Source organism: Anaerosporobacter mobilis DSM 15930 (assembly GCF_900142955.1).
In the GTDB taxonomy this organism is placed as follows: Bacteria; Bacillota; Clostridia; order Lachnospirales; family Lachnospiraceae; genus Anaerosporobacter; species Anaerosporobacter mobilis.
Window position 1 is genome coordinate 173,015 of sequence record NZ_FRCP01000005.1, and the last position, 115,343, is coordinate 288,357.

General features: G+C 34.7%; 100 protein-coding genes, 1 tRNA gene and 1 pseudogene (2 of these 102 running past the window's edge). 19 read left to right on the forward strand and 83 right to left on the reverse strand.

Features of this window, described 5'->3' with window-relative positions; translation table 11 throughout:
- Together pgsA and rimO are read right to left on the reverse strand one after the other, a co-directional pair.
- Window positions 1–388 carry the 5' portion of a CDP-diacylglycerol--glycerol-3-phosphate 3-phosphatidyltransferase gene (pgsA, locus tag BUB90_RS00685; protein WP_073281711.1) on the reverse strand. 155 nt of this gene lie to the left of the window's left edge, so only the first 388 of its 543 coding nucleotides appear in the window; it begins with the start codon at window positions 386–388; the stop codon falls past the left edge of the window.
- A 28-nt stretch (window positions 389–416) separates the two neighbouring features.
- Window positions 417–1,742, reverse strand: coding sequence for a 30S ribosomal protein S12 methylthiotransferase RimO (rimO, locus tag BUB90_RS00690; RefSeq protein ID WP_073281713.1), 1,326 nt, complete (start codon window positions 1,740–1,742; stop codon window positions 417–419).
- A 300-nt stretch (window positions 1,743–2,042) separates the two neighbouring features.
- Between rimO and BUB90_RS00695 the strand changes: the two genes are divergently transcribed.
- Window positions 2,043–3,692, forward strand: a complete 1,650-nt coding sequence (locus BUB90_RS00695; RefSeq protein ID WP_073281715.1) for a hypothetical protein — start codon at window positions 2,043–2,045, stop codon at window positions 3,690–3,692.
- A gap of 77 nt (window positions 3,693–3,769) precedes the next feature.
- Here the strand turns inward: BUB90_RS00695 and BUB90_RS00700 are convergent, their stop codons facing one another.
- Window positions 3,770–4,333, reverse strand: coding sequence for a hypothetical protein (locus tag BUB90_RS00700; protein ID WP_139241674.1), 564 nt, complete (start codon window positions 4,331–4,333; stop codon window positions 3,770–3,772).
- Between the two features lie 43 nt (window positions 4,334–4,376).
- A complete protein-coding gene (gene folD / locus BUB90_RS00705) occupies window positions 4,377–5,213 on the reverse strand; it encodes a bifunctional methylenetetrahydrofolate dehydrogenase/methenyltetrahydrofolate cyclohydrolase FolD (RefSeq protein WP_073281719.1) in 837 nt (278 codons plus the stop codon).
- Window positions 5,214–5,567: 354 nt separating this feature from the next.
- On the opposite strand from folD, the gene BUB90_RS23875 reads away from it, so the two are divergent.
- The 3 genes from BUB90_RS23875 (at window position 5,568) to BUB90_RS00720 (ending at window position 9,924) form a co-directional block, all read left to right on the forward strand.
- Complete coding sequence (locus BUB90_RS23875) at window positions 5,568–7,484, forward strand: ABC transporter ATP-binding protein (protein ID WP_242952466.1); 1,917 nt, start codon at window positions 5,568–5,570, stop codon at window positions 7,482–7,484.
- Window positions 7,484–9,325, forward strand: coding sequence for an ABC transporter ATP-binding protein (locus BUB90_RS00715; protein WP_073281723.1), 1,842 nt, complete (start codon window positions 7,484–7,486; stop codon window positions 9,323–9,325). Before BUB90_RS23875 ends, BUB90_RS00715 begins: the two co-directional genes overlap by 1 nt.
- A 101-nt stretch (window positions 9,326–9,426) precedes the next feature.
- On the forward strand, window positions 9,427–9,924 hold the full coding sequence (locus BUB90_RS00720) for a GNAT family N-acetyltransferase (protein WP_084139016.1): 498 nt from the start codon (window positions 9,427–9,429) through the stop codon (window positions 9,922–9,924).
- 120 nt (window positions 9,925–10,044) lie between these two features.
- On the opposite strand, the gene BUB90_RS00725 is transcribed toward BUB90_RS00720, so the two are convergent.
- Both BUB90_RS00725 and BUB90_RS00730 read right to left on the reverse strand, forming a co-directional pair.
- The gene (locus BUB90_RS00725) at window positions 10,045–12,333 is read right to left on the reverse strand and encodes a hydratase (RefSeq protein WP_073281725.1); all 2,289 of its coding nucleotides are present in this window, start codon (window positions 12,331–12,333) and stop codon (window positions 10,045–10,047) included.
- Window positions 12,334–12,573: 240 nt separating this feature from the next.
- Entirely contained in the window at window positions 12,574–13,176 is a 603-nt protein-coding gene (locus tag BUB90_RS00730; protein ID WP_073281727.1) for a histidine phosphatase family protein, read from the reverse strand.
- 325 nt (window positions 13,177–13,501) lie between these two features.
- On the opposite strand from BUB90_RS00730, the gene BUB90_RS00735 reads away from it, so the two are divergent.
- A complete protein-coding gene (locus tag BUB90_RS00735) occupies window positions 13,502–13,681 on the forward strand; it encodes a DUF6440 family protein (RefSeq protein ID WP_073281729.1) in 180 nt (59 codons plus the stop codon).
- Window positions 13,682–13,732: 51 nt separating this feature from the next.
- On the opposite strand, the gene fsa is transcribed toward BUB90_RS00735, so the two are convergent.
- From fsa to BUB90_RS00755, 4 genes are all read right to left on the reverse strand, one after another.
- Window positions 13,733–14,386 (reverse strand): fructose-6-phosphate aldolase, encoded by a 654-nt coding sequence (gene fsa / locus BUB90_RS00740; protein WP_073281731.1) that lies wholly within the window; start codon window positions 14,384–14,386, stop codon window positions 13,733–13,735.
- Window positions 14,387–14,447: 61 nt separating this feature from the next.
- Complete coding sequence (locus BUB90_RS00745; RefSeq protein ID WP_073281733.1) at window positions 14,448–15,071, reverse strand: DUF4867 family protein; 624 nt, start codon at window positions 15,069–15,071, stop codon at window positions 14,448–14,450.
- Window positions 15,072–15,084: 13 nt separating this feature from the next.
- Window positions 15,085–16,110, reverse strand: a complete 1,026-nt coding sequence (locus BUB90_RS00750; protein ID WP_073281735.1) for a LacI family DNA-binding transcriptional regulator — start codon at window positions 16,108–16,110, stop codon at window positions 15,085–15,087.
- Window positions 16,111–16,269: 159 nt separating this feature from the next.
- The gene (locus tag BUB90_RS00755) at window positions 16,270–17,751 is read right to left on the reverse strand and encodes an L-fucose/L-arabinose isomerase family protein (protein ID WP_073281737.1); all 1,482 of its coding nucleotides are present in this window, start codon (window positions 17,749–17,751) and stop codon (window positions 16,270–16,272) included.
- Between the two features lie 532 nt (window positions 17,752–18,283).
- On the opposite strand from BUB90_RS00755, the gene BUB90_RS00760 reads away from it, so the two are divergent.
- On the forward strand, window positions 18,284–19,789 hold the full coding sequence (locus tag BUB90_RS00760) for a L,D-transpeptidase family protein (protein WP_073281739.1): 1,506 nt from the start codon (window positions 18,284–18,286) through the stop codon (window positions 19,787–19,789).
- A 119-nt stretch (window positions 19,790–19,908) separates the two neighbouring features.
- Here the strand turns inward: BUB90_RS00760 and BUB90_RS00765 are convergent, their stop codons facing one another.
- The 14 genes from BUB90_RS00765 to ruvA form a co-directional block, all read right to left on the reverse strand.
- Window positions 19,909–20,490, reverse strand: coding sequence for an AAA family ATPase (locus tag BUB90_RS00765; protein ID WP_073281741.1), 582 nt, complete (start codon window positions 20,488–20,490; stop codon window positions 19,909–19,911).
- A 190-nt stretch (window positions 20,491–20,680) separates the two neighbouring features.
- Entirely contained in the window at window positions 20,681–21,103 is a 423-nt protein-coding gene (locus tag BUB90_RS00770; RefSeq protein ID WP_073281743.1) for an aspartate carbamoyltransferase regulatory subunit, read from the reverse strand.
- Entirely contained in the window at window positions 21,097–22,017 is a 921-nt protein-coding gene (pyrB, locus tag BUB90_RS00775; protein WP_073281745.1) for an aspartate carbamoyltransferase, read from the reverse strand. Before pyrB ends, BUB90_RS00770 begins: the two co-directional genes overlap by 7 nt.
- A gap of 98 nt (window positions 22,018–22,115) precedes the next feature.
- Window positions 22,116–22,883 (reverse strand): hypothetical protein, encoded by a 768-nt coding sequence (locus BUB90_RS00780; protein ID WP_073281747.1) that lies wholly within the window; start codon window positions 22,881–22,883, stop codon window positions 22,116–22,118.
- Entirely contained in the window at window positions 22,852–23,733 is an 882-nt protein-coding gene (locus BUB90_RS00785) for an ATP-binding cassette domain-containing protein (protein WP_073281749.1), read from the reverse strand. The genes BUB90_RS00780 and BUB90_RS00785 overlap by 32 nt, the downstream gene beginning before the upstream one ends.
- A gap of 77 nt (window positions 23,734–23,810) precedes the next feature.
- Window positions 23,811–25,337, reverse strand: coding sequence for a polyphosphate:AMP phosphotransferase (gene pap / locus BUB90_RS00790; protein WP_073281751.1), 1,527 nt, complete (start codon window positions 25,335–25,337; stop codon window positions 23,811–23,813).
- 95 nt (window positions 25,338–25,432) lie between these two features.
- Window positions 25,433–27,415 carry a diguanylate cyclase gene (locus tag BUB90_RS00795; protein ID WP_073281753.1) on the reverse strand — a complete coding sequence of 661 codons (1,983 nt, stop codon included), beginning with the start codon at window positions 27,413–27,415 and terminating at the stop codon, window positions 25,433–25,435.
- Between the two features lie 57 nt (window positions 27,416–27,472).
- Window positions 27,473–27,925, reverse strand: coding sequence for an NUDIX hydrolase (locus tag BUB90_RS00800; RefSeq protein ID WP_073281755.1), 453 nt, complete (start codon window positions 27,923–27,925; stop codon window positions 27,473–27,475).
- Window positions 27,926–28,056: 131 nt separating this feature from the next.
- A complete protein-coding gene (locus BUB90_RS00805; protein ID WP_330393710.1) occupies window positions 28,057–29,991 on the reverse strand; it encodes a peptidoglycan D,D-transpeptidase FtsI family protein in 1,935 nt (644 codons plus the stop codon).
- A 68-nt stretch (window positions 29,992–30,059) separates the two neighbouring features.
- Complete coding sequence (locus tag BUB90_RS00810; RefSeq protein WP_073281756.1) at window positions 30,060–31,355, reverse strand: FtsW/RodA/SpoVE family cell cycle protein; 1,296 nt, start codon at window positions 31,353–31,355, stop codon at window positions 30,060–30,062.
- An 8-nt stretch (window positions 31,356–31,363) separates the two neighbouring features.
- Window positions 31,364–33,871, reverse strand: a complete 2,508-nt coding sequence (locus tag BUB90_RS00815; RefSeq protein ID WP_073281757.1) for a U32 family peptidase — start codon at window positions 33,869–33,871, stop codon at window positions 31,364–31,366.
- A 229-nt stretch (window positions 33,872–34,100) separates the two neighbouring features.
- Window positions 34,101–34,511, reverse strand: a complete 411-nt coding sequence (zapA, locus tag BUB90_RS00820; RefSeq protein WP_073281758.1) for a cell division protein ZapA — start codon at window positions 34,509–34,511, stop codon at window positions 34,101–34,103.
- Between the two features lie 101 nt (window positions 34,512–34,612).
- Entirely contained in the window at window positions 34,613–35,614 is a 1,002-nt protein-coding gene (gene ruvB, locus BUB90_RS00825) for a Holliday junction branch migration DNA helicase RuvB (protein WP_073281760.1), read from the reverse strand.
- Between the two features lie 24 nt (window positions 35,615–35,638).
- Window positions 35,639–36,256 (reverse strand): Holliday junction branch migration protein RuvA, encoded by a 618-nt coding sequence (gene ruvA, locus BUB90_RS00830; protein ID WP_073281762.1) that lies wholly within the window; start codon window positions 36,254–36,256, stop codon window positions 35,639–35,641.
- Between the two features lie 611 nt (window positions 36,257–36,867).
- Between ruvA and BUB90_RS00835 the strand changes: the two genes are divergently transcribed.
- Both BUB90_RS00835 and BUB90_RS00840 read left to right on the forward strand, forming a co-directional pair.
- A complete protein-coding gene (locus BUB90_RS00835; protein ID WP_139241675.1) occupies window positions 36,868–37,992 on the forward strand; it encodes a sensor histidine kinase in 1,125 nt (374 codons plus the stop codon).
- Window positions 37,982–38,695, forward strand: a complete 714-nt coding sequence (locus BUB90_RS00840) for a response regulator (RefSeq protein ID WP_294488673.1) — start codon at window positions 37,982–37,984, stop codon at window positions 38,693–38,695. Before BUB90_RS00835 ends, BUB90_RS00840 begins: the two co-directional genes overlap by 11 nt.
- 99 nt (window positions 38,696–38,794) lie before the next feature.
- Here BUB90_RS00840 and pyk read toward each other — a convergent pair whose 3' ends face one another.
- Complete coding sequence (pyk, locus tag BUB90_RS00845; RefSeq protein ID WP_073281766.1) at window positions 38,795–40,210, reverse strand: pyruvate kinase; 1,416 nt, start codon at window positions 40,208–40,210, stop codon at window positions 38,795–38,797.
- 58 nt (window positions 40,211–40,268) lie between these two features.
- Window positions 40,269–42,440 carry a protein translocase subunit SecF gene (secF, locus tag BUB90_RS00850; protein WP_073281768.1) on the reverse strand — a complete coding sequence of 724 codons (2,172 nt, stop codon included), beginning with the start codon at window positions 42,438–42,440 and terminating at the stop codon, window positions 40,269–40,271.
- Window positions 42,441–42,739: 299 nt separating this feature from the next.
- Between secF and BUB90_RS00855 the strand changes: the two genes are divergently transcribed.
- A complete protein-coding gene (locus tag BUB90_RS00855; protein WP_073281770.1) occupies window positions 42,740–44,329 on the forward strand; it encodes a glycoside hydrolase family 9 protein in 1,590 nt (529 codons plus the stop codon).
- Window positions 44,330–44,467: 138 nt separating this feature from the next.
- Here the strand turns inward: BUB90_RS00855 and BUB90_RS00860 are convergent, their stop codons facing one another.
- The 4 genes from BUB90_RS00860 to BUB90_RS00875 all read right to left on the reverse strand — a co-directional run bounded on the left by BUB90_RS00860 (window position 44,468) and on the right by BUB90_RS00875 (window position 48,384).
- Window positions 44,468–44,713: a hypothetical protein gene (locus tag BUB90_RS00860; protein ID WP_073281772.1), complete on the reverse strand. Its 246-nt coding sequence runs from the start codon at window positions 44,711–44,713 to the stop codon at window positions 44,468–44,470.
- Window positions 44,714–44,729: 16 nt separating this feature from the next.
- Window positions 44,730–45,647, reverse strand: a complete 918-nt coding sequence (locus BUB90_RS00865; RefSeq protein WP_073281774.1) for a deoxyribonuclease IV — start codon at window positions 45,645–45,647, stop codon at window positions 44,730–44,732.
- Between the two features lie 49 nt (window positions 45,648–45,696).
- Entirely contained in the window at window positions 45,697–47,250 is a 1,554-nt protein-coding gene (gene cls / locus BUB90_RS00870; RefSeq protein WP_073281776.1) for a cardiolipin synthase, read from the reverse strand.
- Window positions 47,251–47,451: 201 nt separating this feature from the next.
- Window positions 47,452–48,384 (reverse strand): putative ABC transporter permease, encoded by a 933-nt coding sequence (locus BUB90_RS00875; RefSeq protein ID WP_073281778.1) that lies wholly within the window; start codon window positions 48,382–48,384, stop codon window positions 47,452–47,454.
- A 208-nt stretch (window positions 48,385–48,592) separates the two neighbouring features.
- Between BUB90_RS00875 and BUB90_RS00880 the strand changes: the two genes are divergently transcribed.
- Complete coding sequence (locus tag BUB90_RS00880) at window positions 48,593–49,765, forward strand: ribonuclease H-like domain-containing protein (protein ID WP_073281780.1); 1,173 nt, start codon at window positions 48,593–48,595, stop codon at window positions 49,763–49,765.
- A 156-nt stretch (window positions 49,766–49,921) separates the two neighbouring features.
- Here the strand turns inward: BUB90_RS00880 and rpmF are convergent, their stop codons facing one another.
- The 9 genes from rpmF to BUB90_RS00925 all read right to left on the reverse strand — a co-directional run bounded on the left by rpmF (window position 49,922) and on the right by BUB90_RS00925 (window position 57,004).
- Complete coding sequence (rpmF, locus tag BUB90_RS00885) at window positions 49,922–50,101, reverse strand: 50S ribosomal protein L32 (RefSeq protein ID WP_073281783.1); 180 nt, start codon at window positions 50,099–50,101, stop codon at window positions 49,922–49,924.
- 42 nt (window positions 50,102–50,143) lie between these two features.
- Window positions 50,144–50,665 carry a YceD family protein gene (locus BUB90_RS00890; RefSeq protein ID WP_073281785.1) on the reverse strand — a complete coding sequence of 174 codons (522 nt, stop codon included), beginning with the start codon at window positions 50,663–50,665 and terminating at the stop codon, window positions 50,144–50,146.
- A gap of 69 nt (window positions 50,666–50,734) precedes the next feature.
- Window positions 50,735–50,944 carry a hypothetical protein gene (locus BUB90_RS00895; RefSeq protein ID WP_073281787.1) on the reverse strand — a complete coding sequence of 70 codons (210 nt, stop codon included), beginning with the start codon at window positions 50,942–50,944 and terminating at the stop codon, window positions 50,735–50,737.
- Window positions 50,945–50,982: 38 nt separating this feature from the next.
- The gene (locus BUB90_RS00900; protein ID WP_073281789.1) at window positions 50,983–52,173 is read right to left on the reverse strand and encodes an acetate/propionate family kinase; all 1,191 of its coding nucleotides are present in this window, start codon (window positions 52,171–52,173) and stop codon (window positions 50,983–50,985) included.
- A gap of 130 nt (window positions 52,174–52,303) precedes the next feature.
- Window positions 52,304–53,302: a phosphate acetyltransferase gene (gene pta / locus BUB90_RS00905; RefSeq protein WP_073281791.1), complete on the reverse strand. Its 999-nt coding sequence runs from the start codon at window positions 53,300–53,302 to the stop codon at window positions 52,304–52,306.
- Between the two features lie 214 nt (window positions 53,303–53,516).
- Window positions 53,517–54,389, reverse strand: a complete 873-nt coding sequence (locus BUB90_RS00910) for a phosphatidylserine decarboxylase (protein WP_073281793.1) — start codon at window positions 54,387–54,389, stop codon at window positions 53,517–53,519.
- A 205-nt stretch (window positions 54,390–54,594) separates the two neighbouring features.
- The gene (locus tag BUB90_RS00915; RefSeq protein ID WP_139241676.1) at window positions 54,595–55,218 is read right to left on the reverse strand and encodes a CDP-alcohol phosphatidyltransferase family protein; all 624 of its coding nucleotides are present in this window, start codon (window positions 55,216–55,218) and stop codon (window positions 54,595–54,597) included.
- Between the two features lie 48 nt (window positions 55,219–55,266).
- Complete coding sequence (locus BUB90_RS00920) at window positions 55,267–56,301, reverse strand: lysylphosphatidylglycerol synthase transmembrane domain-containing protein (protein ID WP_073281795.1); 1,035 nt, start codon at window positions 56,299–56,301, stop codon at window positions 55,267–55,269.
- 16 nt (window positions 56,302–56,317) lie between these two features.
- Window positions 56,318–57,004 (reverse strand): phosphatase PAP2 family protein, encoded by a 687-nt coding sequence (locus BUB90_RS00925; RefSeq protein ID WP_242952451.1) that lies wholly within the window; start codon window positions 57,002–57,004, stop codon window positions 56,318–56,320.
- Window positions 57,005–57,281: 277 nt separating this feature from the next.
- Between BUB90_RS00925 and BUB90_RS00930 the strand changes: the two genes are divergently transcribed.
- Window positions 57,282–58,529 (forward strand): nucleotidyltransferase, encoded by a 1,248-nt coding sequence (locus tag BUB90_RS00930; RefSeq protein WP_073281797.1) that lies wholly within the window; start codon window positions 57,282–57,284, stop codon window positions 58,527–58,529.
- A 26-nt stretch (window positions 58,530–58,555) separates the two neighbouring features.
- The gene (locus BUB90_RS00935) at window positions 58,556–58,891 is read left to right on the forward strand and encodes a nucleoside triphosphate pyrophosphohydrolase family protein (protein ID WP_073281799.1); all 336 of its coding nucleotides are present in this window, start codon (window positions 58,556–58,558) and stop codon (window positions 58,889–58,891) included.
- A 102-nt stretch (window positions 58,892–58,993) separates the two neighbouring features.
- On the opposite strand, the gene pepF is transcribed toward BUB90_RS00935, so the two are convergent.
- Complete coding sequence (pepF, locus tag BUB90_RS00940) at window positions 58,994–60,799, reverse strand: oligoendopeptidase F (protein ID WP_073281801.1); 1,806 nt, start codon at window positions 60,797–60,799, stop codon at window positions 58,994–58,996.
- Window positions 60,800–60,991: 192 nt separating this feature from the next.
- Between pepF and BUB90_RS00945 the strand changes: the two genes are divergently transcribed.
- The gene (locus tag BUB90_RS00945; protein ID WP_073281803.1) at window positions 60,992–61,999 is read left to right on the forward strand and encodes a hypothetical protein; all 1,008 of its coding nucleotides are present in this window, start codon (window positions 60,992–60,994) and stop codon (window positions 61,997–61,999) included.
- Here BUB90_RS00945 and BUB90_RS00950 read toward each other — a convergent pair.
- The 6 genes from BUB90_RS00950 to BUB90_RS00975 all read right to left on the reverse strand — a co-directional run bounded on the left by BUB90_RS00950 (window position 61,982) and on the right by BUB90_RS00975 (window position 67,493).
- Complete coding sequence (locus tag BUB90_RS00950) at window positions 61,982–62,632, reverse strand: ATP synthase subunit B family protein (protein WP_073281805.1); 651 nt, start codon at window positions 62,630–62,632, stop codon at window positions 61,982–61,984. The genes BUB90_RS00945 and BUB90_RS00950 overlap by 18 nt on opposite strands.
- Before the next feature lie 33 nt (window positions 62,633–62,665).
- Window positions 62,666–63,163: a pantetheine-phosphate adenylyltransferase gene (coaD, locus tag BUB90_RS00955; protein WP_073281807.1), complete on the reverse strand. Its 498-nt coding sequence runs from the start codon at window positions 63,161–63,163 to the stop codon at window positions 62,666–62,668.
- A 74-nt stretch (window positions 63,164–63,237) separates the two neighbouring features.
- Window positions 63,238–63,804, reverse strand: coding sequence for a 16S rRNA (guanine(966)-N(2))-methyltransferase RsmD (gene rsmD, locus BUB90_RS00960; RefSeq protein ID WP_073281809.1), 567 nt, complete (start codon window positions 63,802–63,804; stop codon window positions 63,238–63,240).
- A 188-nt stretch (window positions 63,805–63,992) separates the two neighbouring features.
- Complete coding sequence (locus BUB90_RS00965) at window positions 63,993–65,666, reverse strand: two-component system response regulator (RefSeq protein ID WP_073281811.1); 1,674 nt, start codon at window positions 65,664–65,666, stop codon at window positions 63,993–63,995.
- Between the two features lie 299 nt (window positions 65,667–65,965).
- Window positions 65,966–66,166 (reverse strand): alpha/beta-type small acid-soluble spore protein, encoded by a 201-nt coding sequence (locus BUB90_RS00970; RefSeq protein ID WP_073281813.1) that lies wholly within the window; start codon window positions 66,164–66,166, stop codon window positions 65,966–65,968.
- A gap of 136 nt (window positions 66,167–66,302) precedes the next feature.
- Window positions 66,303–67,493: a MalY/PatB family protein gene (locus tag BUB90_RS00975; RefSeq protein WP_073281815.1), complete on the reverse strand. Its 1,191-nt coding sequence runs from the start codon at window positions 67,491–67,493 to the stop codon at window positions 66,303–66,305.
- A 231-nt stretch (window positions 67,494–67,724) separates the two neighbouring features.
- Between BUB90_RS00975 and pdxR the strand changes: the two genes are divergently transcribed.
- Entirely contained in the window at window positions 67,725–69,134 is a 1,410-nt protein-coding gene (gene pdxR / locus BUB90_RS00980) for a MocR-like pyridoxine biosynthesis transcription factor PdxR (protein WP_073281817.1), read from the forward strand.
- A gap of 240 nt (window positions 69,135–69,374) precedes the next feature.
- Here pdxR and BUB90_RS00985 read toward each other — a convergent pair whose 3' ends face one another.
- The 5 genes from BUB90_RS00985 to kduI form a co-directional block, all read right to left on the reverse strand.
- Complete coding sequence (locus BUB90_RS00985; protein WP_073281819.1) at window positions 69,375–70,400, reverse strand: sugar kinase; 1,026 nt, start codon at window positions 70,398–70,400, stop codon at window positions 69,375–69,377.
- A gap of 41 nt (window positions 70,401–70,441) precedes the next feature.
- Window positions 70,442–71,404, reverse strand: a complete 963-nt coding sequence (locus BUB90_RS00990) for a bifunctional 4-hydroxy-2-oxoglutarate aldolase/2-dehydro-3-deoxy-phosphogluconate aldolase (RefSeq protein ID WP_073281821.1) — start codon at window positions 71,402–71,404, stop codon at window positions 70,442–70,444.
- Window positions 71,405–71,567: 163 nt separating this feature from the next.
- Window positions 71,568–72,359 carry a discoidin domain-containing protein gene (locus BUB90_RS00995; protein WP_073281823.1) on the reverse strand — a complete coding sequence of 264 codons (792 nt, stop codon included), beginning with the start codon at window positions 72,357–72,359 and terminating at the stop codon, window positions 71,568–71,570.
- Window positions 72,360–72,368: 9 nt separating this feature from the next.
- Window positions 72,369–73,163 carry a gluconate 5-dehydrogenase gene (locus BUB90_RS01000; protein ID WP_073282535.1) on the reverse strand — a complete coding sequence of 265 codons (795 nt, stop codon included), beginning with the start codon at window positions 73,161–73,163 and terminating at the stop codon, window positions 72,369–72,371.
- 129 nt (window positions 73,164–73,292) lie between these two features.
- A complete protein-coding gene (gene kduI, locus BUB90_RS01005; protein WP_073281825.1) occupies window positions 73,293–74,153 on the reverse strand; it encodes a 5-dehydro-4-deoxy-D-glucuronate isomerase in 861 nt (286 codons plus the stop codon).
- A 302-nt stretch (window positions 74,154–74,455) separates the two neighbouring features.
- Between kduI and BUB90_RS01010 the strand changes: the two genes are divergently transcribed.
- Window positions 74,456–75,316, forward strand: coding sequence for an AraC family transcriptional regulator (locus BUB90_RS01010; RefSeq protein WP_073281826.1), 861 nt, complete (start codon window positions 74,456–74,458; stop codon window positions 75,314–75,316).
- Between the two features lie 148 nt (window positions 75,317–75,464).
- Here BUB90_RS01010 and BUB90_RS01015 read toward each other — a convergent pair whose 3' ends face one another.
- The 10 genes from BUB90_RS01015 to BUB90_RS01060 form a co-directional block, all read right to left on the reverse strand.
- Window positions 75,465–76,391: a bifunctional riboflavin kinase/FAD synthetase gene (locus tag BUB90_RS01015; RefSeq protein WP_073281828.1), complete on the reverse strand. Its 927-nt coding sequence runs from the start codon at window positions 76,389–76,391 to the stop codon at window positions 75,465–75,467.
- Window positions 76,392–76,438: 47 nt separating this feature from the next.
- Entirely contained in the window at window positions 76,439–77,359 is a 921-nt protein-coding gene (truB, locus tag BUB90_RS01020; RefSeq protein WP_073281830.1) for a tRNA pseudouridine(55) synthase TruB, read from the reverse strand.
- Window positions 77,360–77,386: 27 nt separating this feature from the next.
- Window positions 77,387–78,352, reverse strand: coding sequence for a DHH family phosphoesterase (locus BUB90_RS01025; protein WP_073281832.1), 966 nt, complete (start codon window positions 78,350–78,352; stop codon window positions 77,387–77,389).
- A 368-nt stretch (window positions 78,353–78,720) separates the two neighbouring features.
- Entirely contained in the window at window positions 78,721–79,128 is a 408-nt protein-coding gene (gene rbfA / locus BUB90_RS01030; protein ID WP_073281835.1) for a 30S ribosome-binding factor RbfA, read from the reverse strand.
- 73 nt (window positions 79,129–79,201) lie between these two features.
- Window positions 79,202–81,898, reverse strand: coding sequence for a translation initiation factor IF-2 (infB, locus tag BUB90_RS01035; protein ID WP_073281837.1), 2,697 nt, complete (start codon window positions 81,896–81,898; stop codon window positions 79,202–79,204).
- Window positions 81,899–81,912: 14 nt separating this feature from the next.
- Complete coding sequence (locus tag BUB90_RS01040) at window positions 81,913–82,254, reverse strand: L7Ae/L30e/S12e/Gadd45 family ribosomal protein (RefSeq protein WP_073282538.1); 342 nt, start codon at window positions 82,252–82,254, stop codon at window positions 81,913–81,915.
- Window positions 82,250–82,525, reverse strand: coding sequence for an RNase P modulator RnpM (rnpM, locus tag BUB90_RS01045; RefSeq protein WP_073281839.1), 276 nt, complete (start codon window positions 82,523–82,525; stop codon window positions 82,250–82,252). Before rnpM ends, BUB90_RS01040 begins: the two co-directional genes overlap by 5 nt.
- Before the next feature lie 33 nt (window positions 82,526–82,558).
- A complete protein-coding gene (gene nusA, locus BUB90_RS01050) occupies window positions 82,559–83,629 on the reverse strand; it encodes a transcription termination factor NusA (RefSeq protein WP_073281841.1) in 1,071 nt (356 codons plus the stop codon).
- A gap of 43 nt (window positions 83,630–83,672) precedes the next feature.
- The gene (rimP, locus tag BUB90_RS01055; protein ID WP_073281843.1) at window positions 83,673–84,140 is read right to left on the reverse strand and encodes a ribosome maturation factor RimP; all 468 of its coding nucleotides are present in this window, start codon (window positions 84,138–84,140) and stop codon (window positions 83,673–83,675) included.
- Window positions 84,141–84,471: 331 nt separating this feature from the next.
- A complete protein-coding gene (locus BUB90_RS01060; protein WP_073281845.1) occupies window positions 84,472–85,503 on the reverse strand; it encodes a homoserine dehydrogenase in 1,032 nt (343 codons plus the stop codon).
- 187 nt (window positions 85,504–85,690) lie between these two features.
- Between BUB90_RS01060 and BUB90_RS01065 the strand changes: the two genes are divergently transcribed.
- Window positions 85,691–86,587, forward strand: coding sequence for a LysR family transcriptional regulator (locus tag BUB90_RS01065; RefSeq protein WP_073281847.1), 897 nt, complete (start codon window positions 85,691–85,693; stop codon window positions 86,585–86,587).
- 132 nt (window positions 86,588–86,719) lie between these two features.
- On the opposite strand, the gene BUB90_RS01070 is transcribed toward BUB90_RS01065, so the two are convergent.
- Window positions 86,720–87,271: a GNAT family N-acetyltransferase gene (locus tag BUB90_RS01070; RefSeq protein ID WP_073281849.1), complete on the reverse strand. Its 552-nt coding sequence runs from the start codon at window positions 87,269–87,271 to the stop codon at window positions 86,720–86,722.
- Between the two features lie 235 nt (window positions 87,272–87,506).
- On the opposite strand from BUB90_RS01070, the gene BUB90_RS01075 reads away from it, so the two are divergent.
- The gene (locus BUB90_RS01075; RefSeq protein ID WP_073281851.1) at window positions 87,507–88,043 is read left to right on the forward strand and encodes a hypothetical protein; all 537 of its coding nucleotides are present in this window, start codon (window positions 87,507–87,509) and stop codon (window positions 88,041–88,043) included.
- Window positions 88,044–88,144: 101 nt separating this feature from the next.
- Here BUB90_RS01075 and BUB90_RS01080 read toward each other — a convergent pair whose 3' ends face one another.
- From BUB90_RS01080 to BUB90_RS01170, 19 genes are all read right to left on the reverse strand, one after another.
- Window positions 88,145–88,579: a GNAT family N-acetyltransferase gene (locus BUB90_RS01080; protein ID WP_073281853.1), complete on the reverse strand. Its 435-nt coding sequence runs from the start codon at window positions 88,577–88,579 to the stop codon at window positions 88,145–88,147.
- Between the two features lie 39 nt (window positions 88,580–88,618).
- Window positions 88,619–89,326 carry a DUF5131 family protein gene (locus BUB90_RS01085; protein ID WP_073281855.1) on the reverse strand — a complete coding sequence of 236 codons (708 nt, stop codon included), beginning with the start codon at window positions 89,324–89,326 and terminating at the stop codon, window positions 88,619–88,621.
- Between the two features lie 292 nt (window positions 89,327–89,618).
- Window positions 89,619–90,467, reverse strand: a complete 849-nt coding sequence (locus BUB90_RS01090; RefSeq protein ID WP_073281857.1) for a MerR family transcriptional regulator — start codon at window positions 90,465–90,467, stop codon at window positions 89,619–89,621.
- A 130-nt stretch (window positions 90,468–90,597) separates the two neighbouring features.
- A tRNA-Glu gene (locus BUB90_RS01095) sits at window positions 90,598–90,669 on the reverse strand.
- 131 nt (window positions 90,670–90,800) lie between these two features.
- Window positions 90,801–92,234, reverse strand: coding sequence for a glycoside hydrolase family 3 N-terminal domain-containing protein (locus BUB90_RS01100; protein ID WP_073281859.1), 1,434 nt, complete (start codon window positions 92,232–92,234; stop codon window positions 90,801–90,803).
- Window positions 92,235–92,491: 257 nt separating this feature from the next.
- A complete protein-coding gene (locus tag BUB90_RS01105) occupies window positions 92,492–93,370 on the reverse strand; it encodes a DegV family protein (protein ID WP_073281861.1) in 879 nt (292 codons plus the stop codon).
- A 231-nt stretch (window positions 93,371–93,601) separates the two neighbouring features.
- Window positions 93,602–98,083 carry a PolC-type DNA polymerase III gene (locus BUB90_RS01110; protein WP_073281863.1) on the reverse strand — a complete coding sequence of 1,494 codons (4,482 nt, stop codon included), beginning with the start codon at window positions 98,081–98,083 and terminating at the stop codon, window positions 93,602–93,604.
- A 370-nt stretch (window positions 98,084–98,453) separates the two neighbouring features.
- Entirely contained in the window at window positions 98,454–99,512 is a 1,059-nt protein-coding gene (gene ispG, locus BUB90_RS01115) for a flavodoxin-dependent (E)-4-hydroxy-3-methylbut-2-enyl-diphosphate synthase (protein ID WP_073281865.1), read from the reverse strand.
- Between the two features lie 268 nt (window positions 99,513–99,780).
- Window positions 99,781–100,851, reverse strand: coding sequence for an RIP metalloprotease RseP (gene rseP, locus BUB90_RS01120; protein WP_073281868.1), 1,071 nt, complete (start codon window positions 100,849–100,851; stop codon window positions 99,781–99,783).
- 33 nt (window positions 100,852–100,884) lie between these two features.
- Window positions 100,885–102,033 carry a 1-deoxy-D-xylulose-5-phosphate reductoisomerase gene (gene dxr, locus BUB90_RS01125; protein ID WP_073281870.1) on the reverse strand — a complete coding sequence of 383 codons (1,149 nt, stop codon included), beginning with the start codon at window positions 102,031–102,033 and terminating at the stop codon, window positions 100,885–100,887.
- An 87-nt stretch (window positions 102,034–102,120) separates the two neighbouring features.
- Window positions 102,121–102,924 (reverse strand): phosphatidate cytidylyltransferase, encoded by an 804-nt coding sequence (locus BUB90_RS01130; protein WP_073281872.1) that lies wholly within the window; start codon window positions 102,922–102,924, stop codon window positions 102,121–102,123.
- 28 nt (window positions 102,925–102,952) lie between these two features.
- Window positions 102,953–103,654, reverse strand: coding sequence for an isoprenyl transferase (locus tag BUB90_RS01135; protein ID WP_242952468.1), 702 nt, complete (start codon window positions 103,652–103,654; stop codon window positions 102,953–102,955).
- A 148-nt stretch (window positions 103,655–103,802) separates the two neighbouring features.
- Window positions 103,803–104,357: a ribosome recycling factor gene (gene frr / locus BUB90_RS01140; RefSeq protein ID WP_073281876.1), complete on the reverse strand. Its 555-nt coding sequence runs from the start codon at window positions 104,355–104,357 to the stop codon at window positions 103,803–103,805.
- Window positions 104,358–104,416: 59 nt separating this feature from the next.
- Window positions 104,417–105,121, reverse strand: coding sequence for a UMP kinase (pyrH, locus tag BUB90_RS01145; protein ID WP_073282540.1), 705 nt, complete (start codon window positions 105,119–105,121; stop codon window positions 104,417–104,419).
- Between the two features lie 402 nt (window positions 105,122–105,523).
- Complete coding sequence (locus BUB90_RS01150) at window positions 105,524–105,916, reverse strand: leucine-rich repeat domain-containing protein (RefSeq protein ID WP_073281878.1); 393 nt, start codon at window positions 105,914–105,916, stop codon at window positions 105,524–105,526.
- Window positions 105,917–105,996: 80 nt separating this feature from the next.
- Window positions 105,997–107,622: a potassium/proton antiporter gene (locus tag BUB90_RS01155; protein ID WP_073281880.1), complete on the reverse strand. Its 1,626-nt coding sequence runs from the start codon at window positions 107,620–107,622 to the stop codon at window positions 105,997–105,999.
- Between the two features lie 240 nt (window positions 107,623–107,862).
- A complete protein-coding gene (locus tag BUB90_RS01160) occupies window positions 107,863–108,726 on the reverse strand; it encodes a carbohydrate ABC transporter permease (RefSeq protein ID WP_073281882.1) in 864 nt (287 codons plus the stop codon).
- Between the two features lie 11 nt (window positions 108,727–108,737).
- The gene (locus BUB90_RS01165) at window positions 108,738–109,664 is read right to left on the reverse strand and encodes a carbohydrate ABC transporter permease (RefSeq protein WP_073282542.1); all 927 of its coding nucleotides are present in this window, start codon (window positions 109,662–109,664) and stop codon (window positions 108,738–108,740) included.
- A 115-nt stretch (window positions 109,665–109,779) separates the two neighbouring features.
- Complete coding sequence (locus BUB90_RS01170; RefSeq protein WP_073281884.1) at window positions 109,780–111,195, reverse strand: type 2 periplasmic-binding domain-containing protein; 1,416 nt, start codon at window positions 111,193–111,195, stop codon at window positions 109,780–109,782.
- A 531-nt stretch (window positions 111,196–111,726) separates the two neighbouring features.
- Between BUB90_RS01170 and BUB90_RS01175 the strand changes: the two genes are divergently transcribed.
- On the forward strand, window positions 111,727–112,293 hold the full coding sequence (locus BUB90_RS01175) for a DUF305 domain-containing protein (protein ID WP_073281886.1): 567 nt from the start codon (window positions 111,727–111,729) through the stop codon (window positions 112,291–112,293).
- Window positions 112,294–112,530: 237 nt separating this feature from the next.
- Here BUB90_RS01175 and BUB90_RS01180 read toward each other — a convergent pair.
- Together BUB90_RS01180 and BUB90_RS01185 are read right to left on the reverse strand one after the other, a co-directional pair.
- Window positions 112,531–112,953: pseudogene (locus BUB90_RS01180) on the reverse strand (sugar O-acetyltransferase); the annotation flags it as partial.
- Window positions 112,954–113,026: 73 nt separating this feature from the next.
- A complete protein-coding gene (locus BUB90_RS01185; RefSeq protein ID WP_242952452.1) occupies window positions 113,027–114,385 on the reverse strand; it encodes an MATE family efflux transporter in 1,359 nt (452 codons plus the stop codon).
- 206 nt (window positions 114,386–114,591) lie between these two features.
- Between BUB90_RS01185 and BUB90_RS01190 the strand changes: the two genes are divergently transcribed.
- Window positions 114,592–115,343, forward strand: partial view of an AraC family transcriptional regulator gene (locus BUB90_RS01190; protein WP_073281890.1) — the 5' portion only. 163 nt of this gene lie beyond the right edge of the window; 752 of the gene's 915 nt are visible here — the first part of the coding sequence; the start codon lies at window positions 114,592–114,594; its stop codon lies beyond the right edge, outside the window.

The following is a 115,343-nucleotide window of genomic DNA, read 5'->3' on the forward strand; positions in this document are numbered from 1 at the left end:
TCTGCGCAGTTGTCTTGAATTTCCCCCACCAACTTGCTGCGATGACAATTCCATTATCGGATGCAATTAAACGGAATCCACTTATTATAAATTCTCTACTTATAATAACAATAATAATCCATGCCGGAATTAATTGTAATTGTACGAAACAGATAAGCGCAGAGGATACTAATAATTTATCTGCTAATGGATCCATGAATTTTCCAAAATTAGAGATTAGATTGTATTTCCTTGCGATGTGTCCATCTAATGCATCTGTTAAACATGCAATGATGAATATTGCTACTGCAATATAATTAGAATTTGGTACCATATCCGTTAATAAAAAGAATACGAATATTGGTATCATACAAATTCTTGCTAGCGTTAATTTATTAGGTAGGTTCACAAAACCTCACTCCTTTCAGTTGACTATATTATTCAGCAATCTCAGCTGTCAAATCATAATCCTTTGCGCCAGTAACCTTAACAGTAACAAAGTCGCCTGACATAAATTCATGCTCAGCATTCACAAAGATATAACCGTCGATATTCGGTGCATCCATATATGTTCTACCAATATATACGTTATCTTCTGGTAATCTACCTTCGATCATTACTTTCAGAGTTCTTCCAACCATCTTTTCTGCACGTTCGAAAGCAATTTCTTGCTGCAATGACATTATTTCATCTTTTCTTTCTTCTTTAACTTCTTCTTCAATCTGTTCTGCCATACTTGCTGCAGGTGTGTCTTCTTCTGGAGAGTATGTGAATACGCCTAAACGATCAAATTCCATCTGATCTACAAATTCAAGCAATTGTTCGTGATCTTCTTTTGTCTCACCTGGGAAACCTGTAATTAGAGTGGTACGTAGAGAAATGTCTGGAATTTCTCTTCTAAGTTTTGTTACAATATCAATCAGTTCCTGATGATTTGTACGACGTCCCATTCTTTTTAGGATGTTATCAGAAGCATGTTGAATTGGCATATCAAGATAATTACAGATTTTGTCTTCTTCCTTCATAACCTGAATTAAATCATCTGTAATTTCTTCAGGATAGCAATATAGAATACGAATCCATTCGATACCATCAATCTTACATAATTCTTTAAGAAGTTTGTGGAGGCTCTTTTCACCATATAAATCGACACCGTATAATGTCGTCTCTTGTGCTACTAACATCAATTCTTTCACGCCTTGTTCTGCAAGACTTCTAGCTTCTGCTAGTAATCTTTCCATTGGTACACTTCTAAACTTACCACGGATTTTAGGAATGATACAATACGTACAATGTTTGTCACATCCCTCTGCAATCTTAAGATAAGAATAATATCCACCTGTAGTTAACACACGCTTGCTTTCTACTTCTGGTGAAACGTCGATATCCTCAAAACTTTCGCTAACTTTACCTTCTAGTGCTTCTTCGATAACCCTAACAATGTTCTCATAACTAGAAGTTCCAACTACTGCGTCCACTTCTTTTATCTCATCTTGAATTTCTTTCTTGTATCTTTGTGCAAGACATCCCGTTACTATTAATGCTTTCAGATTTGCTGTTTTCTTAAGTTCAGCCATTTCTAAGATAGTATTAATACTTTCTTCCTTGGCATCATTAATGAAACAACATGTATTTACAACGATAATATCAGCCTCGTTCTCATCGTTTGTTATGATGTATCCTTTTTGGTTAATTAAACCTAACATCACTTCGCTATCTACGAGGTTTTTATCGCAACCTAACGATATAAATAAAATATTCATTCTAAATCTCCTTCTGTATATATCTAAATGAAACATGTATATTACTACTATTTTGTCATAATTCCTGCACAAAACAAGAAAGCCAACCAGTAGTGACTAAATAGTTACTGTATATTTTAACAGTTTTCTTCAAAAAATGAAACATTAAATTTATTCTTTATAAAAATAATAGATTTTTCATACCTTTTTAATTGACATTTTTGCTTATCTTGCTACTATTAAATATAGTCATGCCTATGAACAAAATGAATTCATTCATACTCTCACTAATGCTATGACGAAAACTTATTGGAGGACGTTATGAAAAAATCAAAAAACATAGTGCTGGTAGCTTTATTAGTACTACTTGTGGGATTCATCTATTATTATATAGCACTCCCACCTATTAACATTCATGCGCAAGGCTTTTGGTATTTTATCATCAGTGTACTTGCAATTGTTACTGCAATATGCCTTATTACTACGGCAATCAAGAATGTTAAATTACACGGACGTAAACAAAGCTTTAACGACCTAGCTATTAATGCTTCAGATTTCAAGAGCAGACGAGTATTAATTTCTTTCGGTATTACAATTAGTGCAATAGTAATCTTCATAATTGGAAGTATTCTCTCTTCCCCTATTGTTAATGCATCAAAATACCAAAAGCTTATTAATATTGAAACTAGAGATTTCTTAACTGATATTGAAGAGATTTCTTACAATGAAATTCCTTTATTAGATAAAGATTCTGCAATGTTACTGGGATCAAGGAAGATGGGTAGCATGGTAGAATATGTTTCACAATTCGAAGTTAGTAATGCTTATACACAAATCAATTACCAAAACTCACCCGTTCGAGTTACTCCATTAGAATATGGTAGCATATTCAAATGGATTAGTAATCACTCGGAAGGTATTCCTGCTTATATCCGTATTGATATGGCTACACAAGATGTAGAATGTATCAAATTAGAAAAAGGAATCAAATACTCAAAATCGGATCATTTTGGACGCAATTTATATAGATACTTGCGCTTTAGATATCCAACCTATATCTTTGATGAACCAAGTTTTGAAATTGACGAATCAGGAGTTCCTTACTGGGTATGCCCTGTCAAAGATTATTCCATTGGACTATTCGGTGGTGAAACAATATCCAATGTTGTTCTTGTTAATGCTATTACTGGCGATCATACCAATTATACAATTAATGATGTTCCAACTTGGGTAGACCATGTATACTCTGCTGACCTATTAATACGTTACTACGATTATTACGGAACACTAAAACATGGGTATTGGAACACATTATTTAGTCAAAAAGATTGTCTTAAAACAACAGAAGGATACAACTATATTGCCCTTGATGATGATGTATGGGTGTATACTGGCGTTACTAGTGTTGGAGGTGATCAATCTAATGTTGGTTTTGTTCTTATGAATCAAAGAACAGCAGAGACAAGGTACTATACTGTGTCTGGTGCAGAAGAATATTCTGCAATGTCATCCGCTGAAGGACAAGTCCAACACTTAGGGTACAAGGCAACCTTCCCACTACTTCTTAATATTAATAATGAACCAACGTATTTTATAGCGTTAAAAGATGAAGCTGGTTTAGTTAAAAAGTACGCCATGGTAAATATAGCAAAATATCAAATTGTAGCCATAGGCGATTCTGCATTAGAATGCGAAAAAACCTATACTACTCTTCTTCGTAGCTCCGGTATCACTAATACACAGGAATCAGAAAGTCAAGCCATTACCGGGCAAATAACCAAAATTGCTCAAGCTGTAGTTGAAGGTAATTCTCACTACTATGTAATGCTTAATAACTCAAATGACATATTCGATGTTACAATTGGCAATGTAATTGATATGATGAAATATGATGTCGGAAGCTTTGTAACATTCACTTATACAAAAGGAATCGATTGTAATACTGTAATAAGTATCGGTAAAACACAATAAGTAAGTACAATAATAAAGAGGTTGTGGCAAAATATGCGATGATAAACATTTTGCTACAACCTCTTTACTAATAGTTATTAAACTAATTGTCTTTTATAGTCTCCAACAAAAGAATCTCGTAAGAATTTTTGAATACAACGAACATCTTTCTTCTTATCTAATGTACGGTAACCACAATCCAAATTCATTCTAACACGTTTCATCGCTCTACTATGATTAATTGTAGTTACTAGAATTCCTTGGCTAAAGATTAGTTCTATCACTTCGTCATAACCATAACACGGATACGCATTACCATGTGATAGGTATTCGGCAGATATCAATCCCCTACCAAGCACTATTGAACCAGTATATGTATTAGAAATCATTAACTCTGAGCTATCCTGTAATGTTCCATCATTTGAATCAATATTTCCTTGACTTGACTCTTGTAACACTACACGGTATCCATGTGCACATATAATCTCACAGGAACGAAGGTATAGACGATACTCCTTCACCTCAAAACAACAGTGATAATTCAGATTAGTACGCTCCATCCCTAATATATCCTGATTGATCTCTTTCTCCATAATTATGTTTTCACTCTCTATCATAATTACTTCATACTCTTGATCATGAAAAATCATCTCCGATTTCATATTAATAACCAGCCCCTTTCCCAATCATGTGAAAGATTCATCTTCACACGATTGCCTCCATGCAATTGTTCATTAACATAGCAATTGTCATCGGACCAACGCCACCTGGTACCGGTGTAATTGCCTCAACTTTACCCTCTACGTCAGCAAAATCTACATCTCCACATAATTTATTGTTTTCATCTCGGTGAATTCCTACATCAATAACAACTGCACCATCTTTCACATATTCACTAGTTATGAATCTAGGCTTTCCAAGTGCTACTATTAATATATCTGCACGTTTTGTAACTTCCTTTAAATCTTTAGTTCTTGAATGACAGACGGTTACTGTTGCATTCTCTCGTAACATAAGTAGTGCCATTGGTTTACCAACAATATTGCTTCTTCCTACAACTACACACTCCTTACCTGCAATTTCAATATTTGAGCGTTTTAATAACTCGATGATTCCTGCGGGTGTACAAGAAACAAATCCCTTCTGGCCAATTGATAAAGCTCCTACACTCTGTGGGTGGAATCCATCAACATCTTTTTCAGGCGCAATTGTTTTGATAACGAAATCCTCATTAATATGAGAAGGTAATGGTAGTTGTACCAAAATCCCATTAACATCTGCTCTTTCATTCAATTCCTTAACCAGTGCTATTAATTCCTCCTGAGTAGTTTCTTCCGGTAGTTCATATGCTAACGAACGAATTCCAACAAATTCACAGGCTTTCTTCTTGTTGCCTACGTATACACTAGAAGCTGGATCGTTACCTACTTGAATAACTGCAAGCGTAACTTCGATTCCTCTTTCTTTATATTCTATAGCCTTTTGTTTTAACTCTTCTTTTATCTGTAATGATATTTCTTTTCCATCAATTAAATGTGCCATCATTATTACCTCCTGTGTTAAACTAATAACTTAATTTATTGTAGATTCTGATTTGGTCTTTTGGAATTTATATGTATCAATTGTAGTATTTAAAGGCGTATCTAAATTGTTACAAAAGTTACTTCCTATATTTTATACTATTTTTGTACGAATTCCTAGGGGTATTTTCATAAACAAATAGAAAAGCTACTTCAATAACTCATCTAGTAATGCACTAAAAAATATACTGGTATATTTTTCTCAATTCGTTATACTATAAGATGTATCTTATAGTACACTGTTTTAAACTTAGAAAAGGATTATTCAAACATGAAAACCATATTTACACATTACCTAAAACCTTTTTATACTCGAATGGTATATGGATTCCTAATCAAATTCACAGGTGCCCTAATGGACTTATTCCTCCCTTGGATACTCGCTTATATGATAGACTCCGTGATACCGTCCAGAAATCGCACAAACATCTACCTCTGGGGGGTCGGTATGATTACATGCTCTATCCTAGCTGTCGTGTTTAATATTATAGCCAATCGAATGGCTTCTAAAGTGTCTAGTGAAGCGACTGAGGTAATCCGTTATGATCTTTTCCATGCAATAAGCTATCTTTCATCTACACAGACGGATCGATTCACGAAACCATCACTAATATCTCGTCTCACCAGTGATACTTATAACGTACACAATATGATAGGTCGTATGCAAAGGTTAGGAATTAGAGGCCCCATCATCATTATAGGTGGTATCGGTATAACTTTAACACTAGATCCCGTTCTTTCCTTTATTCTCATCTGTATATTACCTTTTATTACAATACTGATGATACAGGTTACTAAGAAAAGTATTCCCTTGTATACGAAACTACAGATGTCTACTGATTCTTTTATTCGTGATGTTAGAGAAGCTATTAATGGAATGCGTGTGATCAAAGCTTTATCAAAAGGTAATTACGAGAAAGATAAATTCAATATCTACAACTCACAAGTAACTGATGATGAGAAAAAAGCAAGTACTACTATGGCATTAGTTAACCCTTATATGAATCTTCTATTAAATATCGGCTTAATCTTAGTTATTGTCATTGGCGCTTGGCGAGTGAATGAAGGCTTAACACAAGTTGGCAAGATTCTTGCCTTCCTTACTTACTTCACTATAATCTTGAATACAATGCTTAATATATCACGTATGTTCATATTGTTTTCTAAAGCTGCCGCTTCTGCTGATCGAATTATGGAAGTAATCGATTGTGAAGATCTTGATATGGATATGGATGAAAAAACTGAAACTTCCTCTATTACACAAGTTGATATACGTACGATTGATATAACAAACTGGCATACTCATTCCAATTCTACTGATGTAGAAAACGATAAATTCATTGTATTCGATCATGTATGGTTCTCCTATCAAACACCAGAACAGGCAGAATCAGGCTCATCAAGTGATCACAATCCGTCTTCCAACGGACAACCAATTAATATAGGTCGTGGACAGAATTTTGCAAAGCAATTTGCTAATCTTACTACATCAAAAGCCAAGGAATACGCTTTTTCTACAACAGTAGACGACTCATATTCCCTACAAGATATCAACTTCACTATGAAAAAAGGAGATACTTTAGGTATTATCGGTGCAACGGGTTCAGGAAAATCCACAATTCTTCAATTATTACTGCGCTTCTATTCTCCAACAAAAGGAACCATCTATATTAACGGTAATAACATTAAGGATATGACTTTAAAAAGCCTTCGACAAATGTACGGCATTGTGTTCCAAAATGACATTCTTTTTCAAGACACCATTCTAGAAAATATTCGTCTTGGTAGAGATCTTTCTCAAGAAGATATCGAGGAAGCAATGGCATATTCTATGGCAGATGAATTCGCAGCAGATCTTCATTCTTCCTTAACCATCAAAGGTGCAAATCTAAGTGGTGGTCAAAAACAACGTCTTCTAATTGCTAGAGCTTTAGCTGCCAAGCCTGAAATCTTACTACTTGATGATTCTTCAAGTGCACTAGATTATAAAACAGATGCCCTATTACGCGGGCAATTGCGGGAACATTTTAGTGATACTACCAAAATAATTGTTGCACAGCGTATTAGTTCAATCATGCATGCTGAAAAGATATTGGTTCTGGATGATGGCAAGATAATTGACTCTGGAACACATGATCAACTTCTTTCACGTTGTACCATCTATCAAGATATAAGTAAATCCCAAATGGGTGAGAAAAAGAAAGCGAATAACCTAGAAGGGAGGGAGTCCTAATGAATAAACCCAAACACGAACGTATACAGAAACAACATACTCTTCTTCGACTCGGTGCATACTTATTTCGTTATAAATGGCTTCTTCTACTAGCTGTAGTTTTAACCTTTGCAAGCAACACTTTCGCCTTACTCGGACCGATGTTATCTGGTTATGCTATTGACGCAATCCAACCAGGTATGGGTAATGTTAGGTTTCAAGAAGTATTTTACTATGCTGCCTATATGTTACTCTTCTTTTTTGCATCCTCTATATTTTCCTATCTACTTTCTATATTGATGATACACATAAGTAGGCAAATTGCATATTCCATGCGTAAGGACGTTTTTAACAAGCTAACAGAACTTCCCATCGGGTATTTTAATACGCATCAAACTGGAGATATCCTCAGTAGAATATCTTATGATATAGATACTGTTAATACTTCTCTATCAACTGATCTTGTACAAATTAGTACAAGCATAATAACGGTAATAGGTGCATTTTCCATGATGCTCTATCTTTCACCCAAACTTGTTCTGGTTTTTGCAGTTACAATACCGATATCAATTCTATTAACCAAGTATATTACTGGCAAGACACGTCCTCTCTTTCGTATACGTTCAGCTAAATTAGGAGAACTAAATGGTTTTGTTGAAGAGATGATAAGTGGACAAAAAACACTGCGCGCATATCACCAGGAAGAAAATACCATTTGCAAATTCAAGGAAAAGAATAAAGCAGCTGTTGATTCCTATTACACTGCCGAATACTACGGAAACATAACAGGACCTTGCGTCAATCTGGTAAACAATCTCTCATTGTCCTTTATCTCTATCTTTGGTGCCTTACTATACCTAGCAGGCTCCATGACTATTGGTAATATATCTTCCTTCATTCTCTATAGTCGGAAGTTCTCAGGACCAATAAATGAAGCCGCTAATATCATAAGTGATTTTCAATCTACTTTCGCTGCTGCAGATCGAATATTCAGATTATTAGAGGAAGAGGAAGAATTGATTGATGAACCAGATGCAATACGGTTTAAAAATGAGAAATCCAATGATACAGAACCAAACCATTCCAATCAGGCTTCTACCCCTTCCACTCTCTCAGAGCAAACAGTTATAATAGAAGGGGATGTTACAGCCCAACATGCCTATTTTTCTTATCAACCAGATAAACCTATTCTTAAGGATATAAACTTCCATGCCAAACCGGGAACAATGATAGCTGTGGTTGGCAGTACAGGATCAGGAAAAACAACACTCATTAATCTTCTAATGCGCTTCTATGATGTTGATAAAGGTAGTATTACCGTTGATAATTACAATATCAAACATGTTACGCGAAGAAGTCTAAGGAGTTCTTACGCAATGGTGTTACAAGATACCTGGTTATTCCATGGAAGCATATTCGAAAATATTGCATATGGCAAAGAAAATGTTACACTTGATGAAGTCATTGAAGCTTCTAAAGCAGCTAAAATACATTCTTTCATTATGCGCTTACCAAAAGGTTACGATACCATATTAAGTGATGATGGAACGAACATATCAAAGGGTCAGAAGCAACTTATTACGATTGCTCGTGCCATGTTACTTGATACCAACATGTTGATTCTTGATGAAGCTACTTCCAATGTTGATACACGAACCGAACAACAAATCCAATCTGCAATGCGTAAAATCATGGCAAACAAAACTTGTTTTGTAATCGCACATCGTCTATCAACCATTCAAAATGCAGATTGCATTCTGGTTATTCACGAGGGAAAGATTGTGGAATCTGGAACGCATGATGAATTATTAGAACAACATGGCGTCTATGAGAAGATGTATATGGCTCAATTTGAAGGGTAATAAGTAAAATATTCATATGAACAACAAGTAATGCAACGTAATAATGAAAACTTTCGCTATGTTCTTCTTTAACCAACTTAGTAAAAAGGGGGAATTTCTTAATGAATATACAGAATAGTTTAATTAAGGATTTATCATCTGATGATTACCACTTGGTATATACTGATGGTTGCAACATTGATTTCATAAACTTATGTAACCAATTAGATGACAATCTTAATGAAATCGTAGGTGGTGAAAAGCAACGTTTACAATATATACAATATAATGGTTTAGCTGATATTCATGATGTAATTGTTTTATATGCAGATGATAAACCTGTGGGGTGTGCAAGTTTTAAAGAATATGAATCAGGAATCGCTGAATTAAAACGTGTCTTTGTTCATGATGCTTATCGAGGTCTTGGATTATCCAAGCAATTAATGCTCGCAATTGAACAAAAAGCAATACAACAAGGTTATAAGGAACTTATATTAGAAACTGGTGCCGCTTTAGTTGCTGCAATGGGACTCTATCAATCTCTTGGATTTCATGTTATACCGAATTATGGACAATATGCAGATATGAAAGAATCTGTTTGTATGAGGAAATATCTATAGATGCAAAAAGCCCCTAGACAATTGACGTGGCTCCAATAAGTTAAACTTTATTGGGGTCACATCAAGACCTATATTGTCTAGGGGATTTACATCCATACTATATTCGGATTACTCTCTCAATTAACCTCTATAATAATTAATCAAGCATCCTTTCATGATGATATCTCTTTCATCATCTGTCATCTCACCAATCTTCAATGTGAATTCTACTAATTCATCACGTACGATGTATGCTTTTACTTCAGTTGCCTTTTCAGCAATTGCTTTCTTAATATCTTTCACAAAGATAAAATCACCCTTGTGGAATGGGATTTCTTCCTCGAAGATGAATGGAATCATACCCCAGTTAATTAAGTTAGAACGATATCTCTTCGTTGCATATTCTCTTGCGATGTTAGCCAACCCACCTAATACTCTTTGACAGCTTGCAGCTTGCTCTCTTGCAGAGCCATCACCTGGTTTAACCGCATAGATAACACTTCCGATTTCCGTTTCTCTAGCTTTTAAATCTGGATAAGCAGCTTTAATTACGCTAAATGCCTTATTGAATTCTTCATTTTCCTTCATTGGACATGAATTGCTACGTCTAACTTCTTCAACAGCACGAACTTCTTTCGCACGCCCTACATAGGCTGGATCTTTACGTGATAATGTAAACTCAGCTAATCCAAGAGGATTCGAACGGTAAGATGAAGTTTCACCTGATGGAATTAATTCATCTGTTGTTGTAACTGGATCATGGATTTCAGATACAACTTTTAATAAGATGTCATCTGTTAACTCTACCATGGAAGGCCAGTCAACAATTCCAGGACCGAACTTAATCTCTGCGTCTTTCTCCGGTTTTCCAATACCATTATATACACGGTTATCATAAATCTTACTATCGTAGAAATATTTTGGTTTCGTGAAGTTTACATCGATATCCTCAGCTGAAGTTAAGTAACCTTTGTTCGCTGCTGTTGCTGCAATGGAACGAGCATCCATAAGTGCTACAGAAGCAACTTGACCGTTTGTAATCTTAGCACCTTCACGGTTAGGGAAGTTACGAGTTGTATGACGGATACTGAAAGCATTGTTTGCAGGAACATCACCAGCACCAAAACAAGGTCCACAAAATGCCGATCTTACAGTAGCACCTGTTTCCATTAATTTAGCAATATTTCCGTTCTTAACAAGTTCTAAGTATACTGGTTGGCTGGCTGGATATACACTTAAACTAAATTCATCGGAACCAATGTATTTACCAGCTAAGATATCCGTAGCATCACAGATATTTTCATATCCGCCACCTGCACATCCTGCAATAACACCTTGTTCAACATATAATTTACCATTCTTAACTTTATCCTTTAGCGTGAACTTAATGTTTGGATTATCAAGACTTACTAATGCTTTCTTCTCTACTTCATCTAAGATATCATAGAGATTAGCGTTTAATTCATCAATTGTATATACGTTGCTTGGATGGAATGGCATAGCAATCATCGGTTTAATTTCTGACATATCAACATAAATCATGCCGTCATAATAAGCAACTGATTTTGGCGCTAATTCTTTGTGATCACCAACTCTACCATGAATTGCGTAGAAGTCTTTTACTTGATCATCTGTTCTCCAAATTGAGGATAAACAAGTAGTTTCCGTAGTCATTACATCGATTCCAATACGATAATCTACACTTAGGTTATCTATACCATCACCAACGAATTCCATTACTTTATTATTAACATAACCATTGGCAAATACTGCTCCAATTATTGCAAGTGCGATATCTTGAGGGCCTACACCTTTTCTAGGTTTTCCAGTAAGATAAACACCAACAACTCCTGGCATATTAATATCATATGTTTTACTTAATAATTGCTTTACAAGCTCTGGACCACCTTCACCGATTGCCATAGTACCAAGCGCACCATAACGAGTATGGCTATCAGAACCAAGAATCATGTTTCCGCCTTCTGCTAATACTTCACGTGCAAATTGGTGAATTACTGCTTGATGAGGTGGTACATACATACCGCCGTATTTTTTTGCACAAGATAAACCAAACATGTGGTCATCTTCATTGATCGTTCCACCAACAGCACACAAACTATTATGGCAGTTAGTTAATATATAAGGAATAGGGAACTCTTCTAACCCTGAAGCTCTCGCTGTTTGAATAATACCTACGAAAGTAATATCATGAGAAGCTAATTTGTCAAATTTGATTTTTAACTTTTCCATATTTCCTGAAGTATTATGTGCTTCAAGAATTCCATACGCTATTGTATTCTTTGCAGCTACTTCTCTTGTAATCGCTCCATCACCTAGTTTAGAAGCAAGTACTGCTTTCGCTTCGTTATTATCTTCAATGATTTCCGTACCATTTAACAGGTAAACACCGTTATCATAAAGTTTAATCATCTGTCCATCTCCTTTTCCATTAATTATGTATGTTGAATTATTGGGCTATATTGATCCATATATCTCTTTGAATCTAATATAGCGCAATATTACAATCATAATGTTTAATTAGTTACTATTGCATATTTGCATATTTTCACATTAACGTAGTAAAATATACTTCAATTTATTATAATCGGAATACTTAGGAAAAGCAATTCTTTTTATTTTTATGCATATAAATTTATATGGATTGTATATTTATAAATCCGATATTTTCATATTATATGTTTCTATTTTCAAGTTTCCACCATCATCGTCAAGGATAGCAATACTTGTATTAGCTACTAATGTTTTACCTGTACCGATCTCGCCCTTTGAAAGCACATGTAATATAGCATTAATTACTCCCCCGTGAGTTATAACTAGTACATTTTTCCCTTGATTTTCTTCTTGATATTCTTTCATAGCTGCCATAAGACGTTCCGTGAGGTGTTCAAACTCTTCCATATTTGCATCTTCTCCTGATTCAAGAAAAACTTTTCGATCTTTTGGTAATAAACCCGATACTTTACCAAAGTCTCGTTCAATCAAACGTGAATCCGCTTTCACGGTAAGAACAGAATCATTGCGACCATGTTCCTTATGATATCCGTTCAGTTTATCCGTTATAATAGTTGCTGTTTCATATGCACGCTGTAATGGACTTGCATATATTGCAGCAAATGAAAGTGATGTCAACGCCTGCCCACAGTCTCTTGCTTGTTTTCTTCCTGTATCATTCAATGGAATATCTTCAATTCCTTGAAAACGTCTCTCTATATTCCAATCGGTCAGTCCATGTCGTACTAAATAAATCTTCATTCTTACTCCTATCTATTTCCATTCATTCTACTCAAAATACGTATTATTGTATCGGGTTAAAACGAATACTTCCTATATTCGTGCTTGTTTTTCTTCCGACAAGTTATATTATACCGTACTTTCTAACCCTTTTCCATTATAATATGACAAATAGCATCTAAAATGTTTATAAATGTGGTATAATTATGTAATATAAGTTTTATATGTTATTGTAAATATATTTATGTAATTATAGTAGGAAGCCTTAAGACATAAAATGTTTTCTACATGACGAAGAATTTCGCAATTAACTAACGTTACTACGTTATTGAAGGGAGTGTAAATTATGGCAAAATCAGACGAAAGATTTGAAAAGATCTATAAACAAGGGAAAATGACCATAACAGAAATCTGGGTAGATAAGGTTACTGGTGTAAATTATCTCTACCATATCGATGGCTATTCAGGCGGGTTAACCCCTCTCTTGGATCGTGATGGTAAACCAATTATATCACCAGGGTATTAGTGAATAAGAACAAAAAGCGAAACTCCTTTGAGTTTCGCTTTTTGTTCTCTTCTATTCTCCAAATACAGCTCTATAGTCCGCTTGGAATTTTTCAATTCCTTGATCTGTTAATGGGTGTTTTGTCATTTGTTCTATAACTGAATAAGGAACGGTAGCAATATCAGCACCTGCTAAAGCACAATCCGTAACATGAATAGGGTTACGTACACTTGCAGAGATAATCTCCGATTCAATACCATGTATTTCGAAGATATCAGCAATTGTACGAATTAAATCAATACCAGGTGATGAGATATCATCAAGACGTCCAAGGAAAGGAGATACATAAGCAGCACCCGCTCTTGCAGCTAACAATGCTTGATTAGCTGAGAAGATTAAAGTAACATTTACTTTGATTCCTTCACTAGCAAGTACTTTTGTAGCTTTTAAGCCTTCCACTGTCATAGGGATTTTTACAACCATATTAGGATGAATTTTTGCGATTTCTCTACCTTCCGCAATCATTCCTTCAGCATCTACCGTTGTAGCTTTTACTTCCCCACTGATTGGACCATCAACGATTGATGCAATTTCAGCGATAACTTGATTGAAATCTCTTCCTTCTTTAGCGATTAAAGATGGATTTGTAGTAACACCACAGATAACACCCATATCATTTGCTTTCTTAATATCTTCAACATTTGCTGTATCTATAAAAAATTTCATTTTACTATCTCCTTTTATAAACGATTTTTTGTAACTCTCGAATCCTATTTTAGTATTCAATCTAAACTGTTAAATTATCCCCTTTTAGTCCAATAAATGCACCATCTTTATCTAGACCGGATTCTTCATGTGCAACTAGCCATTTGTTTCTAGCAAATAATAAAGCGTCTTCGCCTTTTGCATTTGGCTTCTTCACTAAGTCAAGATTTGTATCTTTTGGAAGAACTACTACGCATTGAAACCCTGCTTCTGTCGCATCACAAGGAGCATAATGAAGTGTTGTTGCATATACTTCAATTGCTGTACCTGCTGGTAAAAGGAAGGCTTCTACTTTAGAAGTATCATATGTATAATCCTCTTCCATATCTTGTTGCATACCAATAAGAAGAATTAAATCTTTGGCAGCAATATTAATTTCAGAACTTCTGTGATACTCTAAGGCATTCAATGTACGATTATGACCATTACAGTATCCCACTTGTACTGGAAGTCCTCCATATACATTGTTTGTGAAATAATCCATAATCTCGTCTGTTTCTAACTCTTTTACCGATGGTACATATACAACATCTTCTGGTAATGGTGTAGATTCAAGAATCTTAACAATGTTTGTTGTATCATAATCTTTTAGAACGCGACCATATTTTTTAAAACCAGCGTCCGTTACATTTTGGATCTTTAACATTGATCTTCCTCCATTAATTCATATTTTCAAGAATCTTTATTTCGTTCTTAATAATATTCAATTCTTTCGTTGGCGTAATATTACTAATCAAGTATTGAAAAGCCATATGGACCGCCTTATACCCCTGGGTGAATGGTTGTTGACATATCGTTGCTTTAATAATTCCCTCTTCTATCAACTCACGGGTTTCTGGTATTAAGTCCGATGCGATTATCGTAATCTTATCTACTAAGCCTGCTTCTTTTACAGCCTTACATACACCAACTGTACCAGCTGCTACGATATAGAGTGCTGTTATATCCGTATGTTTACACAACATTTCCTTCGTATTCTCATACGCGCATATATCATCATCATTCGTCTCTATAATATCTACAATCTCCATACCTGGATATTTATCCTTACAGATTGTATTGAAACCACTAATTCTTTGATTATGTCCAGATAACATCGGTGTACCTGTTGCGATACCAATCTTAGCTACACCATTAGTTACTAGTCCAAGTAGTCCTGCGGCGGTCTCTCCACTCTTACAATAGTTACAGCCAATATGGCTAATTCTTTTTGAATCTTCTATATCCGTATTAATCGTTAGTACTTCAATTCCTTCTTCTGTAAGCTCTTCTATCTTATTAGCAATTCTTTCATCATTCATCGGGTTAAGAATGAGAAACTGTATCTGGTCTTTCATTTCATCAATTAATTCAAGTTGTCTCTCGATCTGATACCCTCTCATTGTTTTAAGTAAAATCCCCACTCCATAGGAGTGAATTTCCTGCTCAGCACGTTCAATTCCTGCAATTACTTCATCATAGAAACGGATTCCTTCTGAGATGAGAAGTATACCAATAACATACTTTTTCTTTTGTGCAGCAAGTGCTTTACCAGCTGGGTTGGGTACATAACCTAATCGATTGGCAGTTTCGCGAATAAGTTGTTCGGTTTCAGGTTTTACTTTTCCACGGTTATTCAGTACTCGATCCACGGTACCTCTTGATATATTACATGCTTGCGCAATCTGCTTTATCGTTACTGCCATATTAAAACCTGCTCCTTCCCAATATTAGGTGAAAAACAATTGTTTTTCACCTAATTTCTAAAAATCATTCTTCTATATCATATTAGCTTATTATATTGCAACCCTACGGAATTCTCAACTCTAAATTACATTGGTTTACAATGCTAAACTCATATAGTATTATGCAAATGGATTTTCAGTTTTGTAAAGCATTCCTTTTGGTTGATTAAAACCAATATCTTCTACATCTAAGTATTTGAATACTTCGAAGATTGTCTTTCCAAAGTGGCCGAATGCTACCGCACCGTGATGTGGGTAGTTCTTTTCAACTAATACATGACGATAGAATCTTCCCATCTCTGGAATTGCGAATACACCAATTGAACCAAATGAACGAGTTGCTACTGGAAGAACTTCACCTTCTGCTACATATGCTTTAAGTTGGGCATCTGAAGTACTTTGAAGACGGAAGAATGTAATCTTGCCTGGAGCGATATCTCCTTCTAATGTACCACGAGTAATGTTTGGTTCTTGATTTGGTTCTAAACTTCTAGCCATAATTTTTTGATTTTTCATAGAACTAGAAGATAATTTACAAGATGGTGTATTACCACAGTGGAATCCCATAAACGTATCTTTGTGTGTATAATTATGATTTCCTTTGATTTCTTGTTCATACATATCTGCTGGAACGGAATTGTTAATATCAAGTAATGTAACCGCATCTTCACTAATACAAGTACCGATGTATTCACTTAAAGCTCCGTAGATATCTACTTCACATGCTACTGGAATACCTCTAGAAGTTAAACGGCTATTAACATAACATGGTACAAATCCAAATTGTGTTTGGAATGAAGGCCAACATTTGTTTGCGAATACAACGAATTCTCTAGAACCTTTATTTGCTTCCATCCAGTCAAGTAAGGTAATTTCATATTGAGCAAGTTTAGGAAGGATTCCTGGCATTTTGTTTCCTTCTCCAAGTTCTTCTTCCATATCTTTGATAACATCAGGAATTCTTGGATCATTAGCATGTTCATTAAACGCTGCAAATAAATCTAATTCTGAATTCTCTTGTATCTCAACACCAACATTATATAATTGTTTGATTGGTGCATTACAAGCTAGGAAATCTTGTGGACGTGGTCCGAAAGAAATTATTTTTAAGTTGTTAAGACCATTGATTGTTCTTGCAATTGGAAGGAACTCAGCTATCATCTCAGCTACTTCACTAGGAGTTCCAACTGGGTATTCTGGTATGTATACTTTAATGTTACGAAGTTTTAAGTTATAGCTTGCATTTAACATACCGCAATATGCATCACCACGATCATCTAATAAACTATCCGCTCTTTCTTCTGCAGCAGCTACGAACATAACTGGGCCGTCGAACTTCTTAGCTAATAAAGTTTCTGATGATTCTGGTCCGAAGTTTCCAAGATATACTACTAATGCATTACATCCCGCATCATTTACTTCTTTTAATGCTTTTAGCATGTCAACTTCATTCTCAATAACAGTTGGACATTCATAGATATCGCCATAGTTTTTTGTATATGCTTTTACTACCTCTACTCTTCTACTTTCTGATAATGACATCGGAAAACAATCTCTACTAACTGCTACAATACCTAATTTAATTTCTGGAATATTCTTCATCTTATACACCCATGCATATTACAAACATGTTCGCAATACCGCCCATATTTATCGGTTGAAAGAGGGCACGCATGGCTCCTTTCTTTTTATTTAATATACTTCCAACCATACACTTCTTTAATTATATTTTTCAAAAATGTGCTCGTGCACAATTTCTATTTTCATAATACATTAGGACTTATAATTTGTCAATTAATTTTTCATAACATGTTGAAAATTACTAACAACACCCTACTATAAATCTTACGTTTTTCTTAAGGTGATATTTTACACAAAAAAAATATAATCTATAGCAAATCACTATTCTATCAGATAAATCAAGCGCGTAAGATATAATAAAACCAAAAAGTTAGGTGACATAATTCGAGTTTAATATAACTGTTCCTCTATTTTCCACCAAGAATTTTTTATCTTTACTTGCACTTTTAAGCTTGTGTGTTATCATATTGGTATGAAGGTTACTATAGATTAGACTGAATTATTCTAAGGTTAAATCATAGTGCTACATGAAATCTTATAATGGAGGAAACTTATGAATAGTAGAACAACGAAAAAACGTAGTTCCTTATCAACTAAACTACTCATCGGAAGTTTTCTTACCTTAATTGTCATACTATTAGCAGGATACTTATTTGCTGTAAAATACTATAGCAATCATTTTCATAAGAATACTGTTATTAATGGTATTGATTGTTCAAACATGACAATCGAAGAAGCAATGAAGTTATTAAAATACGAAGCTGATCAATATGTACTTACGATTAAAGAACGTAATGATATAGAAGAACAGATTCTTGGTTCTGATATTGAATTTACCATATCATTTGGTAATAGCTTAGACAATTTAATGGAAGAGCAATCACCCTATGCGTGGTTTACAGCCTTTGGTAAGAAAACAGAATATGAATTCCCATCAATGATTTCCTTTGATGAAAAAAAACTTGCACAAAAGATTAAGGAACTTGATGCCTTCGACCCAGCCGTATATATAGAACCAGATAATGCTCATATCTCAGACTATACAGAAGAAGGCTACACAATTGTAGAAGCAACACAAGGAACAAAACTTAAAGAGAAAAAGGTTATCAATGCTATTACCGAAGCCGTATCTAGTTTTGAAGATAACATCTCTCTAGAGAAGCTTGACTGCTATGTAAAACCAACTGTTACTAGTGAAGATTTAACTTTAAAAACGCTACGTGATACTCTAAATCTATATACAAGTACCGTCCTAACATATCACTTTGGTGATGTAACCGAAGTATTAGATGGTTCAATCATACATACTTGGTTATCGATTAACGAAGATGATCAAGTTGTTTTAGATGAAGAAAAAGTAAAAGCTTATGTAGACTACATTGGTAGAAACTATAACTCTTTCGGTAGAAAACGAACATTGAAAACAAGTTATGGTAAAACAATAACTGTCACTGGCGGCGATTATGGTTGGTGGCTAAATCGTGTTGCTGAACGTCAAGAAATTATTGAGGCAATTAAGTCAGGTACACAAGCTGTTAAACAACCTAATTATTATCAAACAGCACAACAATATGGTAGTGATGATATTGGTAATACTTATGTAGAGATTAATCTGACAGCACAACACTTATTCTATTACAAAGAAGGGGTTCTAATTGCTGAATCTGACTTTGTATCTGGTAATGTTGCCAGGGGCCATGCCACTCCAGTTGGTACCTATGGTCTTACCTACAAAGAGCGCGAAGCCACCCTCGTTGGGGAAGATTATGAGACACCCGTTGACTACTGGATGCCTTTTAACGGCAATATAGGTATGCATGACGCGGACTGGCGAAAGGATTTTGGTAAAGACATCTTCTTAAAGAGTGGTTCTCATGGCTGTATCAATCTTCCACCTAAGATAGCTAAGAAGATTTACGAAAACATCAGTAAAGGTACTGCTGTCATCTGTTATGAATTACCAGGTACAGAGAACTATGAAGTAAAAGATAAGAAACCTGATACAGATACTAAGAAAGGTGCCAATGCTAATAATAATGAGGCATCAAGAAATGATTAATCCCTTTTTATAAAGAATGAGGCTCTTGCAAAATATACTTAGAATATCTCCCACATATTTTTCAATGTGAAGATAAATAAAATAATTTTGCAGCAGCCTCTTTTTAATACCCAAATATACTACTCTAAATCAAGGATTATTTCTTTCATTGATTGATCAAACTCTTCCTCGCTAGAGTTATGGAATATAATTAGTGAATCTACTACTCCATCTTCAGTAAGTTCCTCTGGTAGATTGAACTCTCTGGTCGCAGCGTATTCATCCCAATGTTCTAACTTCCATGTATCTCTTTCCGATCCACGAGTAATCATTCTTTGACGGCAAACTTCTACATCTGTATCCACCCACACTACAATTAAGTCTGCACCTTTTTCATTTACTTGCTCCTTTAATTTCTTCATGTATTCAATATCATGAATTTCACGAGTAAATGGAGCATTAATTAGCACTTTATCCTCGTAATCCAAAGCTTCTAACGCTAAGTTAATAATCGCTACATATTCAGCATCTCTTACATACGTTTCAAAAAACTCAGAACTACGATTATTTTCCTGATTTGCTACTTCAAAAATCTTGTTTGATAAAGGTATTATCGTATCCTTATCTAGATACACAATATGGTTTAATGCCTTTGCTAACTCCTTTGAGATAAATGTTTTCCCACAAGCTGGTGGGGATGTTACTAGTATTAATTTCTTCATAATTATGCCTCCTATTGCTCTTTTCACTTGTATAGACTATGTATTGTCTTCGTAAGAACACGTCTATGGTGTGGTAGAAAACGGTACCGATACATCAAAACAAAAAGTCCTCCTGTAAATGGTATATTCTATGCTTCAACCATCACAATGAGGACTCCTTTGTCACTCATGTATAAGATTTTTATGTTTGTTATTCTTTAAAGGATTGTTCACAGTAGATACAACGATAAATACCCTTTTCTTTGTTGGTTAGTTTGAATGTATGTGGTATTTCCTGTTCAATTGATGTAATACATCTTGGGTTCTTACATTTAATTATATTAACCACTTTTTCAGGTAATTGCAAATTCTTTTTTTCCTTAATAGAACCATTATCGATAACATTTACCGTAATGTTATGGTCAAGTACGCCAAGCATATCAAGATCTATATCAAGATTACCCTCAATTTTAATTATATCTTTCTTTCCCATCTTATTGCTCTTAGCATTCTTAATTATAGCAACACTACAATCTAGTTTTTCTAGATTCAAGTAGGAATAGATATCCATTGCCCCACCTGCTTTGATATGATCAATTACGATACCAGTTGTTAATCCACCTATATTCAGCATCCTGCTACCTCCAATAACTTCATAATCAATGCCATTCGAACATATACACCATATTCTGCTTGCTTGAAATATACAGCTCTTTTATCTTTATCAACTTCAGTTGCAATTTCATTTACACGTGGTAATGGATGCATTACCAACATGTCCTCTTTTGCTAATTCCATCTTTTTACCATCTAAGATAAAACTATCTTTTAATCGAATGTAATCTTCTTCGTTGAAGAAACGTTCCTTTTGTACTCTAGTCATATAGAGAATATCTAATTCTGGCATAACTTGATCAAGTACCTTCACTTCTTTGTATGGAATATGATTCTCTTCAATTACTTCTTTACGAAGATAATCTGGAATCTTAAGTTCTTCTGGCGAGATTAATACAAAGTTTATGTTTTCATAACGAACTAATGCATTGATTAGGGAATGAACTGTTCTACCGAATTTTAAATCTCCACAAAATCCAACTGTTAAGGTATCAAGACGACCTTTTAGGTTCTTAATTGTTAGTAGATCTGTTAACGTCTGCGTAGGATGATTATGACCGCCGTCTCCTGCATTAATAACAGGGATACTCGAATAATTAGCCGCTACTTGCGGAGCACCTTCCTTCGGATGACGCATTGCACAGATATCGGCATAACTTGAGATTACTCGAATGGTATCCGCTACACTTTCACCTTTTGAAGCAGAGCTCGAATCGGCAGAAGAAAAACCAAGTACACTACCACCTAGATTCAGCATAGCAGCTTCGAAACTAAGTCGTGTTCGTGTACTTGGTTCATAAAATAACGTCGCAATTTTTTTACCATTACAAACATTGGAATATTTCTTCGGCTCTTCAATAATTTCTTCAGCCAAAGTTAAAATCTCATCAAGCTCTGTCACAGATAAGTCAAGGGGACTAATTAAATGTTTCATGTGCACCTCCAAAAGAATATAATTGAACATTTCTTTATTCAACGATATATTGTACTAGATTCTTTTGGCTTTTTCAAGTACTATTTCAAATCCTCTTATTAAAGTTTCTTACCCTTTTTATTAGCTCTAATACTACTACTGCCTTTCCCTGTATTTAACATGATTAAAAGATAAAGAACAATATAGATTACACAATATATCAAACCTTGCCCCAATGCCCAGAAAGCATTGATCGATGCATATTCTTTCAGATTAACCTGCTTCGATATTACACTTAATGGAGGTAATATCCACGTTACGTATCGTAATACCTTTATATCTTCTACAATTCTATTCTGAACAACTGCGACTATTGCTACTAGCACAATGATACACAGTTGTATTTTACGCGAAGGAATCCATGACTGGTTAATCAATACTCCAATTAACAATCCAAGAAATCCGAATTCAAAGATAATAATAATACCGAGGAATGCATCAGAAACATTAGGACTGCGATCAAACAAACCAGAAAACCCAAAGTAATAACGCACGAAAGGATATATGGTGCTAATCACTGATAAGATTGCTAATATTTTGCTTAACACAAGAATTTTACTTATGTACACAAACGGTTTATTATTAGGTCCTGCTTTCAAAATCAAAATCTGTTGTAGCACTTCATGTTCTGCATCACAATACGTAACTGCTATAATTATCATAAGGAAAAACATAAATATAGCTTGTACCACCAAAGATGGGATGACTTTTTGTGGCCCTACACTATAGGCTATTCCAAAGTACGCGAAGTACCCGATTAACGGTAGAATAATCTTGTTTGATTTCAGATAGTTTTTACTTCCTAGATTCATTAATGCTTTTAACATATCGATAATCCTCCTCTCTTCCAAACATATGATAGTCACTTACCCTAAAGCCTTCTTTTAATAATTGTAACAGAAGGTTCTGCGCATCTTCATAGTTACAGAATAAGATTGTATTATCTTCCCATCTAGTACCCAAAATCAAACCTTTTGTATTCTCCCATTCTCTTAATCGTTCGTTTGAATATCCTTCAACGGTAATTACGGCATTATCAATTAATTCAAGTGGGCCTTTTTTCTTTTCACGCCAAACTTGTCCTCCTATTTCATAAACTTTATCTGTTAATTGATCCACCAGATACGGTTCATGACAAGATAATAAAATAGTTACTTCTTGTTTTTGTAAGTGCTTCACCTCTTGAATAAAATGCATCTGTGAAACAATATCTTGCCCTGATAGAGGCTCATCTAATAAAAGAATATCTGATTTTCCCATAAAGGCTTGAATCACAGCTACTTTTTGCAATGAGCCTTTCGAAAGGTATTTTAATGGTGTATGTATCATGTCATTCACTTGAAACAAGTTATAATAATACTCTAATCTTTCTTTACTTTCCTTCTGATCTAAACCATCAAGAACTGCCATGTTTGTTAGCAGTTCTTCCATGTTTAGATTTAATCTTGGAAAACGGTCCGGCACATAATTAATTCGTAAATTAGGATTATATATTACCTTCCCTTTCGTTGGTTTTACTATTCCCGCTATAATCTTTAATAACGTACTTTTACCTGTACCATTAGGCCCGATTACTGCAGTTGTTTTTCCCTTTTCAAACTTTAGATTTGCATTAGAGAATAACAATTGTTCACCGAATCTCATAGCCAAATCTTCTAACTTCAAGATAACTTCCATTCCCCATATCCCCCTCTAAGCCAAACTTTTATTTTGGCGACATCTTAGCTACCATATATGATACACAACACATCGTATTATGATAGATATTTCTCAAGAGCTTCAGCCACAGTCTCTAAAACTTTAATTCTTGCATACTCCTTTGAGTTTCCTTCCACCACAACCCAAGGAGCGTACGTTGTTGAAGTCTTGACGAACATCTCATCAGCTGCCCTCACATATTCATCCCATTTCTCACGGTTTCTCCAGTCCTCCTTTGTAATCTTCCATGACTTTTCCGGATTTGTCTGTCTTGCTTTAAATCGTCTCTCTTGTTCCTCTTTATCTATATGCAACCAGAATTTAATTATAACGGCTCCGAAGTTACTTAAGTGTTCTTCCATCTCATTAATCTCATGATACGCCCTCTTCCACTCTTCTTCACTACAAAATCCTTCTACTCTCTCTACTAATACTCTTCCATACCAAGAACGGTCATAGATTGCTAAGTGCCCGGCCCTTGGGAATGTATTGTAGAAACGCCAAAGATAATGATGTGCACGCTCTATATCACCTGGCGCGCTTATTGGATTAACCTCATACCCCCTTGGGTCAAGATTTCTGGTAAGTCTTTTTATTGCACCGCCCTTACCTGCTGCATCCCAACCTTCAAAAACTAAGATAACAGGAACTTTCTTTCGACGCATATCACTATGCAACAAAGCTAATTTTTCTTCAAGTTTTTGTAGTTTTTTCTTATAATCTTTTTTCCTAATGTCCTTACTTAGATCAATTCCTTCTAAAACATGGGTTCTTACCTCTTCAATCGACTCTACTTCATTAGGATAAGTAGCCTTCACTACTTCGGTATTCCCTATACGGGTAACTTGATTCTGTGCTTTGGCAATCTCTTTACGCTTTAACAACTCTTCTTCTAATCTTGCTACAACGTTCTTCATGATCTTCACTTGTGCATATTGAAAATCCATTGCTTCAATTATACTCCAAGGAGCATACATAGTGTCTGTATTCTCAAGCATCTCGTTGTTCATCTCTAGGTACTCTTTATAATGCTTATTCTGCCTAAGATCACGTGCTTTCACTCGCCAAGCCGTTTCCTTGGATTTCATTAACTTCTCGAAACGTTTCTTTTGCTCTTTCTTTGTGATATATAAGAAAAACTTGATAATAACCATTCCATCGTCTGTTAATAGTTTTTCAAAGTTGTTTATATCGTCAAATGCGCACTCTAATTCCTCTTTGGTGGTAATCTTATCAATTCGATCATTCAATACTCTTCTATACCAACTTCGATCAAATAAGGTAATTCGTCCTTTCGCAGGAAGTTTGGAAAAGAAACGACATAGATATGGTCTCCTTACTTCTTCTGCCGTATGTCTTTGAATGGAATACACCATGAATCCTCTTGGATCGAGTGGCTGAATCAATTGGTTAATCATCGTTCCTTTTCCAGATGCGCCAAAACCTTCGAATACGATAGTAATTGGAATCTGTTCAGTCTTGCAAGCTCTCTGTAAATATGACAGTCTTTTTGATAGTTCCTCAATAACTGCTTTTGATTCTTTTTTACTTAATTTTTTATCTAAATCAATCTTTTCAAGCATTTTAACTAATATGCTCCTTTCCAAAGTAGGTCGAGTATTTTTTCAACCTAACCACTCTTTTATCCCTACTTAAAGGATTAACAGAATGACTTAAACTATTCACCATTCCTTCCTGTTTCCACAAATGGGCCTTTTCTTTTCTTATCCTCATACAATAAATCATCCGCTTGTTCCATAAGTGAGTTTAATAATAACCCCTCTTTCACTTCAAATGCATAAACACCAACTGATGCCGTTACCTCATATGGTTTGTTCATTCTATCACTAAACTTTTGAAGATTAATTTTAACCTGCCTTTTTATATTCTCTCCCTCTCCATAATCCGAGACAAGTTTTGCCCCTACGAACTCGTCTCCACCGATTCGACCTATCATACCGCTCTCACCAAGTGTTTCTTCTAGAGCCAAGGCACATATTTTTATTGCAAAATCGCCTTCTTCATGGTTATATCGATCATTTATCTGCTTTAAGTAGTTTAAATCTACATAAATAATAACGGCTTTCGCTCCTAAGTTATTCTCTTTTGCAAGAAGTTTTTCAACACTATTAATAAAACCTCTCCGATTAAGTAATCCTGTCAGCTCATCCTTATTAGAGATATCATCCAATAATAGATTCTCTGCTTTTAACTTATGTACCATTTCCTCTTTATCTACCAATAATTTTTCTTGAACAGCGAATAAACCCATTATCTTTATAGCTATACTAATTTGGTAGCAAACCATCTCCAGGTAATGAAAGTATTGATATGGTAATTCACACATTAATATTCCATATTGTAGTTCTCTTGAGTAAATATCAATAATAATATAGGTTCGTCTTTCTTTATCTAAATACGAATTATTAAATATCTCATCAATTGACAATCTCTGTTTTGATCTTGGTATTTCTACAACTTCCTCACCAATACGATATGATCTTAAATAAATAGCTTCTGGTAAAGTCCACGTATGATTCTCATGATGCTCGCTAGGTTTACTTAATAGATACATATAACAACTATTAATATTCGCTATCGTAAATGCCTCTAAAAAATTAGCATAATTGTAGACATTACTATTCCCAAACATCAACATATCACGATTAACAATATTCATTCTGTGATTCATGTGTATCATATCTTGCAGTTTTTTCTTATAATCTTCAGCATTTTCTTGTCCACTGGCTATATTTTGTTCTGAAATACCACTAGTTGACTCTCTCAATATAAACTTAGTTGCAACAATTATTTTTCTAGTTTCAGAAAAATTGCAATCTTCTAATATAGCGTGTGCCTCTATCACCGCACGATATCCTAGTATAGAAGCATCTGCTCTTACAGTTGCCAAAGGTGGTTTCATGTAAGCAGCTTCTTCAATATCATCAAATCCTAATATGCATATATCTTTACCTATCTTACGATCTGATAAAGCTAATACATCATAAACTGCCAATGCCATTGCATCATTCGCACATACAATAGCATCTAAATTAGGATTATTAGCAATAAGTATTTCGGCAGACTCTTTACACTTCTCACTTAACTCGCCTCTAACAATCAATTTTTCATCAATTGGTATTCCATTTTTCTTTAATACTTCTTTGTACACATCTAGCCGTTCTCGTGCATCAGAATTTTGCCTTGTTCCTGCAAGCATTCCAATTTGGTTACAACCTCTCACGTTAATAAGATATGTTAAGCCATCTCTAAAACCAGATACATTATCATATTTAACACAAGAATACCCTGCAACATCTGAAGCTATAAGTAATACCGGTATCCCATCAAAACTATTAAGAACTTCCATACATCTTTCTTCTGATGACATATAGCCAATGCTACTTAAACAGATCAATAACATATCTAACGCCTTTGAATTTGCATAGGATAATAATACATTATATTGATATTCGTATTTTTGCTTCGGGTCTTTTTTATCAATTTCACATCTGTCTAAATACTTTACAGGAAAGATAAACAGATCATCTCCTGTAATTTCTACTGCATCCATTGCTCCTTTGCATACTTGATTTGAAAAAACATCTTCTACATTCCCCACAATTAGCCCTATACGATATCTTTCCTGCCTTTTCTCCATATAACCCTTCCTTTTAAAAAAAGGATAGAGATTCATTTATCTCCATCCTTTTTATAATTAAAAATATTTTTTATTGCCCCATAGATTACTTTTTTTCAAATCTACATACTCATTATAAGCTTTCTCTAGAATCTGTTTTTCATTCGAAAACTTTAATAAATGATATGCCTCATGAAACTTATAATACCCTGAGTCCATAAAATACTCTTCACGTTGTGGTTTACTATAATAACTGTCAGACATCATTAGATACCAATGCACATCTTTTGACACCAAATCTGAAGGTGTATTAAAGGTGTATTGACTCTTTCCAACATACTTAATGATACTAGTATCTACTCCAGTTTCTTCCTTTACTTCACGGATAGCAGTTTCTTTATATTCTTCCCCCTCTTCTACTGTCCCTTTCGGTAAAACCCAACCTTCATACTTGTTCTTATAGTTCTTATACAGTAATAATATCTTTCCTCTGAATATAACCACACCGCCACAGCTCGTTGCCTCTATCATCGCAATTCCTCCTGTACTATGGTGTGTCTTGTCCTAAAGATAGTATACCTCTTTTTTTTGTGATTTTCAACCAAAAAATGTGGAAAGTCTTGTTAAATATTACGAACATTTATAGCGCAAGTGAGAATTTCTTATCGATTAAAGTACGTATCCATGATTTTCTTTGCTATTGGAACAGCATAATCACTACCTGTTCCAGCACCTTCTACAATAACACTAACAGCAATCTTTGGGTTGTCTGATGGCGCGAATCCAACAAACCAAGCATGTGAAGATTTACCTGAATTAAATTCAGCTGATCCAGTTTTACCTGCTGCTTGATATCTATTACTAGACAATTTATATGCAGTCCCATCATTTACCACTTCTTCCATCATATTGGTAAGTGTTTGCGCTTCTTTGGCAGTCATTAAGTTTCCGAATGTGGATGGCATATTCTTACTAACAACATTTCCCACATAATTCTCAATATGGTCAACCACATATGGTTTCATTAGTGTTCCACCATTAGCAATAGCACTAACAAGTAATAGATTATGCATTGGGCTAATTAAGGTATTTCCTTGACCAATTGCTGTTTGAGCAGCTAACGTTTTTTCTGATGAAGAATTAAGCGTAAAAGAACTCTTCTTGTAAGGGAATGGTAATGGTAATTCAGAATTGAACAATAATGATTCACTAGTACTTAACCAAGAATTTTTGTTAAGTTTTGTTCCAATATAAGCAAAGGCTGTATTACAAGACTTAGCTAATGCTGTTTCTAAATTAACAGTACCATGTACCTTATTATTGTAACAATTAATCTTCATATCACCGATTGTAATGCTACCCTTACATGTATATTTAAACTTCTTATAATCCGAGTGTTCTCTCATATATTGTAGTGCCGTTACAATCTTGAAGGTAGATCCTGGTGGATATAATCCCTGTGTAGCTCGATTAATTAAAGCAGAATTGTTATCGCTATCATCCACTAAATCATTCCACAGAGAAGTAATTTGATTTGGGTCATAATCTGGCTTTGATACCATCGCTAATACCTTGCCTGTACTTGGCTCTAATACCACTACAGAACCTTTGTGATTACCAAGAGCATTGTATGCTACCTTTTGCAACTCTACGTCTAACGTTGTTACAATGTTGTCACCAACGTTCTTCTTCTCTGATAGCTCATTGAAGATTTTTTCAATTGGATTTGCATTAGATGTTAGCAAATTAAAATTCTCTGATAACTCAATTCCCGTCTTACCTTTGTCAAATCTTCCCACAACATGTACAAATAGATCCTTATAAGGATATACACGTTTACTATTTCCTTTATCATCTTCAATTGTTTGAGCTAAGACTTCACCGTTGTTTCCAAGGATCTGGCCTCTGATAACTCTCTCAGCCAATAAATCTTGACGTTTGTTATAGGTATTATTAATTACGCTCTTACTATCAGCAAACAAAAAATATGAGAAATTAGCAAGTAGCATAACAAACAATCCAATGAAAATATAGGTAACCACCAAGATTTCACGATTCGTACCACGACGTTTTGTTCCTTCCTTTGACTTTTGTACATTCTCATCAGATTCACCTGCTTTACCTTGAGAACTACTTTTTTTGCTTTTCTTCCTCTTCTTTATCTTACTCTCTTTTATCTCCTTAGGTTTTTGTGAATTATCTAATGGATTACTTGATTTTCTTTGCTTGGTGGCACCTTGCATCGTTGTACTTTGTTTGGTTGTACCTTTCTGTCTTGTACCATTTTGACTCGCCGTATCCTTCTTCGAGGTTTGTTGCGGCTTCTGTTGTCTTACAGTCTCTTGTTCTCTATAATCAAAATTATCTTGATTATAATTTTTGTTTCCAAAGAAACCTTCCTCTTCTAAAGATTGCTTTATTATCGTACTATAATCATCTTCATCGTATTCACCAGGTGAATACTCATATGTTTTATTTGATTGGTTACTCGGTTTCTTAGCCATCTGCTTCCCTGGTTGCTGATTCGTTTGCTTATATTTCTTATCTTGTTTGTTTTGCTTATCTTTCTGATTTTTCTTTCCTATCAATTTAATCATCCTCATTCATCTTGGTAAGTAGCTAGATCAAAGATCTTAGGATCTTAAATCAACTCCATCAATCTAGGTTATTTGTTACGTACATACAATCCTTGTATAATACAGAAAATAATAATTGTACTTAATACAGAACTGCCACCATAACTAATTAGAGGTAAAGTAACACCTGTAGATGGTATGAATTTTGTTACCCCACCAATTGTTAAGAACAATTGGAACCCATACACAATACTTAACCCTAATGCAGTTAATTTATAGAAAGTTCGTTTCATCTTCATAGCGATATTAATGAACATAATAAAACAACTAAGACAGATTAAAACAATACAAAATGCTACAATTCCTCCAAACTCTTCCGAGATTGCTGAGAAAACAAAATCACTCTCTACAACTGGTATACTACTTGGTAATCCCTTTCCTAACCCAAGGCCGAACCACCCCCCAGTTCCTATTGCAAACAAGGATTGCGTTATCTGATATCCTTCTCTATCAATATGACTCCAAGGATCTTTCCACGCCAATACTCTAACCCTAACATGACTGAATAACTTATATGCTACGAATGCTGCTGCTGAGCCACCAATTAGTCCTGATACAAGGTAGACAGGGTTATGGGACGCTACATAAATCATCATGAGGTACGTGATAAAGAAAATAAGTGCACCACCAAGATCCTTCTCAAGTACTAATAATATAACATGGGCACCTGCTAATACGGACACTATTATTATTTGCTTAAAATTATTGGCTTTTGATAATAAGGATGCTATAAAGAATACATATAATATCTTCACAAATTCCGAAGGTTGGAAACCAATCCCACCGATATACAACCAGTTTGTAGCACCATATTGTGTTCGTCCAAAAACTAATACCACTAATAGTAATCCAATACCTACAATTGCATATAGAATACCGAGATTCTCTAGTTTTTTTGCTTTATCAATAATGAAAGGAACAACTACGCAAATTGCTATTGATATACTAGCTATAATAAACTGTTTCACTGCTAGAGAAAACGATAATCTTGTTAACATTACAAAACTAAACATTAATAGCATTAACATATTATTCAATATCAACCGTGATAAGTTTCTATATACCACCTTATATATCGATAAAACAATTGCAAAGAAAGCTATCTCAAACATATATAAGATTACAATCTGAGTATCCTTAGTTTCTAAAAACAAGACAAGATAGCAGATAAAATGTATCGTATATAATAACCCTATCTGCTTATTAAATGTACTGCTTTGTCTTCTCTTATCACTGCTACGAAAGACTGTAAAACAATATAGCGTATAGATTGCTAATAAGATAATTATTAGGTATCTTGCTAATTCTATTACTAAATTCTCCATCTGATCACCTACTCTATTCCACGATTATAATGGCCCTTAGTATACGTTCCTTCTGTAATATTAACTTTTCTTGCACCATTTTGTTTGTTACATAAATTAATACAGTCAGATAGTATTGCATTCACTTCATTCTCATTCTCCATAGTAAAATCTAATCGAACTCTTCTAGGTCTTAGTTTTCGAATCTCATCTAACTGATTTAATAGATGCAGTGCTGAACCATTATAAATCGTATTGTAACAAAATCTACAATGTTTCCTTACATAGAAACTCTTTTGTTTACTATCTTTCATCTCGTAATAAGGATTTTCGTCTTCTTGTAATACTTCTTTCCCAGTATGTTTTATACATCCTATCGTACTACTTCGTAAACATTGCGCAGACACCATAAGCGTTACATGACCATAGACAATCATATCAGCATCTGTTAAATCAAGACCTAATAATTCCTTATAATTCAACTCAAGTGATGTGGTGAAATGAGAAACCCCTTGTTCTCTCCAGAATTCTTTAGATTCTTCATTCAATGTGTAGAGATTGGAATCTAATATAATTTCAATCGCTTCATTATTGCCCTCCGCATTCACAATATTCTTCTCTTTTAAGAATGCATATTCTTCAAGGTTTTTGATAACGATACCATCTAATACTTCTATTAGCTCTTCCGTTACGTATAAATCAAACTGATCTTTCGTATCTTTACGAAAGATTGCAGGTAATACCATGTAAAATCTTATATCATGATTTTTTACTTTCTTAGCAATAGCAATCATGTTGCTTCTACTTACTTCATCACAATTCAAATAAATTGCTTCTATTTCAGGATACGCTATTACCGTATCAATTAGCTTAGAATCTTCAAGGTGAACACAAATCCACATTGTTTTATTTGATTTGTCAGATTTATGATTTAACTTACTCACATACTCTTGCTTGTCGGGAACCATTCTTCTATAGCTGTTTAGAATATCTTCCGTTAATACGGTTATTGCTTCACGACGCAATTCATTCAATTGCCCATTCGGAATAAACAATTGTTCCTCTAACTCAATGTCTAAATCCTTAAGATAAAACGACGTCGTGTTCATCTTATTCAATTGTTTTGAGATTTGCTCTGATGTTGCACTTTGTTTCTGTGCCTCCATCGGTTCATCACCAAATACAGTAATGCAATGTTCTCCATTCACATCATAATATTGAAGAGTCAATTGTATCGGACCATTGCGTTTTGCTGTAAATACACCGTCAATGCCTTCTCTTCTTTCCGTTTCGATATATTGTTTACCTATAGTATCTAATAATTCTTGGTTTTTAATTCTATATACTTCCTGCCCAACAAAAACAGGTGTTTTTGCAAAGAAATTAGTACGAATAATTGCTCCCTTCTTCGCGCTATCTTTCAAAGTGAATTCATAACTATCTTTAGCCTTCGGATTGGTAAGACTCTTACGGATCTCTAATAAGTCTTGAGCATGAACATCTTCCGACAACTGAATCCCTGCATTATTGCCTTTAATATTAACGACTTCTCCAACAAGTACCCCATTGTGATTTGGTCTTGTTAGTGCCATCATATCTTTCCCGTTATGATTTACATAATATCCCTTTGTAAAATTACCACGATTATATAGATCCATCAAGTCTTTTTCATCGCGCGCTAAGTCGTCACTATGCTTTTCCATATACGATGTATACTCTTTACGTCCTAATTTTTGATATAAATCAACATATTTACGATATAGGTGTGCAGCTAAAGCTGTATATTCAGGTCGTTTCATACGACCTTCTATCTTAAAGGAGTCAATCCCTGCATCAACCAAATCAGGAATAATGGATAACGTACAGATATCCTTTGGACTAAGTAGATAAGAATCACGTCCTTTGGTTAATTTCTTACCATTGTAATATAAATCATATGGCATACGACACGGTTGTGCACAGCGTCCACGATTTCCGCTTCTACCGCCAATCATACTACTCATTAGACACTGTCCTGAATAGCAATAACATAAGGCACCATGTACGAAGGATTCAATCTCAAGATCCGTGTTCTCACGAATATTCTTAATTTCTTGTAAGTTAAGTTCACGTGAAGTTACTAGTCTAGTCACTCCATAATCTTTTAGTAAATTAGCGCCCTCTGCCATCGTTAATGTCATCTGTGTACTTGCATGTAGTTGTAAATCCGGGAAGTTACGATGTAAGAAATGCATAACTCCCAAGTCTTGAACAATGGCTGCATCTAAACCATGTTCATAATATTTCGCTATATAATTATATAACCTAGACTGTAGCTCGTCTTCCTTCAATAAGGTGTTCACAGTGAGATAAAGCGCCTTATTATGAATATGTGCATAGTCAATGGCTTCCTTCATTCTGTCTTCATCTAGATTATTCGCATACGCTCTTGCACCGAACATATTTCCACCAATATAAACAGCATCACAGGAAGCTGTAACCGCAGCTTTTAAACTTTCAAAAGAGCCTGCTGGTGCAAGTATTTCTATCTTTCTCATGGATTTATCCTTTCCTATATAAACTACATTGTCATTTGCGAAACTCTTCTACATGTCGACAACATATGTGTGTTTTAAGATTACTTTTTATATAATAAAAGCACACATAAGGCAACTGTGCAGGAATAATCATACACAACTTGCTTCTTTCGTGCGCTTTCTTATCTATACCCGATTTCACATGTTCTTGAACATTCAATTGCATTAGATTCAACAACTTATGATTACCTTACTTTTTCTTACTGTCTTCTAATTCTGTCTGTAATTTAATTATTGTCTTTTGTGCTTCATTATATTCGTTATGAAGCTTCTCATATTCTTTTTGTAATGCTTCTAACTTAGTCTGCGTTGCTATTACTTCATGTTTTAAATCAAATAATTCATTACCTTTTACATCAGCTTCTTCATTCATATCTTTTACTTGATTCACTACTTTGAAATAATCGTCCGCAATATTAATTTGCATTAAGATATTACGCATGTCCACATCAAGCTTGTTATAACTTTCCATCATCTTGAACTCTGTGTGTTTTGTATTAATATAAGAGGCTATCTTTTGTAGATAATCTCCGCTTTCGTAACCACTTAATGTGTATCTCTTATTATTAATAATAACTTCTACATCATTCATCGTATTCATGTAATCCGCCCCTTAGATTCTAAACACGCATTCGTGTCATTCTACTCTACTATATTTCAAAATCTACTTCAATTATAGTGGTTTCTTCTTAAAATGACAAGCTATTTCTGCTTTTGCTCAATACCAAAGTGTTTATAGCATAAATCGGTCACCATTCTACCTCTAGGTGTGCGAACTATTAAACCATTCTGTATCAAATATGGTTCATATACATCTTCAATTGTACCTGAATCTTCACCAATGGATGCGGCTATGGTATCTAGACCAACTGGACCACCTGCGAATTTATCCATCATAGTGTATAGGATTTCTCTGTCAATATGATCAAGTCCTAATTTATCCACTTCAAGTAAATCAAGCGCAAAGTTTGCTACTTCTTTCGTAATTCTTCCATCGTATTTAACTTGTGCAAAGTCTCTAACTCTCTTTAATAAACGGTTTGCAAGTCTTGGTGTACCACGAGAACGTTTCGCCATCTCCAAGGCACCTTCTTCGTCCATCTCCACTTTGAAAACCCCTGCTGAGCGCATAATAATTGTCTTAAGTTCCTCAACCGTATAGAACTCCAAACGATGTACAACACCAAAACGGTCACGAAGTGGAGCTGTTAACATACCTGCTCTTGTTGTTGCACCTACAAGAGTGAACTTAGGTAAATCAAGTCGTATAGACCTAGCAGAAGCCCCTTTTCCAATAATGATATCAATCGCATAATCCTCCATAGCAGGATATAGCACTTCTTCTACTTGTCTGTTCAAACGATGAATCTCATCTACAAACAATAAATCTCCTTCTTGTAGATTATTCAAAATTGCTGCCATCTCACCTGGTTTTTCGATTGCTGGACCTGAAGTAACTTTGAGGTTTACATCCATTTCGTTGGCAATTATCCCAGCTAGGGTAGTCTTTCCAAGACCTGGTGGTCCATAAAACAGCACGTGATCTAGTGCTTCTTTACGTTGTTTAGCAGCTTCAATATATACTTTAAGATTATTCTTTGCCTTCTCTTGTCCGATATAATCTTTTAATAATTTGGGTCTAAGACTATTCTCAATCTTATAGTCTTCTTCCATTAACTCTGTTGATATAATTCGTTTCTCCATGCCTATCCTCCGACGGTATTGCTGTTATAATAATGATATCTTTTTCAAACTTAACCTTAGAATATCCTCTGTCTCCATATCTGGCGTAATATCAATTCCTCTAACAGCTTTCAATGCTTCTGTATTCGTATAACCTAGAGCAACAAGAGCTTGTATCGCTTCATTCTTTGCATTCGTTTCAGAAACGGCACTTGGAGAGTCCATCGATACTTTAGATAATTTCTGTTCAAATGCATCTTCTAACTTTAACTTATCTTTTAATTCTAATATTAACTTACTTGCTGTCTTAGCACCAATCCCAGGAGCTTTCGCAATTGCTTTTGCATCATCTGCTAGTACTGCAAATCTTAAATCATCTGGAGAAATCGTCGATAAGATTCCAAGCGCACCTTTTGGCCCAATTCCATTCACCGTTATAAGTAATTTGAATACTTGTAGGTCATCTCTTGATAAGAATCCATATAAGCATAAAATATCTTCTCTAACATAAAGGTATGTATAGATCTTAACCTCTTCTCCTGTGGATGGCAATTCATTCATAACAGATAATGGTACTTTAATATCGTAACCAATTCCACCATTCTCAATAACGATTCCATCTTCATATATACTATCTAATTCGCCCTTTATAAATGATATCATTGTATTAATCCTTTCTCTAAGCCGTTGACTTACTTCCTATATTATTCATAAATTATATCTTGTATAATACATTCAATAAGCCTTTCTATATATTGCTATTATACCGATTCGTATATCTAAAATCAAGCAAATATACACACTTTCCGAATATTTGTTCGATTTTTTTGTTAAGATGGTGCTAAGGAACCCCAGAATCTATTTTCAAACTCAGATAGATTTGCTATCATTATTGCAGGCAGTTGAACAAGGTATTGCTAACCACTCAATTGTTAAGACTCCAAAGCAATTGTTCTTAAAAGCCACTGCACAGGCTTATAGGTACATTGCTAGATCTACATAACACCCTTATGCGCGAACAAACTTGTCCGAAACGGTTTCTATGTAACTAGAAATCATAAGTTCGCCATAAACCTCTCCTACGCATATAGCACGAATTTGAATCCCTTGCAAATTCGTGCTATTCATGCATAATGAACTTTATTTTAGAAAAACTAACAATTTAATTCAATTTAATATATTTACTATAGACGTTCCGCGCTTTTTCTTATATAATCCATTACAGTAATATGTAATAGAACTAGTCAGTAACTTCATGATTAGGAGGGAACGTTATGTCAATTAAATTTAATAAAATAAATATTCAACCTATTTTTACTTCTCTTAGAAAGATCCGTCATCAAATGAATGATTTAACCTATACTATACTTTTGATGATTTGCTCAACTACGATTGCTTTCTTATTTTTTTTCTCTTCTGAGAAGAATACTGCCAATATAACATTAGTGTATATACTTGCATTAATACTAACGGCTAGGTATACCAATAGCTTCCTTTATGGGATTTGCTCCTCTTTAATATATGTAGTATTAGTAAACTGTTTTTTTACTTATCCTTATTTTAGAATCGATTTTACCTTATCCGGTTATCCAGTTACATTTATCGTAATGCTTGCAATTACTTTAACAACTAGTGCTACTACTTCCCATCTACGAATTCAATCAAAATTATTATCAGAACGAGAAGAGATGTTACAAAAAGCTGATAAAGAGAAAATGCGCGCAAATCTGTTACGTGCCATATCTCACGATTTGAGAACTCCATTAACAAGTATAATCGGAACATCAGCAAATTACCTAGAGAGCAATACTCTATCTGAAGAAGAAGCAAGGGTACTCTTACAACATATCTACGATGATTCAACATGGCTGTTACATATGGTTGAAAACTTATTATCAGTTACTAGAATCCAAGATACTAATACGAAAGTAAAAAAGACCGAAGAGGCTATTGAAGAGGTTATATCCGAAGCTATTAGTCGCTTCAAAAAAAGACAACCAATTGCTAGATTAGAGGTTAAAATACCTGATGAGTTACTCGTTGTCCCTATGGATGCCCTACTCATTGAGCAGGTAATTATTAACCTACTAGAAAACGCATGGGTACATTCACGTAGCTCGTATGCAATTACTTTATCCATTACTCATAATGAGAAGGAAGTTGCTTTCCATATTAGAGATTACGGTATCGGTATTCCATCAGAACATGTTTCAACAATTTTTGATGGAATGACAGCCTCCAATTCAAAATCCATAGATGGACATAGAGGAATGGGAATTGGTTTATCAATATGCAAAACTATAATAGAAGCGCACAGAGGAACAATCACTGCTATGAATTGCAATCCAGGTGCTGAATTCATATTTACATTACCTAAGGAGGATGCCTATGAATGCTAAATTTACTGTATTAATAATTGAAGATGAAGAAAATATTGCCAGTTTTATCAAGAACACATTAATAAATCATGATTACAAAGTGCTCCTAGCTTATACTGGACAACAAGGGTTGTCTTTAATTAATTCGCAATGCCCCGATATTATATTACTTGACTTAGGACTTCCCGACATGAATGGAACTGATATCATTAAAAGTGTCCGTAGTTGGTCAAGCAATCCAATAGTCGTTGTATCTGCTCGCACACAAGAATACGAAAAAGTTGAGGCTCTTGAACTTGGAGCAGATGATTATATAACTAAACCATTTGGAACGAATGAATTAATTGCCCGTATTAGAACTTCTCTTCGTCATAGTAACCGACTCTTAAAGGATTCTCCTCTGTACAAACGTCCATATCAATGTGGAAACTTGTATATTGATTTTCTGAAACGAGTTGTTATGATTAATCAACAAGAAGTTCATCTAACTCCTGTAGAATATAAAATTGTCGCACACCTTGCACAAAATTCAGGAAAAGTAGTAACCCATTCCTCCTTAATGACATATGTTTGGGGGCCTTATACGGATACTGACAACAAAATCCTTCGCGTCAATATGGCAAACATTCGTAGGAAGCTAGAAAAAAATCCAGCTGAGCCAGAATATATCTATACAGAAGTTGGTATTGGCTATCGTATGAAAGAAGATGAATATGCAAACTAATCGATTACTTTCATCTAAAAAAAGGACCTGAGTTTTATATTCAGGTCCTTTTTTTCTATATATTTTCGTTCAATATTTTCGTTCAATATTTTTATTTATTTACACTACTTCTACTTTGATCATATTCGTTGTTCCAGACATTCCAATTGGAACACCGGATGTAATTACAATAACATCACCTTCTTCAATGTATCCCATTGCTTTCGTCGAAGTGATTGCATGTTCAAACAATTCGAATACTTCCTTCTTTTCTTCTAGTAAAACAGGTTGAACTCCCCACGATAGATTCAATTGTCTACTTACTCTATCTTCTGTAGTACATCCAATAATACTGCAAGAAGGACGATAACGAGAAATCATCCGAGCAGATGTACCTGATTTTGTTACTGTTACAATTGCTTTGGCATTTAAGTCTAATGCAGTTGTACAAGTGGCATGACAAATTGCATCGGTAATGTTTGGATCAGCATTCCTGGTATTTGTGAAGAAACGTTTTCTATAATCAATATCCGACTCTGCCTTAATCGCTATTCTAACCATAGTTTTTAGTGCTTCAATTGGATAATTACCTGCAGCTGTCTCTCCGGATAACATAATAGCACTTGTTCCATCGTAGATTGCATTAGCGACATCTGTTGTTTCTGCTCTAGTAGGTCTAGGATTCTTCATCATAGAATCAAGCATTTGCGTTGCAGTAATAACTTGCTTACCAGCTCCATAAACTTTCTTAATAATCATCTTCTGAATTACTGGAACATCCTCAAGAGGTATCTCTACACCCATATCTCCTCTAGCAATCATAATTCCATCGGAAACTTCAATGATTTCATCGATATTCTCTACACCTTCTCGATTTTCAATCTTTGAAATAATATTGATGTTACTACCATGATTCTCATTTAACAATGCTCTGATCTGTAAAACATCTTCTGCTGAACGCACGAAGGAAGCTGCAATAAAATCAACCTCTTGGCTAATACCAAAGATAATATCATCCTTATCCTTTTGACTCATATAAGGTATTGTAAGATGACTATTAGGCACGTTCACCCCTTTATTACTAGATATATATCCTTCATTCTCAACTTCACACACTATGTTCTTACCTTCTAAGGCAACAACTTTTGTTTCAATCAAACCATCATCAAAAAGGATTTGCGAACCAATCTCAACATCCTTATATAAATCTTTATATGTGATACTAACACCATCTTCATTGCCTGGAGTCACATCATGATATAAACGAAATAATTGTCCTGTATGCAAGCAAATCTTATCTTCCTCGAATTGCTCTAAACGTATCTCAGGTCCTTTTGTATCTAACAACATTGCTACTGGCTTGTTATGCTTCTCTCTTGCTTCACGCAATATTCGCATACGATTACCATGTTCTTCGTGATCTCCATGTGAGAAATTAAATCGTGCTACAGCCATTCCTTCTCTAACTAAAGCTTCAATTACTCCATCCTTTTCTGTAGCTGGTCCCATTGTACAAATAATCTTCGTCTTTCTCATGATGACTTGCCTCCCTGCTAAAATCCCAATTTAATTGGTTATGCATTACTATTCTTATCTATTTACTTTTAACAACTACCTTTTTTTCTTTTCTTAATTCCCATATACACCATACAATACTAGCTATACATACAGAAGAATAACAACCACTTATTAACCCAAAGAACATTGGCAAAGCGAATTCTGTTATGGATGTTATGTGGAATATATAAGAAGCAATTAATATAATTAATATACATAATCCAGTCGTTACTGAAGTATTGATAGATCTACGTAATGTCTGGGAGATACTCTCATTAACAAGTGTGATTTTACTCATCTTAGATCTTAACTTACCGTTTTCTCTAATACGGTCATATAATACAATTGTATCATTAATTGAATAACCAATAATGGTTAATGTTACTGCAACAAATGCATCATTTAGCGGAATCTTAAATACTACAAAAGAAAAGAATACAATTAACACGTCATGTAGTAATGCTACCATTCCAGTTATACCTGCTGCCAAACCATGTATTGATGAGAAACGAATCCATACATACACAATAATAAACACTACAGATAATAGGATAGCTATTCCAGAATTTTTTAGTGCTTTTGCCCCGATATATGGTTCTACGGCATATGTTTGTGCTAATGTTGCATCAAACGTATTCAATGATTCAGTTATAGCATTCTGTTCTTTTGGTGTAATACCACCATTTCCTGCAAGTGTTATAACGATTTGTTTCTCGTTACTTTGTCTGTCACTTGAGATTTGAACAGTTACGGGTCTGTCTGTTGTTGTTGAAACTGCATTTTTAACATCATTCGTATTAACTTCACCATCAACCGTATAAGTTAAAACAACTCCACCCGTAAATTGTGTATCTAACTTAACACCATTTACAAAACAAAAGATGATACCAATTAATAAAAGAGTTCCAGATAGTAAAGCAAATTTCTTTCTGCTCTCATAAAACAGGCGTATCTTAGTCTCTTTCTTTCTAGCAAAGTATTTTTCTTTATTGAATTTTTTAAAATCTAGTATCCCAATTAATAGATGTTTTGATACACTTACGCCAACTAGTAAGTTGAATATCATACCCATTAATAAAGTATAACCAAAACTCAACATGGAACCAGAACCAAAAATCATAAGGATAATAGCTACAATTGCTGTCGTAAGGTTACCATCAAGAACAGAAGAGAAAGCATTCTTATAACCGTTTCTTACTGCTGCTCGAACAGTTAATCCCTTCTTGATTTCATCTGCAATTCTTTCTGATATGATGATATTCGTATCTACCGCCATACCTAACGAAAGAATGATACCTGCAATACCAGTAAGTGTTAATGTATATTGAGGTACGGATACCGATAATAATTGTAGAGCCATTTGTAAAACTAATGTTAAACAAGCTATAATACCAGGTAACTTATACATAAAGATCATGAACAAACAGATGATTACAAATGCCACTCCGCCTGCCATAACCATAATATGTAATGCCTGGTTTCCTAATGTAGGACTTATTGTACTAAAATTAGTAGTCTTTAATGAGAATGGTAAAGCACCCGCATTAATCTTGTCAGCTAACTCTTTCGCTTCTTTATAAGAAGCCATATTATCAATTACAGCTTTACCACCAGAGATTTTAGTTTTAACAGTTGGATTTGATATACGATCTTCATCCATATAAATTCCCATATTCTGTCCAACCAAATCACCAGTCGCCTTCTCAAACAACGTTGTACCTTTTGTATCAAACGTTAAGCTAACCAAATATTGAGCACCTATACCGGAAGTATCCTGACCGGGTTCCGCGCTAATAATATTCTTACCTTCGATTAGAATATTACCATCTGGGTCACGAAAACTTAATTTAGCCATTTCACCTAATTCGGTAATTGCTTCTTCAGGATTAAACTGCTTCTCACCAGATTTCCAAGGGAATCTCACTATAATGTATCCACCCTCTTTGTCAATGGTTACTTCTCGATCGGAAATATTCTTTGCATCCAAACGAGCTTCTATAATAGTTCTTGCAGAATCCAATTCGGAAGATTTCGGCTTTCTATCCAAGCCGTCCGCTTCAAATATTGCTTCTACGCCTCCTCGTATATCTATTCCATAACGCATCTCTCTTACCGATTTGACAGAATCGCCAATTCCCAAAACTGCAATCGCAACAAATGCGACTATGATTCCTATAAGAATCATAAACTTACTCTTACTAGACTTCACCTTAATGTCCTCCATTCTTATCACGTATGTAATGCCGCTTAGCTACGACATATATTGCATCGCAGATTAATTTTAACACATTCGTTTCTGAACATACGCTAAGATATCGCTAAGTTTTTCCCTAATTTACCCATGCCTTTCTAGCCACTTAACATTAATTTTTTTACCACTAAATATTAATTTCTCTAAACAATTTCCATTTTTTTCTTTTTATGTTATGATGTAATTAATAACGTAAATGATAGGTAGTCTTATCCGATTATCTATCGTCATTAATTATAATTCTTAGGGGGTTTACAATGATATCTATTATTACTAACCAAATCGGATATCGAAGCAAAGACAAAAAGGTAGCCGTATTCCGCGACGTAATTGGCACTACCTTCTCTGTTATTGATTCCCAAACTGGAAAGGAAGTCTACAAATCGACTGTGTCAGGTCCTATAGTCAATGCTTCATCAGATGAGACAATTGTTCTTGGTGATTTTTCTTCTGTTACCACACCAGGTACATACCAAGTAAAAATGGATAGTTATGGTGTATCCTATCCTTTTGTCATTGATCAAGATGTATACAAGCCAATCTTAAAGGATCTATTCCGTATGTACTATCTGCAGCGATGTGGCATAGAAGTATCTAAGGAACTAGGAGGTATCTATTCCCATACTGCCTGTCACACTTCCCTTGCGACGATTTACGGTACAAACAAAGAGATTGATGTAACTGGTGGTTGGCATGATGCTGGTGATTATGGGCGCTATATCGTTGCTGCTGCGGTTACTGTAGCTGATTTACTCTATGCGTATGAGTGTAATTGTACTATTTTTGAAAGAAATTTTAATATACCTGAAAGTAATTCTAAAATCCCTGATTTGCTAAGTGAAATTCGTTACGAACTTGAATGGATGTTAAAGATGCAAGATCCTGATACAGGGGGTGTATATCATAAAGTTACATGTGCCACATTTCCTGGTTTTGTTATGCCAGAAGAAGAGAACGATATGCTGATTGTTGCTCCCGTTTCTGTAACAGCTACTGCTACTTTTGTGGCATGTTTAGCACTCGCTATTCCTTTTTATAATACTTATGATAAAGACTTTTGTAAAACATGTTTTCTCGCTGCTTCCAAAGCATGGGAGGCTTTAGACAACTTACATATAGGAGATGGCTTTAAGAATCCAGAAGGAATCGTAACTGGAGAATATGCAGATATCACTGACACCGATGAATTATACTGGGCTGCTGCTCAGATGTATAAGTTAACCGGAGACCCACTATATCATGAAGCCTTTAAGAACCTTGTAACCAATACCGTATGGCACGGTTATGGTTGGGAAGATGTTGGTAGTTTTGGTAACCGAGCATATCTTACTGCAAACTTTCCAATTGATAATGATATAGTAGAGAAGATAACAACTTCTATGAAAGCTCACGGTAAACACTTGTTAGATGCATCGTTAAGTGATGGTTATGGTATATCTCTTGGAACAAACTTTGTTTGGGGCAGCAATATGGTAGTAGCGAATAATGGAATATCCTTATTAGATTCGTATTACTTAGCTAAGGATAAAGCTTATAAATTTGCCGCAAAAGCACATCTTGACTACCTATTAGGCAAGAATCCTATGGCAATTTCATATGTAACGGGACATGGTACCACTAGTCCAACCAGTCCCCACCATAGACCAAGTGTTGCAAAGAAAAAACCAATGCCAGGAATGCTCGTAGGGGGACCAGATGATGGTTTACACGATCCTCAAGCAGTTGCTGCTCTTACTGGCATGCCTCCTGCCAAATGCTATGTTGATCACTATGATAGCTATTCCACTAACGAAATCACAATATATTGGAATGCACCACTTATCTACTTACTTGCAGAATTCATGTAGATTTCAATCTAAAAAGGCATAATAAACACCTCCAAGTGCCAGTCTGACCAACAACCACTTGGAGGTGTATAAAATGCTAACTAATTTTATTAAGCAAATCTGTCCCACGTGAGGAGATGAGACAAAACGAATCCGAAATTATAACTTCTCAAAACGTCCCCTAGATACAGATAAGCGTCCTTCACTCATATATTGAATTACTTCATAAGAAGATATGCCTAGTGCTTCCGAAATCTGAATCGCATTGCTGTTTGGATACTTCTTAAGATAATCATAAATCGCGTCAAAGAAAAGATTGTCTGTATTCTCGCAAGCTCCACATGTATACTGCTTTACTCGTGATTTGAATACTTTTCTACAATGTTTACATATATTCGTATACATGTCTCCTCCTTATAAGTTACTTCTGCTCTGCTAACACTAGTTCTCTAAGCTTCGGATTAAAGTCTTGTATTCTAAGCATTGCTATCTCATGTTTATAAGGTGCATATGTCTTCTTAGGGTCCTCTACGGATGGAATATAAGGAGTTTCTAATATCTTAGGAATTGACTCAAATTCTGGATGATATACAATTTTGTGGATGGCATCAAAACCAATATGACCGAAACCAATATTTTCATGTCGATCTTTTCCTGCACCTCTTGGATTCTTGCTATCATTGATATGGAAAACTGCAATCTGATCTTTTCCAATAATTTTATCAAACTTATCAATTACACCATCAAAATCATTAACGATATCAAGACCACTATCATGTACATGGCAAGTATCAAAGCATATACGAAGTTTATCATTGTGATGTACTCCATCATATATACGAGCAAGTTCTTCAAAGTTTCGGCCAATCTCACTTCCCTTACCCGCCATTGTTTCTAAGGTAACATACACTTCTGTATCACTTGTAAGAACCTCATTCAAACCTTTTATTATTTGACTCGTTCCAATATCTTCACCTGCCCCAACATGCGCTCCCGGATGAAGCACTAGGATTTTACTTCCCATAGCCTTAGTTCTTTCTAATTCTAGAGCTAGAAAATCAACAGCAAGTTCAAATGTTTCCGGCTTAACACTATTACCGAGGTTAATAATATATGGAGCATGGATAATTAAATCCTGTAATCCATGTTCTTTCATGTATGCTTGGCCTGCTTCTATATTCAATTCGCTAACAGCTTTTCTTCTTGTATTCTGAGGAGCTCCTGTATAAACCATTAAAGCATTCGCTCCATATGATGCTGCTTCTTTTGCCGATCCAAGAAACATCTCTTTACCACTCATTCCCACATGGGAACCTATTTTTAATTGATACTCATTCATAATTACACCTAATTTATTACCTTTCTATTGTAACGCTGTACATTTCGATTTACATTTGAGTTGAGAAGATATTCAGAACACTCTGGTAAATCTTAAGTCCCAATGGTCGATTTTTCCACTCTGCGTATGTTACCTCTTTACACTGTTTTAAAGTCATGGTAAAGTCAGCTTTGATATCCCCAATTATCTTTTTATCTGACATGAAGACACCGCATTCATAATGAAGATAGAAACTTCTATAATCCATATTAATGGTACCTACAACACCACAGTTTTCATTAATTATGGACTTTGCATGGATAAATCCAGGTGTATATTCATAGATCTTAATGCCATTCGCTAATAAGACACCATAATTGTAATTCGTAAGAATCTTAACATGCTTCTTATCCGGTATGAATGGTGTAATAATTCTAACATCAACACCGCTTCTCGCTGCCATAATAAGGGCAAGCTGCATATCTTCCTCAATAATAAGATATGGTGTCGAGATGTATAGGTAATCATTCGCATAATGTATGATTTGCTTATATATGTTTTCAATTGGATTACTCGGATTATTCACCGGTCCATCTGAGATAACGCAAGCAAAAGTCTGATTTGCCTCGAACTCGATAGTTGGTTTATAAATCGAATAATCTAGATATTCTCCTGTACTAGCAACCTCCCACATCTGTAGAAATGTTACTGTCAGCCCCCATACTGCTTCACCAAATACTCGAACTGCAGTATCTTTCCAGACACCAAATCTCTCTATCAAATTCGCATATTCGTCAGCAATATTCATACCTCCAGTATAACCAATATTACCATCAATCACAACTATTTTCTGATGGGAACGATAATTCATAAATAATTTGTCTGTATATTTGTGGATTGGATTAAATACACGTACTTGGATTCCTTCACTCTCAAGCATCTTACTAAAGTTCTTTGGTGTCCGAATCATAGCTCCAAAGTCATCATATAGGAACTTAACTTCAACGCCTGCTTTTATTTTTTCTAAAAGGATAGAATGTAGTTCATCCCACAAACCACCTTCGGCAACAATGAAGAAGTCAATAAGAATAAACTTCTTAGCATTACGAATATCATCAAACATTGCATCAAAAGTATCTTCACCCATTGGGTAATAAGTAATACTATTATTTTTAAACATCGGAAAACCTTCTGACACCATATAATTGGAAACTCGTTCAATTTCTTTATAATCTTCGCGAATTTCTTTTAAAATTGCATCATTAAACTCAAAAAAAGTATTACCTCTCTCAATTTTGGCTCTAATATTATTCGTTAACCGCTTATTAGCCGTGGACTTTCCCCATAGGGCGAACATAACATGGCCAGAAATCGGGAACAACAATACAATACATATCCACGCGATCTTAAAGGATGGACATCTATTGTCATTCATCAATGCTATAACTACTAGAAAACTCAATACTTCTAGTATTACATAAAAATATACAGTAAAACTTCTTAGCCAAAATGACAATCCTATAAGTACTGAGAATTGCATCACTACCAAAATACCGACCAATCCACCTCGCAAAAAACCACTAAGGTGACTTTTACACTTCCCTTTAAGCTCATTAATCTTCATACTCTAATCTCCCACCGTTTATGCAGATATTGTAATCCACTATCATACTTGTAATGTAAGCTTTGATACTGTACAATCGAAGCCTAATTTAGTATGATTGTAATAATAAAACAAATATCAAATCGTAACTATATAATATCCCCTATAATTATATAACTAATCGCTTATTACATCCTTTTGTTTTATCTATTTGTTATTCACCTATTTTCTATTCTTTTTAGTACGCTGCTTTTTATTATTTTTCTTAATTTCTCTTTTATCATGCAAATACGCTCGTACATCTGTTAACATATATTCATTATTTGTCGATTTCATATTAGGGAATGCCTTCAATAAACGACGTTGAATAATATGTATATGATCGGAATGTGTTGCGTACTTTTCTTTCCATGAACGTATCTTTTCTTCAATGTCATTATAACGTCCACTATGATCTATACTACCCTTTGTCTCCTCCATGCGTATTCGTATGTTTTCTAGGAATTCTGCAATATTACCACCTTCAAGCTTTTTACGCAATTCTTCTTTTGATGCATATAATTTACTTTTTTCCATATAAGTCGCAAATTCTTCCCTTAGTTTACGCATATTTGTAAGTTTTTGATTCAGTTTTAAAGTAGAAATAACTGTGGAAACTAAGTCCACTAATATTATCACCATCATTAGGATGGCAAGAATTTCACCAATCCTTCGTGGAATCCTATGTATCAATGAATTCGATAATGGTTTTAGGAATATGGTCATAAGTACGGATAACATTCCCCAGAACAAAGATACGATAGGACATATCCTTCCTTGTAAATTATATCGATAATTACTATAATCCCACCACTTAGCATTGAATATTTTCTCCATAACATAAGAGGTCGTGAACTCTAGTATGGTCGCTAGTATCATACCACCTAGAAAAACCAATAACAAATTCTTAGATACGGGATCTAGAATAATACATATTAACACAGCACCTGCACCATAGATAGGAATTATAGGTCCATTTAAGAACCCACGATTGACAAGAGATTTTCGTTTGACAGACACCAAACAAGATTCATATACCCAACCAAATAAACTATACAATAAAAATGTATAGAATATATAATAGAAATCAAAGCCAAAAACATTAATACTAAACATAGTCTTTCCTCTTTCCTGTAAAATAATAGCTTTATAACATATAAAATTATTTTAACATAAATTGCATAAAAATCCTAGTAGGATAACTATCCTCCTTGTTCCCTTAATACGCTCTTTGTTCTTGCTTGCTATAAATATAAAACCTTGTTATAATCTTCTAAAGACAAATTATGCTTCTAACGTTATTAATATAGAAAGAGGATGACCTATGATAACAATTGAGAAAAAACTATCTACCTCATCTGTTTATTCATTCCATAACCAGATACCTTATGAAGATATGGTATTCTTCGACATTGAAACAACTGGATTTTCACCTAACAATACGATACTATACTTAATTGGTTGTGCTTACTATCGTGATAATTCTTGGAATTTAATTCAGTGGTTTGCAGATGACAATACAAGTGAAAAACAGATTCTTCATTCCTTCTTTGCTTTCATTTTAGATTATAAAGTATTAATCCACTTTAATGGCGAGGGGTTTGATATTCCATACATCCAGAAGAAATGTGCAAAGATTGGACTTGACTATACCTTTGATAATATAACAAGTTATGATATATATAAGAAATTATTACCTTATAAGAAATTGTTTAAGTTAGAGAATTTTAAGCAAAAAACTATTGAGCAGTTCTTGCGAATCCCAAGAAATGATACTTTCTCAGGTGGTGAATTAATTCAAGTATATGCTAATTTCCTTGGTATGAAGAAACTAGAACAACTAAAAAATCGAAATCATGAAGTGTCACCTGTTAAGAATCTCGAAGCTCGTATACAATATAACAATAATGGTACAACCTCAGCATCTGATTCATCTGTATTCCTTCAACAACTTCTTCTACATAACGAAGAAGATGTGCAAGGTATGTTACCACTAACGCAGATTCTTGCATATCGCGACCTATTTACTGACTGTTATCTAAACATTAATGCCTCCATAGAAAAAGACCAACTAGTGATCCATTTCACTCTCTTATCGGCACTTCCTCAAGGTGTTAGTTACGGTACTGATTCCCTTTATTTTAGTGCATATGGTGACCAAGCCATATTAAAAATTGAACTTTACCAAAACGAACTGAAATTTTTCTATGATAATTACAAGGACTACTATTATCTTCCAAAGGAAGATACTGCCATTCACAAAAGTGTTGCCTTCTACGTTGATAAGAACTTTCGAACTCGTGCCAAAGCAGCTAATTGCTACAGTAAGAAAACAGGACGCTTCGTACCTCAATATGAAGAACTCTATACCCCTCACTTTAAGATTGATTATAATGACAAGTTCTCTTACGTAGAAGTTACGGATGAATTTTTGCAAGATTCAGAAAAAATATGTTCATATGTTTCCCATATTCTAAGACAACTGTTAAAATTATAATACTACTTATCTATCAAAAAAGACTCTATTCTTAATCTCTAAGAAAAGAGTCTTTTTCTTTAGTTAATACCCGCTACGTCAGGTACCATTTAGAGTATACCATGCAAAAAAACCCCTACAACCATTGATATATCAAGGTTATAAGGGTTTAAGAAATTATTCTGCAGAGATAATCTCTTTTTTGTTATATGAACCGCAAGCTTTACAAACTCTGTGTGGCATCATTAATTCTCCACATTTGCTGCATTTAACTAAATTTGGAGCAGTCATTTTCCAGTTTGCTCTACGGCTGTCTCTTCTTGCTTTTGAAGATTTATTCTTTGGACAGATAGACATGAGTACACCTCCTTAAAAATATAACTGATTTACTACAATCAATTACTTTGAATTATTGAAGATATCAAGGATAGCTGACATTCTTGGGTCTAAGCTCGTGCTTACGCAATTGCAAGTCCCCTTATTAAGATTCTTACCGCATACATTGCAAATTCCTTTGCAATCATCGGAACAAACAACTTTCATAGGAAAGTCGATTAGAATCTCACCATAGACAAGTTTGTCTACATCTAAATCATATCCATTAATATAATTCATTTCATCTAGTTCCTCGATACGTTCTTCCTCTGTCTTTCCAAAATCAATTTCTTTTGATATGGAGATATCTAGAGTAGTCTCAACGTCTTCGAGACATCTGCTACAAGGAATCATAAGTACAATTATTGTGCTTCCTTCGATTAATAACTTCTTCTTACCAAGGTTGGTAATTGTAAGTTCAAGCGGGTTCTTCACTTTAAATTCGTATGTTTCTCGTCGTAGCCTGAAGTTCTCCAACTCAATTGGAGCTGTTATTCTTTCGACTTTGTCAGGAACTAACATAATCTCTGATAAATTAATGATCATAGTTATCTCCTATCTGTGAACCAGACTTCTCTCACGCTTCATGACACGTTCATGTTTGGGTTATCAACATTATCGCACATCATTAATAAAAAGCGTGAAAACACTTTGTTTCACACCCTTAATATTATACATACTATACCATACTTTGTCAACCTTTAATTTGTCGATTTGTACAGTTGTATGTACTATAATTGCTTCTCTTAATAAGGCAATTATAATAATTAAAAGACTGCGCACATCATATACAGAAGGTTTACAAGATGTAATTTCTATTCTCATGTATCCGCCGTGGCAGTCCTGAATACTTATATAACGAATTAGATTAGGGCTACTGTTTCTCTTGCAATTGCAAGTTCTTCGTTAGTAGGAATAATAGCAACTTTAACTTTAGAATCTGGAGTAGAGATTAAGATGTCATCGCCTCTCTTACTATTATTTTCTTTATCTAAAGTAACTCCAAGGTATCCTAAATAACTAACTACAGCAGCACGAACTAAATCGTCATTCTCACCAATACCAGCTGTGAAAGCAATTGCATCCACACCATTCATAGCTGCAACATATGCACCGATATATTTTGCTACACGGTATGAGAATACAGCAAGAGCTTGAGTTGCAAGAACATTACCTTCTTCCGAAGCCGTTGTTAAATCTCTAAAATCACTTGATAATCCACCTGATAAACCTTGAACTCCTGATTCTTTGTTTAGAATTGTCATGATTTCAGATATGTTTTTACCTTCTTTATTAGCAATGAATTCTATGATTGCTGGATCAAGATCACCACTACGAGTTCCCATTAAAAGACCTTCTAATGGAGTGAGCCCCATACTAGTATCTATTGATTTACCATTTAACACAGCAGAAACACTTGCTCCGTTTCCTAAGTGACAAACGATAATCTTAGAATTGTTGATGTCTAATCCTACGAATTCAGCCATTCTCTTTGATACGAAGCTATGACTAGTTCCGTGGAAACCGTATCTTCTGATTTTATATTTATCATAGTACTCTGAAGGAAGACCATATAAATATGCTTTTGCTGGCATTGTTTGATGGAACGCTGTATCGAATACGGCTACCATTGGTACGTTTGGCATAAGTGCTTTACAAGCGTTGATACCGATTAGATTTGCTGGATTGTGTAATGGTGCAAGATCATTACATTCTTCAATCGCTTTTACAACTTCATCATTGATTACTACTGAATGTGCGAACTTTTCACCACCATGTACAACTCTGTGACCTACTGCACCAATTTCATCAAGGGATTTGATAACACCATTTTCTGGATCAATAAGTGCATCTAAAACCATCTTGATTGCAGTTTCATGCGTTTCCATTGTAACTTCTTTTTCTACTTTTGCACCAGTATTTGATTTGTACTTGAATTTTCCATCGATTCCGATTCTTTCGCAGATTCCCGAAGCTAATGCCTTTTCTGAGTCTGCGTTAATTAATTGATATTTTAAAGATGAACTTCCACAATTGATAACTAATACGTTCATAAAAACCTCCTGTTATAATAGTATATCTAATACTATTACCCTTTTCTGTATGTTCTAATCATGAGATAGTCGCACCAAACAAAATAATTACATGCTCGGTGCGACATTAATTTATAAGCTAATTGCTATATTATTTTGTTGCTGCTGCTTGCACTGCAGTAATTGCTATAACACCTACGATATCATCTGCACAACATCCTCTTGATAAATCGTTAACTGGTCTTGCAATACCTTGTGTAATTGGTCCATAAGCTTCGGCTTTTGCTAAACGTTGTACTAATTTGTAACCGATATTTCCTGCATCTAAGTCAGGGAATACTAATACGTTTGCTTTACCAGCAATTTCGCTTTCTGGAGCTTTTGAAGCACCTACACTAGGAACTATTGCTGCATCAGCTTGAAGCTCACCGTCAATTTTGATTTCTGGATATAGTTCTTTAGCAATCTTAGTAGCTTCAACTACTTTATCAACATCAGCATGTTTTGCACTACCTTTTGTTGAGTGTGACAACATAGCTACGATTGGTTCTTCCTCAACTAATAATTCGAAACTCTTAGCTGATGAACTTGCGATTGCCGCTAATTCTTCTGCGTTAGGATTTTGATTTAATCCTGCATCTGAGAATATGAATGTTCCGTTCGCACCATATTCACAATTTGGTACAACCATTAAGAAAAATGCTGATACGAGTTTCGTACCTGGAGCTGTCTTAAGAATTTGTAATGAAGGTCTTAATACATCTGCTGTTGCATGACATGCACCTGCAACCATACCGTCTGCATCCCCTGCTTTAACCATAGTTACACCATAGAATAAATAATCTTTTGTTAAAAGTTCTTCTGCCTTCTCTGGAGTCATTCCTTTATTCTTACGAAGCTCTACAAGTAAATCTATGTATGCATTCAATTTATCAGATTTCATTGGATCTACAATAGTAGCTTTAGAGATATCAAGTCCATCTGCACCTTTTTCAATTTCTTCTTTGTTACCTACTAAAACTAAATCAGCAATTCCTTCTGCTAAGATTTTAGAAGCAGCTTCTAACGTTCTTCTGTCGTTAGTTTCTGGTAATACAATTGTCATCTTGTTTTGTTTTGCTCTTTCCTTAATAGCATCGATAAATCCCACGATTTTATCTCCTTTCGTATTTGGCAATAGACCGCACATGCTATGCTTATTGTCTTAATCTTGTATACATTATACTCTATATGTTTATTGTATACAAGCACTTTTTTAAATACAATTTATATCCCATAAACAATGTATATCCATTAATATACTTATTACATCATCTTTTGCTAATATAATCTCATTATTATACAACAATCTCGTTTTATTACAATTATTTATTATTATTTACATATCCAATAACTTGTCCCATGCGCATCATTGTTTCATAACCACTCTTTGTATTAATTAACAGTTCATTATCTATTTTTACTTTATGGGAATCTAATAATAGTACAATGCTAGAACCTCCGAACTCAAATCTACCCTTTTCCTGTCCTTTCGTAACTTCTAACTCTTGGTGATAATTTGAGATCTTACCAACCATAAGAGCTCCTACTTCCATCTGAATAATATCTCCAAACTTCTGTGTCTTTATTACCGTATACTCTCTGGAATTTTCTTTATAGATTTTTACGTAGTCGTTGGCAATAGGATTAACCGTATGAAGAATACCCTTAATATGGATATTCTTACCTTTGCATCCATCGACAGGGTAACAATATCTATGATAATCATCAACTGTAAGTCTTACGATAACAAGGTATCCACCTCGATATTGTTTTGCTAATTCTTTATTACGCAGAAGACTTGTTACCGTATAGTTACTATTTTTAATAGTAACTACTAACTTGTCCGATACCTGGTAGACACTTACTTTTCCATCTGATGGTGATATTATTGTATCTTCGCTATCATCAATTGGTCTCTTTTCCTTCTTAATTTGCCTCATGAAGAATTCATTATACGAATTGTAATATTGATCTACGTAATCCTCCAAATCAATCCCATTATTCTTAATAAATGATGGAATCAGTAATGTAGATAACCTAGAATTCAACACCAATCCACCTACTTTTGAAATAATAGGATTTACAAACAGCTTCATAATTCCTCTTCCAACAGGACTGGTATAGATTTCACGTAATAAAAGATCTTGCTTCGTTTCTTTCTCAACTTTATTTCCTTCTAAATCAATATATTTCATACGTGTCTCCTATCCCTTCTTTAATATTTCCATATCTTTCTTCTACTATCTTATACTATTATATTAATCTTGTAAAATACAAAATCACTTTATATTATACGTATTTTATTATTTACCGATATTTAGTCTTCTATAAAAAAGATTCGTAGATTTGTGAATACACACATACTACGAATCTTTAATTTGTCATTATATTATCTTCGTTCTAAAGTAATTCCAATACTTTTAGAAAAATTACAGTTGCGAAGGCAATCATAATAATAGACTCTGATTTACCTGGTTTTTTAACTTTAATATTAAGTAAGAATAACATAGCAATAACCAAGATAACCACTTCTAAAACCGGCAAGAATGTAAATTGGTTACGGAATAAGTATAAAAAAGGTAAGAGAATTGCAACACTTGTAACAGGAAGTCCTTGATATTGTTTACGATTCTCACAGGTCTCTTCTTGACGTTTTTCTTCCATTACGTTGAAGAAGCCCAATCGTATAACAGCTGCTAGCACATATAGGATAATACATAAATTCCCCAACACTCCTGTTGCTCCAAAGGAATATACTATAATTGCCGGAAAAGCACCAAAGCAGATTAAATCGCACAGGGAATCAATCTGAATCCCAAAGCGTTTTTCATCATCCGTTCTGTCCATAGCTCTTGCGATCTTCCCATCAAACATATCACATAATCCCGATATCATAAGGCATACGAAAGCAATTTTGTGGTTATCATTCAAGGCTTGTGTCATTCCATATATGGAAAAGGCTAAACCTATATATGTTAAAACTACTGAAAAATTATAAAATCCTATCATTCTCTTTTCTCTCATCTTGAAATCCTTCCCTCTTTAAAACTTATCATTATAATTCGCCATTTTCTAAGCTTTGTTTGTTCTATAATTGTAGCGAATCTGTACGACTATCATTATAATTGCGCTTATAATTAATAAGCCATAATAACTAATCCCTCTACTTAATAACATCCCTGGCATAATTAAAGATCCCTTAAAAATCTTCCTAAAAATAATAAGGAACAGATTCTCACTCACTCCTATCCCACCAGGCAATGGTAGCATATCAACAGCAATTGAAATGGCCGATTGTAAAGCAACGATATCAACCACTCCATATTCTGATAATCCGAATGAACGGTATACAAAATATGTAACTAAAAACATGGCAATTCTTTGCACAAATGTGATTAAAAATACATTCACCATGATTTTCTTATTGCTATTTAGAAATAAGGCACCCTCGTTGTATCTTGAAAATGCAGTATCTGCTTTTTCTACCGTTTTTTCTTTATTTTTTATTATATTTCTCGAAGCAAAGAACGAAATTAACTTGTATACTAGCTTACGTACCGTTTTGGTGCGAAATATAAGCATAGCCAACCACAGAACAACTACTATATTCATAACAATTCCAAAATATAGGAAGTATACATTCTTCCCCAAATAATGAAATACAATTTTTTTCTTTATCGTTAGAACCATCATACCAAGAATAATAAGTATGGATTTATACGCTATCGTTACTTCTAGTAACACTAATGATGCAACACCCAAATTTGCTTTATCTTGTTTCATATAGTATAACTGAGCCGGTTGTCCACCAGTTGCACTTGGTGTTATGCAACTAAAGAAGAAACCTATGAATGAGTACTTAATACAACTCCTTACCCTTGTGGGGCTGTCAAGTTTTCTCATCATATAGTGTATAATTACTGCCTCACAACAAACAAAAAATATAACCGCAGCGAAGCCTAACACGATATAAAACGTATTTGCTCTTCTAATACTATCAATTATTAGTGGCATTTCCTGATCTTTTAGCAGTAGATAAAAGGTAATTCCTACGATAAACAAAAAGAATATAGCATTGCATATATTTTTTTTGTTGTTTTTTTTCATAGCACTCCTTCACATATTATTCCATACGACATTTATGATTCACTTTTTCAAAAAAACGTTGAAATGGTTTATATAAATCAGTCTTCTTACTAACAAAAAAGCAAAATTCAGCTAGTGCAATTCCACCGATTGCATCAACATAGTAATGTTGTTTTGTAACTTGTGTTGATATGACAACCAAGATAGCAAACACTAAGGAGAACAGCCGATATACCTTTGGAATCTCTTTCTTTTGTCTCACTCCAATATAACAGAACCAACTCACACTACAATGTATAGAAGGAAACAAATTCTCCGGTGTATCCGTTAGATAGATAATTCGTAGAATAATATCTCCAATTGAATTGCCTGTTACTTCAGGCCTTACATTTGTTGTCGGCATGGCAATAAACACCACTGCACATATAATGTAGGATAAATATACGGCGAACAGCGTTTCGTAAAAATGTTCTTTATTAATTCGTGTAAGTAATATAAAATTAATAATCCAAAACAAATAACAGCCAAGATAAATCAAGGAAAACCACGATATCACAGGAACACTTCGATCAAAATCCGTTGTGAAATCATAATGGTACCTTCCTTTAATTAGAAGTTTTGAGCCTTCGTAAATAATTGTTTCCAAAGCGAAAGAACCTAACAATGGTATAATGGCATAGAAAGGACATAAACGCCCAATTGTTTTCTTCATAAGATTTTTCATTATGTACCCCTATTAATCACACTAGTTGAATCCACACAGCTCGAATCATTTCCAATTTTATATTTATAAATTATGAATAAACTTTATATAACTTTTATAAAGTATAGCATTGTTTTTAATATAAGTAAAGTTTAACATTAGTTTTACATTTAATTGTAATAAATCCGTAATATTTGAATAGGAGTGAAAACGTTCTAAAACCGATATAATCATTGACGTATTACCAAATGAAGGATAGAATTATTATACTATACCAATCATAAGGAGCTATATAACCATGGAAATTGTAGGATTAATAACTGAATACAATCCTTTTCATAATGGACATGCCTATCATATACAAAAAGCCAAAGAAATCACGAATGCCGATTATGTCATCGTGATCATGAGTGGTAACTATGTTCAAAGAGGCACTCCTGCTATTATTGATAAGTACTCTCGCACTTCAATGGCACTAACGAATGGTGCTGATATTGTAATCGAATTGCCTGTTATCTATGCTACGGCAAGTGCGGAAACGTTTGCAGCAGGAGCTGTACGTATATTACATGATCTTGGTATCGTTACTTCCATCTGTTTTGGTAGTGAATGTGGTGACTTAACATTACTATCTTCCATTGCTAGGGCATTATGTATTGAATCAGAGGATTTCAAAGATTCCATTCAGGAATATCTACGTCAAGGAGTATCTTATCCTATAGCTAGAAAACAAGCGCTCCTTAACACATCTGCGTTATCTGGCTATACCACCCAGCAAATTGAGCAAGTAATTGAATCCTCTAATAACATACTTGGAATAGAATACTTGAAGGCACTATATCGACTATCTAGTGACATTGTTCCCTATACCATCTTACGCGAAGGAAGTGGCTATAATGATCTAACCTTAGATACCACATTCTCATCCGCAAGTGCATTAAGAAAATGTTTACAAACACCAACCGATTATGAGGCTCTGAAAAGACACATGCCTGCAACCGCATGTGATATATTAAAATCCGCAATAGATAAAACAGCTCCTATCTTTGAAGATGACTTTTCAGATGTCTTACTCTATCAATTATATACCAGTTCAAATGAGAGATTATCAGAATATCTAGATATGAACGAAGATTTAGCAAATCGCTTATTAGAACTTACATTAAAGCATCATAAATTCTCTGATTTAGCAGAATCGCTTAAATCAAAACAATATACACTTACCAGAATGAACCGTTCTCTGCTACACATATTACTTCAAATTACCACTTCTGAAAGTAAAGAAGTCAATCCAATTACAACATCTATGTATGCTAGATTACTTGGTTTTAGAAAAGAAGCCAGTTCGTTATTAAAGCTCGTACGATTACATGGAGAGATTCCGATTATAACTAAGGTTGCTGATGCAGAGAAATTATTAGATAATACGCAATATAAACTTTTCAAAAAAGATTTGTTCGTTACTCATCTTTACAATCAAATTGTTGCCACCAAATTTAATACTACCCTACCGAATGAATATAAGAAGGGACCAATTCGAGTATAACTTACTTGAAAATGAGGAGAATTAACATGACGATCAACGAATACCAACAACTAGCTATGAGAACTCTTAATCCTAACCTATCAGAAAAAGAAGTCTTAATTAATGGTGTTATGGGCTTATGCGGAGAATCTGGTGAGGCAATTGACATCGTAAAACGTCATTTGGCTCAAGGACATGAACTAGACAAAGAACATCTTGCAAAAGAATTAGGAGATATAGCGTGGTATCTAGCGGAAACTGCCACTGTTCTAGGATATAGCCTTGAAGATATCTTACAGATGAATATAGATAAACTTAAGAAACGCTACCCAGAGGGATTTGATACAGAAAAATCCATTCATCGCCAAGAAGGCGATATATAAAAGACAATCTTCATGGTTTTGAAAGCACGTATATTATATCCGTGTTCCAAAACCATGAAAGATTGTCTTTAATGTTACGTATTGTTATATCCGTTGTTCAAGCTATTTAGTAAGTTCCTCTAACTCATCTACTAATTCTTCGAATAAAGCAAGTGCTTCATTAATTGGATCTTTGGAAGCCATATCAACCCCAGCCCCTCTTAATAGAGTAATTGGATCTGCAGAACTTCCTCCACGTAAGAAGCCAATATAATCTTCTACTGCTTTTTCTCCTTCTTTTAAGATCTTACGAGATAATGCGATCGCTGCTGAGAAACCAGTAGCATATTGATAAACATAAAACGGTGTATAAAAATGTGGTATCTTCGCCCATTCCATATCAATTTCAGAGTCAATAACCATATCTTCTCCATAGTATTTCACATTAAGATCGTGATAAATCTTACATAAAACTTCTGAAGTTAAAGCTTCTCCTTCTTCTGCCTTCGCATGCGCTAACATCTCGAATTCTGCAAACATTGTTTGTCTGAATACCGTACCTTTGAAACTTTCAATAAAATGGTTAACAAGATAAGCTCTTTGCTTCTTATCATCAATTTTATTTAATAGATGTTGAATTAATAAAGCTTCATTACAAGTAGAGGCTACCTCTGCAACGAAAATCTTATATCCTGCATATGGATATGGTTGAGTTTCGTTTGAATGATACGTATGAAGCGCATGACCCATCTCATGAGCAAGTGTGAATACATTATCTAGGTTTGGATGGTAGTTAAGCAACACATATGGATGAGTACCATACGCTCCCCATGAGTATGCTCCACTTCTCTTTCCTTCATTTTCGTATATATCAATCCATCTATTATCAAATCCCTCTTTTAATAAGTTGATATAACGTTCCCCTAGTGGAACAAGACCTTCTAGTACCATTTCTCTCGCTTGGTCAAATGTATACTTCATATCAACATCACTAACTAATGGTGCATATACATCATACATATGAAGTTCATCAACACCTAACAATTTCTTTCTAAGTGCTACGTATTTGTAGAATTTAGGTAGGTTCGCATGAATAGTATCAATTAGATTTTTATATACCTCTACTGGTACATCTGTATCATCTAGATACATTGCTATTGTGCTATCGTACTTCTTAGCTTTCGCTGCAAACATAGATGCTTTGACATTAGAGGCAAATAAAGATGCAGCGGTATTTTTCATAGAACGATATGAACTATAAACACTTTCAAAGGCTTCTTTACGAACTCTTCTATCTTTGCTTTCCATATATGTTACATATCTGCCATGCGTTACAGGTACTTTATCACCATCTTCTCCCATAATGTCAGGGAATTTGATGTCTGCGTTATTAAACATTGAATATATATTACTTGGAGCTCCTAGTACTTCACCAGCATCAGCCAAAAGTGCTTCTTCACCAGCTGATAACGTGTGTGCTTTCTTTCTTGAGATTTCTTCCAATATTCTTCTATACAATTCTAACTCTTCATTAGAAGCTAGAAACTGAGTAATTGTTGCCTCTGGAATAGAAAGAATCTCAGGAGTACAGAATGCAGAGGCACTCTTTAGTGATACTTCTAGACCGTTTGCTTGATCAGCAAGGTTTTGGTAAATTGCATTAGCTGTATCTTCATGATATTTTTGATTAGCATATACATATACTCGTTCAAAATGATACTCAGCCTTGAATAATAAATTAAAAAATTCAACTAATACAGTTGCACTTTCACCTAATTTACCTTTGTACGCCTGTAGTTTTTCACAAAGTTCTTTCACTAATGCATACTCTTTTTTCCAATCTTCATCATTCGTAAAAAGGTCTTCAATCGCCCATTTATCTTCTTGTCTAATCTCTTCACGTGTAATAATTTTGTTATCTGTGGACATTATTTCACCTCTTGTAACTTATTTGTTACTTCTTTCTTTTATTATCTAAATCAGTACTATATATTATCTATGTACCAAATACATTGTCATTATACCATATTGTAGTTAATTTTCCTACCAGGTCAATAAAAAGTACTAGGAGGCAATCTAACATAATACAATATAATAGTTTATGCAAAGGCAGGGAGAATAATGGGCAAGACATTGAAGACGTTAGTCAACAGCAATCCAACAAAGAAATATAGAACCATTGTAAGATGTGGACTTTTCCTCTTCTTAATCTTAATCATTACACAACCGATTTCTGCATTAAATGGTGCGAAAACCGGTCTTCTTTTGTGGTTCAATACGGTCCTACCAACATTACTACCATTTATCATTCTATCTAATTTTATTATACGTTTTCAAGTAACTGATTATATCTGTAAGATTTTCAGTCCCGTATTAAAGCGAATCTTTCGCATAAGCGACATCGGTTGTTATCCAATTATTATTGGTATCTTATCCGGATATCCAATGGGTGCCAAAACTTGTTCTGATCTTATAAAAGAAGGGTTGCTTGACAAAGAAGAAGGCCAATACATAATGATACTTGTAGGCAATGCTAGCTATATGTTCCTAACTAGTTTCCTTGCAGTTTCTAGCCTAGCTATACCGGGAAGAAAATATCAAATCCTAGCCTTAATTTATCTATCTTCCATTATATCCGCATCCTTATATCGCATCTTAATCCGTGCTCAGAGAAAAAAACACATTATTTTACCTAACTCAAGTTCAGTCTCTATAGCGGAATGTGTAGAAGAAACACCACTAAGTATGACTACCGTAGACCATTGTATACTTGATGGCTTTACCACCATCACCAAAGTTGGCGGGTATATCATTATGTTTTCTGTCTTAACACAAGTTTTATCTGGCTTACTTGAAACATTTGGTCCTATTCGTTTCCTACTATTAGGTTCCTTAGAGATTACTATTGGTATCTACCTCGTAGCGTCATCAACCATGGCAATAACTAAAAAAATAGTCCTAACTATCACAATTACCTCCTTTGGCGGATTCTCCAGCCTTGCACAGATTGGAAGTGTAATTGAAAATAGTGGACTATCCCTAAAAACCTATTTACATTATAAAATCATAAATAGTTTTGTTGCATTCCTATTATCCATATTATATGTTATTTTATTCAATATCATCTAAGAATGTATTTTCATCAAAATCAAAATCATCATGTTGCTTTTCCATCGACTGAGCGACTTCTTCTTCTACGAAATTGCTCTGTTGATGTGGCATCGATACGATAAGTTCTTTCTTATTGTTAACAACAATGTCAAGATTTCCTTTTAATGATTCTAATAAGCCATCATATTTGGCTTTCGTACTCTCATATGCATTCGCTAAGATTCTTTCAACGTCACCTAGCATATCATCTGTATATACGATTGCACCTTGACGAATCTCATCTGCATCATGGTTTGCTGCCGCCAAAATTCTCTCCGCTTCTTTTGTAGCTTGTTCTACAATATCATTTGCTTGGTAATATGCTTGTTGCATAATTTCATGGTCATTAATTAATGCATTGGTCTGTTCTTGTGCCTGAGCAAGCATCGCATCTGCTTTATCTCTTGCATCCTGTAATATTGCGTCCTTATTAGCAATAATTTTTTGATACCTCTTGATTTCATCTGGTGTTCTTAGTCGTAATTCATCAACCAAATCATATAACTCATCTTTGGGCACAATCACCTTTGTAGATGATAATGGGTACATTTTACAACTCTCAACAAATTCATAAATATCTTCAATCAATTGTTCAATTCTGCTTGCTCCCATAAATACTATCTCCTATCCCTGATTTTTTTTTACTCATGGATTAGTCTTTTCCATTTCCTTACATTTTTTATATACGCGATCAACTACATTTGCTGGCACGAAATGAGTGATATCACCACCATATAAACCAACCTCTCGAACAACACTTGAGCTTACATATGAGTATTCTACACTGGTAGTTAAGAACAGCGTGTCCACCTTCGGATTAATCTTATGGTTTGTTTGAGCAATCTGTAATTCATATTCAAAATCGGTAATTGCTCGTAATCCTCTTATAATTACATTCGCATTCTTTAAATCTGCGAAATCAACCAGTAAACCGTCAAACGATTCCACAACTACATTCTCTAAATCCTTCGTTGCTTCTTCTAACATAGTAACTCTTTCTTCTACTGAAAACAATGGACTTTTAGCACTGTTATTCAATACACCAATAATTAGCTTATCAACCAATTTTGATGAACGATAGATTACATCTAAGTGTCCTAAAGTAACTGGATCAAAACTTCCAGGATATACACCTATCCTCATAATATCCTCCATAATCCGTATCTTAAAGCTAATAACAGTTCAGTAATCTAAACTAACTTATCTGGTACAATATATTATTTGGTACCTTCTCGCTTTTGTATAAATACATGTTTATTTGTTTTATATTCTTTTGTACGATACACTTCTAGAATCGAATCATCAAGATACGAAAAATCCGTATCAAGTGAAGCTTCTACAACTATAATTGTATTAAAATACATTACACTTGAATGTTCTAAATACTCTAATATTGTTTTCTCAAATCCATTATCATATGGTGGATCCATGAATATAATATCGAATACTTTACCATTCTTCTCAGCAAATTGAACAGCGGACAGTGCATCCATCATAAGTACCATAGCCGAATCTTCTAGCTTTGTTATCTTAAGATTTGATTTAATACAATCTACTGCTGCCTTATTGTTTTCCACAAAAACTGCTGCCTTAGCTCCTCTGCTTAGCGCTTCAATACCAATAGCACCACTTCCACTAAATAAATCAAGAAAATCACAGTCAACTAAGTCCTGTGCTAATATATTAAATAAAGTTTCTTTAATTCTATCTGTAGTAGGTCTTGTGTCTGAACCAGCGATTGTCTTCAATTGTAATCGTTTTGCTTTTCCAGCAATTACCCTCATTCAATCATCCCTTTATATCTTTATACAAGTACACTTTGTATACTTGTTGTAATGTATGTCAGCTCGTTGACATACATTTACGAATAGTCTATATCAAAATGCTTCATAATTCAATAGTTTCCATAATATTTTAAAATATTTTTTATGACCATTTACATGCTTTTCCGTGATTTTCTTACTTAGCTAACTTATATCATTACACAAAGATGTGTCTCTAATAATAATTTTTCAAAGTCAGAATCGTCAACTGGTTTAGAATAGTAATATCCTTGTGCATAATCACAGCCCATATTTCTTAGGAAAATTGCTTGTTCCTGTGTCTCTACACCTTCAGCTACCACGAACAATCCTAACCATTTAGCAAGATTTATAACAAATTGTATAACAGAACGCCCACTACTTCTTCCAACATTATTCCTCAAAAAGCTCATATCTAGTTTTAGAATCTCAATTGGTAAATCACTTAACATATTAAGCGAAGAATAGCCCGTCCCGAAATCATCCATCTCTATAACAAACCCAATCTTACGAATCTCGTTAACAATATCAATCATTTGCTTCGCATTATCCGTATAGGCCGATTCTGTGATTTCTAAGTGTAGATATTGAATTGGTATTTTGTATTTATTTATCAAATCAAATAACAACTGCGGCAGCTTTGGATTGTATAAATCTACCCTTGAAACGTTCACGGAGATTGGCATTAGACTATGTCCAGTTTCAACCCAAGAAGCAATCTTTTGGCATACGCAATCCCATACATAATAATCTAATTCACTAATAAAACCATTCTTTTCAAAGATTGGAATAAATTCTCCTGGCGAAAGGAATCCAAATTCGGGATGCTTCCATCTAACTAATGCTTCTGCTCCTATTACACATTCTGAGTTCAAATCAAACTTAGGTTGATAATAAATCACAAATTGTTTCTCATCTACTGCTCTTTTCATTGCATTTGTAATCATATGTTCTCTTAATAATTTTTCTCGAATTGAATCATCATAATAGGTAATGAACGAATCATAATTTCCTTCGTAAGTATCCACAGCTAATTTAGCACGATCACATATCTTATCAATTGGCATGGTTATGTCATTTATCATATATACACCGAAGCGCATAACAATATTAATTGGTATAGAATAACTGTTTAATTTGTTAACAATAGCTTTTATGCTTCCTTCGCTATACTCGTTACTATCTATTAAGATAAAGAAATTATCGGCACCTGCATGTCCACATAATTCATTCTCACCTATTGTATCCAGTATGGATTTACCAATAAAAGTAAGCAAACGGTCCCCTTCCGCTCTACCAAAGAGCTCATTCACTAGCTTAAATCTTGAAATGTTAGCAAAGACAACAAGATATTTCTTACCTACATTGGTTTGTATTACTTCCGCAACCTTCTTAGCAAAAAAGTTCATGCTATATAGACCTGTTAATACATCTCTTTCTATCATGTTAATCTCAGCAGCTGTTTTTAATAATTTAATCGTATTAGCAATTCTTCTCTTAATTATTGCAGGTCTAAATGGTTTCGCAATAATATCATGCGCTCCTAGCTGAAGTGCCTCTAATTCTTTCGTTTCATTATTATCAACAGTAGTCACAATCACTGGAATATTCGTCGCAACTTTTATCCTTTGAAGTTCTGCAAGGAATGCAAATCCATACATATTCGATATCATTAAATTCAATAGTATCAAGGATATCTTAACAGCATGGTTTTCTAACTTGGTAAGTGCTTCTGTAATAGTACTTGCATCAACAATTGTATAGGTATCTGATAATATCTCATGCAATGTTGACCTATTCTCTTCGTCATCATCAATTAACAGAATAATATCTTTTTGATTCATTATGTAAGGAACCTCCCAAGCTCATATTTACGAAATAGTATGCCCGATATGTTATTATCCGTTTTATTATAACATATTTTCGGAATAATTGAAGTAATAATATACATTTTCTCTTATAACTTCATTATTAACGGTTTGTCACCTTAATTATACAGACAAAAGAGGTATAATATCACGAAATTCATAATATTATACCTCTCTTTTTATTACTCTTTTGCACTGCTATATGCTAATAAACCATTGCTTGCGCATATATCTACTTTGCATATAATTCTTTAGCAAATTAATTAATAGCTAGTTTATTTACCAGCCATTAATTTTTCTTGTTCAGCGATCATTTTTTTGACCATGTAACCGCCTACAGAACCATTCTGGTATGATGTTAAATCACCGTTATAACCATGTTTTAATGGTACTCCAAGTTCACTTGCTACCTCATACTTAAATCTGTCCATCGCTTCTCTTGCTTCAGGTACTGCTGAATGATTTCTGCTTGACATAATAAACTCCTCCATTCACTATTCAAATGATACCACTTGAATAAGTCGTGTTGTTGTTTGTTACGCTATTATTATGTGGAGTAATCTTAATAATACACATGTAATTTTTTCAAATTAATATGATTTTATAATTTTACTAAAGGTCTGAAAATGCTTCATATAAGCGATTCATAGCTTCTTCCACTAATTTTCTAGGTGCTGCTATATTAATTCTCTCAAATCCTAATCCTTCTTTACCGAAGATAATTCCTTCATCTAGCCAAAGTTTCGCTTTCTTTTGTATTCGATCTTCTAACTCTCTTAGCTCTAGTCCATAATCATTAAAATCAAGCCATACAAGATACGTACCTTCTGGTATAGTTAATATTACTTTTGGCATCTTCTCATCTATAAATTCTCTAACAAAGGCTATATTATCTAACAAGTAAATCTTCAGTTCCTCAAGCCATCTTTCGCCATACGTATATGCAGCTTGACATGCTGTTATACCAAAGATATTCGGTTCATCGAAACCTGTTTTATCTATTTCCTTTTTGAATAATTTGCGAGTCTTTGAATTTGCAATAATAATATTGGATAATTGTAATCCCGCTAAATTGAAGGTTTTACTTGGAGATGTACATGTTATTGTTATATCCTCTATTTCTTTGTTTATCGATGCAATCGGAATATGTTTTTGCTCTCCATATACAAAATCTTCATGGATTTCATCAGCAATAATTATAACATTATGCTTTAAGCAGATCTCTCCTATTCTTGTTAACTCATCCCTAGTCCAAACACGTCCGACTGGATTATGGGGACTACAAAAAATAAAAACTTTTACGGAATTTTTAATTATTAGATCTTCAAACTTATCAAAATCAATGGTATATACTCCTCTATGATCTTTCACTTCATAATGTAGAGAATTATTAATTAATTTTCGGTCATTCTCAAGAATTATATTCGTAAAAGGATAATAGACTGGATTTTGAATCAAGACAGCATCGCCTTCCTTTGTAACTGCTCTAAGTGCCATACTAATTGCAAACACAACACCTGGAGTATAAACTAGCCACTCCGGTTTCATGTCATAGTTATGTCTAGTTTTCATCCAGTTAATAATTGTTTTTTGATATTCTTGTTTCGGGTATGTATATCCAAATATTTTATGTCGTACTCTTTCTTCTAATGCATCTGTTATCTCTGGTAATGTTGCGAAATCCATATCTGCAACCCAAAGAGGCATGACGTCATTTTCTTTTCCTCTTTCAACAGCAAAATCATATTTTAGAGAATTTGTATTCGTACGGTCAATGATCTGATCAAAATTATAAGTTCCCATCTGTCAGTCCTCCACTTTTAATTTGTGTTATTATATGCTTTCTATAAAAAAAAGTCAATGTATTTTCCTATATTATTGATATGATTAATCTACAACATGTTAATTAAACTAGTATATTGTAAATAAAACTCATGTTACTATAGAAGTTTAAGTTGTACTATGGTATACTCGCTACTATAATTACTAGTCTATATAAAACTATAAACCTACGATTACATAGGAGTTGATCTGATGTTTACGATACATCTTAATACAAAATCAAAAATACCATTATACGATCAAATCTATACGTATATTAAAGATGAGATTCGTAGCGGTTCTATTCCCTATCAGGCAAAACTACCATCTACAAGGAGTCTTGCGACTTACTTACAAGTGAGTAGAAACACCGTTGATATGGCATATTCTCAGTTAGTATCCGAAGGTTATATTGAATCCAAATCAAAGTCAGGTTATTATGTTTGCCAAATTACGGAGATGCTTACACTTCCTGAACGTGCATCATTAACGCAAATTAGGACTCAGCAAACAAAACCTCATTTTACTTATGATTTTTCACCTTTCGCAATTGATATCCACCACTTTCCTTATAATACATGGCGAAAACTGTCTAAGGAATGCTTAAACAACTTTAACAACGATCTTTTTTTGTTAGGCCATAAGCAAGGTGATATCGATTTTCGAGAAGCCATACAAAAGTACCTTCATGAATCTCGTGGAGTTCAATGTGACAAGGAACAGATTATTGTTGGTGCTGGTGCGGATTATCTATTACAGCTATTAGCACAATTACTTCAAGCCCTGTCTGAAACATGTAAGATAGCTATGGAAAACCCTACTTATACCCAGGCATATCGTATCTTTCGGGGTCTTGGTGTTACCACCTGTTGTATTCCACTCGATAAATCTGGTATCAGTATAGATCATCTTAAGCTATCTGGTGCTAACATTGCTTATGTAACACCTTCTCATCAGTATCCACTTGGTATTATCATGCCTATCAAACGACGTCAAGCCCTCTTGCGATGGGCTAACGAGAAGGAGAATCGATATATTATCGAAGATGACCATGATAGTGAATTTCGATATAAAGGAAAGCCAATTCCTGCTCTACAAGGACTGGATCAAAACGGAAAAGTCATCTATATTGGAACGTTCTCTAGAGCCATTGCCCCTGCAATACGTGTGGGTTATCTTGTACTACCTCAAGCTTTACTTAGTCTTTATAAATCAAAATATAATTACTATACTTCTACAGTCTCACGAATTGACCAGGCGATATTAACAGCATTCATTAGCGATGGATATTTTGAAAGACACTTAAATAAGATGAGAACGCGTTACAAAGGAAAACATGACGTCTTAATTCAAGCTCTCAAAATATTCAAAAGTAAGGTTTCCATTCAAGGCGAACACGCAGGATTACATCTAGTAGTAACCTTCCATCTACCGCTTACTGAAGAAGAACTAATAGCTCGAGCAGCGCAGTCTTCCATAAAACTTTATGGTTTAAAGGATTTCTTTATAAGCTTTAATGAAACTAAATACTATGAACCAACTATTTTACTAGGTTATGCCAACCTCGCAGAAGATGAAATCATAAACGGTATTAAACACTTATATCAAGCATTATTTGACTAACTGGTTAGAGTGTCAAAACTTTTACGAGGGCCTTTGAACTTTAACCACTTACGCGAACTTAGCACTTGAAGATTTCGTTGTGTAACTAACTACTATATACAGCAAAAAGCTTCTACTCAACTACCGTAGAAGCTTTTTCTATATAAATATTTAGGAGTTATTATCAATGGAATGGCAATTCCCATTTAATAATATTTATAATAAGAATAGTGGTGAGTTATTCTTTATATACGTATTACACTATCTTTGAACTCTACCGGAACCATCTCCACCAGATAACTTCATAACTTCGTCTACGCTTACTTGGTTGAAGTCACCTTCTACCGAGTGTTTTAAACAACTTGCCGCTACTGCGAACTCGATTGTTTGTTGTGGGTCGAAATTATTCATGCAAGCATAGATTAATCCGCCACCGAAGGAATCTCCACCACCAACACGGTCAACGATATGCATTAAATAGTTTTTACTGAAGAAGAAATCTTCTTTGTTGTAAAGCATAGCTGCCCATTTGTTATCGTTTGCTGAGATTGACCCTCTTAATGTGATTGCTACTTTAGAGAAGTTGAAACGTTCAACTAATTGTTTCGCAACATCTTTGTAACCTTCATGGTTAACTGTGCCTGTTGTAACGTCTGTGTCAGCTGCTTTGATACCGAATACGTCTGCTGCGTCTTCTTCGTTTGCAATACAAACATCAACATATTCACAAAGTTTACCCATAACTTCGCCAGCTTTTTCTTTTGACCATAATTTGTTTCTGTAGTTAAGGTCACATGAAATAGTGATATTTCTTTCTTTCGCTGCTCTACAAGCTTCTAGACAGATTTCTGCTACGTTATCACCTAATGCTGGAGTAATACCAGTGAAGTGGAACCACTCCGCTCCTTCAAAGATTTCATCCCAGTTAAAATCCTCTTTTGTTGCTAAACACATAGCCGAGTTTGCTCTATCATAGATAACTTTTGAAGGTCTTTGAGATGCACCTTTTTCAAGATAATAGATACCCACTCTATCTCCACCACGTGTGATGTAAGTAGTATCAACGCCATATCTTCTTAGTGAGTTAACAGCAGCTTGACCGATTTCGTGTTTTGGAAGTTTTGTAACGAATTTAGCATCTAAACCATAGTTTGCTAAAGAAACAGCTACGTTAGCTTCTCCACCACCATAGGTTGCACCGAATGTTTCAGCTTGAACGAAACGATAGTATCCTTCTGGTGCTAACCTTAACATTAATTCTCCAAATGTGACAACTTTCTTAGACATAGTAAATCCTCCTAAAACAATAGTTAAACCCTATTGCATAATTATTTTTGTAATAAATGAATAGCAAATCCACCAACTTCATCCGTTAAATATACAGCAACCATCTTTTTCTTGTCATTATATTTTGCTGTTTCCATATTAACCTTAACACCATTACGTTCTAAGTATGTAATTGCACGGTCTATGTAATTCGTCTTGATTGCAATGTGACCATTTGCTCCAAGATAGGGAATTTTCATAACTTCGATAGCCGAACCTGCAAATACAGAGCTATTTCCAACCTTTTTCGCAAAACCGAAGATGGAATCGAATTTACCCGCTACTTCTTCTGCTTCGGTTTCATTGTTAGCATTAATTCCAACATGAGCGATTTCAAATCCCAACATTAATTCCACAGCTTCTTTTGTAAGTGCTTTGATTTTATCAAATTCACCAGCGTTAATCATCTCACCACTTACCATCCAACTACCACCGCAAGCGATGATCTTGTCAAAGTCTAAGTAACTCTTAATATTTTTAGCATTAATTCCGCCTGTAGGCATGAATTTCATGTTAACATATGGGGCTGCCATTGATTTGATCATGTCAAGGCCACCAGCTGCTTCAGCAGGGAAGAACTTAACAACTTCAAGGCCTAATTCAATTGCTGTCTCAACATCACTTGGATTAGCAGTTCCTGGTGTAACAGGATATCCTTTTTCTACACAATATTTTACCACTTTAGGATTAAGGCCTGGGCTTACGATGAACTTAGCACCAGCTTCCATTGCTTTATCTACTTGCTCCGTTGTTAATACAGTACCTGCACCGATTAACATCTCTGGATATTCTGTAGCCATAACTCGAATTGCTTCTTCAGCAGCTTCCGTACGGAATGTAATTTCAGCACATGGAAGCCCACCTTCACACAATGCTTTTGCTAATGGAAGCGCATCTTCCACACGGTCAATTTTAACTACAGGAACAATCCCAATTTTTTGAATTTCTTCTAATACTTTATTCAAGATTTTTTCCACCTTTCATTACAAGTTATATAACATTGTAAACGCTTACATTTCCAAAAAAAAATTTAATATATCAACAGTAATACATATGCATATATAACTATTCTCCATTTGTCATTATGATATTGTCATCAGACATTAGCAGAATAGTTATATTTGTTGTCTAAGCTTCTACTCCATACACTTCAATCTGTGTTAAAGCTGGAAATGGTGATGGGTCGTCTGCTTTAATAAGGTCCTTAAGGCATATCCACGTAATCTTCTTCTTATCAAAAGTGATTGTATGTGGGTCATAACTCTTCTCAAGTTTCCAATCGAACTCTGTTCCATCTGAAAATTCCACTGTTACTTTTGTCCACCAGTTGTCATGAGGGAAATCAGCTCTTGTATAAAGAATAATTTTATCTGTTACAACTTCTCTACCAAAATCCACTTTAATCTTCGCATCATCTTGCATATTGATTCCCCAAGAGGCGAATGGCCATTCACCATGCAATGTGTTAGCTTTTACTCCATCAATTGCATTCCTCGCAGCAAAGACAGATTCTCCTCTGGTTTCAACATTGGCTGATGCGTGAGGATAACAATTTGATTCCTCATGCTGATCTGCCACGTTAAGAGCTAGATTCTTATAGCCAGCAATTTCTTCTTTCGTAGCAACTCGTGCAGTGATAAGATGATGCTCTCCACTAAAAATCTTAGGTGAATAGCAAACCTTCTTTTCTCCAAATGGCACTACATAACTATAACTATTCGTTTTAAGATAGACGAACGCACTTCCAAGAGCATCATCCACTTGTAAAACTAGGTAAATATCTTTTTCTGAGGATTCAAGTACAATCAAATCCCCTTCTACATATGCATGATTATAATGTAAGATAACTTCATTTTTATGACTATTCGTACAAGCTACACTTCCATCTGCATGAAGTACTTTTAATGATAACTCTGCCATATGAGCCTCCTATTTTGGTTGTTTTCCAATATAAGCCAAGATACCACCATCCACATATAAGATATGTCCATTCACAAAGTCAGAAGCATCTGATGCTAAAAATACTGCTGGACCAGATAAATCTTCTGCAGTTCCCCAACGAGCTGCTGGAGTCTTTGCAATGATAAATTGATCAAATGGGTGTCTTGATCCATCTTCCTGAACTTCTCTAAGTGGAGCTGTTTGAGGAGTTGCAATATAGCCAGGTCCAATACCGTTACATTGAATATTGAATTCACCATATTCAGAAGCGATATTCTTTGTTAACATCTTAAGTCCACCTTTAGCAGCTGCATATGCTGAAACAGTTTCACGTCCAAGTTCACTCATCATGGAACAGATGTTAATGATTTTTCCATGACCCTTTTTAATCATTGAAGGTATAACGGCTTTAGCAACGATGAAAGGTGCATTTAAATCAACATCAATAACTTGTCTGAAATCTTCCGCTGACATTTCGTGCATTGGTATTCTTTTAATAATACCAGCGTTGTTTACAACTATGTCAATAACACCAACTTCTCTTTCAATCTTAGCTACCATATCATTCACTTGCTCTTCGCTAGTAACATCACATACATAACCATGTGCTTTGATTCCTAGTTCATTGTATGACGCAATACCTTTTTGAACGAATTCATCTTTGATATCACAGAAAACAATTGTAGCTCCTGCTTCTGCATAAGCGCTTGCAATAGCAAAACCTATTCCGTAAGAAGCACCTGTAACAAGTGCGATTTTTCCTTCTAATGAAAAACTATTCATAATATTTGACATATTCGCTTTCTCCTATTCTAATTTTCTTTTAATATTAGAACCAGCTTAAAATGCATTAAGGCTAGCACCTTATCCTAGTTCAGTTATTAGTAACATGAGTAATAGTCTGTTTCACAATTACATAATGTCGGTCATTGCCACTCCATCCATATCATCGAATGCTTGGTTTTCACCTACCATACCCCAGATGAATGTATATGCTCTAGTACCACATCCTGAGTGAATTGACCAGCTTGGAGATATAACAGCTTCTTCGTTTCTCATAACGATGTGTCTTGTTTCCGTAGGTTCTCCCATATAGTGGAATACGCATGCATCTTCTGGCATTTCGAAGTATAAGTAAACTTCCATTCTTCTATCGTGGGTGTGGCATGGCATCGTGTTCCATACGCTACCTGGTTTTAAGCTAGTCATACCCATTACTAATTGGCAACTCTCAACTTGACCTGGAAGAATGTATTTGCAGATTGTTCTGTGGTTTGATTCTTCTAACGAACCAAGTTCAACTTTGTTCGAATCTTTAACAATGACAACACCTTCTTCTTCTGTTCCTTCTGGTCTAATTAATACGGTTGGGTAAGTTTTGTGTGCTGGAGCACTGTTAAAGTAAAATTTTGCAGGGGTTTCACCATCATTACTTGCAAACGTGATGTCTTTTGATCCCATACCTATGTACATTCCTTCTTTGTATTCAAGTACATAATCTCTACCATCTACTGTCACGGTACCTTTTCCACCTATATTGATGATTCCCATCTCTCTTCTTTGTAAGAAGTATTCTGCACGGATTTCTTCACCTGCAGTTAATACAAGTGGTGTAACTGGTACTGCTGCACCAGTAATAATTCGGTCAATATGGCTATATACTGTTTTGATTTCTCCAGCTACGAATAGAGTTTGAATAAGAAATTCCTCTCTAAGTCTCTCTGTTGTATAGTGTTTTACATCTCTTGGAGATGATGCTGTTCTAAGTTCCATGATAGTCCCTCTCTTTCAATTAATAATTTACAATTTACATTTTACAATTTGCTATTGTCGTGATTATTATACGTATTTATCACTTCGATGCACTAAGTATAGCATACAAATACACCTAAATCTCGGTATTTCGAGACATAAAACTTGCATATTTTGAACTTATGGAGTAATATAGTATTAATAAAAGACGAATTCTAACAGTTATCGTAATACACATTGATACTTACTCATTAATACGCAAATAATAGTAAGCACGCCTTAAGATCTTCCTATTATCATGAATAAAGAAGGATGAATAAACTATGAAAAAATATACTTCATGTAAACAAGCAATTGATCACTGTATTACCAATAAGTATTTTGCTGTTGCCTATCTATGCAACGAAGAAAAAACCATGGATATTCATATTCACGATTGTTACGAAATGTACTTCTCGATCACAGGTGGTAAACAGTTTCTCATAGACAACAAATTCTATGATATTGATTCTGGCGACCTATTCATCATCAATCAATTTGAGAGTCATTATCTTAGTAAGATTGATCAGATGATACACGAAAGAATAGTCGTCTCTATTCATCCTGACTTCATTAAGATGCTATCAACAGAAAACACCGATTTGTCTACCTGCTTTACCAAACGTACTCAGGGTTGTTCACATCGTCTTCATCTTACCGCAGAACAACAACAACGATTTTACTACTACATAAACAAAATCACTTCCATTGATAGTTATGGTAGCGATATAATTGAAAAGTCTTGCTTTATGGAACTTCTTGTTATGATTAATAGTATCTATACAGAAAACCTAAATCTTGATACTAATGTAAGTGATTATAAATACAACCAACAAGTGGAACAGATTATACAATACATAAATCAAAACATTTGCGAACCAATTACGATTGAATTTCTTGCGAAGCACTTTTATCTTAGTGATTCCTATATCTGTAGAATATTCAAGTCAGCTACTGGTACAACCATTAATAAATACATAACGGCTCGTAGAATCAGTATCGCTAAGTCGCTTCTATCCTCCGGAATGAGTGTAAGCGACGTATACTCACAAAGTGGTTTCAATGATTACAGTAACTTTTTGAAAGCTTTCACTAAAGCAGTTGGAGTTTCACCTAAAAAATACGCTTTATATAGTAATTCATAATTTTGAAAAAAGAATGCCCAGAGCAAATATATACTATCTGCTCTGGGCATTCTTCTTTTAGATTTTCTTTAATATTTGTAAATAGCAATTGTAATGCACCCGTTTATTCACTTCTTATATTCAGTCTCTTTATGTGACAGCCTCTTAATTATCGATTCATTTCAAAATATTTTTTACCAAAATCTTTGTCACGAAACATCTGTTCTTTCAATTCTTCTAAGCTATCATATTTATATTCACCGCGTTCAAAAGTATAGAAGTTAACTTTAATCACTTGTCCATATAAATCACCGTCAAAATCAAACAGATATGTTTCCACTCCAGGTCTTGTCTCACCACCTATCGTTGGTTTATATCCGATATTGGTGATTCCTTCGTATTTACCAAACTTTGTTTCAATCGTTGTTACATAAACTCCATTTGGTGGTAAAAGCTTTTCAAACGATGGATAGATATTTGCCGTTGGCATGGATAATAGCTTACGTCCAATTTGATTACCATGCACTACAGTGCCCTCAATACTATAGCATCTACCCAGCAAAGAATTCACTTTTTCCATATGTCCTTCTAATAATTCCTGACGAATTATTGTACTGCTAACTACTTGATCTTCCATGGCCACTTTATCTAACACAACCAATTCGTATCCATATACGCCTGATAGCTTCTCTAATAAAATCACATCACCTTTACGTTGATATCCAAAAGCAAAGTCACTTCCAACTACTACCTTTTTAGCACGTAACTTCTTACATAAAATCTGTTCAACAAAGGCTTCTGGCTGCATGTGTCTCATCTCATCATCAAGGGGATAGGTTATCATTACCTGAACACCTAAATCTTCAAGAAAATTCCTCTTTTCTTCTTCTGTAAGTAGATTGCCTTCAACATGATCCTTTCGAATTTTTTCTATAAAAGAAAATGTGAATACTACCGGTTTTAGTCCCTGTTTCGTACCTTCAAGAATTTCTCGAATTAAAAGTTGATGACCTATATGAATTCCGTCAAACTTTCCTAAAGTAACGGCTGTATCATATTCCAATGAAATCTCATCTTTATTCGTAATATACTTCATAAAAATTGCCCCCTGTTTCATGCATTCTTCAAATAGGCGACATCAACCTAATTAAGAAACATCTTAACTGGTTTTAGAATCGAAGCTCCCTGCCATTCATAGATTGCACTAAATTGTTCATCTATATTGTAGATTTTTACTTCTTTATGTTCACCTAACGAACTCTTTGCATCTTCTTTGTTTTTAATATGTTCTAGTTTCAACGGATTACCATTTGCCAAGAAACGATTCCCTACTTCATTCACATATACTTTGGGATACTGAGGAAACATGTCTTCAACAGGAATCACATGGTCCTCAAGTCTATCTTCTTGCTGCAACTTTTGAGCCTCTTCTAAGGTTATGGCATCTGCTAATAGGAACTTACTAACCTTAGTACGAACCAAACTCTTCATACAACCACCTGTTCCAAGAGCCTCACCAATGTCATGACATAAGGTACGAATATAGGTTCCTTTCGAACATTCTACTCTCATGCGAATCTCGTGACAATCATCCGTAAGTTTTATATCAAGAATTGTAATGCTGTGAATCGTAATCGGTCTAGGTTTTCTCTCGATAACCTTTCCCTCTCTAGCTAACTCATATAACTTCTTACCATTAACCTTTAATGCCGAATACATTGGAGGAATTTGTTCAATTGCTCCTACAAATGAATTCACCACTTCTCTTACTTGATCTTCTGTTACTTGTACCTCAGATTCTTGTAACACTTCACCAGTAATATCTTGTGTATCCGTTACTTTACCTAAAAGTAAAACTGTTTCATATTCTTTATCTTTATCAGTAAGTAAATCACATAATTTAGTTGCATTTCCAAGGCAGACAGGTAATACACCCGTTGCATCAGGATCTAATGTACCAGTATGACCGATTTTCTTTTGTCTTGTGATACCTCTAAGTTTTGCTACTACATCATGTGAGGTGAAGCCTTTCTCCTTATATATATTAATAATTCCATTAATCAATGTCTTCTCTCCTGCTACTAAAACCTATTATGCTTTATCTTGATTCCTTAATTGTATATCAATATGTCTAATGATATTATTGATTACATCATGCATAGCACCTTTCATAGAACAACCAGCAGCTTTAACATGACCTCCACCACCGAAATATACAGCGATTTTACTAACATCAACATCACCATTCGCACGCATACTTACTTTATACTCTTGAGACTCTGTTTCATATATAAAAACAGCAACCTCAACTCCCTTGGTGACACGTAATTGATCAATAATACCATCTAAATCCTTGGAAGTCACTCCATAGAATTCCATTATCTTTTTACTAAGTGTTGACACAATGCATTTATCATTAAGCACAAGAAAACTCTCAAGTAAACATCTTCCCAATATTTGATTTTGAAGATATGTCTTTTGATAAAAGCTTTCATCAATAATCTGCGCTGATAAAACACCTTTACTAAGTAACTTACCTGCAATCGTCATTGTTCTTTCCGTTGTATTGGAATGTTTAAATACACCTGTATCATGAACAATACCAAGATATAAAGCTTCAGCTGTTTTTAATGAAATCTTATCTTCATCAAATACTTCAAACATTAATTCACAAGTTGAACTCGCCTCCAAGCAAACATGATTTATCGCCGCAAACTTCGTATTACTTACGTGGTGATCAAAACAGATCGTATTTTTCGCATTCTCAAATATTGGTGTGGCATTCCCCAAACGATCTACACTACCACAATCAAGGGATAAGAATAAATCATAATGTTCAACATCAGTAGTATATTCTGTATTAATTTGATCTAGGTCCGAAATCATATTGAATGAATCGGATACTGACTCAAGAAATACATCGATACGTATCTCTGGTCGATTTTCTTTCAGATAGTGAAATGTTGCCATACAAGAACCTGTACAATCACCATCCGGCCGTACATGACCTGATATTGCAACCGTTTTCACACCTTGTAACATATCTAATAGTTTCATCAGTAACACCATACTTTCTTATTAGATTAATTAATGACTTATTATAATTGTTCTCACTCTGTTTTTAAATAGACTACAATATCAAAGTATCTTGTACCATAATACCATAATTTTTTTGAAAAATCTACTAATCAAACCTATCGCATGATCGTTAACTATGTTTTTCATTCCATTATAATATTCTCGCTGTTGGCCCAAGAAAAGGCAACCCTCATCAAGTGTCTTTACCTACAACTAATGAAGATTGCCCTTGGTCTAGGTTTGAATATTATCCAAACTATAGACTACCTATATGAATTTGTAGTGATGTTTGTGTTAACTTTGGGTAACTCTTCCTACTTATATCAGCAAACGAAAGAATTATTACTTTAGTTATCCGTATCTACATCTTCAACATCTTCAACATCATCTAAATCATCAACCATATCTTTATTCACGTCATCAATTAATTTTGACATGTTTACACCATATTCAATCGATTGATCCATAACAAATGTTAACTCTGGTGTATTACGTAGATTTACCGTCTTAGCTAATAGTGTTCTTAGGTATGGAGCAGCACTTCTAAGTCCTTCATAGGTAGACTGTTTCTTCTCTTCATCGCCTAAAACACTGATATATACTTTCGCATGTTTTAAATCTGGTGCCACTTCAACCGCAACAACAGAAGTCATTGGGCTGATTCTCGGATCTTTGATTTCTCTATTAATCAACATGCTTAATTCTTTTTGTACTTCACCATTAATTCTTGTGTTTTTAATGCTATTCTTTCTCATATAAACTCCATTTCCGCACGATGTAACCAAAAGTGCTCTACGATTATATCAGGAAATTGTAATAACTAGATTATTACTTTCTTGGTACCTCTACCATTGTATAAACTTCAACTTGATCCATCTCTTTCACATCATTGAATTTCTCAAAGACAAGACCACATTCATAACCCGCAGCAACTTCTTTTACATCATCTTTAAATCTCTTTAGTGATGCAAGGTCGCCATCGAAGATTACGATACCATCACGGATTATTCTTACTTGTGAACCACGTACAACTTTACCATCTAATACATATGAACCAGCAATTGTACCAAGTCCTGATGCTTTGAACACTTGACGTACTTCAACATGACCAAGTACTTTTTCTTCAAATGTAGGATCAAGCATACCCTTCATAGCCGCTTCAATATCTTCAATAGCATTATAGATTACGCGGTATAGACGTAAATCAACTTTCTCACGATCAGCAGTTACTTTTGCAGTATTATCAGGTCTTACATTGAAACCAATGATAATTGCATTAGAAGCACTTGCAAGAATAACGTCTGATTCATTAACAGCACCTACACCACCATGAATAATTCGAATTGCAACTTCATCATTACTTAGTTTTAGTAAACTTTGTTTTACTGCTTCTACAGAACCTTGAACATCAGCCTTAACGATAATGTTAAGTTCTTTGATGTTACCAGCTTGAATTTGTGAGAACAAACCATCAAGTGATAACTTAGATTTTGTATCTTCTAGTAATTTTTCTCTACTTTGCTTAATAAATGCTTCCGCTATAGAACGTGCTTCTTTATCATTGTCCATAGCCATGAATATATCTCCAGCACCTGGTACTTCATTAAGACCAAGGATTTCTACTGGTGTAGATGGGCCAGCTTCCTTCACACGTCTACCTTTATCATCAATCATTGCTCTAACTTTACCATATGCAGAACCAATTGCAATAGAATCACCAACTTTTAGGATACCTTTTTGAACTAATACAGTAGCTACTGGTCCTCTACCTTTATCAAGTTCCGCTTCTATTACAATTCCTCTACCTTTACGGTTTGGATTTGCTTTTAATTCGCACATTTCAGCAGTTAATAGTATCATCTCAAGTAATTGATCAATTCCTTCACCAGTGTGTGCTGATACAGGTACGAATACAGTATCTCCACCCCAGTCTTCCGCTATTAATTCATGTTCTGTTAATTCTTGTTTAACTCTTTCTATATTTGCACTTGGTTTATCAACCTTATTGATTGCAACTATAATTTGAATTCCCGCAGCTTTAGCATGGTTGATTGCTTCAACTGTCTGTGGCATTACACCATCATCAGCAGCTACTACTAATATAGCAATATCAGTTGATTGCGCTCCACGCATTCTCATAGATGTGAATGCTTCATGTCCTGGAGTATCTAAGAATGTAATCCTTTCATTGTTAACATTAACTACATACGCACCGATATGTTGTGTAATACCACCGGCTTCGTTGTTTGTTACGTGTGCTTTACGAATTGTATCAAGTAAAGATGTTTTACCATGATCAACGTGACCCATAACGCATACTACTGGTGGACGTTTTTCTAATAGAGCTTCATCCTCATCATCTTCTTTTAACAACTCTTCAATAACATTAACTTTCTCTTCTAATTCAGCGATAATTTCGAATTCTAATGCAATCTCTTCTGCTTCTTCAAAAGTGATTTCTTGGTTAATCGTTACAACTTTACCTTGTAAGAATAACTTCTTAACTAATACAGAAGCTGGCATCTTAAGTTTATCAGAAAGCTCTTTTATTGTTAACACTTCTGGTATGATAATAGTCTTAATTCCATCATCTTCAACTTCCTGTACAGGTGCTGGCATTATAAATTGCCCTTTCTTTGGTACCCCATTGTTGCTATTATTCTTGTTTGAATTATTGTTTGAATTATTGTTTGAATTATTGTTTCTATTATTGTTATAACCATTTCTATTATTTGAGTTATTGTTTCTATTATTGTTCCTATTATCAAAACGATTGTTTCTATTATTATTTTGGTTGTTGTTTGATGTATTGTTTTGATTATTATTACGATTATCGTTTGATCTATTTGTGTTATTACGATTATCGTTTGGTCTATTCGTGTTGGTACGATTATCGTTTGGTCTATTCGCGTTATTTACACGATTATCACCTGGTCTATTTGTGTTATTGACACGATTATCATTTGGTCTATTTGTGTTATTGACACGATTATCATTTGGTCTATTTGTGTTATTACGGTTATCATTTGGTCTATTTGTGTTATTACGGTTATCGTTTGGTCTATTCGTGTTATTTGCACGGTTATCGCTTGCGTTATTGAAACGATTGTTTGGGCGATTGTTATTATTAGTATTAGTGTTATTATTGTTATTATTATTGTTATTATTCATATTTCGATTGTCGTTCCTATTATCGTTTCTAGTATTGTTTTGGTTGTCAGTGCGATGGTATCCTTGACTACCTGTATTCTCATTGTTTCTTTGATTATTCGGTCTATTATTACTCATTCTTTGGTTATGAGAAGGCAAAACGTTGGTAGTCGTAGTTTCTACTCTTTTGGTTGGTTCACTTGCTTTAGCAGGAGCTGGAGCCTGATATTTATCACGAACCATATGAACTACATTGTCTTCAATACTATTCATATGACTGTTAACCTCAATTCCCTTGTCCTTCAAGAACGAAATAATATCTTTACTTGATTTATCTAATTCTTTCGCTAATTCATAAATTTTAATTTTCGACATACTTACTACCTCCGCTATTCCACTACATTTTTAAGTTGCTTTTGTGTTGCATCAGCCAAACCCTTATCAAGCATTGCTAAAGAAGCTCTCATCTCTTTACCCATTGCATGACCTAGCTCTGTTTTCTCACCAAAAAAGTAAATTGGCACTTTATAGTAAGTACACATATTGGTAAACATCTTTTTGGTATTATCTGACGCGTCTGAGGCTACGATAACCACTTCTGCTTTATGTTCTTTAACAGCTTTCTCAGTAGAAAACTCTCCACTTGCGACCTTTCCGGCCTTCGTTGCTATTCCAATATAGGATAGAATCTTGTTCTTCGTATTAGGGTCATACTGTACTTCGGTATTAATTTGTTCCAAGATCTATCAACTCCTTTTCTAATTGCTCATACACTTCTTTTGGAATGCTTACTTTTAAAGAACGTTCTAAGCCTTTGCTTTTTACCGCTTTAGAAAAACACTCTAAGGAACTACACATATAGGCTCCTCTTCCATTTTTCTTTCCTGTTGCATCGATAACGATCTCATCTTCCGGTGTTTTAATAACCCGAAGCATTTCTTTTTTTGTTTTCATTTCACCACACCCGACGCATTGTCTTAGTGGTATTTTTTTTGTTTTCATTTAATCACTTCCTAAGTGTATTACGATTTTATTCTATTCCTCATTAAAGGATTCTCTTTGTTCACTAGTACCGTAAACTTGAGTTTCACTCTTAATATCAATCTTATAACCAGTTAATCTAGCTGCTAATCTAGCATTCTGACCTTCTTTACCAATTGCAAGTGATAATTGATAATCTGGAACAACTACATTAGCTGTTTTTTCTTCAATATTAACATCTACTGAAACAACTTTAGCTGGGCTTAATGCATTCTCAATTAGCACAGCTGGATCATCACTCCAGTTAATGATATCGATTTTCTCACCTCTTAGTTCATTAACGATTGCATTAACTCTAGCTCCGTTAAGACCTACACAAGCGCCTACTGGATCAACATTAGAATCATTAGAATATACTGCCATCTTCGTTCTTGAACCAGCTTCTCTTGAGATACTCTTGATTTCAACTGTACCATCTTTAACTTCTGTTACTTCTGCTTCGAATAATCTCTTAACTAACTCTGGATGAGTTCTTGATACTGTTATTCTTGGACCTTTTGTTGTATCTTTTACTTCTAATACATATAACTTAATACGATCTGTAGGTTTAAAACGCTCTCCTCTAACTTGTTCATTCTCTGTTAAAACAGCGTCAACCTTACCTAAATTAATACTTACATTATTGCCTACATAACGTTGCACGATACCAGTAACGATATCTTTTTCCTTACCATAATATTGATTGAAAAGCACTTTTCTTTCTTCTTCACGAATCTTTTGCACTACTACTTGTTTTGCCTTTTGAGCCGCAATACGTCCGAAGTTTTTAGGTGTAACTTCAACGTGAACAATATCACCTAAGTTATTCTTTGGAAATCTAAGAATTGCTTCCGCTTCGCTAATTTGAGTAACTTTGTCCGTTACTTCCTCAACGATTTCTTTTTCAGCGTATACAGTAACTTCTCCAGTTTCTCTATCAATGTTTACACGGATATTGTCTGCTTTTCCAAAATGATTTTTACATGCAGCAACCAATGAATTTTCCATTGCCTCAAGCAAGATTTCTTTGCTTATGTCTTTTTCCTTTTCAATTTGATTTAAAGCATCAATTAATTCTGAGTTCATTATTTTCCTCCACTTTCTAAACTTCTACGTTTCATGTAATTTATTAAAAATCAAGTGCTAATCTAACCATCGCAACATCAGATCGATTTAATGTCATTGTATTCTCATCTTCAAGTTCAATTGTAATTGTATCTTTATCGAATGCTGTTAATATTCCAGCGAATTCTTTTTTCTTATCGATTGCCTTATATAGTTTAAGCTCTACTTCTTCACCAATGCTTTTGGCAAAGTGCTTATCTTTCTTTAATTGTCTTCCTAGACCTGGTGAACTAACTTCTAGAATATATGCATCGTCAATAAAATCTTTCTCATCTAGTAAATCACTTAGTGCTCTACTTACTAATTCGCAATCATCTATTGAAATCCCATCTTCTTTATCGATGTATGCACGTAGATACCAGTTTCCTACTTCTTTCACATATTCCACATCATATAACTCAATATTATTCGCTTCTAATATTGGTGCTAGAAGACGCTCAGTTAATGCTTCATATTCTTCTCTCTTTGCCATAAAAACACCAGCTCCTTTTCCATTCTTATATCTAAAACAGTTATTTATTCTTTCATACGTTATTATAACATTCAAACATCTTTTTTATTATTGGCTTGAATATAACAATTCGTAATGTCTATAGCATAATGAAAGAGTGGACTTGCGCCCACTCTTATTGCAATCTTATTTCAACAACAGTTACATTGTAACATTATTCCATGGCAAAAGCAAGTACTTTATTTAAAATTAATAAAAGTGGTCTTTACTTCATATTTAAAATTGTATTATATATATAGTATAACTAAAATTGGTACTACAATTCCAGTGTATAGTCTGCTGTTTTATTTTTTTACAATTCAAAAGTATCGCCAGATAGACAATTGCATCCTATCGGTTTTATCTCCTCAAATCTATAATTACTTTGTACTACATCAATCAAATCATCAAACATAACAGATGCTGTTTCTCTTCCCCCTGCTCCTTTTCCATAGTATGCTCGCAAACCACTGTGCTTACTCTCTACAAAGATCATATTGTAATTCTCACTAACATTTTTTAGCATGCTATCGCTTTTTAAGATCTGAGGTCCAACAAAGCAATTAATATCATCTTGCATCGTTTTCTCCGCATAAAACACCTGTCTTATTATGGGTTCCTCCCGATTGGTACTTTCATCGTTTATATTCTCAATAGATACTGGATTAACATCGTTACAATCTACATCTACTTTCATACCGAGCCTTAATAATATACGCATCTTGTTAAGGGTATCAAAGCCCAGTATATCTTCGGAGGAATTGTTTTCAGCAAACCCTTTTTCTTTTGCTTGTTGCAATGCCTCGTCAAAAGTAATCTTTTTACTTTCCATAGCTGATAGGATATACGTAGAAGTTGCATTCACTATTCCATAGATCTTTGTTACTTCATCCCCTTTTGACATCTGCATTAAACTTCTACAGATTGGGATACAACCTCCTACAGAAGCTTCAAATCTTAACTGAACATTATATTGATTTGCAGCTTCGATAATCTTCGTTCCATAAACAGCTAGACACTTTTTACTAGACATAACAATATGTTTTCCATTATGTATGGCGCCCATAACGGCATCATATGTTTCTTCCATTCCTGCTCCACCCATACATTCGATACAAACTTGGACATTTGGATTCTCTACTATCTTTGTCACATCAGTAGTGAGATAAATGTCGCTCGTATCAACATCTCTTTTCTTAGTAATATCTCTTACATATACCGACTTAGTCAAAAACTCCATACCATAAACTTCTTCTACATAATCCTTGTTTTCCTTGATATAAGATAAAACTTGTGACCCTACAATACCTAAACCAAGAAAGCCTATCCCTATTACTTTACTCATACCCTTCATCCCTTCCTAAATTAACTTGATATATTAATGAAAGTATAGTACCATCAAACTATACATAAGTAAAATTAATACTTTTTATGATTTGGATAATTTTTTTTGATATCTATCAAAAGTAAGTAGTTTTTCTATAGGAATTTTGTCAATTATAAAATCATCTAACTATACAAGGAGTATGTTTATGGAAATCAGAAATATTATTTCTTTTATGAAAATTGCAGAAACCAATAGTTTTTCTAAAGCCGCAACCGCTCTTGGTTACACACAATCAAATGTCACTATGCAAATTAAGCAATTAGAATCCGAACTTGGCACTATATTATTCGATCGAATAGGAAAACAAACTACGCTTACTGAAAACGGTAGAGTATTCGCAAAGTATGCTATGGAAATATTGACATCTGTAGATAACGCAAAACTTGCCCTCACTAACAGTTTGGTTCCTTGTGGTGAAATTAAAATCGGAATCTTAGAGTCCCTATGCATTACGTATATGCCTGAAATCATCAATAGATTTCATCTAGCCTATCCTGCTGTTAACACAATTATAAAAATCGGAACTTTTGAAGAACTTTCTTTCCTTTTAAACACAAATCAAATCGATTTATTATGGACATTTGATGACCCAATTACTAATGAGAATTGGATTAAAGAGTTCGAATATCCAAATCAAATATGTATCCTAGCAGCACCATCAAATAACATTTTATTAGAAAAGGAAGTATCCCTTGCATCATTTACTGACGAAACTTTTATCTTTACCGAAAATGATTGCAGCTATCGCAATGCGTTTCAACAACTACTTACCTCTTCTAAAATACCTTATAACACATTTATGGAAATAGGTAATACTGAAATCATCAAGAAATTTGTTGCTTCTGGATTATGTCTTTCTGTTTTACCTGAATTTACAATTCAGTCGGAATTAAGTCTTGGAACGATTCAAGTAGTACGCCTCCCTGAATTTCAACTAGTAATGTATGGACAAGTTTTCTATCATAAAAACAAATGGATTTCGCCAGCAATGAAAGCCTTCCTAGCTGAACTGCCCCTTCATCTTAATAAGCCCTGCATATAACGTTATCCATTTATTCCTCATAATTATATAATGAGTTGAATCTCGTATTTACACACTTAATTTTACTATGGATTATATGACAAGCTATGTCCTATTGAAAAAATTGGATATCTGTTATTAAATATCTAATTCCTATTTCAATAATACATATGAATAATCCTTTTCTACCGTACCATTTATAGTTTTATACTCTCCTTCACCGTAAAACTTGAAACCACTTTTTTCAATTACTCGCTTTGATTGCTCATTCCATACAAAATGTCCTACCGTAAGGAAATCAAATGCTAGATCCTCGAAACAATACGACACAACTCTATGTACAGCCTCTGGTATCAAGCCTCTTCCCCAATAGGACTTGCTAAGAACATACCCTAGTTCACGACCTTTTTTGTTGACAAAATTATCAGTGAACTTATTTTCATTGTATTCTTCTATTCCTAACGAACCAATAACCTTACCATTTTCTTTCAGCTCTAAAGCAAACGTTTTCTTTTCCTTGATAAATAAATTTATTATTTCTCTGGATTCCTCTTTAACTTCATGTGGTATCCAACCAGCCATCTGTCCCACGCCATCTACAGATGCATATTCATAAAAATCATCTACATCTGTAATTCTCCATGGTCGTAAATACAAACGTGGAGTTTCTAAAATAGTTTCTGATAAATCAACTTTCGCATTCATAGCATCACCTCCCAAATTGATTACTTAAATAATACGATAATCCCCCTTTTATTTTAAGCCTTTTCTAAAATATTAATCATCCTCTCCTCAAACCGTTCACACAAAAAACATATTTCATTCACATTATACACACAATTCGAGTCTATTCTTTACAGTTGTAAAACAAAACACCAAGCCGAATAACTCTAACAATGAGAATACTCGACTAATTCTAAATTTTGAAAGGAGAACTCTTATGAGAAATTCTAAATTCACAAAAAAAATATTCGTTTTAGGTGTATCAGCTACACTTGTCGCAGGTACTATGGTAGGTTGTAGTAGTAACAAACCAAATAATAATGCTACTTCTAATACAACGAACTCTACTACCAACGATACAAGCACTACTAATACAACTACAAATGGCAGTACTAACGACACTTCTACAGATACCGCTTCCAGCGATACTACCAGTACAACAAACACTGCAGAATCAACAGACACTACAACGTCAACTGATGAAGCTGCTACGGAAGCTCAATATGTAAAAGTTCAAAGCTTCGATGGAACTACTGTAACTGCATTAAAAGGTGAACTTCCATCTGATGCTACAACTTTTACCGTAGGAACAGAAACAGTTACTTTCAAAGTAACAGATACAACTACAATTTCGGTAGAATCTGCAAACGGTACAACTACTGGAACATCAGATCAAATTACTTCAGACTCTATTCTTGAAATTTCTTTAGATGCTAACAACAATGCAACTGCTGTTATTGTTAAAAATCTATAATGTACAGTATTAAGGTGAGTTTCAACTCTAGAACGCTTTAACAAAAGAGTTTGTTGTAAAATATGCGAAAATAGCGTATTTTACAACAAACTCTTATTCTATTATAACCATTGAATAAACGCCGTTTTATCCTTCTTATTGTATCCAGCTTCCTCATAGAACTTAAGTGTACTCTCCTCTTTTGCCCCAGTCAGAAGCATTAACTTATAGCAATTCTCTTTTATTGCAATTTCTTTTGCATAATGTAGGCAGTCTGTAGCTAATCCCCTTTTACGATACGATATATCCGTTATTACATTTTCCACAAACGCATAGGGTTGTTGATTATGTGTTAAATTGGGAACAATTACACATACACAAGAAGAAACGATTCTCCCATCTTCCTCCGCAACTATGATGTGATGATCTTTATCATCCAATATTTTGTTCCACAGTTCATTAATGTCTTCCGATTCTTCAGGCATCGGATTATCATGTAATTGCATATAAAGTCTCATTAATCCAGTATAATCATCATTATTGATTTCCCTAATCATACAATCCCCCCTAATCTTTACAACAAGCTACCCCAATTTTTACAAATTAATCATTGCTTTTCTCGCTTGACTACATAAGTCTTTTGTAGCCAAGGTGTATTCTTTATTATCCTTAATAAAATGAGTCCCACATTGTCTAAAATCAAAGTGAGTATTCTTTCTTAAACATTGATTTCTCAGGTCAAGTACCCAATCATAATTCAGAGGACGTGCATTTCGATCCGATTCCCCACCTACTACTACCAGTTCAATTCCCTCCAGATACTTTTCAATATCAATTTGTTCTAGTAAGGGCTGACAGACAATATTCTTATGTTTGATTGGCATGTCCGAAAATAGTGACAATCTGCAGTCTGCCATATCTTGATTTTCTACTGTACAACCAACGGTTACATTTTCATAACCATCATTCCAATCATCTGGAATACATTGCATGAATCTCTCAATTCTTTTTGTTAGGAACATAAAATGCAAATCAGAACGTTCTTTTATTATATTCCAACACTCAGTACGCCATACATCAGCCTCTTCTAATAAAAAATCAGTAGAAAAGCATAAAAATACCAATTGTCCAGATTTCATTTTATATTCACCGGATTTCTTCTTTTCAATTGGAGCATAGAATTTGTCTGAACGAATTATCTCATTGGTGTCAATACCTCTCTTTAAATCACCTTTATGTATATAACAATATTTACACCCTTCACTGTATTTATGACAACCACGCCAAGGTCTCCACATAGCCATAGGACTCCCCCCCTATTATCAATTTTATTTTCACTTGAAACTGAATATAAATATTAATTTTTACGTAATACAAATGAATATCCTTTTTCCACCATCTCCAATATAGTATCAAACTCTCGTTCCAAAGCCCCTGCGGCTTTAATACCCTTCACCTAACCAACAGAGATAATTCTAATTCATTCTATCATTTCCAATATTTACTTACAAGATATTTATTGTTATCTACTTCCATTTTCTCACAAAAAGAAACTACCAACTCTAATTAATAGTTCGTAGTTTCTCGTTTGTCTATTTATTCTAAGTAGAATTGTGCCACTGCACTAGCAAAGAAATCTGCAGTACCAACGCCATATTGGGTATCTAATGAAGCTTTCATCTTCTCATCTTTTTTATAAGCGTCTGCTAGTTCTAATATCAAAACCTTCGCATCATTTAATTGATATAATTGCTTTGATACAAAGTCGTATTCGCCGATAATTGCTTTTACCTCGAAGGAAGATGTGTCTGACCCACGATTATCTGACAATTTCTTCATGATAGCATCCATTCGTTTTTGATATGCTTCCATAACTTTTGAATTAATCGAATTATTTGCTGTCTTTAATGCACTTTCCTTGTCGCCATACCACTCTACTACTTTTTCAAAATTCTTCTGTGTCTTTTCGCTAGAGGCATTCTCCATATAGTACTCTTTGAATTGCTCCATACTGCCATACTTCACAATAAATACCTCTTTTTGTTTCTCCGACAAATTAGATATTATAGTCTGAAACAACTCCTCAATCTCAGCCTTATTAAACACTGTAAAATCCATCTTGTTCTCTCCTTTCAGAATATCATCGATATTGGAAATGAGACGATTTAATCTGTCCCGTTTCAGTTCAATCATTGCTTTCTGACTTCTTAAAATTGACTCTTTATCAAAATTAGGAGAAAACATAATAGATTTGATTTCCCTTAAAGGTATATCAAATTCTCTAAAAAACAAAATTTGTTGTAATGTTTCTAATGCTTTATCGTCATAAAGTCGGTATCCCACTTCACTACATTTCGTTGGTTTTAGAAGACCAATTTCATCATAATAATGGAGTGTGCGTACACTAATACCTGTCAACTTAGCTACATCCTTTACTGTTTTCATTATATGACCTCCTGCTCTTGATAAAACCAGCTTAACCTATGACGTTCCGTGAGTGTCAAGAGATTTTGCACAAATAAACAAAAAAGCCTAAGGAAAAACCTTAGACTCTTTCACATTCCATATTCATTAACAGCTCGTACGGGAATCGAACCCGTGTTTCCGCCGTGAGAGGGCGGCGTCTTGACCTCTTGACCAACGAGCCTTACAACGAAGTTAATGATACCATAGAATATTTTCTTTTGCAAGTATTTTTTTGAATATTTTTAAAAAATCTGAATATTTTTAATTCGTTTCCATATACTTATAAATTCTTTTTATTATTACCATTTCAACTTACCAATCTAGTCTCTTTTTCTTTAATAGCAATACTCTTCGAACAGAATCCTCGATTCTTGCTTCACTAATCTCGCCGTTCTTAACTGACTTCAACAAACTGTTGTAAGACTTGCGAAAATCTGCCGGCATTAGAATGAGATCACAACCTGCTTTTACTGCTGCCGTGGTTGATTGTTCAATCGTATAATTCTTGCTTATTGCCCCCATATTCATAGCATCTGTAATAATAACACCATCGTATCCTAACTTCTTACGCAAGATATCTGTAACCATTACTTTTGATAATGAACTTGGTGTATTATCTCCTATAACTTTTGGTACAGATATATGTCCAACCATAATAAGATCAATCCCATTCTTAATTCCATCAATAAAAGGTACAAGATCTGCCTTTTCTAATTGCTCATATGTTTTGTTGGTATATGCAAATCCTTTATGAGAATCTCCTTCTGTAGCCCCGTGCCCTGGGAAATGCTTATAGGTAGCATACAAACCTGCATCATTAAGCCCCTGCGTGTACGCACCTGCATATTCAACTACTTTCTTTGGTGATGAACCAAAGGAACGATTCTTTACTACTGTGTTTTTCTTATTCGTTAACACGTCAGAATCGGGTGCAAAATCTAGGTTAAAACCATATTTGCTTAGATATTGACCAATCGTATTACCAATCTTATACGCCTCTTCTTTTGATGCTACTGTTGATAAGTTATCGAATTTGGTTGCTTTAAAATTTGGATTATTACCAATTCTAGTTACTTCTCCACCTTCTTCATCAATTCCAAGGAACATCGGTATTCCATTGTTTACTGTTGCGTATTGCTGCGTATTCGTAAGCAATTTTATGAGTTGGCTCTCACTTTTAATATTCCCCGAGAAATAAATAACTCCTGCTACATGATACTTATCTATCGCATTCTTCGTTTTCGTACCTGCTACTGTTACATTATTATAATTGGTTAATTCTTCAGGTGAAACGATGAACATTTGACATAATTTTTCTTCCAAAGTCATATTCTTAATTATTTCGTTCACTTCTTTTAGTTGTTGTTGTTCCTTCTTCGTTACCTTCATTTCTGCTAGTTTATCTTCCTCACCATTACTATCAGCAACTACATTTGCACCTCCTGTACTTTCTGTAGCATCAGGCGTTGTTTGTTCCGTTTCTTCAACGTCATTCGAAATAGTATCCTTAGATATCCCTAACGAATCCTTCTTCGTTTTCATTGATTCTTGTTCCTTCTGCTTGATGGAGGCAGCTAGTACTTCCATACCATTTTCTTTACCATATTTACTATTATCAGAAGCCCCTTTATATTCCCCTAATAGAATTAATGCGAATCCAACCGCAAAAACCTCCACTAATACTATGTACAGATATCGTTTTATGTTCTTCTTATAGTTATCTTCTTTATCTTTCTCTTTATTCATAATCTCATTTTCCTCTCTTAACAATCGTACACTTTATGTTGTTAACATAGTTAACATAATTTATCAACTTATATATAAAGTAACCTATTTCAATGTTTTTGTCAATATTTGGTATTTTATTATCGGATTATTTCTTCTACAATACTCTACCTACAGAGTAAAAAAAGGATTGAACCCTGTTCCGTACAGCATTCAATCCTAATTAATTGTCTGAATTTTATTGTTTACTCTGATCAAAACATATTATTCCGATACGATTACGCATCATATCTTTTAATGAATCCCATACCAATCGGGTGCGGTCCTGTATGTGTACCAATGGTAACACCGATACGGCCAATCATTGGCACTTTAACACCAAGACCTTGATCAACCAAATCCTTGAACTTCTCAGCTTCATCGTAATCAATTCCTGTACCTACTACAAAGGAATATGTTTCTGGCTCTTCACCAATTTTCTTAAAATGCTCTTGCGCGATGTCAATTAACCTTTTCTTTGACTTCTCACGACTTCTAGTAATACCTGCTGGAAAGATTTCCCCTTCTTTCAATACAATCAAAGGTTTAATCCCTAGTGTATCACTTGCGAAAGTTAAGAGTTTTCCCATACGTCCACCTTTTTTTAGATAATCCATACTTCCTATGGTGAAGATGATACGTCCCGTTGATTTAATACGTTCCAGGTGGGCGATTGCTTCTTCATAACCAACACCATCATTTTGCATACGAAGTGCTTCCTGCACATATAACCCTTGTAAAACTGTATTAACCATTGAATCAATAACAGTAATAACTGCATCTGGATATTTTTCTAATACAATTTCTTTGGCATTACATGCAGATTGATAGGACCCACTGAATTTGGTTGTAATACAAATGCAAATCATTGGAGTTGCAGTTTCTGCGTATTTGGAGAACACATCAACAAAATCTTGAACAGATGGCAGGGAGGTTTTCGGATATACATGTTCTTCTATCATTTTATTATAAAATTCAAAGTGGTCAACCTCAATGCCCTCTTTGTAATAGTTTTCTCCATCAAATGATACATAAAACGGTACGATCTCTAACCCTTTCTCTTTTGCATATTCTAATGACAAATCACAAGATCCATCGCTAATAATTTGATATTTCATAACATTTCAACCTCGCTTTTATATCGTATTAACTCTTCTTATCCTAGTTTTTAATACCATATGATGCATTTTAGCACAATTATACCAAAAGAACAGTACCTTTGGTTTTTGTTAATAATTATTTTATAAATCATTCAGATTTAACTTAAAAAGACAATCAACAACTGGTTTGTATGTGCACACGCACACATACAAACCATGAAGACTGTCTTTTTACTAGAGTTATTGCAGTTACATCTGGAAGAAATCCATTAACGAAATCTGGTTGGTAGCAGGTAAATCTGCAAGAATTCCAAGGTCTGCCATTGTATCAATAACCGTAGCACTGACCTTGGTTCTTTGTCTGAAGTCATCAAGGGACAAGAATTTACCATCTCTTGCAGCAAGCACTACTGCTTCTGCCGCTTTATCACCAAGTCCATCAATGGTATTAAGTGCAGGCATAATCTTACCATCAAAGATCTGAAAATGATGTGATTTAGCCCGGTAAACATCAAGTGGTTCAAACTCAAATCCTCTTGCATACATCTCTTGAACAATTCTCATATCCTTTAAAGTATCTAATTCCTTCTTTGATAGTTCATTCATTCGTTTCTTATAATCAGCCATATAATATTCTAGTTTTTCACGACCAAGACACATAAGCTCATAGTTGAATGCCGAAGCACGGATACTAAAGTATGCCGTGTAATATGCTATTGGATGATACACTTTAAAGAACGCAATACGAAAGGCCATCATAACGTATGCAGCTGCATGAGCTTTCGGGAACATGTATTTAATCTTCTTACAGGATTCAATATACCATTCTGGCACTCCCGCCTCAATCATGGCTTTCTCCATATCCGTTGTTAAACCTTTACCCTTACGAACACTTTCCATGATCTTGAAAGCAAGACCATTCTCTACTCCCGTATGAATTAAATAGGTCATGATATCATCACGGGTACAAATTGCGGTAGATAACGTACAATTTCCATTCTGTATATAATACTGGGCATTATTAAGCCATACGTCTGTACCATGGGACAGACCTGAGATACGTACCAGATCAGAAAAGGTCTTCGGCTTTGTATCACGAAGCATCTGCATAACAAAGTCAGTACCAAACTCAGGAATTCCTAGGGAGCCCAAATCGCAACCACCTAAATCTTCTGGTTTTAAACCTAACGCACTAAGATTATCGAACAAGGATAATACTTTCTCATCATCAAAACGAATGGTTAAGGGATCAATTCCTGTTATATCTTGTAGCATACGAATAATGGTCGGATCATCGTGTCCAAGTATATCAAGTTTTAACAAGTTGTGATCAATGGAGTGATAATCAAAATGTGTTGTAATTGTCTGCGTCGTCATATCGTTAGCTGGTCGTTGCACAGGTGTGAATGAATAGATTTCCTCACCAAGTGGAAGAACTACGATACCTCCTGGATGCTGCCCAGTTGTTCTACGAACCCCAACACAACCATCAACGATACGTTCAATCTCTGCTCTTCTCTTATGTTGCCCATGTTCTTCATAGTATTTTAATACATACCCAAATGCTGTCTTATCCGCCAAGGTACCAATTGTTCCCGCACGGAATGTCTGTCCTTTACCAAAGATAACCTCGGTATAATCATGGGCATGGCTTTGGTACTCTCCTGAGAAGTTAAGATCGATATCTGGTTCCTTATCTCCATAGAAACCAAGGAAGGTTTCGAATGGAATCTCATGACCATCTTTACTAAGTGGCTGTCCACAGTTCGGACATAATTTATCTGGCATGTCACAACCTGATTTTCCTGCAAAAGCCTTCACTTCTTCTGAATCAAAATCAGAATAGTAACAGTTCGTACAGTAATAATGAGCCGGTAACGGATTAACTTCCGTAATACCTGACATAGTAGCTGCGAAGGAGGATCCTACCGAACCTCTCGAACCTACCAGATATCCATCTTCATTAGATTTCCAAACTAGTTTCTGAGCGATAATATACATTACGGCAAAACCATTGCTAATAATGGATTTTAATTCCTTTTCTAGACGAGCACTAACTGGCTCAGGTAGATTTGGTCCATACATAGAATGGGCTTTATCGTAACAGATGGTACGTAAATCTTCATCTGAATTCTCGATGACAGGAGGACATTTATCTGGTCGAACTGGTGAGATCTTCTCGACCATGTCCGCAATCTTATTGGTATTGGTGATAACAATCTCTTCTGCCTTCTCTCTACCAAGATATGAAAATTCCGCTAACATCTCATCTGTGGTACGAAGATACAACGGTGGTTGATTATCCGCATCTTTGAACCCTTTACCTGTCATGATAATTCGTCGATACACCTCATCTTCTGGTTCTAGGAAATGCACATCGCAAGTGCCTACAACTGGTTTGTTGAATTCTTCTCCAAGTGCAACGATCTTTTTATTAATCTCAATCAAATCCTCCTTGGACTTTACATCATACTTATCACTATGAATCATGAAATCATTGTTGCCAAGCGGCTGTATTTCAAGATAATCATAAAAATCCACTAACCTAGTAATCTCTTCCTTTGATTGGTTTCTAAGTATCGCTTGATATAATTCACCTGCCTCGCAGGCAGAACCAATAAGTAATCCTTCCCGATTTTCTAAGAATACACTCTTTGGTATTCTCGGTCTACGAGCGTAGTAATTGATATGAGAATAAGAGATTAATTTATATAAATTAATTCTACCTATGTCGTTTTGTGCTAGAATTATGGCATGATAGGTTGGAAGCTTCTTTATCATAGCCGCGGAAAGCTTACTCATCTCATTTAATTTCTCTACACTAAACACATTCTTCTCTTTTAGCATCTGAATGAATTTCACATAGATCTCAGCTGTAGCACCTGCATCATCAACTGCACGGTGATGGTTTTCAAGAGAGATACCTAGTTCCTTCGCAACGATATTCAACTTGTATTTTGATAAGGTTGGAAGAAGTACACGTGCCATAGATACAGTATCTATAACAGTAAAATCTGTAGTGATACCTAACTGTTCCGCCTTCTTCGTTATAAAACCAACATCAAAAGAAGCATTATGAGCAACTAAGATGCAGCCCTCACAAAACTCTAAAAATTGTGGTAATATAACATCAATGATTGGTGAATCCATAACCATAGCATCTTGAATACCCGTTAACTTCTCAATCTCATAAGGGATTGGAATCTCTGGGTTAATGAACGTTGAATAGGTATCTACAATCTCGCCATTCACTACCTTAACCGCACCAATTTCAATGATTTTATCATTCACAGGACCAAAACCTGTAGTTTCTATATCAAATACAACGCTTGGTGCATCTAGCGTCTGACCTTTCCCATTCTCTACAATATCCTTCAAATCATCTACTAGATATGCTTCCACACCATAGATCACTTTGAAGTCAGACTTCTCAACAACGTGATTTGCCTCAGTGAATGCTTGTACAACTCCATGGTCAGTAATAGCAATTGAATTATGCCCCCACGCCATCGCTCTCTTTATTAATGTTTTGGCATCTACTACAGCATCCATATCACTCATCATAGTATGGGCATGTAATTCCACTCGTTTTACAGGTGCATTATCCACTCGTGATGTTGTGAAGTCTGGGATTGTTTTAATACCAACGATAGAACTAATAGAGATTTCTCTATCATACTTATCCATCAAGGCCATCCCCTTCATCTTGATAAAGATACCATTCTTAAGTACTGACGCAATATCCGCCACCTGTTCATTCTTAACAAAGATTTTTGCAGAAATTGTATCTGTAAAATCTGTTACGGCAAATGTGATAATTGTTTTCTCATTACGAAGTTCTCTTGTTTCAAACTTATTCACTCTACCACGTACAACAACTTCTCCAACTTCATCTTGAATCTCCGATATGGCAATTGCTTCCCCTTCAAAACTCTTACCATAGATGATATCTGGGTCTTGTGGCAACTTCTTATAACTATTATATTTGGTCTTCTCAGTTTTGGCTCCCCTAGCATCTGCGGTCTTGTCTTTACTTTCCGCTTTGGGAGCTTCTTGAGCATTACCTTTTGTACTACCAACTAATATAGACGTATTATCAGACTCTTTCATTAGATGTCCACTCTCATCAGATGCAGCAATATAGACGTCACTGTCTTCGTCATGGGACATATGATGCTTTCGCATTGCCTTCGCATACATTTCCTTAATATCTTCTTCGTCTTTCTCAGGTGGATCCACATAGTTAAACTTAATGTTAATTGCATAACCAAATCGATTCGAGAAATTATCCTCTAGAATTCGCTTCATATTAGAAGATTTATTCTTTGCTACAAAGTTGTCTTCCATCTCAATTTCAATGGTATCGCCTTCTACCTTATAATCTGCCATCTTGAACAAGTTATACTCAAGAATACTACTGTCCTTCATCTCTTCAAGTAAACTTTCATAATATGCGTCCATTAGCTTATCTGGTGTATATTGCGCAGACAACTCATATCGATCATACAATCTGACTTCATTGGTTGTATCAACAAAAAGCTGCTTCTTAATCTGATACTGCATCTTCTTCACTAGTTTCCTAGATATCAAATGCGTACTCATTATATATATCTTAACTTCTTGATTAATTCTAGAAGCTGCAACACGTTCAATTACAGTATCCTCAAACATATCTTGCAATTCTTTTGCAACCTTTAATGTCTCAAACACTTCAAAGAATTGCATATTCATGTTTACAACCTCCTTTTCTTTCTAATATACTTACGCAAAACTCTATACACTTTCGTCGTAGCTTATTGAGTAACGTCCAATGACACAAAACACGCTACGCACTTAAGTACTTCTAAGTGTGTACCGAGTGCTATCAAATATTACGGAACCACCTTCGATTCGGCATCCTGCCTCAGCTCAGGCTGGCTCGGCTTCCATGCCTCGCCTTCCTACTCTACTTAGTACACACTAAGAAGTACTAAAGTGTTTCGCTATCGTTTTTTAGTTATTGTACATTTGTTAAGAAGCTATTTAATACTATCAAGAGTTTTGCTTCTCTTACATTATAGATGGCACTAAGTCGTTAATACTAAGTTCTTATTCTAGTTCTTCAGTTCTTATTCCAGTTCTTCAATTCTTCTTCTAAGGTTGGAAGTAATTGATCTTCTGGCAATGTCTTAACTACTTCTCCCTTTTTAATTAACATGCCTACCCCTTTGCCACCGGCTATTCCAATGTCCGCTTCTTTTGCTTCACCAGGTCCATTAACGACACAGCCCATAACGGCTACCTTGATATCTAAGTCGTATTTTTGAACCATATTCTCTACTTGATTTGCAAGTCCTATTAGATCAATTTGCGTTCTTCCACACGTTGGGCAAGAAACTACTTCAACTCCTGCTTTTCTTAAGCCAAGTGTACGAAGTATTAACTTCGCTGATTTTACTTCTTCCACTGGATTTCCTGTTAAGGATACTCGTATGGTGTCACCGATTCCTTGGTTTAGGATAATGCCAAGTCCGATACTTGATTTGATATTACCTGAGATAATAGTTCCTGATTCGGTAATTCCTACATGCAAAGGATACTTCGTCTTCTTCGCGATTAACTCATGTGCTTGCACAGCCATTAATACATTAGAAGACTTAATACTAATAACTAGATTGTCATAGCCCATCTCTTCTATAGTTCTTACTTTATCAAGTGCACTTTCTACGATTCCTTCTGCAGTGACTCCACCATATTTTTCAACCAGTTGTTTCTCCAAAGATCCGCTGTTCACACCTACACGAATAGGAATATTACGCTCTTTGGCAGCTTCTACAACTGCTCGTACACGTTCTTCACTGCCGATGTTGCCTGGATTAATACGAATCTTATCCGCACCATTCTCTATAGCTGCTAGGGCAAGACGGTAATCAAAGTGTATATCTGCTACAAGAGGAATTGATATCTGCTTCTTAATCTCTTTGAGTGCAAGTGCTGCTTCCATTGTTGGAACCGCACATCGAATAATATCACAACCAGCTGCTTCTAATTCTTTTATTTGTGCAACAGTAGCCTCTACATCTTCTGTCTTTGTATTTGTCATAGATTGAATAAGTACCTGGTTACCACCACCAATTACCTTGTTTCCAATCTGAATTACTTTTGTATTATCACGGTACATTATGAATACCTCCTTGTTTACTTTTCACTTCTCTATTTCCACTTCTCTATTTTACCACATTTTTATATAAGTTATATGGCTAATTTATTCCTAGCTATTAGAAAATAATCAATTGATAAAGAGGTGTATAAAATACATTCGTATCTTATCACACCTCCCTATCTTAATATTGTTTTATTCTAAATAGTACATAAACTTGTTAACTTATTACCCTATCAAGTCAAATTACTTGATGATGTGAAGGTTTATACACTTTGTTAGTCTTAGTTTATACAATAAAGCCAAATAGCCTTTTTACGTCGTTAAACATAACAAATACCATTAAGAGCATTAAGAGAGCAAGCCCGACCATATGGACGAAACCTTCCTTCTTAGGATCAACTGGCTTACCACGTACTGCTTCTATTATTAAGAATACCAGACGGCCTCCGTCTAGTGCAGGTAACGGTAATAAGTTCATTACACCAAGGTTGGCACTCAGTAAGATACTCATATAGAGAAGCTGAATCACAACAGCTGACACACCTTCAGACTTCGTACTATTAATTCCATCTCCAATCATATCAACAATAGCAACAGGTCCAGCCAAATCACTAGTAGATACTTTACCAGTTATCAAACCACCAACACTTTGAACTGCTGAAACAATCCAAGATTTTACTTCTATTGCACTATATTTGACTACGTCAAAGGCATTCATCTTCTCGCCCGTCGTGGCTATCGTTTTCGTACGTCCTAGATTTGCTAAAAAGCCCATCTGGTATGCACCAGACTCAATCTTTTCCGGCGTTATCGTGATATCCATAATTTCTCCACCACGGTTAATGGTTAATGTAACATCCTTTTCTGATGTTGGATGGAAGAATAGATAGAATGTAACTTCACGACCATTGTCAATATGAGACCCATTCATCTCTACGATTACATCCCCAACTTGTAGTCCCGCTTCCTCCGCAGGTGAATCTTCTACAATCTGAGCAATGGAAGAAGGATCATAACCAACTTTACCAACAACAATCATCGCTAGTACGAACGCTAGAATGAAGTTGAATATTGGACCAGCCGCAATAACCGATATACGAGCCCATACCCCCTTCTTTCCAAAGGAGTTTGGAGAATCCGCTTCTTCATCCTCTCCTAACATCATACATGAGCCACCAATCGGGAACAACTTCAGTGAATATCTAGTTCCATTCCGTAGAAAACTAAAAAGTCTTGGTCCCATACCAACCGAGAATTCTACAACTTCTATTCCATTCTTCTTTGCCAATAAAAAGTGACCCAGCTCATGGATGATTATAATTAAGCTAAAAATCAAAATAGCTAAAATAATATTCATGTAAATACCTATCCTTTCTATGCTACAACAGCATTACACGTGGAATCGCGATTCAATTCTTTCATATGTTTGTGCTTCTATTTCAAGTATCGCATCCACACTTGGATTATCCACCTTACGATGCCACTGAATTGCATCTTCGATTATTTCGTATATCTCAAGGAACGATATCTCCCTATTCAAGAATTTGGCTACCGCTCTTTCGTTTGCCGCATTAAATACAGTCGGCATACTTCCACCCATTTTACCCACTTCATAGGCTAATGAAAGTCCGCGGAAAGTATCTAAATCAGGTGCTTCAAATGATATACTTGATAGTGTTGTAAAATCTAATCGCTCTCCCCCGAGCCCTCTTCGATCTGGATACGTTAGTGCATATTGAATGGGAAGTTTCATATCAGGTGTTCCTAGTTGAGCGATTACACCACCATCAACAAACTCAACCATAGAATGAATGATACTCTTTGGTTGTACAACAACTTCTATTTGGTTAAACTCAACCCCAAATAACCACTTGGCTTCTATAACTTCTAACCCTTTGTTGACCATTGTTGCTGAATCAATCGTAATCTTTCTACCCATTGACCAATTCGGATGCTTTAGGGCATCTTCTAGACCAACTTTTTCTAACTGCTTTGTAGTCATTCCTCTAAAAGGTCCTCCAGAAGCTGTTAATAATATTCTACTAATACGATTGTAGTTTTCTCCATTCAAAGCCTGGAATATTGCAGAATGTTCACTATCAACAGGAAGTATCTTAACATTATATTCTCCCGCAAGTGGCATTATGATATGTCCAGCAGTAACTAGGGTCTCTTTATTAGCAAGTGCAATGTCTTTCTTCGCTTTAATCGCAGCAATCGTTGGCTGAATTCCTATCATCCCTACGATAGCAGTTAATACGACATCAGCTTCCGGGGTTACACTACACTCTATTAAGCCCTCCATACCACTGGTAATCGTAACATCACAGTCCGAAACAAGTATACGTAACTCCTTCGCTTTCTTCTCATCAAAGACGCATACCATACGTGGTCTGAATTCTCTTATCTGTTCTTCTAATAACTTGATATTTGACCCTGCTGCCAAAGCCACAACTTCCATATCCGAATTATTTCGAACGACATCAAGTGTTTGCGTTCCAATGGAACCTGTTGAACCAAGTACTACTATTTTTTTCATCTTTGTACCCTTGTATATCACGTTTTACTTGTGATATTACTTTCTTACTATTACTTTCTTACTACTACTTTCCTGCTACTATTATGATTACCTACTTAAAAACTCTGCTAGATAATACACTATAGGAGCTGTGAATATGATACTATCAAAACGATCTAATATTCCACCATGACCAGGTATTAATCTACCATAATCTTTAATATCATAATTTCTCTTGATTGCTGAAGCTGCTAAATCTCCAATTTGAGATACGATACTAGACGCACCACATATAATTGCAAAAGCAACTTGCGGATTGTTAAATGTACCAATTTTATGTTGTATCGCTAGTCCATATATAAATCCTATTAATGCAGCACCAAGAATACCGCCGATACCGCCTTCAATAGACTTCTTAGGACTTAATTTCGGTGTCATCTTATGTTTACCAATCGAGATACCAACTAGATATGCACAGGTATCAGAACCCCATGCACCTATGAATAATAACCAAACTAACCATAGACCATCATCTAACATACGTACTTGATAGATATGTGATAGCATAATTGCAACATAAAACAACCCAAAAAATGTTATGAATACTTGTTCAGAATGATATTTAGGAAAAGTAAATACATACGCTACCATTAATACCATGATAAATGCTACAAAAAGTAACATCATATGTTCCTTTGCATTAAAGTACACTAACGCGTAATAAGCAACACAAGCAACATAGCCTATGTATCCAACTACACTATTATTTACTTTTAATAACTTATACAATTCACTTAAGCCAATTAAAGAGATTAGACCAATTACTGCGAATAGTAAATCGCCCCCCATAATTACAGTGAATAATGTTAAAACCACTAACAGTACTGAACTTCTAAAACGCACCCAAAACATACGCTCACCTATCCGTTGGTATTAATTATTATCTTAATCCACCAAACCGTCTTTCTTTTGAATTATAATAGAGTATGGCATCTTCTAAATCCTTTTCACTAAAATCTGGCCACAAAACATCTGTAAAATAGAATTCTGTATATGCCATCTGCCATAATAAATAATTTGACAATCTTTGTTCACCACTTGTACGAATCAATAAGTCAGGATCCGGAATATTCTTTGTATCCAAGTAATTGTCAAATAGTTTTTCATCTATCTCATCGAGCGTCAACGCCTTATTATCATAATCTACTACTAATCGTCTTACGGCACGTAAAATCTCATCTCTAGAACCGTAATTTAATGCAACTTGAAAATTAAGACCAGTATTATTCTTACTTCTCTCTTCTAAATCTTTGATTTTCTCTTGCATTGTAACATCTAAACGAGTAATATCACCAATAACTCTGACTCTCATATTATTCTTAGTTGTTTGTTTAATACAATCTTTTAAATAACTATTCAGAAGTTTCATAAGTGTCTCAACTTCATCATCAGGTCTTGACCAATTTTCTGTTGAGAATGCATATACGGTTAGATACTTTACTCCCATATTATATGCAGCTTTACAAATCTTCTCTACATTCTTGCTTCCTTGTGCATGCCCATAATTACGAGGCATCATTCTTTTCCTTGCCCATCTCCCATTACCATCTAGAATAAGCGCAATGTGTTCCGGGATTTGCAATCCTTCGAGGACATTATTATTAGCCAAACTATATTCCTCCTGCTATAATGTTATAAAACCGGATTGCCTTATACACCTATTGTATAAGAACAATCCGATTCTTATTCCTAGCCAAAATTATATTATCAGAAACACTTCACGTACCTGATTATACGGTAAGAACTTCTTTTGATTTTGCTTCCATAGCTTTATCTACTTCTGTAACATATTTGTCAGTTACTTTTTGTACTTGGTCTTCTAAGGTTTTTACTTCATCTTCTGAAATCTCATTCGCTTTACTTAATTTCTTAATTGCATCATTCGCATCGCGACGAATATTACGGATAGCTACTTTAGCAGCTTCTGCTTTTTTCTTAACGTCTTTTACTAAGTCTTTTCTTCTTTCCTCTGTAAGTTCTGGGAATACAAGACGAATTACCTTACCATCATTACTTGGTGTTAAACCAAGATCAGAAACCAAGATTGCTTTTTCGATTTCTTTAATTAAGCTGCTTTCCCATGGTTGAATCATGATAACTCTAGCTTCTGGTACAGAAACGTTTGCAACTGATTGGATACCAGAAGGAGTACCATAATAATCAATTTTTAATTTATCTAAAATACGAGGATTAGCTCTACCTGCACGAATAGCTGTATACTCCTCCATTAAGCCGTCTAGAGATTTTTCCATTTTCACTTCAAATTGTTCAATTCTTGAATCCATAATTTTCCCTCCAAAATTTTTCTTATAATTATACAGTGTAACAAGGTTTCTCGTATTAATTAAACAGTTACCTTTGTTCCTGTAAATTTACCATTTAATGTGTTTACAATACTATTTGGTTCATTCAGACCAAATACCATCATTGGCATCTTATTTTCTAAGCACATAATTGTTGCAGATAAATCAATTACTGCTAATTTCTTATCAAGTACCTCACCTATTGTAATCTCATCATACTTCTTAGCCGATGGATTTGTCTTAGGATCGCTGTCATAAACACCGTCAATTGCTTTCGCTAATAAAATAACGTCAGCTTCAATTTCAATAGCTCTAAGAACCGTTGCAGTATCTGTTGAAAAGTATGGATGTCCTATACCTCCGGCGAAGAATACGACCATTCCCTTCTTGAAATACTTATTCGCTCTGTCTTTTGAGAACATTTTAGTCATAGAACCACATTCAAATGGTGTTAGCACTTGTGTCATCATTCCAACATAACGGAAAATTTCTGATACATAGATACTATTCATAATGGTTGCTAACATTCCAATCTGATCAGCTTTTGTACGATCGATTGTTTCACTTGTTCTTCCTCTCCAGAAGTTTCCACCACCGATTACAATACCAACTTCGACTCCATTATCGACTAATTCTTTTACTTGTTTGGCTACTTCTATACAAGTTGCTTCGTCAAATCCTGTCTTCTTATCTCCGGCTAATGCTTCACCACTAAGTTTTAACACAACTCTATTCCAAGTCTTCATCATCCATCATACCTTTCAATAACTTATAATAAACTTATACGAAGGAACAAGGTTCCGTTAGTATAAGTATTAACAAATTTCCTATGTATACTACATAGAAACTGCTATTCCACACATATTTGTGTGATTATGTCTCAAACAATAGAAATCATGTATTATGAACTTCTATTGCCATAAATTGTAGCTTTTACTAGCTACCCAAACACTTTTATTATAGCATTATTTATAATCATTTGTATACTACTTTTTAATCCGTCTTATATTCTATCACATGAAAGGTTGTATTTACAATCCCAAAAACAAAACTTCGCAAATGATTACAGCATTAAATTCGAAATACGAATTTTCTACAGCAAAACATTTGCGAAGTTTACTTTTCGATATTTTATTTATACATACTTATTATTTAGCAAATCGAACAGAAGCATTACCGAAACAGTTTGATCCCGTAGTCTTTATTGACTTATTGCAAGTAATTGAATTTAGATTATTGCAGTTCTTAAATGCATTGTTAGAAACATTTGATACTTTGTAAGTTTTACCATTGCAAGTTACAGTTGAAGGAATTGTACAAGATGTTGATTTCGTACCCTTTGCAGATAAACCTGTTACTGAACAAGTATTATTACCAGTAACTTGATAACATAATTTTCCTGAAGTAAAATTAGAATTACTATTTGTTTGATTTGTACAATTAATCTTAGTTGCTGCCTGTGCTCCAGCTACAGGAGTTGCTACAGTGCCTACAGTTACCATCATTGCTACAGCGAAAGCCATTTTCTTTAAGTTCATCATTATTTCATTCTCCTTTGGTTGTCTTTGTAACAATATTGTAACATTTAATTAATATTTTTGTAATGGTTGATAAATGGTAATTACTCTAATATTATCCTTCTAGGATCTTTTTCAATCTGATTGATAACTAGAATATCATTTTCCTTAATAATAGTTCTACCATTAGGTACTATAACTTTTTTCTTTCTTTGTATCATTATAATCAATTTATCTTCTTCTTTCGAAATCTCCGAAATTGGTTTTCCTATCCAATCGCAGCCTTTTGTAACATTCTTTTCTGTTAAAGAAATTCCCTCAATCTCACCTGGGGCCGCTGCACTTAATATTAATATATCGTCTTCCACTAGATGAATTTGTCCATTTGGTACAATGTTTTCACCATTTCGCTTTAACAACACAAGCAATGTATCTGGTGGCAATGGTATATCTTTTATCTTCTTATCAATCCACGGATGACTTGAATTCATCTTCAATTGAATAAATTGAACCGGTACTTCATCCGCATAATCCGTGAAAGTTTTAAGAACATCGACTGTATCATCAATCATATTTAACTTAACGGAAGCCAAAGGAATTAATGAACCTTGTATTAATATAGAAAAGAGTACGATACAGAAGGTGATATGGAATATATCATTGTTTGTAGCCGCAGGATCAATAGTCGCCATTACTGCGAATACAATTGATGCCGCACCACGTAAACCTGCCCACGAAACCAATACTTGTTGGTTCCACTTACAACGAAAAGGTGCTAGAATCGCAATTACAGATAAAGGCCTTGCGATAAATGTTAAGAATAAAGCAATTAACATTGCTGGTATAAAAATCTTTGGCAATTGCGAAGGAAATGCAAGTAGACCTAATAGAAAGAACACAAGAATCTGCATAAGTCCTGTTAATCCATCAAAGAAATTAACAAGTGCTTTCTTATTAAAAATTGGTTTGTTTCCAAGTATTACTCCAACCAAGTACGCGCTTAGATATCCGTTACCTCCAACGGCAGATGGTATTGCATATGCTAATATTGCTACCGCAACAACAAAGATCAGATCAAATCCTTCTGTTTCGAATCGAAACCGTTTGAGGAACTCATATGCTAAGAATGCAATAAGAACACCAAACACTAATCCAAATATAACCTGTGCAAGAATCATCAAAAAGATTTCTCCACCGTCGGCTTTTCCATTCATAACCGCAAGTACAATCGCAGTTAACATATACGAACAAGGGTCATTACTTCCACTTTCCACCTCTAATAAGGAGGCTGAGTTATACTTTAGATTTAATCGTTTGGATCGTAAAATCGAGAATACAGATGCAGCATCTGTAGAACTAATAACAGAGCCTAATAACATACTTTCCCAGAAATTAAAACGTAAGATAAAATAACAGAATAATCCAGTAAGTAAAGCAGTTAATATAACCCCTAACGTTGATAACAATACCGCTTTCACTGCTATCGGCTTTGCTTCACTCCACTTCGTACCAAATCCTCCATAGAACATAATAAAAATTAAAGCTACGGAGCAAATCTTTTCTGCTATATAGAAATTATCAAATGGTATCTTAAAAATTCCGTCTGACCCCATTGACATACCTAACAAAATAAATGCTAATAACGTTGGTATCCCTAATCGACTCGTCACCTTATTCAGTATTACACAGGCGATAATTATAATAGCGGCAATTAATAAATATACTGGCATTAAATCTCTCCCTTACTATTTATTTGTCGTTTATGCATCTCCATATAGTATAGAGCATTACAAACACGGTAATAATAGCTTACTATAAATAATGGCTCATAACAAGTAAAACCAGTATTTTTATTTAAAAACTATTTTTTTAAAGTTTCTCCCACTCTAACAACATCTTCTTATGCTCTATCAGGAATACGAACACAAAAAATCCTGGCCTAATAAGACCAGGACGCTACGAACTGACTATTAACCTTTAACACTGCCAAGAGCAATTCCTTGAACAATATGCTTTGACAAGCAAAGGTAAACAACAATTACCGGGAATATAGAGAATGCGATCATCATGTACACTTGCCCCATATCAAACTTTAACCAGTCTGCACTACGCAATTGTGCAATTAAGATAGGCAATGTTTTCTTCTTATCATCGTTCAAAATTAATGCCGGCATGAAGTAGTTATTCCATGTCTGAACAAATGTAAATATAGCTTGAACTGCCAAAGCTGGTTTAAGCATCGGAAGTACAATTCGATTAAATGTCATAAACTCACCAGAACCATCTATTCTAGATGCCTCAATGATCTCTAGAGGTAATGCACTCTCCATATACTGTTTAATATAGTAAAAGGTCATTGGTGCTGCAATTGTTGGAATAATCAATGGGATAAACGAATTCTTTAGATTCATACCATCTACTAATCTAAGGAAACCTAATGCAGTCACTTGTGTTGGTATCATCATTACTACTAAGATAAAGGTAAACATAGCTTGCTTGAATTTGAAGTTATATGCATGAATGGAATACGCTGTCATAGCAGAGAAATATGTACTACAAACCACACATGCTGTGGATACAAATAAACTATTAAGAAGACCAGTCAAAATTGGCAAGGTACCTTTTATTAAATTCATCCAGTTTTCAACAAAATTGCTACCCGGTACTGCGCTAAATCCAAGTTGTATCTCATTATGTGTTTTTGTTGTATATAAAAACAATAGATAAAACCAAAACAAACACAATACCGTTACTAAAACTAATACAATGTAGCTAATCGCACGTCTCGTCTTAATACCAATCCCATTATCTTCTCTACTCTTATTACTAGACATATTTCTCACCTCTAATCTTCTTTCTTACTAGTAATCTTGAATACAATTACGCTTAAGATGCCCGTTATGAAGAATAACAGTACAGACATTGCGCCACCCATACCGTAATTCTTACTGAACAGATGCTTATTCAAATACATAATTAATGTCATACTTGAATTTACTGGTGCTCCACTGCCACTTGTTAAAATTTGTGGTACATCAAACATCTGAATTCCACCAATCAAAGATGTAATGACTACATAAATCAGAATTGGCCTTAATAAGGGTAATGTAATCAAAGTAAATACTTTAGTTGGTTTTGCACCGTCAACTTCTGCTGCTTCAAACAAGTTCATATCAATTCCCATTATACCTGCCATTAACAAAATCGTAGTATTACCAAACCACATTAGGAAGTTCATAAATGCCACCAAACCTCTTGTACTCCATACATGTGACATGAACCTATAGGGTTCTGATATAACACCCATATTTATCAAAATAGCATTTACAGGACCGTTATCTGAAAATAAAGCAAAGAATAGCATTGCAAATGCCGATGCCATTATTAAATTCGGTAGATATATAACTGTTTTAAAGAATCCTAATCCTTTTAATTTTAATCTAACATTAGAGAACCAATTCGCTAAAAGAAGTGCTAAAAGAATCTGTGGAATAAAGCCCATTATCCACATAATAGCCGTATTCTTTAAGTATTTCCAAACATCAGAATTACCCAGTAATGACTTATAATTATCCAGTCCGACAAAGTTTGGTCCAATTTGTGTAAGACCTGAGCGATAGTTTTCAAAAAAACTATTAAAAATGGTACTTACCATCGGCACTAGTTGGAATACTAGATAAGTTACTACAAAAGGTACTAAAAAGATATATCCCCACTTATTATACCTAACTACTTTTCCTTTTTTTACTTTTTTTGCTTCAACTTTATTCATATTCGAACCTCTCATTTTGTCTTCCCATTTATAATAGAGCTCTATAGTCAAAAAACATGCCTGCCTACAATAGACAGGCATGTTTTTCAATCAATTCTCATTAACAAATCACTAGTTAGTATGATAACTCTGGGTATTTTACAGTAATTAGACTGTAGAAGTTCTGAAGAGCCTCGTCATAGGTAGCATTGCCATCGAAATAATCTTTCATAGCACCCTGGAATTCTTCTGTACAACCTTGATCATATGGTGAAATATTGCTTAAGTCGATAGAACCTGCACCTGCTGCATAAGTACCAAGTGGATTGCTCTCCCCAAGTACAGCACTAGCATATGTACTATCCGTTGACATAGCGTCCATAACAGTTGTATTGTTTACAAAGTCATTGTCTTTAACTACGATATCTTTCATAATAGTATCATCAGTAGTTAATTTAAGTATAATATCTTTAATCAAACTTTGATTATCTGTTCCAGTAGCTCCACAGATCCAAGTACCACCCCAGAAGAAACCTTGAGGTCCTTTCGTTGCATACCAGTCTCCATCCGTTCCTTTTCCACCTAATGTGAAGTCTACGAACCAAGCTGGTCCGAAGTAACAGAATACTTTACCTTCTGGCGTAAATCCTGTACTCCAGTCACTTGACCAAAGTGATGTCTTGTTGTTATAACCTTTGTCTGTAAATTCTTTTGTTTGCTCTACCCAAGTCTTAATGCTGTCATCGATATTGATTTTTCCATCAACAACCCATTTGGAAGATACGTTATTAGAGAATACACGGTATGCATCATCATATCCCGATAACATATAATATCCTTTATCCTTTACTTCTTGTGCTGCTGTAGAGAATGCATCCCAGTTTGCTAATTTTTCTTGGATCTTGTTGATTTCGTCTGTTCCAAATACATCTTTAGCAATGGAACGTCTGTAAATCAAAACTCCTGGGCAACCTTGCCATGAAACACCTTTGATTTGTCCATTAGCATCTGTAACAATGTCTTTTGTGTATTGATATTGTTTTGATAAATCTGCTTCTGTGATGCCAAGGTCGCTAACTGGCATTGTGTATTCCGTATCAACATATTTCAATGCATAATCTGCTTCGATAAGGAATAAGTCAATCTTATTATCTTGAGAAGCATCTTTTTGTTTTAGCAACGTTTCATCAAGGTTATTCTGGTAAGCATTATCATCACTTGGTGTAATGTTCCATTTAACAGTTACATCACCAATTTTACCAGTTGTTGCATCTACCTCTTCATACCCTGGATAATGATCCTTCATACGTCTTTGGAATTCATCATTCCAGCAATAGATATTTAATATCTTGCCTTCTTCTGGAGTAGCAACCGTTTCGGTTGTATCTGTAGCTGCATCGTCTGTTTTAGTAGTATCTGTATTATCTGTAGTTACTGGTTTTGTGTCAGTAGTTATAGTATTTTTCGAGTCATTCTTCTTGCTACCACATCCAACTAACATTGTAGTCACCATAGTAACGGTAAGTAAAACTGCTAAAAGTTTCTTTTTCATATAAAACCTCCCTTAAATATTGTTTTGGGAAACACCCCATATGTATATTAAATTCCTTGCGGAAATCAATATCTTTCTTGTTTAATGTTACTTAATCGTTATAGTATTTTAATTGTACAACACATTTCACAACATTGCAATATTAATTACATATAATTACATATATTTGTTAATTTATGCCTATTTTGCTGTACTTATTTGTGCAATAATACTATTTTATTAATATCTAATCCATAGTTTTGCATTATTGTTATAGTTATCGTTTTCGTACCATTTACATAGATTAACCTCATATATTTACCGTACTACACTATTGTTTTCTTGTGCATAATACAAAAAACCTCTACTTACCTATATCAACGAAAATGATATTAGCAAACAAAGGCTTACTTGTACTAATGATGAATACTAATCACTTCTAAGTGCTTCTACCGGGTAGGTACCACTTTCTTTGTTACCCTTCTGTTATAATAGAAAATCGATACACCAATATTTTTTATTGTAATATATTAAGATGAGGTGATTTTAATTATGAGAAATAATTGTATCTTTAGTAATGTTACTAAAGATTATTTATCCAAATTTTACTGTATTCTAGATCAAATGATTCAAGGCATGACAAGTCCAGAGCTATCTTGTAGTATATCTCACAATTTTATTGTACAAATGATCCCACATCACCGTGCTGCTATTGAAATGTCACACAATATTCTGTGTTATACTACAGACATAGCCTTACAAAATATAGCACTAAATATTATTGAGATGCAGACTCAGAGCATCGAAAATATGTGTGATATAGAATACTCATGCAGTATGTGCAAAAACTCACAACAGGATTTTTGTCTGTACCAACGTCAATTTGATATAATTACACAAACTATGTTTTCAGAAATGGGTAATGCCTGCTCAACCAATAACATCAATGCAAATTTTATGCGTGAAATGATTCCTCACCATAAAGGTGCTATACGTATGTCTGAAAATGCGTTAAGATTTGATATCTGCCCTGAATTGAAACCGATTCTTTGCGAAATTATTACTTCTCAGCAAAAAGGTGTTTGTGAAATGACTCAACTTTTACGTTGCACTAAGTAAACTCTAAAAAAGCCGAAAACACACTCTTATGAACTGTGTTTTCGACTTTATCAGCAACGTTAATCATGGGTGTTATACTATTCTTCTATACATTGGTTGTTCGGCATTAAATTCAACTAAGTACCACAAATATCAATACAAATCTTTAACCACAACTACAGTCCTATAATCTTGTTCTTTTGGTTCTCTTATAAATTTGATTCCTTTATTTCTCATCTCGTTATAGTCTCTATTAACTTACTTATACTCCTTGAAATCTTCACCAATTTTTCTGTTTTTAAAATAGTATTCTTTATCCTGATCATTTACTTCACGAATTACTTTACATGGATTTCCTATAGCAATAACATTAGATGGTAAATCTTTAGTAACAATACTTCCCGCGCCGACTACCACATTATCACCAATGGTAATCCCTGGCACAATAATTACCCCTGCACCGATCCAACAATTCTTCCCGATATCGACGGGTGAATTATATTGATACCCCTTTTCTCGTAGTTCAGGCAAAATAGGATGTCCAGCTGTTGCCACGACCACATTTGGGCCGAACATAGTATTGTCACCTACATAGATATGCGTATCATCCACAAGTGTCAGACCAAAGTTCGCATAAATCATTTTTCCAAAATGGACATGGTGTCCTCCAAAGTTTGCGTGGTAAATATAATTCCCCACTGTGCATTTTCTCTTTGATATTCATAATAATTTTTCTCCTTTGTTTTTATTATTCCTAAGCTGTTAAATCCTTAATCCAGATATACTTTTTGTAATGTCTGTAAACAACTGGTAACTTTATGATTTCATCTAGATTCACGATGAAATATACTACAAGCACTGGCATTCTTAACACAAATGCAGCGATTAAACCAAGCGGAACTGTAATGCACCATAATGTAATTGCGTCGCATAAAAAACCAAATTTAGAATCACCACCCGCGCAGAATATTCCTGCAATCGTGGTGGAGTTTATCGATTTCCCGATCATATAATAGGAGCACATAATCAACATCCACGATAGATAGTTATTTGCCTGCTCAGATAGGTTTGAAAAGTGGAGGATAACTGGTGTGGTTGCAAGCAGCAATATCCCTGATGTAATTCCACTTACAATCGACCAAATACTAAGATAATCTCCATAGGTCTTTGCTTTTTGGAGCCTCCCTGCTCCAAGCTCATTTCCAACTATAATACCACTGCCACTACCAAGTCCCAGACAAAAGCAAGCAATTAGATTTTTTACTATATTTGCAATTGAATTTGCTGCAACAGCATCCGTTCCTAAATGTCCCATTATTACGGAGTACATAGTAAAACCACAACCCCAAACCAGTTCATTCCCTAGCACTGGAAATGTATATTTCCAAAATAGCTTTCTTAATCTTTGGTCTACATAAAGCAAATATTTCACCCTAATCTTGATTCTATCTTTACGACAAGATTCCCACAAAGACCAACACAACTCTACCCCTCTAGAAATTGTCGTTGCAACAGCGGCACCTGCAATTCCCATTTTAGGAGTTCCTAGCAATCCATAAATGAATATAGCATTTAATACAATATTAAGTACTACCGTTACCGAACTGATTATCATGCTTCCAGAGGCATGACCACAGTTTTTCATGATACACAAATAAATTTGAGATATCCCGCACATAAAATATGTGATTCCAACAATCCTCAGATACTCACCACCAGCTTCTATCAACACGATATCTGCAGTGAATATCTTCATCAAATAATTCGAGAAAAATGTAGCTACAATAAAGAATAGAAACGATACAACAATTGATATCCTCAAAACAAAACCAAGGATTTTTTCCACCGAGACTCTATCATTCTTTCCCCAGTACTGCGCAACAAATATACTGGTTCCAATTGTCATGGCAGCAAGGAAGAGATTGTACACAAAAGTTACCTGCCCAGCAAGTGATACCGCTGATAGAGAATTCTGGTCCACAAAACCCAGCATTACCGCATCCGAAGCGCTAACCAACGACAGCATAAACTGTTGAAAAGCAATTGGAAGAACCAAGAAAATCAATTTTCTATTAAACTCTTTGTCATTAAACGCCTTAAACAATGACTTCAATCCGTTTTTCCTCCATATTTATTAAAAACTTTTATAATAGTAAAATCCTTCTCATACAGTGCAATAAGTTCTATTTCATTATTGATCCCTCCTTTATATTATTGACGTATTAGGATTTTCATTTTATAATTATATCGTTGTTAATTGATATTTTATATATATAAATCCCATATTTATATAACATTATTTCAGAAAAGGAGTTTAACGTGGAATTCACTTTAAAAATCGATCAATCAGAAGATGTGCAATATGATATCGTAGACTTTCCAGCCTATGTTCGTAAAGGATATCTATCCAGTTACCCTGATTACCGTGCTATTAGCCATTGGCATGATGATATTGAACTCATTCTCATATTATCCGGGCAGATGAATTATAATATCAACGGCAATGTCATTTTACTAAACACAGGAGAGGGTCTTTTTGTCAATGGAAAACAATTTCACTACGGATATTCCAATGAACATATAGAATGCAAATTCATTTGTATTCTTCTACATCCTATATTGTTATGTTCTTCTCCCTACGTTGAGAGGAACTATATTACTCCAGTATTACAAAACGAGGCACTACCTTATAGGATTCTGCATAAGGATACTAAGCACGAAAAAGATATCCTGAAAACCATACAGAAAATCTATGATCTACGATCTTCTGAATTGTGTGCATTTCACATCCAACGACTATTTTTTGAAATCTGGGAAAGTCTACTACTGTTGTCTGACAGTACAAAGCAGATAACCATGCCACGCAATCAGCACCTCACTCTATTGAAAGACATGATTCACTATATTCACAAAAACTATGCCTCTAAAATTACTCTTAGTGATATTAGTGCGGCTGGAAAAGTAGGAAAAACCACTTGTACATCAATATTTCAAAAATATACCAACGAGACACCGATTTCCTACCTCACAAATTTTAGATTGAAAAAAAGTCTAGAGCTGCTACTATCCAC

Excerpts from the sequence above, each read along its gene's own strand:
- rimO (WP_073281713.1), bottom strand. The coding sequence starts at position 1,742 with ATGAATATTTTATTTATATCGTTAGGTTGCGATAAAAACCTCGTAGAT.
- BUB90_RS00695 (WP_073281715.1), top strand. The coding sequence starts at position 2,043 with ATGAAAAAATCAAAAAACATAGTGCTGGTAGCTTTATTAGTACTACTT.
- BUB90_RS00700 (WP_139241674.1), bottom strand. The coding sequence starts at position 4,333 with ATGAAATCGGAGATGATTTTTCATGATCAAGAGTATGAAGTAATTATG.
- folD (WP_073281719.1), bottom strand. The coding sequence starts at position 5,213 with ATGGCACATTTAATTGATGGAAAAGAAATATCATTACAGATAAAAGAA.
- BUB90_RS23875 (WP_242952466.1), top strand. The coding sequence starts at position 5,568 with ATGGTATATGGATTCCTAATCAAATTCACAGGTGCCCTAATGGACTTA.
- BUB90_RS00715 (WP_073281723.1), top strand. The coding sequence starts at position 7,484 with ATGAATAAACCCAAACACGAACGTATACAGAAACAACATACTCTTCTT.
- BUB90_RS00720 (WP_084139016.1), top strand. The coding sequence starts at position 9,427 with ATGAATATACAGAATAGTTTAATTAAGGATTTATCATCTGATGATTAC.
- BUB90_RS00725 (WP_073281725.1), bottom strand. The coding sequence starts at position 12,333 with ATGATTAAACTTTATGATAACGGTGTTTACCTGTTAAATGGTACGGAA.
- BUB90_RS00730 (WP_073281727.1), bottom strand. The coding sequence starts at position 13,176 with ATGAAGATTTATTTAGTACGACATGGACTGACCGATTGGAATATAGAG.
- BUB90_RS00735 (WP_073281729.1), top strand. The coding sequence starts at position 13,502 with ATGGCAAAATCAGACGAAAGATTTGAAAAGATCTATAAACAAGGGAAA.
- fsa (WP_073281731.1), bottom strand. The coding sequence starts at position 14,386 with ATGAAATTTTTTATAGATACAGCAAATGTTGAAGATATTAAGAAAGCA.
- BUB90_RS00745 (WP_073281733.1), bottom strand. The coding sequence starts at position 15,071 with ATGTTAAAGATCCAAAATGTAACGGACGCTGGTTTTAAAAAATATGGT.
- BUB90_RS00750 (WP_073281735.1), bottom strand. The coding sequence starts at position 16,110 with ATGGCAGTAACGATAAAGCAGATTGCGCAAGCATGTAATATATCAAGA.
- BUB90_RS00755 (WP_073281737.1), bottom strand. The coding sequence starts at position 17,751 with ATGAAGAATATTCCAGAAATTAAATTAGGTATTGTAGCAGTTAGTAGA.
- BUB90_RS00760 (WP_073281739.1), top strand. The coding sequence starts at position 18,284 with ATGAATAGTAGAACAACGAAAAAACGTAGTTCCTTATCAACTAAACTA.
- BUB90_RS00765 (WP_073281741.1), bottom strand. The coding sequence starts at position 20,490 with ATGAAGAAATTAATACTAGTAACATCCCCACCAGCTTGTGGGAAAACA.
- BUB90_RS00770 (WP_073281743.1), bottom strand. The coding sequence starts at position 21,103 with ATGCTGAATATAGGTGGATTAACAACTGGTATCGTAATTGATCATATC.
- pyrB (WP_073281745.1), bottom strand. The coding sequence starts at position 22,017 with ATGAAACATTTAATTAGTCCCCTTGACTTATCTGTGACAGAGCTTGAT.
- BUB90_RS00780 (WP_073281747.1), bottom strand. The coding sequence starts at position 22,883 with ATGTTAAAAGCATTAATGAATCTAGGAAGTAAAAACTATCTGAAATCA.
- BUB90_RS00785 (WP_073281749.1), bottom strand. The coding sequence starts at position 23,733 with ATGGAAGTTATCTTGAAGTTAGAAGATTTGGCTATGAGATTCGGTGAA.
- pap (WP_073281751.1), bottom strand. The coding sequence starts at position 25,337 with ATGCTTGAAAAGATTGATTTAGATAAAAAATTAAGTAAAAAAGAATCA.
- BUB90_RS00795 (WP_073281753.1), bottom strand. The coding sequence starts at position 27,415 with ATGGAGAAAAGGCAGGAAAGATATCGTATAGGGCTAATTGTGGGGAAT.
- BUB90_RS00800 (WP_073281755.1), bottom strand. The coding sequence starts at position 27,925 with ATGATAGAGGCAACGAGCTGTGGCGGTGTGGTTATATTCAGAGGAAAG.
- BUB90_RS00805 (WP_330393710.1), bottom strand. The coding sequence starts at position 29,991 with ATGATTAAATTGATAGGAAAGAAAAATCAGAAAGATAAGCAAAACAAA.
- BUB90_RS00810 (WP_073281756.1), bottom strand. The coding sequence starts at position 31,355 with ATGGAGAATTTAGTAATAGAATTAGCAAGATACCTAATAATTATCTTA.
- BUB90_RS00815 (WP_073281757.1), bottom strand. The coding sequence starts at position 33,871 with ATGAGAAAGATAGAAATACTTGCACCAGCAGGCTCTTTTGAAAGTTTA.
- zapA (WP_073281758.1), bottom strand. The coding sequence starts at position 34,511 with ATGAATACGATGAATGATGTAGAAGTTATTATTAATAATAAGAGATAC.
- ruvB (WP_073281760.1), bottom strand. The coding sequence starts at position 35,614 with ATGGAGAAACGAATTATATCAACAGAGTTAATGGAAGAAGACTATAAG.
- ruvA (WP_073281762.1), bottom strand. The coding sequence starts at position 36,256 with ATGATATCATTTATAAAGGGCGAATTAGATAGTATATATGAAGATGGA.
- BUB90_RS00835 (WP_139241675.1), top strand. The coding sequence starts at position 36,868 with ATGTCAATTAAATTTAATAAAATAAATATTCAACCTATTTTTACTTCT.
- BUB90_RS00840 (WP_294488673.1), top strand. The coding sequence starts at position 37,982 with ATGAATGCTAAATTTACTGTATTAATAATTGAAGATGAAGAAAATATT.
- pyk (WP_073281766.1), bottom strand. The coding sequence starts at position 40,210 with ATGAGAAAGACGAAGATTATTTGTACAATGGGACCAGCTACAGAAAAG.
- BUB90_RS00855 (WP_073281770.1), top strand. The coding sequence starts at position 42,740 with ATGATATCTATTATTACTAACCAAATCGGATATCGAAGCAAAGACAAA.
- BUB90_RS00860 (WP_073281772.1), bottom strand. The coding sequence starts at position 44,713 with ATGTATACGAATATATGTAAACATTGTAGAAAAGTATTCAAATCACGA.
- BUB90_RS00865 (WP_073281774.1), bottom strand. The coding sequence starts at position 45,647 with ATGAATGAGTATCAATTAAAAATAGGTTCCCATGTGGGAATGAGTGGT.
- cls (WP_073281776.1), bottom strand. The coding sequence starts at position 47,250 with ATGAAGATTAATGAGCTTAAAGGGAAGTGTAAAAGTCACCTTAGTGGT.
- BUB90_RS00875 (WP_073281778.1), bottom strand. The coding sequence starts at position 48,384 with ATGTTTAGTATTAATGTTTTTGGCTTTGATTTCTATTATATATTCTAT.
- BUB90_RS00880 (WP_073281780.1), top strand. The coding sequence starts at position 48,593 with ATGATAACAATTGAGAAAAAACTATCTACCTCATCTGTTTATTCATTC.
- rpmF (WP_073281783.1), bottom strand. The coding sequence starts at position 50,101 with ATGTCTATCTGTCCAAAGAATAAATCTTCAAAAGCAAGAAGAGACAGC.
- BUB90_RS00890 (WP_073281785.1), bottom strand. The coding sequence starts at position 50,665 with ATGATCATTAATTTATCAGAGATTATGTTAGTTCCTGACAAAGTCGAA.
- BUB90_RS00895 (WP_073281787.1), bottom strand. The coding sequence starts at position 50,944 with ATGAGAATAGAAATTACATCTTGTAAACCTTCTGTATATGATGTGCGC.
- BUB90_RS00900 (WP_073281789.1), bottom strand. The coding sequence starts at position 52,173 with ATGAACGTATTAGTTATCAATTGTGGAAGTTCATCTTTAAAATATCAA.
- BUB90_RS00910 (WP_073281793.1), bottom strand. The coding sequence starts at position 54,389 with ATGAAATATATTGATTTAGAAGGAAATAAAGTTGAGAAAGAAACGAAG.
- BUB90_RS00915 (WP_139241676.1), bottom strand. The coding sequence starts at position 55,218 with ATGAGAGAAAAGAGAATGATAGGATTTTATAATTTTTCAGTAGTTTTA.
- BUB90_RS00920 (WP_073281795.1), bottom strand. The coding sequence starts at position 56,301 with ATGAAAAAAAACAACAAAAAAAATATATGCAATGCTATATTCTTTTTG.
- BUB90_RS00925 (WP_242952451.1), bottom strand. The coding sequence starts at position 57,004 with ATGAAAAATCTTATGAAGAAAACAATTGGGCGTTTATGTCCTTTCTAT.
- BUB90_RS00930 (WP_073281797.1), top strand. The coding sequence starts at position 57,282 with ATGGAAATTGTAGGATTAATAACTGAATACAATCCTTTTCATAATGGA.
- BUB90_RS00935 (WP_073281799.1), top strand. The coding sequence starts at position 58,556 with ATGACGATCAACGAATACCAACAACTAGCTATGAGAACTCTTAATCCT.
- pepF (WP_073281801.1), bottom strand. The coding sequence starts at position 60,799 with ATGTCCACAGATAACAAAATTATTACACGTGAAGAGATTAGACAAGAA.
- BUB90_RS00945 (WP_073281803.1), top strand. The coding sequence starts at position 60,992 with ATGGGCAAGACATTGAAGACGTTAGTCAACAGCAATCCAACAAAGAAA.
- BUB90_RS00950 (WP_073281805.1), bottom strand. The coding sequence starts at position 62,632 with ATGGGAGCAAGCAGAATTGAACAATTGATTGAAGATATTTATGAATTT.
- coaD (WP_073281807.1), bottom strand. The coding sequence starts at position 63,163 with ATGAGGATAGGTGTATATCCTGGAAGTTTTGATCCAGTTACTTTAGGA.
- rsmD (WP_073281809.1), bottom strand. The coding sequence starts at position 63,804 with ATGAGGGTAATTGCTGGAAAAGCAAAACGATTACAATTGAAGACAATC.
- BUB90_RS00965 (WP_073281811.1), bottom strand. The coding sequence starts at position 65,666 with ATGAATCAAAAAGATATTATTCTGTTAATTGATGATGACGAAGAGAAT.
- BUB90_RS00970 (WP_073281813.1), bottom strand. The coding sequence starts at position 66,166 with ATGTCAAGCAGAAATCATTCAGCAGTACCTGAAGCAAGAGAAGCGATG.
- BUB90_RS00975 (WP_073281815.1), bottom strand. The coding sequence starts at position 67,493 with ATGGGAACTTATAATTTTGATCAGATCATTGACCGTACGAATACAAAT.
- pdxR (WP_073281817.1), top strand. The coding sequence starts at position 67,725 with ATGTTTACGATACATCTTAATACAAAATCAAAAATACCATTATACGAT.
- BUB90_RS00985 (WP_073281819.1), bottom strand. The coding sequence starts at position 70,400 with ATGTCTAAGAAAGTTGTCACATTTGGAGAATTAATGTTAAGGTTAGCA.
- BUB90_RS00995 (WP_073281823.1), bottom strand. The coding sequence starts at position 72,359 with ATGGCAGAGTTATCATTAAAAGTACTTCATGCAGATGGAAGTGTAGCT.
- BUB90_RS01000 (WP_073282535.1), bottom strand. The coding sequence starts at position 73,163 with ATGAATAGTTTTTCATTAGAAGGAAAAATCGCACTTGTTACAGGTGCT.
- kduI (WP_073281825.1), bottom strand. The coding sequence starts at position 74,153 with ATGGAACTTAGAACAGCATCATCTCCAAGAGATGTAAAACACTATACA.
- BUB90_RS01010 (WP_073281826.1), top strand. The coding sequence starts at position 74,456 with ATGAAAAAATATACTTCATGTAAACAAGCAATTGATCACTGTATTACC.
- BUB90_RS01015 (WP_073281828.1), bottom strand. The coding sequence starts at position 76,391 with ATGAAGTATATTACGAATAAAGATGAGATTTCATTGGAATATGATACA.
- BUB90_RS01025 (WP_073281832.1), bottom strand. The coding sequence starts at position 78,352 with ATGAAACTATTAGATATGTTACAAGGTGTGAAAACGGTTGCAATATCA.
- rbfA (WP_073281835.1), bottom strand. The coding sequence starts at position 79,128 with ATGAGAAAGAATAGCATTAAAAACACAAGAATTAATGGTGAAGTACAA.
- infB (WP_073281837.1), bottom strand. The coding sequence starts at position 81,898 with ATGTCGAAAATTAAAATTTATGAATTAGCGAAAGAATTAGATAAATCA.
- rnpM (WP_073281839.1), bottom strand. The coding sequence starts at position 82,525 with ATGAAAACAAAAAAAATACCACTAAGACAATGCGTCGGGTGTGGTGAA.
- nusA (WP_073281841.1), bottom strand. The coding sequence starts at position 83,629 with ATGAACTCAGAATTAATTGATGCTTTAAATCAAATTGAAAAGGAAAAA.
- rimP (WP_073281843.1), bottom strand. The coding sequence starts at position 84,140 with ATGGCAAAGAGAGAAGAATATGAAGCATTAACTGAGCGTCTTCTAGCA.
- BUB90_RS01060 (WP_073281845.1), bottom strand. The coding sequence starts at position 85,503 with ATGAGTAAAGTAATAGGGATAGGCTTTCTTGGTTTAGGTATTGTAGGG.
- BUB90_RS01065 (WP_073281847.1), top strand. The coding sequence starts at position 85,691 with ATGGAAATCAGAAATATTATTTCTTTTATGAAAATTGCAGAAACCAAT.
- BUB90_RS01070 (WP_073281849.1), bottom strand. The coding sequence starts at position 87,271 with ATGAATGCGAAAGTTGATTTATCAGAAACTATTTTAGAAACTCCACGT.
- BUB90_RS01075 (WP_073281851.1), top strand. The coding sequence starts at position 87,507 with ATGAGAAATTCTAAATTCACAAAAAAAATATTCGTTTTAGGTGTATCA.
- BUB90_RS01080 (WP_073281853.1), bottom strand. The coding sequence starts at position 88,579 with ATGATTAGGGAAATCAATAATGATGATTATACTGGATTAATGAGACTT.
- BUB90_RS01085 (WP_073281855.1), bottom strand. The coding sequence starts at position 89,326 with ATGGCTATGTGGAGACCTTGGCGTGGTTGTCATAAATACAGTGAAGGG.
- BUB90_RS01090 (WP_073281857.1), bottom strand. The coding sequence starts at position 90,467 with ATGAAAACAGTAAAGGATGTAGCTAAGTTGACAGGTATTAGTGTACGC.
- BUB90_RS01100 (WP_073281859.1), bottom strand. The coding sequence starts at position 92,234 with ATGAATAAAGAGAAAGATAAAGAAGATAACTATAAGAAGAACATAAAA.
- BUB90_RS01105 (WP_073281861.1), bottom strand. The coding sequence starts at position 93,370 with ATGAAATATCAAATTATTAGCGATGGATCTTGTGATTTGTCATTAGAA.
- BUB90_RS01110 (WP_073281863.1), bottom strand. The coding sequence starts at position 98,083 with ATGAATATGCAATTCTTTGAAGTGTTTGAGACATTAAAGGTTGCAAAA.
- ispG (WP_073281865.1), bottom strand. The coding sequence starts at position 99,512 with ATGTACCGTGATAATACAAAAGTAATTCAGATTGGAAACAAGGTAATT.
- rseP (WP_073281868.1), bottom strand. The coding sequence starts at position 100,851 with ATGAATATTATTTTAGCTATTTTGATTTTTAGCTTAATTATAATCATC.
- dxr (WP_073281870.1), bottom strand. The coding sequence starts at position 102,033 with ATGAAAAAAATAGTAGTACTTGGTTCAACAGGTTCCATTGGAACGCAA.
- BUB90_RS01130 (WP_073281872.1), bottom strand. The coding sequence starts at position 102,924 with ATGTTTTGGGTGCGTTTTAGAAGTTCAGTACTGTTAGTGGTTTTAACA.
- frr (WP_073281876.1), bottom strand. The coding sequence starts at position 104,357 with ATGGATTCAAGAATTGAACAATTTGAAGTGAAAATGGAAAAATCTCTA.
- pyrH (WP_073282540.1), bottom strand. The coding sequence starts at position 105,121 with ATGAAGACTTGGAATAGAGTTGTGTTAAAACTTAGTGGTGAAGCATTA.
- BUB90_RS01150 (WP_073281878.1), bottom strand. The coding sequence starts at position 105,916 with ATGATGAACTTAAAGAAAATGGCTTTCGCTGTAGCAATGATGGTAACT.
- BUB90_RS01155 (WP_073281880.1), bottom strand. The coding sequence starts at position 107,622 with ATGCCAGTATATTTATTAATTGCCGCTATTATAATTATCGCCTGTGTA.
- BUB90_RS01160 (WP_073281882.1), bottom strand. The coding sequence starts at position 108,726 with ATGTCTAGTAATAAGAGTAGAGAAGATAATGGGATTGGTATTAAGACG.
- BUB90_RS01165 (WP_073282542.1), bottom strand. The coding sequence starts at position 109,664 with ATGAATAAAGTTGAAGCAAAAAAAGTAAAAAAAGGAAAAGTAGTTAGG.
- BUB90_RS01170 (WP_073281884.1), bottom strand. The coding sequence starts at position 111,195 with ATGAAAAAGAAACTTTTAGCAGTTTTACTTACCGTTACTATGGTGACT.
- BUB90_RS01175 (WP_073281886.1), top strand. The coding sequence starts at position 111,727 with ATGAGAAATAATTGTATCTTTAGTAATGTTACTAAAGATTATTTATCC.